This window comes from Streptomyces sp. NPDC037083, assembly GCF_055606485.1.
On record NZ_JBVJSQ010000013.1, the window covers coordinates 139,057 to 250,594 of the forward strand.

The 111,538-nt window shown below is 73.1% G+C and carries 99 protein-coding genes and 4 pseudogenes (1 of these 103 cut by a window edge); 54 read left to right on the forward strand and 49 right to left on the reverse strand.

Annotation, left to right across the window (positions count from 1 at the left end; all coding sequences use genetic code 11):
- Positions 1-577 precede the first annotated feature (577 nt).
- Together ACZ7DE_RS30510 and ACZ7DE_RS30515 are read left to right on the forward strand one after the other, a co-directional pair.
- Entirely contained in the window at positions 578-2,698 is a 2,121-nt protein-coding gene (locus ACZ7DE_RS30510; protein WP_470766781.1) for a DUF4139 domain-containing protein, read from the forward strand.
- An 8-nt stretch (positions 2,699-2,706) separates the two neighbouring features.
- Complete coding sequence (locus tag ACZ7DE_RS30515; RefSeq protein ID WP_470766783.1) at positions 2,707-4,266, forward strand: mucoidy inhibitor MuiA family protein; 1,560 nt, start codon at positions 2,707-2,709, stop codon at positions 4,264-4,266.
- 81 nt (positions 4,267-4,347) lie between these two features.
- On the opposite strand, the gene ACZ7DE_RS30520 is transcribed toward ACZ7DE_RS30515, so the two are convergent.
- Entirely contained in the window at positions 4,348-5,136 is a 789-nt protein-coding gene (locus ACZ7DE_RS30520; RefSeq protein ID WP_470766785.1) for a Tat pathway signal sequence domain protein, read from the reverse strand.
- Positions 5,137-5,411: 275 nt separating this feature from the next.
- Here ACZ7DE_RS30520 and ACZ7DE_RS30525 point away from each other — a divergent pair, with 275 nt between their 5' ends.
- Entirely contained in the window at positions 5,412-6,131 is a 720-nt protein-coding gene (locus tag ACZ7DE_RS30525) for a glycoside hydrolase family 75 protein (RefSeq protein ID WP_470767084.1), read from the forward strand.
- A gap of 53 nt (positions 6,132-6,184) precedes the next feature.
- Here ACZ7DE_RS30525 and ACZ7DE_RS30530 read toward each other — a convergent pair whose 3' ends face one another.
- Positions 6,185-6,604 (reverse strand): arsenate reductase ArsC, encoded by a 420-nt coding sequence (locus tag ACZ7DE_RS30530; RefSeq protein WP_470766786.1) that lies wholly within the window; start codon positions 6,602-6,604, stop codon positions 6,185-6,187.
- A 66-nt stretch (positions 6,605-6,670) separates the two neighbouring features.
- Here ACZ7DE_RS30530 and ACZ7DE_RS30535 point away from each other — a divergent pair, with 66 nt between their 5' ends.
- Entirely contained in the window at positions 6,671-6,979 is a 309-nt protein-coding gene (locus ACZ7DE_RS30535) for an ArsR/SmtB family transcription factor (protein WP_470766787.1), read from the forward strand.
- On the forward strand, positions 6,976-8,088 hold the full coding sequence (gene arsB, locus ACZ7DE_RS30540; protein WP_470766788.1) for an ACR3 family arsenite efflux transporter: 1,113 nt from the start codon (positions 6,976-6,978) through the stop codon (positions 8,086-8,088). Before ACZ7DE_RS30535 ends, arsB begins: the two co-directional genes overlap by 4 nt.
- Before the next feature lie 58 nt (positions 8,089-8,146).
- Here the strand turns inward: arsB and ACZ7DE_RS30545 are convergent, their stop codons facing one another.
- Together ACZ7DE_RS30545 and ACZ7DE_RS30550 are read right to left on the reverse strand one after the other, a co-directional pair.
- Positions 8,147-8,482 (reverse strand): YnfA family protein, encoded by a 336-nt coding sequence (locus ACZ7DE_RS30545; protein WP_470766790.1) that lies wholly within the window; start codon positions 8,480-8,482, stop codon positions 8,147-8,149.
- A gap of 132 nt (positions 8,483-8,614) precedes the next feature.
- Positions 8,615-8,992 carry an ArsR/SmtB family transcription factor gene (locus ACZ7DE_RS30550; protein WP_470766792.1) on the reverse strand — a complete coding sequence of 126 codons (378 nt, stop codon included), beginning with the start codon at positions 8,990-8,992 and terminating at the stop codon, positions 8,615-8,617.
- Between the two features lie 119 nt (positions 8,993-9,111).
- On the opposite strand from ACZ7DE_RS30550, the gene ACZ7DE_RS30555 reads away from it, so the two are divergent.
- From ACZ7DE_RS30555 to ACZ7DE_RS30565, 3 genes are all read left to right on the forward strand, one after another.
- On the forward strand, positions 9,112-10,542 hold the full coding sequence (locus tag ACZ7DE_RS30555; protein WP_470766793.1) for an NAD(P)-binding domain-containing protein: 1,431 nt from the start codon (positions 9,112-9,114) through the stop codon (positions 10,540-10,542).
- Positions 10,543-10,569: 27 nt separating this feature from the next.
- Positions 10,570-11,049 (forward strand): ArsI/CadI family heavy metal resistance metalloenzyme, encoded by a 480-nt coding sequence (locus tag ACZ7DE_RS30560; RefSeq protein WP_470766795.1) that lies wholly within the window; start codon positions 10,570-10,572, stop codon positions 11,047-11,049.
- Between the two features lie 141 nt (positions 11,050-11,190).
- Complete coding sequence (locus ACZ7DE_RS30565) at positions 11,191-12,156, forward strand: YihY/virulence factor BrkB family protein (protein WP_470766797.1); 966 nt, start codon at positions 11,191-11,193, stop codon at positions 12,154-12,156.
- Between the two features lie 73 nt (positions 12,157-12,229).
- On the opposite strand, the gene ACZ7DE_RS30570 is transcribed toward ACZ7DE_RS30565, so the two are convergent.
- The 3 genes from ACZ7DE_RS30570 to ACZ7DE_RS30580 all read right to left on the reverse strand — a co-directional run bounded on the left by ACZ7DE_RS30570 (position 12,230) and on the right by ACZ7DE_RS30580 (position 15,832).
- Positions 12,230-12,658 (reverse strand): DUF6003 family protein, encoded by a 429-nt coding sequence (locus ACZ7DE_RS30570; RefSeq protein ID WP_470766799.1) that lies wholly within the window; start codon positions 12,656-12,658, stop codon positions 12,230-12,232.
- Positions 12,659-12,714: 56 nt separating this feature from the next.
- Complete coding sequence (locus tag ACZ7DE_RS30575) at positions 12,715-14,550, reverse strand: alpha/beta hydrolase (protein ID WP_470766800.1); 1,836 nt, start codon at positions 14,548-14,550, stop codon at positions 12,715-12,717.
- Between the two features lie 76 nt (positions 14,551-14,626).
- Positions 14,627-15,832 (reverse strand): serine hydrolase domain-containing protein, encoded by a 1,206-nt coding sequence (locus tag ACZ7DE_RS30580; RefSeq protein ID WP_470766802.1) that lies wholly within the window; start codon positions 15,830-15,832, stop codon positions 14,627-14,629.
- Positions 15,833-16,092: 260 nt separating this feature from the next.
- Between ACZ7DE_RS30580 and ACZ7DE_RS30585 the strand changes: the two genes are divergently transcribed.
- Positions 16,093-16,596, forward strand: a complete 504-nt coding sequence (locus ACZ7DE_RS30585; protein ID WP_470766803.1) for an SRPBCC family protein — start codon at positions 16,093-16,095, stop codon at positions 16,594-16,596.
- Positions 16,597-16,755: 159 nt separating this feature from the next.
- Here the strand turns inward: ACZ7DE_RS30585 and ACZ7DE_RS30590 are convergent, their stop codons facing one another.
- Complete coding sequence (locus tag ACZ7DE_RS30590) at positions 16,756-17,388, reverse strand: RraA family protein (RefSeq protein WP_470766805.1); 633 nt, start codon at positions 17,386-17,388, stop codon at positions 16,756-16,758.
- A gap of 269 nt (positions 17,389-17,657) precedes the next feature.
- Here ACZ7DE_RS30590 and ACZ7DE_RS30595 point away from each other — a divergent pair, with 269 nt between their 5' ends.
- The 3 genes from ACZ7DE_RS30595 (at position 17,658) to ACZ7DE_RS30605 (ending at position 20,216) form a co-directional block, all read left to right on the forward strand.
- Positions 17,658-18,836: a spore photoproduct lyase family protein gene (locus ACZ7DE_RS30595; RefSeq protein WP_470766806.1), complete on the forward strand. Its 1,179-nt coding sequence runs from the start codon at positions 17,658-17,660 to the stop codon at positions 18,834-18,836.
- A gap of 214 nt (positions 18,837-19,050) precedes the next feature.
- The gene (locus ACZ7DE_RS30600) at positions 19,051-19,446 is read left to right on the forward strand and encodes a DUF6153 family protein (RefSeq protein WP_470766808.1); all 396 of its coding nucleotides are present in this window, start codon (positions 19,051-19,053) and stop codon (positions 19,444-19,446) included.
- Positions 19,447-19,541: 95 nt separating this feature from the next.
- Positions 19,542-20,216 (forward strand): DUF305 domain-containing protein, encoded by a 675-nt coding sequence (locus ACZ7DE_RS30605; RefSeq protein ID WP_470766809.1) that lies wholly within the window; start codon positions 19,542-19,544, stop codon positions 20,214-20,216.
- 122 nt (positions 20,217-20,338) lie between these two features.
- Here the strand turns inward: ACZ7DE_RS30605 and ACZ7DE_RS30610 are convergent, their stop codons facing one another.
- The 3 genes from ACZ7DE_RS30610 to ACZ7DE_RS30620 all read right to left on the reverse strand — a co-directional run bounded on the left by ACZ7DE_RS30610 (position 20,339) and on the right by ACZ7DE_RS30620 (position 21,910).
- On the reverse strand, positions 20,339-20,773 hold the full coding sequence (locus ACZ7DE_RS30610; RefSeq protein WP_470766810.1) for a DUF2267 domain-containing protein: 435 nt from the start codon (positions 20,771-20,773) through the stop codon (positions 20,339-20,341).
- A gap of 215 nt (positions 20,774-20,988) precedes the next feature.
- Entirely contained in the window at positions 20,989-21,384 is a 396-nt protein-coding gene (locus ACZ7DE_RS30615; protein ID WP_470766812.1) for a DUF2267 domain-containing protein, read from the reverse strand.
- Positions 21,385-21,475: 91 nt separating this feature from the next.
- Positions 21,476-21,910, reverse strand: a complete 435-nt coding sequence (locus ACZ7DE_RS30620) for an Hsp20/alpha crystallin family protein (protein WP_470766814.1) — start codon at positions 21,908-21,910, stop codon at positions 21,476-21,478.
- Between the two features lie 131 nt (positions 21,911-22,041).
- Here ACZ7DE_RS30620 and ACZ7DE_RS30625 point away from each other — a divergent pair, with 131 nt between their 5' ends.
- Together ACZ7DE_RS30625 and ACZ7DE_RS30630 are read left to right on the forward strand one after the other, a co-directional pair.
- The gene (locus tag ACZ7DE_RS30625; RefSeq protein ID WP_470766815.1) at positions 22,042-22,734 is read left to right on the forward strand and encodes a type III effector protein; all 693 of its coding nucleotides are present in this window, start codon (positions 22,042-22,044) and stop codon (positions 22,732-22,734) included.
- A 236-nt stretch (positions 22,735-22,970) separates the two neighbouring features.
- Positions 22,971-23,831: an oxygenase MpaB family protein gene (locus ACZ7DE_RS30630; protein ID WP_470766817.1), complete on the forward strand. Its 861-nt coding sequence runs from the start codon at positions 22,971-22,973 to the stop codon at positions 23,829-23,831.
- Between the two features lie 56 nt (positions 23,832-23,887).
- Here ACZ7DE_RS30630 and ACZ7DE_RS30635 read toward each other — a convergent pair whose 3' ends face one another.
- Positions 23,888-24,892, reverse strand: coding sequence for an Acg family FMN-binding oxidoreductase (locus ACZ7DE_RS30635; protein ID WP_470766819.1), 1,005 nt, complete (start codon positions 24,890-24,892; stop codon positions 23,888-23,890).
- A gap of 37 nt (positions 24,893-24,929) precedes the next feature.
- Positions 24,930-25,835 (reverse strand): universal stress protein, encoded by a 906-nt coding sequence (locus ACZ7DE_RS30640; RefSeq protein ID WP_470766821.1) that lies wholly within the window; start codon positions 25,833-25,835, stop codon positions 24,930-24,932.
- Between the two features lie 206 nt (positions 25,836-26,041).
- Here ACZ7DE_RS30640 and ACZ7DE_RS30645 point away from each other — a divergent pair, with 206 nt between their 5' ends.
- Complete coding sequence (locus ACZ7DE_RS30645; RefSeq protein WP_470766823.1) at positions 26,042-26,770, forward strand: CBS domain-containing protein; 729 nt, start codon at positions 26,042-26,044, stop codon at positions 26,768-26,770.
- A gap of 428 nt (positions 26,771-27,198) precedes the next feature.
- Here ACZ7DE_RS30645 and ACZ7DE_RS30650 read toward each other — a convergent pair whose 3' ends face one another.
- A complete protein-coding gene (locus tag ACZ7DE_RS30650; RefSeq protein ID WP_470766824.1) occupies positions 27,199-28,113 on the reverse strand; it encodes a universal stress protein in 915 nt (304 codons plus the stop codon).
- 735 nt (positions 28,114-28,848) lie between these two features.
- Complete coding sequence (locus tag ACZ7DE_RS30655) at positions 28,849-30,567, reverse strand: GAF domain-containing sensor histidine kinase (protein ID WP_470766825.1); 1,719 nt, start codon at positions 30,565-30,567, stop codon at positions 28,849-28,851.
- A 325-nt stretch (positions 30,568-30,892) separates the two neighbouring features.
- Between ACZ7DE_RS30655 and ppdK the strand changes: the two genes are divergently transcribed.
- The 6 genes and pseudogenes from ppdK to ACZ7DE_RS30685 form a co-directional block, all read left to right on the forward strand.
- Positions 30,893-33,577 carry a pyruvate, phosphate dikinase gene (gene ppdK / locus ACZ7DE_RS30660; protein ID WP_470766827.1) on the forward strand — a complete coding sequence of 895 codons (2,685 nt, stop codon included), beginning with the start codon at positions 30,893-30,895 and terminating at the stop codon, positions 33,575-33,577.
- A 16-nt stretch (positions 33,578-33,593) separates the two neighbouring features.
- Positions 33,594-34,244: a CBS domain-containing protein gene (locus ACZ7DE_RS30665; protein ID WP_470766828.1), complete on the forward strand. Its 651-nt coding sequence runs from the start codon at positions 33,594-33,596 to the stop codon at positions 34,242-34,244.
- A gap of 188 nt (positions 34,245-34,432) precedes the next feature.
- Complete coding sequence (gene adhE / locus ACZ7DE_RS30670) at positions 34,433-37,120, forward strand: bifunctional acetaldehyde-CoA/alcohol dehydrogenase (RefSeq protein ID WP_470766830.1); 2,688 nt, start codon at positions 34,433-34,435, stop codon at positions 37,118-37,120.
- An 87-nt stretch (positions 37,121-37,207) separates the two neighbouring features.
- Positions 37,208-38,422, forward strand: a complete 1,215-nt coding sequence (locus tag ACZ7DE_RS30675; protein WP_470766832.1) for a globin domain-containing protein — start codon at positions 37,208-37,210, stop codon at positions 38,420-38,422.
- Between the two features lie 41 nt (positions 38,423-38,463).
- Positions 38,464-38,871 (forward strand): hypothetical protein, encoded by a 408-nt coding sequence (locus ACZ7DE_RS30680; protein ID WP_470766833.1) that lies wholly within the window; start codon positions 38,464-38,466, stop codon positions 38,869-38,871.
- 22 nt (positions 38,872-38,893) lie between these two features.
- Positions 38,894-40,534: pseudogene (locus tag ACZ7DE_RS30685) on the forward strand (oleate hydratase); the annotation flags it as partial.
- Positions 40,535-40,711: 177 nt separating this feature from the next.
- Here the strand turns inward: ACZ7DE_RS30685 and ACZ7DE_RS30690 are convergent.
- The 3 genes from ACZ7DE_RS30690 to ACZ7DE_RS30700 all read right to left on the reverse strand — a co-directional run bounded on the left by ACZ7DE_RS30690 (position 40,712) and on the right by ACZ7DE_RS30700 (position 43,031).
- On the reverse strand, positions 40,712-41,152 hold the full coding sequence (locus ACZ7DE_RS30690) for a pyridoxamine 5'-phosphate oxidase family protein (protein ID WP_470766835.1): 441 nt from the start codon (positions 41,150-41,152) through the stop codon (positions 40,712-40,714).
- Positions 41,153-41,263: 111 nt separating this feature from the next.
- Complete coding sequence (locus ACZ7DE_RS30695) at positions 41,264-41,938, reverse strand: helix-turn-helix domain-containing protein (RefSeq protein ID WP_470766837.1); 675 nt, start codon at positions 41,936-41,938, stop codon at positions 41,264-41,266.
- A gap of 22 nt (positions 41,939-41,960) precedes the next feature.
- Positions 41,961-43,031, reverse strand: a complete 1,071-nt coding sequence (locus ACZ7DE_RS30700) for a zinc-dependent alcohol dehydrogenase family protein (RefSeq protein ID WP_470766839.1) — start codon at positions 43,029-43,031, stop codon at positions 41,961-41,963.
- 222 nt (positions 43,032-43,253) lie between these two features.
- Here ACZ7DE_RS30700 and ACZ7DE_RS30705 point away from each other — a divergent pair, with 222 nt between their 5' ends.
- Both ACZ7DE_RS30705 and ACZ7DE_RS30710 read left to right on the forward strand, forming a co-directional pair.
- Complete coding sequence (locus tag ACZ7DE_RS30705) at positions 43,254-43,658, forward strand: STAS domain-containing protein (protein ID WP_470766841.1); 405 nt, start codon at positions 43,254-43,256, stop codon at positions 43,656-43,658.
- Positions 43,659-43,787: 129 nt separating this feature from the next.
- Positions 43,788-44,369, forward strand: a complete 582-nt coding sequence (locus tag ACZ7DE_RS30710; protein ID WP_470766843.1) for an Rv1733c family protein — start codon at positions 43,788-43,790, stop codon at positions 44,367-44,369.
- Positions 44,370-44,594: 225 nt separating this feature from the next.
- Here ACZ7DE_RS30710 and ACZ7DE_RS30715 read toward each other — a convergent pair whose 3' ends face one another.
- From ACZ7DE_RS30715 to ACZ7DE_RS30730, 4 genes are all read right to left on the reverse strand, one after another.
- Complete coding sequence (locus ACZ7DE_RS30715) at positions 44,595-45,092, reverse strand: flavodoxin domain-containing protein (RefSeq protein ID WP_470766845.1); 498 nt, start codon at positions 45,090-45,092, stop codon at positions 44,595-44,597.
- Between the two features lie 16 nt (positions 45,093-45,108).
- Positions 45,109-45,846: a CBS domain-containing protein gene (locus ACZ7DE_RS30720; RefSeq protein ID WP_470766847.1), complete on the reverse strand. Its 738-nt coding sequence runs from the start codon at positions 45,844-45,846 to the stop codon at positions 45,109-45,111.
- 13 nt (positions 45,847-45,859) lie between these two features.
- Positions 45,860-48,634 (reverse strand): bifunctional acetate--CoA ligase family protein/GNAT family N-acetyltransferase, encoded by a 2,775-nt coding sequence (locus ACZ7DE_RS30725; RefSeq protein ID WP_470766849.1) that lies wholly within the window; start codon positions 48,632-48,634, stop codon positions 45,860-45,862.
- Positions 48,635-48,763: 129 nt separating this feature from the next.
- Positions 48,764-51,145 (reverse strand): phosphoketolase family protein, encoded by a 2,382-nt coding sequence (locus tag ACZ7DE_RS30730; RefSeq protein ID WP_470766851.1) that lies wholly within the window; start codon positions 51,143-51,145, stop codon positions 48,764-48,766.
- Positions 51,146-51,199: 54 nt separating this feature from the next.
- Between ACZ7DE_RS30730 and ppk2 the strand changes: the two genes are divergently transcribed.
- Positions 51,200-52,003 carry a polyphosphate kinase 2 gene (gene ppk2, locus ACZ7DE_RS30735; RefSeq protein ID WP_470766853.1) on the forward strand — a complete coding sequence of 268 codons (804 nt, stop codon included), beginning with the start codon at positions 51,200-51,202 and terminating at the stop codon, positions 52,001-52,003.
- A gap of 17 nt (positions 52,004-52,020) precedes the next feature.
- On the opposite strand, the gene ACZ7DE_RS30740 is transcribed toward ppk2, so the two are convergent.
- From ACZ7DE_RS30740 to ACZ7DE_RS30750, 3 genes are read right to left on the reverse strand one after another with little or no spacing between them, the layout of a single operon-like run.
- The gene (locus tag ACZ7DE_RS30740) at positions 52,021-52,893 is read right to left on the reverse strand and encodes a universal stress protein (protein WP_470766855.1); all 873 of its coding nucleotides are present in this window, start codon (positions 52,891-52,893) and stop codon (positions 52,021-52,023) included.
- Positions 52,894-52,898: 5 nt separating this feature from the next.
- Positions 52,899-53,921, reverse strand: a complete 1,023-nt coding sequence (locus ACZ7DE_RS30745) for a zinc-dependent alcohol dehydrogenase (protein WP_470766857.1) — start codon at positions 53,919-53,921, stop codon at positions 52,899-52,901.
- A 44-nt stretch (positions 53,922-53,965) separates the two neighbouring features.
- Positions 53,966-54,871: a universal stress protein gene (locus ACZ7DE_RS30750; protein WP_470766859.1), complete on the reverse strand. Its 906-nt coding sequence runs from the start codon at positions 54,869-54,871 to the stop codon at positions 53,966-53,968.
- A 319-nt stretch (positions 54,872-55,190) separates the two neighbouring features.
- Between ACZ7DE_RS30750 and ACZ7DE_RS30755 the strand changes: the two genes are divergently transcribed.
- Positions 55,191-56,903 (forward strand): SulP family inorganic anion transporter, encoded by a 1,713-nt coding sequence (locus tag ACZ7DE_RS30755; RefSeq protein ID WP_470766861.1) that lies wholly within the window; start codon positions 55,191-55,193, stop codon positions 56,901-56,903.
- Here ACZ7DE_RS30755 and pflA read toward each other — a convergent pair.
- From pflA to ACZ7DE_RS30770, 3 genes are all read right to left on the reverse strand, one after another.
- Complete coding sequence (gene pflA / locus ACZ7DE_RS30760) at positions 56,897-57,646, reverse strand: pyruvate formate-lyase-activating protein (protein WP_470766863.1); 750 nt, start codon at positions 57,644-57,646, stop codon at positions 56,897-56,899. The two genes, ACZ7DE_RS30755 and pflA, sit on opposite strands and share 7 nt — an antisense overlap.
- The gene (pflB, locus tag ACZ7DE_RS30765; protein ID WP_470766867.1) at positions 57,643-59,901 is read right to left on the reverse strand and encodes a formate C-acetyltransferase; all 2,259 of its coding nucleotides are present in this window, start codon (positions 59,899-59,901) and stop codon (positions 57,643-57,645) included. The genes pflA and pflB overlap by 4 nt, the downstream gene beginning before the upstream one ends.
- 143 nt (positions 59,902-60,044) lie before the next feature.
- Positions 60,045-60,965 carry a carbamate kinase gene (locus tag ACZ7DE_RS30770; protein ID WP_470766869.1) on the reverse strand — a complete coding sequence of 307 codons (921 nt, stop codon included), beginning with the start codon at positions 60,963-60,965 and terminating at the stop codon, positions 60,045-60,047.
- Positions 60,966-61,451: 486 nt separating this feature from the next.
- Here ACZ7DE_RS30770 and ACZ7DE_RS30775 point away from each other — a divergent pair, with 486 nt between their 5' ends.
- The 4 genes from ACZ7DE_RS30775 to ACZ7DE_RS30790 all read left to right on the forward strand — a co-directional run bounded on the left by ACZ7DE_RS30775 (position 61,452) and on the right by ACZ7DE_RS30790 (position 64,924).
- Positions 61,452-61,916, forward strand: coding sequence for a cyclic nucleotide-binding domain-containing protein (locus tag ACZ7DE_RS30775; RefSeq protein WP_470766871.1), 465 nt, complete (start codon positions 61,452-61,454; stop codon positions 61,914-61,916).
- Between the two features lie 35 nt (positions 61,917-61,951).
- The gene (locus ACZ7DE_RS30780) at positions 61,952-62,647 is read left to right on the forward strand and encodes a CBS domain-containing protein (RefSeq protein ID WP_470766873.1); all 696 of its coding nucleotides are present in this window, start codon (positions 61,952-61,954) and stop codon (positions 62,645-62,647) included.
- 99 nt (positions 62,648-62,746) lie between these two features.
- Positions 62,747-63,448 (forward strand): response regulator, encoded by a 702-nt coding sequence (locus ACZ7DE_RS30785; RefSeq protein ID WP_470766875.1) that lies wholly within the window; start codon positions 62,747-62,749, stop codon positions 63,446-63,448.
- Positions 63,449-63,739: 291 nt separating this feature from the next.
- On the forward strand, positions 63,740-64,924 hold the full coding sequence (locus ACZ7DE_RS30790) for a pyridoxal phosphate-dependent aminotransferase (RefSeq protein ID WP_470766877.1): 1,185 nt from the start codon (positions 63,740-63,742) through the stop codon (positions 64,922-64,924).
- A gap of 60 nt (positions 64,925-64,984) precedes the next feature.
- Here ACZ7DE_RS30790 and ACZ7DE_RS30795 read toward each other — a convergent pair whose 3' ends face one another.
- Both ACZ7DE_RS30795 and ACZ7DE_RS30800 read right to left on the reverse strand, forming a co-directional pair.
- A complete protein-coding gene (locus tag ACZ7DE_RS30795) occupies positions 64,985-65,671 on the reverse strand; it encodes a TetR/AcrR family transcriptional regulator (RefSeq protein ID WP_470766879.1) in 687 nt (228 codons plus the stop codon).
- A 1,684-nt stretch (positions 65,672-67,355) separates the two neighbouring features.
- Positions 67,356-67,565, reverse strand: a pseudogene (locus ACZ7DE_RS30800) (transposase); the annotation flags it as partial.
- Between the two features lie 209 nt (positions 67,566-67,774).
- Here ACZ7DE_RS30800 and ACZ7DE_RS30805 point away from each other — a divergent pair.
- The 3 genes and pseudogenes from ACZ7DE_RS30805 to ACZ7DE_RS30815 all read left to right on the forward strand — a co-directional run.
- A complete protein-coding gene (locus tag ACZ7DE_RS30805) occupies positions 67,775-68,416 on the forward strand; it encodes a hypothetical protein (RefSeq protein ID WP_470766881.1) in 642 nt (213 codons plus the stop codon).
- Positions 68,416-68,901 (forward strand): hypothetical protein, encoded by a 486-nt coding sequence (locus ACZ7DE_RS30810; protein ID WP_470766883.1) that lies wholly within the window; start codon positions 68,416-68,418, stop codon positions 68,899-68,901. The genes ACZ7DE_RS30805 and ACZ7DE_RS30810 overlap by 1 nt, the downstream gene beginning before the upstream one ends.
- A gap of 56 nt (positions 68,902-68,957) precedes the next feature.
- Positions 68,958-69,166: pseudogene (locus ACZ7DE_RS30815) on the forward strand (site-specific integrase); the annotation flags it as partial.
- A gap of 223 nt (positions 69,167-69,389) precedes the next feature.
- On the opposite strand, the gene ACZ7DE_RS30820 reads toward ACZ7DE_RS30815, so the two are convergent.
- Entirely contained in the window at positions 69,390-69,536 is a 147-nt protein-coding gene (locus ACZ7DE_RS30820; protein WP_470766885.1) for a hypothetical protein, read from the reverse strand.
- A gap of 230 nt (positions 69,537-69,766) precedes the next feature.
- Positions 69,767-70,027 (reverse strand): Imm32 family immunity protein, encoded by a 261-nt coding sequence (locus ACZ7DE_RS30825; protein ID WP_470766887.1) that lies wholly within the window; start codon positions 70,025-70,027, stop codon positions 69,767-69,769.
- Positions 70,028-70,460: 433 nt separating this feature from the next.
- Between ACZ7DE_RS30825 and ACZ7DE_RS30830 the strand changes: the two genes are divergently transcribed.
- From ACZ7DE_RS30830 to ACZ7DE_RS30855, 6 genes are all read left to right on the forward strand, one after another.
- A complete protein-coding gene (locus ACZ7DE_RS30830; protein WP_470766889.1) occupies positions 70,461-71,552 on the forward strand; it encodes a hypothetical protein in 1,092 nt (363 codons plus the stop codon).
- Between the two features lie 27 nt (positions 71,553-71,579).
- Complete coding sequence (locus ACZ7DE_RS30835; protein WP_470766891.1) at positions 71,580-71,831, forward strand: hypothetical protein; 252 nt, start codon at positions 71,580-71,582, stop codon at positions 71,829-71,831.
- 186 nt (positions 71,832-72,017) lie between these two features.
- A complete protein-coding gene (locus tag ACZ7DE_RS30840) occupies positions 72,018-72,923 on the forward strand; it encodes an NAD(P)-dependent oxidoreductase (RefSeq protein WP_470767087.1) in 906 nt (301 codons plus the stop codon).
- A 153-nt stretch (positions 72,924-73,076) separates the two neighbouring features.
- Positions 73,077-73,571 (forward strand): MarR family winged helix-turn-helix transcriptional regulator, encoded by a 495-nt coding sequence (locus ACZ7DE_RS30845; RefSeq protein ID WP_470766892.1) that lies wholly within the window; start codon positions 73,077-73,079, stop codon positions 73,569-73,571.
- A 134-nt stretch (positions 73,572-73,705) separates the two neighbouring features.
- A complete protein-coding gene (locus ACZ7DE_RS30850) occupies positions 73,706-74,515 on the forward strand; it encodes an MBL fold metallo-hydrolase (protein ID WP_470766894.1) in 810 nt (269 codons plus the stop codon).
- A 5-nt stretch (positions 74,516-74,520) separates the two neighbouring features.
- Positions 74,521-74,943 (forward strand): nuclear transport factor 2 family protein, encoded by a 423-nt coding sequence (locus ACZ7DE_RS30855; RefSeq protein WP_470766896.1) that lies wholly within the window; start codon positions 74,521-74,523, stop codon positions 74,941-74,943.
- Positions 74,944-75,146: 203 nt separating this feature from the next.
- Here ACZ7DE_RS30855 and ACZ7DE_RS30860 read toward each other — a convergent pair whose 3' ends face one another.
- A complete protein-coding gene (locus ACZ7DE_RS30860) occupies positions 75,147-75,986 on the reverse strand; it encodes a class I SAM-dependent methyltransferase (protein WP_470766898.1) in 840 nt (279 codons plus the stop codon).
- Between the two features lie 195 nt (positions 75,987-76,181).
- On the opposite strand from ACZ7DE_RS30860, the gene ACZ7DE_RS30865 reads away from it, so the two are divergent.
- Positions 76,182-77,093: an SGNH/GDSL hydrolase family protein gene (locus ACZ7DE_RS30865; RefSeq protein ID WP_470766900.1), complete on the forward strand. Its 912-nt coding sequence runs from the start codon at positions 76,182-76,184 to the stop codon at positions 77,091-77,093.
- Between the two features lie 25 nt (positions 77,094-77,118).
- On the opposite strand, the gene ACZ7DE_RS30870 is transcribed toward ACZ7DE_RS30865, so the two are convergent.
- Positions 77,119-77,436 carry a hypothetical protein gene (locus tag ACZ7DE_RS30870; protein ID WP_470766901.1) on the reverse strand — a complete coding sequence of 106 codons (318 nt, stop codon included), beginning with the start codon at positions 77,434-77,436 and terminating at the stop codon, positions 77,119-77,121.
- Between the two features lie 135 nt (positions 77,437-77,571).
- Between ACZ7DE_RS30870 and ACZ7DE_RS30875 the strand changes: the two genes are divergently transcribed.
- Positions 77,572-77,907: a hypothetical protein gene (locus ACZ7DE_RS30875; protein ID WP_470766903.1), complete on the forward strand. Its 336-nt coding sequence runs from the start codon at positions 77,572-77,574 to the stop codon at positions 77,905-77,907.
- Positions 77,908-78,011: 104 nt separating this feature from the next.
- Here ACZ7DE_RS30875 and ACZ7DE_RS30880 read toward each other — a convergent pair whose 3' ends face one another.
- A complete protein-coding gene (locus tag ACZ7DE_RS30880; RefSeq protein ID WP_470766904.1) occupies positions 78,012-78,806 on the reverse strand; it encodes a class I SAM-dependent methyltransferase in 795 nt (264 codons plus the stop codon).
- Between the two features lie 95 nt (positions 78,807-78,901).
- Complete coding sequence (locus ACZ7DE_RS30885) at positions 78,902-79,759, reverse strand: DMT family transporter (protein WP_470766906.1); 858 nt, start codon at positions 79,757-79,759, stop codon at positions 78,902-78,904.
- Positions 79,760-79,968: 209 nt separating this feature from the next.
- On the opposite strand from ACZ7DE_RS30885, the gene ACZ7DE_RS30890 reads away from it, so the two are divergent.
- Positions 79,969-80,334 (forward strand): ATP-binding protein, encoded by a 366-nt coding sequence (locus tag ACZ7DE_RS30890; RefSeq protein ID WP_470766907.1) that lies wholly within the window; start codon positions 79,969-79,971, stop codon positions 80,332-80,334.
- A 224-nt stretch (positions 80,335-80,558) separates the two neighbouring features.
- Here ACZ7DE_RS30890 and ACZ7DE_RS30895 read toward each other — a convergent pair whose 3' ends face one another.
- Entirely contained in the window at positions 80,559-80,702 is a 144-nt protein-coding gene (locus tag ACZ7DE_RS30895) for a hypothetical protein (protein ID WP_470766908.1), read from the reverse strand.
- A gap of 96 nt (positions 80,703-80,798) precedes the next feature.
- A complete protein-coding gene (locus ACZ7DE_RS30900) occupies positions 80,799-81,296 on the reverse strand; it encodes a hypothetical protein (protein ID WP_470766909.1) in 498 nt (165 codons plus the stop codon).
- Between the two features lie 284 nt (positions 81,297-81,580).
- Between ACZ7DE_RS30900 and ACZ7DE_RS30905 the strand changes: the two genes are divergently transcribed.
- The 4 genes from ACZ7DE_RS30905 (at position 81,581) to ACZ7DE_RS30920 (ending at position 85,077) form a co-directional block, all read left to right on the forward strand.
- Positions 81,581-81,832 (forward strand): hypothetical protein, encoded by a 252-nt coding sequence (locus ACZ7DE_RS30905; RefSeq protein WP_470766911.1) that lies wholly within the window; start codon positions 81,581-81,583, stop codon positions 81,830-81,832.
- Positions 81,825-83,456 carry a phytoene desaturase family protein gene (locus ACZ7DE_RS30910; RefSeq protein WP_470766913.1) on the forward strand — a complete coding sequence of 544 codons (1,632 nt, stop codon included), beginning with the start codon at positions 81,825-81,827 and terminating at the stop codon, positions 83,454-83,456. The genes ACZ7DE_RS30905 and ACZ7DE_RS30910 overlap by 8 nt, the downstream gene beginning before the upstream one ends.
- 35 nt (positions 83,457-83,491) lie before the next feature.
- A complete protein-coding gene (locus ACZ7DE_RS30915) occupies positions 83,492-84,388 on the forward strand; it encodes an SDR family oxidoreductase (protein ID WP_470766915.1) in 897 nt (298 codons plus the stop codon).
- A gap of 125 nt (positions 84,389-84,513) precedes the next feature.
- On the forward strand, positions 84,514-85,077 hold the full coding sequence (locus tag ACZ7DE_RS30920) for a LysE family transporter (RefSeq protein WP_470766917.1): 564 nt from the start codon (positions 84,514-84,516) through the stop codon (positions 85,075-85,077).
- 71 nt (positions 85,078-85,148) lie between these two features.
- On the opposite strand, the gene ACZ7DE_RS30925 is transcribed toward ACZ7DE_RS30920, so the two are convergent.
- From ACZ7DE_RS30925 to ACZ7DE_RS30935, 3 genes are all read right to left on the reverse strand, one after another.
- Positions 85,149-85,331 carry a hypothetical protein gene (locus ACZ7DE_RS30925; protein ID WP_470766919.1) on the reverse strand — a complete coding sequence of 61 codons (183 nt, stop codon included), beginning with the start codon at positions 85,329-85,331 and terminating at the stop codon, positions 85,149-85,151.
- A gap of 225 nt (positions 85,332-85,556) precedes the next feature.
- The gene (locus tag ACZ7DE_RS30930) at positions 85,557-86,261 is read right to left on the reverse strand and encodes an alpha/beta fold hydrolase (protein ID WP_470766922.1); all 705 of its coding nucleotides are present in this window, start codon (positions 86,259-86,261) and stop codon (positions 85,557-85,559) included.
- A gap of 190 nt (positions 86,262-86,451) precedes the next feature.
- Positions 86,452-86,850: an ANTAR domain-containing protein gene (locus ACZ7DE_RS30935; protein WP_470766924.1), complete on the reverse strand. Its 399-nt coding sequence runs from the start codon at positions 86,848-86,850 to the stop codon at positions 86,452-86,454.
- A 261-nt stretch (positions 86,851-87,111) separates the two neighbouring features.
- On the opposite strand from ACZ7DE_RS30935, the gene ACZ7DE_RS30940 reads away from it, so the two are divergent.
- The gene (locus ACZ7DE_RS30940) at positions 87,112-88,071 is read left to right on the forward strand and encodes a helix-turn-helix domain-containing protein (protein ID WP_470766926.1); all 960 of its coding nucleotides are present in this window, start codon (positions 87,112-87,114) and stop codon (positions 88,069-88,071) included.
- A 216-nt stretch (positions 88,072-88,287) separates the two neighbouring features.
- On the forward strand, positions 88,288-90,402 hold the full coding sequence (locus ACZ7DE_RS30945; protein WP_470766928.1) for an FUSC family protein: 2,115 nt from the start codon (positions 88,288-88,290) through the stop codon (positions 90,400-90,402).
- Between the two features lie 83 nt (positions 90,403-90,485).
- On the opposite strand, the gene gap is transcribed toward ACZ7DE_RS30945, so the two are convergent.
- Positions 90,486-91,484 carry a type I glyceraldehyde-3-phosphate dehydrogenase gene (gene gap / locus ACZ7DE_RS30950; RefSeq protein WP_470766932.1) on the reverse strand — a complete coding sequence of 333 codons (999 nt, stop codon included), beginning with the start codon at positions 91,482-91,484 and terminating at the stop codon, positions 90,486-90,488.
- A gap of 106 nt (positions 91,485-91,590) precedes the next feature.
- On the reverse strand, positions 91,591-92,547 hold the full coding sequence (locus ACZ7DE_RS30955) for a GlxA family transcriptional regulator (protein WP_470766934.1): 957 nt from the start codon (positions 92,545-92,547) through the stop codon (positions 91,591-91,593).
- A 159-nt stretch (positions 92,548-92,706) separates the two neighbouring features.
- On the opposite strand from ACZ7DE_RS30955, the gene ACZ7DE_RS30960 reads away from it, so the two are divergent.
- From ACZ7DE_RS30960 to ACZ7DE_RS30970, 3 genes are all read left to right on the forward strand, one after another.
- The gene (locus tag ACZ7DE_RS30960) at positions 92,707-93,882 is read left to right on the forward strand and encodes a S1 family peptidase (protein WP_470766936.1); all 1,176 of its coding nucleotides are present in this window, start codon (positions 92,707-92,709) and stop codon (positions 93,880-93,882) included.
- Positions 93,883-94,221: 339 nt separating this feature from the next.
- Positions 94,222-95,070, forward strand: coding sequence for a pectate lyase (locus ACZ7DE_RS30965; RefSeq protein WP_470766938.1), 849 nt, complete (start codon positions 94,222-94,224; stop codon positions 95,068-95,070).
- Positions 95,071-95,178: 108 nt separating this feature from the next.
- Complete coding sequence (locus ACZ7DE_RS30970; RefSeq protein ID WP_470766940.1) at positions 95,179-100,410, forward strand: hypothetical protein; 5,232 nt, start codon at positions 95,179-95,181, stop codon at positions 100,408-100,410.
- 238 nt (positions 100,411-100,648) lie between these two features.
- Here the strand turns inward: ACZ7DE_RS30970 and ACZ7DE_RS30975 are convergent, their stop codons facing one another.
- Positions 100,649-102,289: a sigma-70 family RNA polymerase sigma factor gene (locus ACZ7DE_RS30975; protein ID WP_470766942.1), complete on the reverse strand. Its 1,641-nt coding sequence runs from the start codon at positions 102,287-102,289 to the stop codon at positions 100,649-100,651.
- 244 nt (positions 102,290-102,533) lie between these two features.
- Between ACZ7DE_RS30975 and ACZ7DE_RS30980 the strand changes: the two genes are divergently transcribed.
- Positions 102,534-103,724, forward strand: a complete 1,191-nt coding sequence (locus tag ACZ7DE_RS30980) for an MFS transporter (RefSeq protein WP_470766944.1) — start codon at positions 102,534-102,536, stop codon at positions 103,722-103,724.
- A 453-nt stretch (positions 103,725-104,177) separates the two neighbouring features.
- Here the strand turns inward: ACZ7DE_RS30980 and ACZ7DE_RS30985 are convergent.
- Both ACZ7DE_RS30985 and ACZ7DE_RS30990 read right to left on the reverse strand, forming a co-directional pair.
- Positions 104,178-105,780, reverse strand: a pseudogene (locus ACZ7DE_RS30985) (MFS transporter).
- Positions 105,781-105,873: 93 nt separating this feature from the next.
- Positions 105,874-106,365 (reverse strand): flavin reductase family protein, encoded by a 492-nt coding sequence (locus ACZ7DE_RS30990; RefSeq protein WP_470766946.1) that lies wholly within the window; start codon positions 106,363-106,365, stop codon positions 105,874-105,876.
- 130 nt (positions 106,366-106,495) lie between these two features.
- On the opposite strand from ACZ7DE_RS30990, the gene ACZ7DE_RS30995 reads away from it, so the two are divergent.
- From ACZ7DE_RS30995 to ACZ7DE_RS31005, 3 genes are all read left to right on the forward strand, one after another.
- The gene (locus ACZ7DE_RS30995) at positions 106,496-107,449 is read left to right on the forward strand and encodes a hypothetical protein (RefSeq protein WP_470766948.1); all 954 of its coding nucleotides are present in this window, start codon (positions 106,496-106,498) and stop codon (positions 107,447-107,449) included.
- 108 nt (positions 107,450-107,557) lie between these two features.
- Complete coding sequence (locus tag ACZ7DE_RS31000) at positions 107,558-109,036, forward strand: glutamate-cysteine ligase family protein (RefSeq protein WP_470766950.1); 1,479 nt, start codon at positions 107,558-107,560, stop codon at positions 109,034-109,036.
- Between the two features lie 130 nt (positions 109,037-109,166).
- Positions 109,167-109,664 carry a peptidylprolyl isomerase gene (locus ACZ7DE_RS31005; protein WP_470766952.1) on the forward strand — a complete coding sequence of 166 codons (498 nt, stop codon included), beginning with the start codon at positions 109,167-109,169 and terminating at the stop codon, positions 109,662-109,664.
- Positions 109,665-109,769: 105 nt separating this feature from the next.
- Here the strand turns inward: ACZ7DE_RS31005 and ACZ7DE_RS31010 are convergent, their stop codons facing one another.
- The 3 genes in view from ACZ7DE_RS31010 to ACZ7DE_RS31020 are tightly spaced (each overlapping or abutting the next) and all read right to left on the reverse strand, a layout consistent with a single transcriptional unit that may run on beyond the window.
- Positions 109,770-110,555 (reverse strand): metallophosphoesterase family protein, encoded by a 786-nt coding sequence (locus tag ACZ7DE_RS31010; protein ID WP_470766954.1) that lies wholly within the window; start codon positions 110,553-110,555, stop codon positions 109,770-109,772.
- The gene (locus ACZ7DE_RS31015; protein ID WP_470766956.1) at positions 110,552-110,902 is read right to left on the reverse strand and encodes a hypothetical protein; all 351 of its coding nucleotides are present in this window, start codon (positions 110,900-110,902) and stop codon (positions 110,552-110,554) included. Before ACZ7DE_RS31015 ends, ACZ7DE_RS31010 begins: the two co-directional genes overlap by 4 nt.
- Positions 110,899-111,538, reverse strand: the 3' portion of a protein-coding gene (locus tag ACZ7DE_RS31020) for a nucleotidyltransferase family protein (protein ID WP_470766958.1). The gene runs 107 nt beyond the window's last position; the window shows 640 of its 747 coding nt (coding positions 108-747); the start codon falls outside the window, past its right edge; the stop codon is at positions 110,899-110,901. Before ACZ7DE_RS31020 ends, ACZ7DE_RS31015 begins: the two co-directional genes overlap by 4 nt.

Consider the following 111,538-nt stretch of genomic DNA (forward strand, 5'->3'; position numbering starts at 1 on the left):
AGACTGAGCTTTCCTGTGTGTTTTCTCTCGCGGGCCTCCTCCAGGAGAACGAGGACCCCCCCCTCCTTCAACACACCCCCCTCGGGGAAAGAGAGAAACACACTCCCCCCCCCGCCCCCCCCCCCCCCCCCCGGGCCCCGAGCCTTCAACACCATCTGCCGGCCGACTTCGCCGGTATTTTGTTCCGCGGGTTCCACCCGGTGGGGCGGGACTGCGGGGATCGCGGATGCGTGACCGGGGACCACCTTCCAATCCGGGGCCTGCGGTACCCGGGCGGACTTCTCCCTCGCCCGGGCGATCCTTGATGGCGTCTGCTCCTTACCTTGCGTTACTCGGTTGAACCACTGGATACCGCGGGTACTGCTCGCGGCCTTCGTCGGGCCGCGTCCTGCTGGACGTGCTCGTGCGGCGGTTCGTCCCGGCCGCACTCTCTTCGACTTCTGAGTACAGCAGAAACCATACCCCTGCAGTGAGGCCATGTCTACTCCCGCCACTACAGATTTTCTCCTCGGCTGCACGGGCCCACCTGCCGGGAAGTAGGCTGCACCCGGCACCGACGAGGCGGGGGACGGAGCACATGACGGCTGAGACGGCACAGCGGTGGGCATCGGCCCTCGATGCGGTGGTGGTCTACGCGCAGGGCGCGGTCTGCCGTCGCCTGGCCCGCGGCAGTGTGTCGCCGGGCGGCCGTGTCCGGGTGACGGGGCTGCCGCGCTCGCTGGATCCGGGGTCCCTGCGGGCCCGGGTCACGGGCGACGGCGCCGTGCGCGTCATCGAGGCCCGCGTGGAGGTGGAGGCCGAGCCCCTGGGCAGCGCCGCGCCCGACGCGTTGCGACACGAGGTCGAGCGGCTGCGTGACGAGTACGCGGCTGCGCAGGGACGCCGTGACCGGCAGCTGAGCCTCGTCGAGGAGGTCAGTGCGCTGCGCCCGGTTCCGCCGGCCCGCAGGCGGGACGACCCTCACCGCCGCACCCCGGTGGACGCGTGGCTGGAGCTCGCCGAGTTCGTCGACGAGCGCCTGACCGGACTGCACGCCCGCCTCGCCGAGCTGGAAGAGGAGCTGACCGGCGTCGAACACGCGCTCTCCGTCGCCGCCGACCGGCTCGCCCGCGCCTCCACCGACGCGCCCTCGGCGCACGTGGAGACCACGGTCTGCGCGGTGCTGGCCTTCGACGGCTCCGGTGACGTGGAAGTCGAGCTGGAGTACGGAGTGCCGGGCGCGGTCTGGGTGCCGGCCTACCGGCTCACCCACCGTCAGGGCGACAGCAGCGGCCGTCTCGTCCTGCGCGCCTCCGTCGCTCAGCGCACCGGCGAGGACTGGACCGGTGTGCGCATCGCCCTGGCCACCGCCGATCTGCGGCGCCGCACCGACCTGCCCAGGCTGCGCTCGATGCGCATCGGACGCCGTCAGCCCGCCCCCGTGCCTTCCGGCTGGCGTGAGCCGCCGACGGGTCTGGCCGACCTGTTCGCCGGGTACGACGGTGCGGGCCCCCACCCGGCGGGGACCGCCGCGGCCCTGTCCGTCGCGGGCGGCCCCGGGGCCGCGGCGGGCGGCTACGCGGCCGCTCCGGCGCCCGTTCCCCCGCCACCGCCGCCTCCGGCTCCCCAGGCCTACGGCGCTGCGCCCTCCACCCCGCCGGTCGGCAGCGCGTACCCGGAGGCCTTCGCCGGCGGGATGGACGACTTCGAAGGGGCGGCCCCCTCGCGACCGGGCAGCGGGCCGCGTCAGCGGGCCGCGGGCAGGGCGCCCGCCGCCCCCGCCGCCATGGCACCCGCCGCCTCGGGCTGGGCGGCGCCGCCGGCACCCTTCGCACCCGCGGCGCCCGGCTCGGCCGCGCCGCGGGCGGCGGCTCCGGCGGGTCCGCCGCAGCCGAGCGGCGCCGAGCTCGACTACACCGCTCTGGTCCTGTGCGGCCCCGACGAGCAGGGCGGTCGCCGAGGCCGGCTGTTCCCCGACGCGACCTTCGACCCGGTCGCGGCCGAATACCGTCGGCGCGCCGAGACGGTGGCCGCGCTGCCGCTGCCCGGCCACGCCGTGCGGCCCCGCGAGTCGGCCGGTTCCTTCGACCACCGCTTCGACGCCGTCGCCCGCGCGGACATCCCCTCGGACGGCGCCTGGCACTCCGTCACCGTCGGCGAGATCCCGGTGGGCCTGCGCACCGAGTACCTCTGCGTGCCGTCCGTGGAGCAGACCGCGTACGCGACGCTGGTGCTGTCCAACTCCACCGACCAGGCCCTGCTGGCCGGCCCGGTGGAGGTCACCGCGGACGAGGACTTCCTGCTGACCACCGCCCTGCCGACGCTCGCCCCCGGCGGGGTGTGCCGGGTGGGTCTCGGCCCGGCCGAAGGCATCCGGGTCACCCGCCGTACGAACGTGCACGAGTCGACCTCCGGGTTGCGCAACACCACCACCGTGCTCGACCACCGTGTCCATGTGGAGCTGTCCAACCGGCTGTCCGTCCCGGTCACCGTCGAGGTCCGCGAACGGGTTCCGGTCACGTCCGACACGGACGTCCGGATCGAGGAGCGGGCCGACTGGTCGGCGCCCCCGGAGGGCGCCGAAGCGGCGCCGCACGCCCCCGGCACCCGCATCTGGCGGGTGGACCTGCCCGCCGGCGGCACCACCGCCCTCGACGGCGGCTACGAGATCCGCATCCCGTCCGCCAAAGCCCTGGCCGGCGGCAACCGCAGGAGCTGACACACCCCATGTCCACGGCACCGCAGCCGATCCCCCTCCCCGTCACCGCCGTCACCTGCCTGGAGGACCGCGCCCATGTGGAGCGCACCGCCGTGCTCGACCTCGAGACCGGAGTCCAGCGGCTGCGCCTGGGGCCCGTCAGCGCGCTGGCCGTCGACCGCACCCTCCACGCCGAGCTGACCGCCGAGCACCAGGCGACCGTGCTCGACGTGCGGATCGTCCGCGATTGGACGCCGCGCGGGCCCCGGCCCGCCGACGACGACTCCGCCCTGCGCCACCGCGTGCACACGCTCGAACGGGAGCTGGTCGCCCTGGGCGGACGGCGCGACCGGCTGCGTGCCCGGCTCGACGTGCTCGGTCGTCTCGCCGCCGATCTCCTGCGGGAGATCGGCGAGGGCGCCGGCTCCGGGGAGACCGAGGGCCCGCGCTGGCATCGCGAACTGGACCGGGTGGACGACGAGCGCGACTCGCACGGCGAGCAACTGCGTGCCGTGGAAGCCCGGCTGGAGGACCTCACCACCGAACTCGGTGAGGCCGGGCGGGCTTTGGACCTCGCCGAGCAGGAACCCACCGAGCTGACCGGCCACATCGAACTGACCGTCGAGGCCGCGGCCGCCGGACCGGCCGGTCTGCGCCTGAGCCATCTCACTCCCTGCGCCCTGTGGCGGCCCGCCTACCGGGCCGTCCTCGACGGGGAATCCCTCACGCTGGAGACCGACGCGATGGTCTGGCAGCGCACCGGCGAGGACTGGTCCGACGTCCGGTTGACGCTGTCGACCGCGCGTTCGGCACTCGCCACCGAGCCGCCCCGGCTGGGCGAGGACCGGCTGACGCTTCAGGACCGCTCCTCCGCGGAGCGCCGCACCGTCGACGTCGAGCTGCGCGAGGAGGACGTCGCCGAACTCGGCCCGGCCCCGGTGCTCGGCCTGCCCGGAGTGGACGACGGCGGCGAGGTACGGGTGCTGAACTCCCCCGCACCGGTCTCCGTGCCCGCGGACGGCCGCGCCCACCGGGTGCCGCTCTCCGCCTTCACCGCCACCGCGCGCACCGAGTACGCCTGCGCGCCCGAGCTGTCCCCGCTGGTCACCCAGGTGGTGCGGTTCGACAACCTGTCCGGCCACGCACTGCTCGCCGGCCCCGTCGACCTCGTGCGTCACAGCGGGTTCAGCGGCCGCGGCACACTGGACTTCACCGCCCCGGGCGCCCCCGTCGAACTCGCCTACGGCAGCCGCGACGACCACCGGGTCACCCGGCACACCGAGGAGACCCGCGACACCTCCGCGATCACCCAGCGGACGGTCATCACCCGCACGGTACGGCTCCACCTGTCCCGGTTCTCCACCCCCGGCGAACACGGCGATCAGACGATCGTCCTGCGTGAACGGATCCCGGTTTCCGAGGTCTCGGCGGTACAGACGCGCCTGCGGGAGGAGGTCTGCTCCCCCGCCCCCGACACGGTCGACGCCGACGGCATCGCCCGTTGGAACCTCGCCCTCGCGCCGGGCGGCCGGCGCACGGTCACCCTCGTCTACGAGCTGTCGGCGAGCGCCAAGGTCACCGGGCTCTGAGGACCGCAGACGCGGACCGTTCCGCGGAGCCCTCGGAGGCCGTCGGTCCCGCCCTCGGTCGACGACGGCCCGCTGCGGGCGTCACACGAGCTGGTAGCCGCGCAGACCGGTGAGCAGGAGGTAGGTGTCCTGCAAGGAGCCTGAGGTGTCGCCGAGCGAGCGGTAGATGCCCCATTTCGGGCGCACCCGGTCGGCCAGGAAGGTGTCGACACCGGTCTTCGACGCGTCGACGACGGTGGCGCCGCCGCGCTTGAGGATCCAGCGGACCGAGCCCGCCGAGCCGTTGCCGACCTTGATCCGGAAGTCGACGTCGGCCCAGGTGTCGTGCAGCGGTTCCAGGTCGGTGCGGCCGACGAGGATGTCGTCCTCGAACAGCTTCAGCTCGATGGTCTGCCTGCCGTTCACGCGGCGCAGCGACTGCACGACGATCGGGGAGGTGCCCGTGCCGGGCTGCTTCATCTGCATGATGTGCGTGAAGGCGGTGGTCGCCTTCAGCGAGCTCGGGATGTACATCGAGTAGGTGACCCGCCAGGTCTGGCCCGAGGTCCATGTGAGGTGGTCGCCGCCGCTGCCGTTGCGCAGGCCGGTGACCTCCTGGCGCTGGCGGTCGGTGGAGGTGTCCCGGTCGGCCATGTGCATGTTGAAGCGCCAGTTGTTCCCGGCGGTGAGGATGTGCGGCTGACCCGAGGTGTGGGAGTCGGCGCGGTCGTCCTCGACGGTCTCGAAGGCGCCGAGGCCGTCGCGGCTCGCCGACGGCGCCCACTTCAGCTGCCAGGAGGCGGCGTCTGCGGTGCCGGGCAGGCCGGCGACCGTGGCCGCCGCTGCTCCGCCGAGTGCGGCTCCGAGCAGGGTCCTGCGGGAAGCGCTCATGGCTGACTCACCTCGTTCTGCGTGGGGGTGGAGGAGCCGCGCGACCGGATTCGTTCACGTAGGTGCATCGAGTTCATGCGGCGGATTGCGCGGCGTGGAACAGATTCCCTGCCGGACCGAGCCGGGTCAATGGTCCGGACCGATCGCGTCCGAGCCGTTTCCGGCCAATCCCCGGTTGACGCAGGGGGGTTGACGACCTCGGCGACGAGGGGCCACCTTGTTCGCACCCAGTAAGGAAACTTTCCTAACAGAAGGGTTCCACCGTGCCCCCCACACTGCGCTCTCGAACGCTGCCCCTCACCGCGGCCGCGGGTGCCGCCCTCCTCGCCACCGCCGTCCTCCCCGCGAACGCCTCCGGGCTCGCCCGGGGATCCGGGCCGGACACGGCGGGCCCCACGTCCACACGGGAGGGCTCGGTCAGCGCTGCCGACCTGCTCGCCAAGGTGACGTCGTGCTCGCAGATATCGAGCGGCAAGTACCGGACCGACGACGAGACGTCGGCCACCGTCCCGGTGTGCGGCAAGAACGGCGCCGTCTTCTGGAAGGCCGACATGGACATCGACTGCGACGGCCAGCGCACCTCGAAGTGCAGCGAGGCCACCGACCCCTGGTACCAGGACGACACCGCCTTCCACCAGTCGGACGGCAGGCCGCTGCGCGCCGACACGCTGCCCTACGTCGTCGTGCCCAGCGCCAGTTCCCTCTGGAACTACAGCTCCGCAGGCATCAAGGGCGGCGGGGTCGTCGCCGTGATCTACCAGAACAAGGTGGAGTACGCGGTCGTCGGCGACACCGGCCCCACGAAGATCATCGGCGAGGCCTCGTACGCGACGGCCAAGGCGCTCGGCATCGATCCGGACCCGGAGAGCGGCGGCACCGACTCCGGCGTCACCTACATCCTCTTCAAGAACTCCCAGGCGTCCCCCATCGAGAGCCACAGCGCCGCGGTGAGCCTCGGCGACCGGCTGGCCCAGGCGTTCGTCCGCGACAACTAGGCCCGCTCCGGCAGGGCCGGGCTCCCGGTCCTGCCCGGGACCGCGTCACCCGGTCACGGGCGCCGCTCGGCGTCGATCTCGGCGATCAGGGCCTCGATACGGGCCTTGATCTCGTCACGGATGGGACGGACGGACTCGACGCCCTTGCCCGCCGGGTCCTCCAGAGCCCAGTCGAGGTACTTCTTGCCGGGGAAGACCGGACAGGCGTCGCCGCAGCCCATGGTGATGACGTAGTCGGACGCCTGAACGGCCTCGGTGGTGAGGATCTTCGGCTCGGCGCCGGCGATGTCGACGCCGACTTCCCTCATCGCCTCGACGGCGGAGGGGTTGACCCGGTCGCCCGGGACGGAGCCGGCGGAGCGGACCTCGATCCGGTCGCCCGCGAGGTGACCGAGGAATCCGGCGGCCATCTGGGAGCGGCCCGCGTTGTGCACGCAGACGAACAACACGGAGGCGAGCGGGGTGGAGGGCATCGGTTCTTCCTTCGTCAACGGGCGGGTCCCATGCATAAGCCCGGAGTGATGTGACAGTATCAGCCCATGATGACGTCAGTCGACGCTGATCTGATCCGGGTTCTGGCCGACCCGCTCAGGCTGCGGATCGTGACCCTGCTCGCCGAAGAGACGCTGTGCACCACCCACCTGGTGGAGGAGACGGGGGCTCGTCAGACCAACCTCTCCAACCACCTCAGGGTGCTGCGCGAGGCCGGAGTCGTCGAGACGGAGCCGTGCGGCCGGTACACGTATTACAGGCTGCGCCCCGATGTCGTCGCCCGCCTCGCCGACGGGTTCGCCGGGCTGGCCGCGTCCGCTCGCGCCACCGCCGCCAACAAGAGGGCCTGCCCGTGACCCCCACCGAAGCACCCGCGACCACTGCCGAGGATCCTTCGGTCGTCGCGAAGCTGTCGACGCTCGACCGGTTCCTCGCCCTGTGGATCCTCACCGCGATGGCCGTCGGCCTCGGACTGGGCCGGCTCGTCCCCGGGCTCGACGACGCCCTGGCCGAGGTGGAGATCGCAGGCATGTCCCTGCCGATCGCCGCCGGCCTGCTGATCATGATGTACCCGGTCCTGGCCAAGGTCCGTTACGACAGGCTCGACGCCGTCACCGGCGACCGCAGGCTCATGGCCTTGTCGCTGGCCGTCAACTGGGTCGTCGGCCCGGCAGTGATGTTCGCGCTGGCCTGGATCTTCCTGCCGGACCTGCCCGAGTACCGCACCGGTCTGATCATCGTCGGCCTGGCCCGCTGCATCGCCATGGTCGTCATCTGGAACGACCTCGCCTGCGGCGACCGCGAGGCCGCCGCCGTGCTCGTGGCCCTCAACTCGGTCTTCCAGGTCCTGGCGTTCGGCCTGCTCGGCTGGTTCTATCTCGACCTGCTGCCGGCCCTCCTGGGCCTGGGGGACGGCGACCCCCTCGACGTCCCCCTGTGGAAAATCGCCCTGAACGTCGTCGTCTTCCTCGGCGTCCCGCTGCTGGCCGGCTTCGTCACCCGCCGCGTCGGCGAGCGGAGGCTGGGCCGGGAGCGGTACGAGTCCGGCCTCCTGCCGCGGATCGGCCCGTGGGCGCTGTACGGCCTGCTCTTCACGATCGTCGTCCTCTTCGCCCTCCAGGGGAGGACGATCACCTCGCAGCCGCTGGACGTGGCCCGCATCGCGCTGCCGCTGCTGGTGTACTTCGCAGTGATGTGGTTCGGCACGTTCGCCCTCGGCAAGGCCGTCGGCCTCCCCTACGACCGCACGGCGACCCTCGCGTTCACCGCCGCCGGCAACAACTTCGAGCTGGCCATCGCGGTCGCCGTCGCCACCTTCGGCGTCACCTCCGGCCAGGCCCTGTCCGGTGTCGTCGGCCCGCTCATCGAGGTCCCGGTTCTGGTGGCGCTGGTGTACGTCTCCCTGGCCTGGCGGCGGAGGTTCGCTCCCGCCCGTCAGTCCACGGCGGCATCGCAGGAAAGCTGACGCAAGGGGCCCGGTCCGTCCGGGCCGGCCACGCCGGTGCGTCAGGTCGGGCGGGACGTCAGTGGCTGCGGGGCGCGTACATGATGACCGCCATGCCCGCGAGACAGACCACCGCGCCGATCACGTCGTAGCGGTCCGGGCGGTAGCCGTCGGCGACCACGCCCCAGGCGATCGACCCGGCGACGAAGATCCCGCCGTACGCGGCGAGGATACGGCCGAAGTGATCGTCGGACTGGAAGGTGGCCACCACCCCGTACAGGCCCAGGGCGAGCACACCGGCGCCGATCCAGATCCAGCCCCTGTGCTCGCGGATGCCCTGCCACACCAGCCAGGCGCCGCCGATCTCGAACAGGGCGGCGACGACGAACAGGGACACGGAACGCGCGACGGTCATGCCGGTGAGGCTACCGGCGGCCCGTGACCGGTCAGGCATGGCCCGTCAGGCCGTCGCCGGTCAGGCGTGGCCGGTCAGGCCGTCGCCGGTCAGGCGTGGCCGGTCAGGCCGTCGCCGGTCAGGCGTGGCCGGTCAGGCCGTCGCCGAGGCCGTCGTCAGCAGCCGGCCCATCGCGGCCAGCACCGCCGGCTCGACCCGGTAGTACACCCACGTGCCGCGCCGCTCGGAGGTGAGCAGACCGGCCTCCTTGAGCTTCTTCAGGTGGTGGGAGACCGTCGGCTGGGAGACGCCGACGTCGGAGATGTCGCAGACGCACGCCTCCCCGCCCTCGTGGGAGGCGACCGCCGAGAACAGCCGCAGCCGCACCGGATCGCCGAGCGCCTTGAACATCCGCGCGGCCGTCTCGGCCTCGTCCGCGGTGAACGGGCGCTCGGTCAGCGGCGGGCAGCACGGCGCCACCGCCTCTTCAGGGGCACGGTCCAGCAGCGGCAGCGCCTTCGTATTCGACATGCATCTATGTTGACATACATCGAAGCAGACGCCCCGCCCCTCGCCAGAGCTCACCATTTCGATAAACGTCTATGTTGACGACTGTCGATACAGGTGCCATGCTGACAGGGCATAGATCGATGAACATCGAAACAAAGGGGAACCCAGTGGCTGCGTCCGCCAACAGCGTGTCCACCACCGACCGCCTGCCCGTCGTGGTCGTCGGCGCGGGGCCCGTCGGCCTGGCCGCCGCCGCCCGCCTCGTCGAGCGCGGCCTCGAGGCCCTCGTCCTCGAGGCGGGCCCGGTCGCCGGCAGCGCCGTACGCGAGTGGGCGCACGTCCGGCTGTTCTCGACGTGGGGCGAGGTCATCGACCCGGCCGCCGAGAAGCTCCTCGCCCCGACGGGCTGGGTCCGCCCCGACACCTCCGCCTACCCGACCGGCGGCGACTGGACCGAGCGCTACCTCCAGCCCCTCGCCGACGCCCTGGGAGACAGGATCCGCTTCGGCGCCACGGTGACCGGAGTCGCCCGCGCCGGCCGCGACCGCGTGGTCGACTCCGGCCGCGACGAGCAGCCGTTCACCGTGCACGTCCGGCGCGCCGACGGACGCGAGGAGCGGATCACCGCCCGAGCCGTCATCGACGCCTCCGGCACCTGGTCCGGTCCGGGCCCGATGGGCGCCGACGGTCTGCCCGCCCTCGGCGAGAAGGCGGCTGCCGACCGCGTCTCCTACCGCGTCCCCGACCTCGGCGACCCGGCCGTACGCGCCCGTTACGCGGGCAGGCGCACCGCCGTGGTCGGCTCCGGCGCCTCCGCCTTCACCGCGCTCGCGCTCCTCGCCGACCTGGCGAAGGAGGAGGACGGCACGCACGCGGTGTGGATCCTGCGACGCGGCATCGGCGCGAACACCTACGGCGGCGGGAACGCCGACCAGCTGCCCGCCCGGGGCGCGCTGGGTCTGCGGGCCAAGGCCGCCGTCGAGGCCGGCCACGCCGGGGCGGTCACGGGATTCCGCACGCGGGCCGTGGAACGCGACGGCGAGGACCGGCTCGTCCTGGTCGCGGAGGACGGCCGCCGCCTCGACCCCGTCGACGAGGCCATCGTCCTCACCGGGTTCCGCCCCGACCTGTCCTTCCTCTCCGAGCTCCGCCTCGCCCTCGACGAGCGCCTCCAGGCCCCGACGGCCCTCGCCCCGCTCATCGACCCCAACGTCCACTCCTGCGGCACCGTCTACCCGCACGGCGTGAACGAGCTCTCCCATCCCGAGCAGGGCGTCTACCTGGCTGGTATGAAGTCCTACGGCCGTGCCCCGACCTTCCTCGCCATGACCGGCTACGAGCAGGTCCGTTCCCTCACCGCCGCGATCGCGGGCGACCAGGAGGCCGCCGGGCGCGTCGAGCTCACACTCCCCGAGACGGGGGTGTGCGGCGGCGCGGGCCTGTTCGACGAGCCCGACGACACCGAGCAGTCCGGCGGCGGATGCTGCGCCGCGCCCACCGTCCGCACCGCCCTCCGGATCGGAGTCGGATCCCCCGCTGATTCCCCGGCCGTCGCCTCCGCCGGCTGCTGAACTCCTCACCCACCCCAGGAGGTTCACATGACGTCCCGCATACAGCTCGCCCTGCGCGTTCCCGACCTCGCCGCATCCGTCGCCTTCTACACGAAGCTCTTCGGCACCGCACCGGCCAAACTCCGCGACGGATACGCCAACTTCGCCGTCGCCGAGCCTCCGCTCAAGCTCGTCCTGATCGAAGGCGGCCCGGACGAGGCGACGCGCATGGACCACCTCGGGGTGGAGGTCGCGACCACCGAGGCGGTCCAGGCCGCCACCGCCCGCCTGGGCGAGGCCGGACTGACCACCGACGTGGAGAACGACGCCACCTGTTGCTACGCCCTCCAGGACAAGGTGTGGGTCCACGGCCCCGGCCGGGAACCCTGGGAGGTGTACGTCGTCAAGGCCGACGCGGACTCGCTTGCCAGGCAGCAGGGCAGCACCTGCTGCGCCGACCCGGCCGGGTCCGACACCGGCTCGAAGGACACCGCGGTCGCGGGCGGCTGCTGCGGGGTGCCCGCGTGACGACGCTCGCCTGAAGCCGGACGGCCGGCGCGCCCGGCCTCCCCCCGCCGTGGACCGGGACGGGCGGCCGGCGCGCGGTGCTCTGCTGTTTACGGGGCAATCGGACTGGGACCGACCGCACGACGAGGGAGTGTCCACGCCATGGGAACCGCCGTCCACGTCCCCCAGACCCGGGACATGATCGGAGAGGAACTCTCCGGAGACGAGGCGTTCACCGCCCTGCGCCGCTACGGCGGGCTGCGGTTGCTGACCGACTCCTTCTCCCGGTTCCGTTACGCGGACGGCTTCACCAACGCCCGCGCCCTCGCCTTCCAGGTGGTGCTCGGTCTGGTGCCCTGCACCGTGGCGCTCGTCGGCCTGGCCACCTCGGTGCACACGGAGGGGGTGGGCCGGATCATCGAGCTGACCCTCGGCCGCATCGTGCCGGGCGCCAGCGCCCACATCGTCGAGGACGCCTTCGAGGGGACCCGGCGCAACGCCCACGGCGATGTGTGGAGCACGCTCGCCCTCTGGCTCGGCCTGGCCTTCGCACTGCTGAACCTCGCCTCGGCCATGGGGCAGATCGAACGCGGCGCCAACCGCATCTACGGCATCGAGCGCGATCGGCCCTTCCCGCGCAAGTACGCCAGGGCACTGGTCCTGGCGCTCGCCGCCGGTCTGCCCCTGGTGCTGGGGTTCGTCGTGCTCGTCGCGGGCGAGGCCGTCGGCGACGCCATCGCGCAGTCCGCCGGAGGGGAGGGCGACGGACCGCGATGGTGGGGCGTCCTGGAGATCCCGGTGGGTCTCGTGCTGGCCTGGGTGGCCTCGGCCGTGATCTTCCGCTGGTCGCCCCGCCGCGTCCAGCCGGGCTACACCTGGCTGGCCTTCGGCTCCGCCGTGCACCTGCTGCTGTGGGTCGCGGCCACCTGGCTGCTCGCCCTGTACGTCGAGGAGAGCGGAGCGTTCGGCGCCCTGTACGGGCCGCTCACCGCGTTCATCGCCCTGCTGTTGTGGGCCAATCTCACGGCCGTCGCGCTCTTCCTCGGCATCGCGTTCGCCGCCCAGCTCGAAGCGGCCCGGGCCGGCATCGAGTCGGCCGTGCGCCCGGATCCGGGGCCGGGTGCGTGACGGGTCCTCGCACAGGCTCCGGTCGGTTCCCGTCACGCACCTCGCGCGCCATGCCCCGGACGTGGCAGGCGCGTCATCGGCCGGCTGCCGCCGCCGTCACCGTCGTGGGGTCCACACCGGTCAGTTCCACGATGCGGTGCGGCGGCACTCCGGCGGCCAGCGCCCGGCCGATCAGACCGTCCCGGTCGTCGGTGAAGTCGCGGTAGGCGAGGAGCTCCTCCTCCACCTGCGCGAGCGCCGCGGGCGCCATCAGGTGACGCACCCGGCTCAGCTCCTCGTCGCTCAGCGGCACCGGCAGCCGTTCCGCGCCCTCCGGGACGGCCCCCGTCTCCTCGGGCGGCAGGAGACGCAGTCGCGGGGACGTCGCCGAGCTTCCCTGAGCGTCCAGCCACGCCCGTACGGCGGGGGTCTCCATGCAGGCGAGGTCGCCGACGGCGGACGGGGCGACGCCGAGCATCGCGGTCGCGTCGTCGAGGAGGAACAAGTAGGCGTCGTCGGTCATGCGCAGCTCCTTCTCCTGGGAGTCGGCCGCGTGGGGGGCGGCCGGTCGACGTCCCCTTACCCCGCCGCAGCGGGATTACCGTCGGCCGGCCCACCCGGAGCGGCGTGAACCCCCGGGTGGTCCGGCGACGCAGGGGCTGCGGCCAGGGGCGAGGAGGACGACCCGTCGGCGGCGGTCGTGGGGCGGGAGCGGGCGGCACCCGTCCTTCCCACCGCGAGAGTAGCCCCTCCCCTGCACGCGCCCTGTCGTGTGGCGCGCGTGTCCCGGGCGTCGTCGGCGGGCCGGGGTCCCGCGCAGGTGACGTCCGCGGCGGGCAGTCGTCCCGTGCGCAGGTAGGCGTTGACCGTGCCGTCGGCGCAGTCGTTGCCGTACGCGCCGTAGAGGCCGTGCCGGTCGGAGCCGGTGACGGTGACCAGACGCGAACCGGGCCAGGCCCGGTGCATCGCGGAGGCCCCGGCATAGGTGGTGCGGGGGTCGCCCGTGGCGTTGACCATCAGCGCGGGGAAGTCGTCGCGCACGGCGGTGGGGCGTTCCCGGGGCCGGTCCCAGAAGGCGCACGGGCTGATGCCGTTCGTGAAGGGACCCATCAGCGGATGGCGCTCGCGGCTGCGCTGCACGTCCCGCCAGTAGACGTCCGGGTCGCGCGGGGCCGCCACGTCGCCGCAGAGGATCGCGGTCTGCACACTGCCGTAAGCCGATCCGCCGTCGCCGCCCTTCAGCAGGAAGCCCAGGCCTGCGGCGAAGTCGGCGTCCGGTTCGGCGTGCTCTTCCCGCGCGGCCTGCTCGAGGGTGCGGATCGAGGACGTGAACGACCGCCGTGCCTCGTCCGTGTCGTCCGAGAGGCCGTTGAAAACGACGAACGGCACGGTGTGCGCGTCCAGCCGATACGACTCCGATGTCCCGCCGCCGACCACCAGGGGTCGTTCGGCGGCGGTGCGCTGGATGCGGTCGACGGTGGCCAGGACGGCGTCACGCGTCGCGCCGAGGCCGTATTCGGCGTGGCGTTCGGCGGCCCAGGCGGCCCAGCGGCCGAACGCCTGCTCGTTGGCGGTCTCGGTGCCGACGAGCAGCCGGGGGCTGTAGCGGGCCGGGTCGATCACTCCGTCGAGGACCATGCGGTCGGTGCGCCCGGGGAACATCGTCGCGTAGACCTCGCCGAGGTAACTGCCGTACGAGTAGCCCAGATAGGAGATCCGGCGCTCACCGAGCACGGCGCGGACGACGTCCATGTCCCGGGCGGTGTTGCGGGTGGTGACGAACGGCAGCACATCGGCGTTCCTCGTGCGGCACCGGTCGGCCAGGCTCCGTACGAAGGCCGTGACGCGGTCGAAGCCGGCCCGGTCCTCGCCCGCCCAGCGGAACGGGCTGCCGGTGGGCCAGCCGCAGTCCAGCGGGGTGCTGCGGCCGACGAACCGGGGGTCCACGCCCACGATGTCGTAGCGGCCGGCCACGTCCTTCATCGCGGCGTGCACCCAGGGCGGGTCACCGATGGCCTGTCCGCCGGGGCCGCCCGTGTTGAGCAGGAGCGAGCCGATGCGGTGGGCGCTGTCGGCGGCCTTGATCCGCGAGATGGCGAGGGTGATCGTGCGGCCGCCGGGACGGGCGTAGTCGAGGGGAACGGTCACGTCGGCGCAGCGGGCTCCGGCCTTCTCCAGTTGCTTGCCGGTGCCGTCGTCGGAGCCGAGGACGCAGCTCTTCCAGACCACCTTCTGGCGGTGGTAGCGGCCGAGACCGTCGGCGGACGACGGGACGGACGCCGTGGTGGCCGGCGCCGTGGTCGTGGCGGGCGTCGTGGTCGTGGCGGGCGTCGTGGTCGTGGCCGAGGCGGCGGTGGGCAGTACGGTCAGACTCGCGGTGGCGGTCAGGGCCAGCGCGGCGGCACGCAGGCTCATGCGAACTCCTCTGCGGTGTCGGGGTTGTGGGCGCCCGGGCGGGGGTCGGGTGGGCGGTGCGCGGGTAGGGTCGCGGCTACCGGCCTTCGCACAGAGCCGTCCCGACCACTTCGCGGAAGTCCTCCTCGGCCTTCTCGGTGGACGGCACCTCGTTGAGCGCGACGGCCACGCGACGCCCGCCGGGACCCACCGCGCCCAGCGCGCGGTGACCGCCCGGCACGGTCCCCGCGTGGCCCCACCACACCCCGCCGCAGGGCAGCGGGCTGGAGATCAGGCCGAGCCCGTACCGGGCCCCCGGCCACAGGCGGTCCGGGTCGGCGGCCACCGTCCGTCGCATCTGGGCCAGTTGCGCCGGCGGCACCAGCCGACCGCCGAGGAGGGCGGCGAAGAAGCGTTGCAGGTCGGCGGGCGAGGAGACGAGGGCGCCGCCGACGCCGCCGAACGTCATGTTCCAGTCGGTGCCGTCCGAGCGGACCCCTTCCTGATCCGGTGCCTGGTAGCTGTGCGAGTGCGGGCCGTGCAGGTGGGGGTCGTCGCCGGGCCAGTACGTGTCGCGCAGCCCGAGCGGCCGGATGATCCGGCGGGTGATCTCGGACTCGGCCGGGCGACCGGTGACCTGCTGGACGATCAGGCCGGCGACGAGGTAACCGGTCGTCGCGTAGTGGAAGCGGGAGCCGGGCGGCGTGCCGGGATGCGGCAGGGTCAGAGCCCTGGCGATCAGCTCGCGCGGTGTGAAGTGGCGGTACCGCAGTCGCTCCGGCTCGCCCCACTCGGAGGAGTCGAGGTAGTCCGGCAGCCCCGCGGTGTGCTGGAGCAACTGCCGTACGGTGATCGTCCGGCCGTCGTAGCCGTTGCCGTCGATCAGCCCGGGCAGGTAGCGGTCGACGGACGCGTCGAGGTCGATCCGGTGTTCGGCGGCGAGCTGGAGGACGACCGTGGCGGTGAACGTCTTGGTGACGCTGCCGGCGCGGAGCCGGTCCCGGGCGTTCATCGGGCGGCCCGTGCCGAGATCGGCCGTTCCGGTCGCGTCACTCCAGCGGCCGCAGACCGGATCGGTGACCGCGACGGCCGCGCCCGTGAGGTCGTCGTCCTCGGTCAGGATGCGCAGCGCCCGGCTCAGGGCGCTGTGCGAGCCGCACCCCGGTAAGGCCGTGCGCGACGGTGACGGAGGCGCGGCCGGGGCGGCCCGGGCCGATGCCGGGGCCGCAGTCACGGCCGTCGCCAGCACGAACGCGGCGGCCAGGACCGTTGTCAGCGTGCGCGGATGGTTCAGAAGTCCCATGCGGTGTGACGCTATGCGGTGCGGGGCGCCGACTCACTCCGGCCGGCACCCCGCCGTCGGTGGTGCCGGCACCACCGCGGATCGTGGGGGTATCCCCCTCCCCCAGCCGGTCCGAGCGGCGGGGCGATCAGCACCGGCGCGGGTGCGCCGCCGGGAGGAGTGGTGGAGGGTGGCGTTCTGAAGCCCCATGTGTCCCGGTTGGTCTCCCCCAGGCCGGGCACTTGGCAGTGGACCGAGTCCCGGTGTCCTGGAGGTGTGGTGTGGCGGTACGACATCGTCTGATCAAAGTCAGCCCGCAGACCGTGTGGACCGTCCTCTCGGACGGCAGTCGCTATGCCGAGTGGGTGGTGGGCACCTCGAACTCCGAACCGGTGCGCGGCCAGTGGCCGCAGGTGGACTCGGCGATCGGCTACGAGGTACGCGTCGGCCCCGTTCGGCTCACCAACGAGACGGTCGTCCGGCATTGCGTGGAGGGCTCCGAGCTGGAGCTGGAAGCGCATGCGGGCGTGCTGGGAACCGCCCGGATCGCCATCGAGCTGCGCCCCTGGGGTGAGCACTGTCTGGTGATCGTCGACGAGCACCCGCTGCAGGGGGCGGGCGGGCGCCTGCACAACGTGGGCGCCGAGGCACTGATCCAGCTGCGCCATCGTGCGATGCTGGCCCGGCTTGCCCGGGTCTGCGAGGAGCAGGACCGTTCCGAGCGGACGGAAGGCCTGCGAGGCCCCAGGAGGGCGTCCCCCGGCGTCGCCGGCGGAACCGCCTGATCGCCCCGCACCCACCGTCGGACGCAGACCGCCCGGCCCCCTCCGGCATCGCCCACCGTGTTTCGCTTGAGCCGTCGCGTTCCGCCTGAGCCGTCGTGCTCCTCCGTCATACCACCCTTGAGCCGTCGCGCGCGGAAGCGATCGAGGCCTCATGGGCGCTCATCCCTCGAAGCCCTGGGCGCGCAGGATCTCGTCGATGCGGGTGCGGTGGACCTCCTCCCATGCGTCCAAAGTCTCGTCGGCCTCCCTGGCCAGCTTCGCCCGAGCGGCCGTCAGCGTGTCCTGCGTGCGGCCGGAGGGGACGATCACGATGCCTTCCTCGTCGGCGACGACCATGTCACCGGGGTTCACCGCGACGCCCGCGCACCGCACCCGGGCGTTCAGCGGCTCGACCGCCTTCTTGCTTCCGGGAATGGGAATGACCCCCCGAGCGAAAACGGGGAAGCCCATCTGCCGGACCTCACCGAGGTCGCGGATGAGTCCGTCCGCGACGATGGCGGCGACTCCTCGGCGCTGAGCGACGGCGCACACGTTGCCCCCGGCCAGGGCGTAGTCCAGGTCACCCGACTCGACGACGATGACGGCGCCCGGTTCCGCGCGGTGAATGGCCGCGTGCAGCATGAGGTTGTCGCCGGGAGGGCACCGCACCGTGAACGCCGCTCCCGCCACCCGCGGCACCGGTGACCACAACGGGCGGATGTCGATGTCCATGACCTGCACGCGACCCAGGACGTCGGCCAGAGTCGTGGTGGGGATCGCCGCGAACGCGGCACCTCCGGTGGCGTCTGTCATGTCCCTCTCCCCCTTCGTCGAACACGGTCGTGGCTGTCGCCGTGACCGTGAGGGCGCTCGTGGCACAGCATTCCAGGCTCGGGAACCGCGCGCGGTGGAGCCCGCCCCGGACCGCCCGGTCCGGGGCGGCCCGCGCGTCGGCATGGCGTGGAGCCGGAGACGGGACCGAAGGCGCGAAGGTTCGCGCAGGTGGGCTGCCCGTAGAGTGGAGTGTGCGGATTCATCCGCGTGTGAACCGGTCAGATCCACTCCGACCCACCGGAACGCCCATGCCCCGCCCGTCCGGCGCAGCGGACCAGGACGCCGACGCCCTCTTCGGGCTCGACGCCCTCGGGCCCGAGACCGGGGCCCAGAACGCGGGCCGCCCGTCCTTCCGGGACTCCGACACCGCGCGGCGTCTGCTGCCCGTGCGGGAGATCCACGCCGAGCCCGCGGCCGCCGCCTCCCCGCGCGGCCGGCAGATCATCGCCCGGTTCCCCGACGCACGGCTGATCGAGGTCGAGTCCCACTGGCGCGTCCCGGGGCTGCACGGCAACGAGGGCAACGTCGCGCGCTGGGTGCGCGTCAAGGGCGAGACGCTCGTGCTCGGCGAGCGGAAATCGCCGCGGACACGTCCCAACGGCCGGTCCGCCGACTGGATCGCACCGGGCGCCTCCAACGGCTGCGCGATGGCCTGCGCCTACTGCTACGTGCCGCGCCGCAAGGGGTACGCCAACCCCGTCACCGTGTTCACCAACATCGACCGGATCGTCGCCCACATCGGCCGGCACATCGCCCGGCAGGGCCCGAAGCCCGAGCCGAACCAGTGCGACCCCGGGGCCTGGGTGTATGACATCGGCGAGAACGGCGACTGCTCGGTGGACGCTCTGATCTGCGACAACACCGCGGACCTCGTGCACGCCTTCCGACGGTGGCCGACGGCCAAGGCGTCCTTCGCGACCAAGTTCGTCAATCCCGACCTGTTGACGCTGGACCCGCGGGGCCGGACCCGTGTCCGTTTCTCGGTCATGCCGCCGCAGGACTCCCGGCTTCTGGACCTGCGCACCTCACCGGTCCCCGAGCGGATCGCCGCCGCCGGGGACTTTCTGGACGCGGGCTACGAGGTGCACTTCAACCTCTCCCCCGTCGTGATCCGTCCCGGCTGGGAGGAGGCCTGGACGGAACTCCTCGTGCATCTGGACGACGTCCTGCCCGACCGCGTGAAGCGACAGGCCGCAGCCGAGGTGATCATGCTGACGCACAACCGGGAGCTGCACGAGGTCAACCTCGGTTGGCACCCCCTTGCCGAGGACGTCCTGTGGCGGCCGGAACTGCAGGAGGCCAAGCGCTCCGAGAACGGCGCGCTGAACGTCCGGTACGCGGCTGCCGTGAAGGCGCGGGCGGTGGAACGGCTTCGTGCGCTGGTCGCCGCCCGGGCTCCCTGGCTGCGCATCCGGTACGCGTTCTGACCTCGTCCCGGCGGCGTCGGGCCGCGCCCCACCCGAAACGAACACGGGCTCGAGTCAGCGCACCGATCACCATTCGATGCAGGGCACTCGTCATCTCGCCCTCGTGGACGCGGGTTGATCTCCCGTCGGGCTGAACACGGGCGCGGGCGCATCCGTACCCCGGGTGGACAGCCACCATGAGCCCTCCTCACGGGCTCCGCCTAGGATGATCCGGATGACGAGCACCGAGCAGCACCCCGCGTCACCGCCCGTGCGGCGGTGGCGGGCGATGCTCGTGCTCGGCCTGCTGGTCGGGCTGCTGGCCATGCACGGCCTGGCTCCCGGCGGCGGCCACGAACACTCCGGCGCGCACCGCATGACGGCCGTCGCGGTCAGCGCTCACGACGACTGTGCCGGGGACGGCGGAGACTGCGGCGGAGGCCACCTCCATCACGCCGACCCGACCTGTGCGGCGGCCTCGGTGAGCGGGGCGCCGGCGCTGCCCGCCCTCGTTCCCGACCCGGTCGCCGCCCCCGTACGGGCCGACTCCGTCCGCCCGTACGCGGCCGAAGCGCCGGACAGCGCACGGGCGCCGCCGTCCCTGGCGGAACTCCAACTCCTGCGGATCTAGACAGCACGCGGCCCACGGCGTCCGAACGAGGACGCGGTGCGCCTCGGCACGTCCACATCCCTTTGGCACCAACAGAGCACAGCAGGAGCTTCAGCATGCGCAACACCCGTACCCTGACCCGCCGCGCCGTCCTCACGGCCGTCTCCGTCACCGCCGCGCTCGTCCTCGCCGGCTGCGGCAACGACAGCGACGGCAGCGACAGCGCAAGCGCGGGAGGCGGCAACGCCTCCACGTCCCCGTCGTCGCAGTCGTCGGCGAGCGCCGACGCCGCGGCCGGCGCGCACAACGCCCAGGACGTGTCCTTCGCGCAGGGCATGATCCCGCACCACCGGCAGGCCCTGGAGATGGCGGAACTCGCCGCGGATCGCGCCGCCTCCGCCAAGGTCAAGGACCTCGCGGCGCGCGTCGAGAAGGCGCAGGACCCGGAGATCAAGACCATGAGCGGCTGGCTGACCTCGTGGGGCGAGGACGTCCCCGCATCGTCCGGCGGCATGGCCGAGTCGATGCCCGGCATGGACCACTCGGGCGGGTCCGCGATGCCCGGCATGATGGACGCCCCGGACATGGACGAACTGGAGAAGGCGTCCGGCACGGGCTTCGACACCATGTTCCTGACCATGATGATCGAGCACCACCAGGGCGCCGTCGCCATGGCCACCACGGAGAAGGCCAAGGGCGAGTACGGTCCCGCCACCTCCATGGCCGACGCCATCGTCACCGCGCAGACCGCCGAGATCGCGGAGATGAACAAGCTCCTCGGCAGGAACTGACGACGAAGGCCCCCGCGGCTCGGTGGCCGCCTCGACCGCCCGACGGCGAGGCGGCCACCTTTCGGGGGCGGGTACCCCGGCCACCCTTCGGTGCGGGTACCCCTGGCCCTGCCGCGTCCGCTTCAGGCCGCCTGGACGAGTTCGGCGCGGCCGAACAGCAGGGCGTAGCCCGAGGGGAGCCGGGCGAGGATCCGGCCGAGGAGTTCCTCGCCGGTGAGCTGGGCCACGATGCGCAGGACGGTACCGGCGTCCCAGCGGGTCGTGGCCGCCGTGCCGCCGGTGCGCGACGCCAGATCCTTGACGAACCCCCACCCGGTGAGGGGCTCGGTGGCGGGGATCTCGGAGGCGAAGGCGACGGCGGCCTCGTGCGGCAGCAGCGCCGCGAGCTCCACTCGCTCATCGCCCGTGAGCTGGCGCCCGAGGGCGGCCAGCACGGCGCGCAGGGTCTCCTCGGCCCGTGCGCGGGTGGGGTACGCGCCTTCGTACCGCACCTTTTCCAGCATCTGCTCGAACGTCATGCCGACGGCGGACGGGCACGGTTCCTGCAGCGAAATCATCGGTGACGCGGTTGCCTTTCTCGTCTGCGGTGTGGTTCACGACGTCGGCGGCCGGCAGTCGGCATCCGGCGGACAGGCGGCCGGCGGGCAAGCGGCCGGGGCCTCGTCCGGCGGCCGCCGACGTCGCTCGGTCAGGGGAAGGGGAGGGGGAAGAAGGACGGGGGGCGGGCAGCGAGGTCTGGGGGGCGCTGCCCACGGGCTGTGCGCGCCGGCGTCTAGACGCGCTGGGGATGACCGAACAGCAGGTCGTAGCCCGCCGGGAGCTGGAGCAGGATCCGGCGGGTGAGATCTTCGCCCGCCGCGTCCGCGGCGACGCTGAGCACGGCGCCCACGTCCCAGGCCGCGGTCAGTTCCGTGGCTCCCTCGATCCATGCCGCTGTCGCCCGCACGAACCGCTCGGGGGACAGCGGTTCGCGCGCCTGGAGCGGATTGAGCAGGAGGAGCGCCAGTTCCTCCGGCAGCCGCGCCGCCAGTTCGTTCCGCACGTCGCCGACGAGGTGCGCGCCCAGGAGCGCCAGCACCGTGCGGGCGGCCCGCTCGGCCTCCTCGGCCGTCTTGTACTCGCCGCGTTCCTCGACCCGGTCCAGGAACGCTTCCCATCGCATGGCCATCGCTGCTCCCTTGTGTCCAGGGCTGCGAGCGGAGGGCGGGGACGGCCGCCGGGGAGGCCGTCCCGTCTCCGGCGCGGCTGAGCAGGGTGACTCAGCCGCTGATCTCCTTGTGCGCAGAGCCGCCGCCGATGGCGACCTTGCGGGGCTTGGCGCGCTCGGCGATCGGGATGCGCAGGGTCAGCACGCCCGCGTCGTAGTCCGCCTTGATGCGCTCGGTGTCCAGGGTGTCGGCCAGCACGACCTGCCGGGAGAAGACGCCGAGCGGCCGCTCGGAGAGCTCCATCTGCACGTCGTCCGCCTTGGTGACGGGCCGTCGCTCGGCCCTGACGGTCAGCATGTTCCGCTCGACGTCGATGTCGATCGCGTCCGTGGACACACCGGGCAGGTCGAGAGCGATCACGTACTCCTCGCCCTCGCGGTAGGCGTCCATCGGCATCGCCGAGGGCCGCGACCAGGTGCCGGGCGTGTGCAGGAGCTGCTGGGTGAGTCGGTCGAGCTCACGGAACGGGTCGGTGCGCATCAACATCGTGAAACACCTCCAGTGTTCGGGTCAGGCACGTAGCTGCCAATGCGGTTCACCTGCCATCGTTGTAACATGTCATCGAAGTGATGACAAGTGGAACGTCATCGAAGCGATGACAGCGTGTTGGAGGCTCCATGACGACCGACGATCAGCCCGTCCCCCGCGCCCGCGATCTCACCCCTGCGTCCTTCCTGGCCGCGGCGGCGCTCAACACGATCCACGAGGCGCTGCGCACCGCCCGGACTTCGCCGGCCGGGGAATTCCCGGAGCCCGCCCAGGCCAGCTCGGAGCAGGCGCTCGCCGCGCTGCTGCTGCTGCGCGAAGTGCGCGATCAGCTCGCCGAGTGGGAACCGGGCCTGATCGAGGAGGCCCGGGAGGCGGGGGCCAGCTGGGCCGACCTCGCCCGCCCCCTCGGCGTCTCCAGCCGTCAGGCCGCCGAACGGCGCTACCTGCGTGTACGCCCGGGGAATCCCGGGTCGACGAGCGAACAGCGGGTGCAGGCCACCCGCGACCGCCGCGCGGCCGACCGCACCGTCACCGCCTGGGCCCGCGCCAACGCCGCGGACCTGCGCCAGCTCGCCGGCCAGATCACCGCGCTCCCCGACCTCCCCTCGGCGGCCCGCAGTCCCCTCGTCGAACTCACCGCCGCCCTCGCCGCCGACGACGCCGCCGCCCTGGTCGGCCCGCTGACCGGCACGCACACGTATCTGGCGTCGGACCACCCCGACCTCGCGGCGCGCGTCGACGACGTCGTCCGCCACGCCGACCGGCTCCGGCGCAGCAGCGGCGACCAGCGCCGAGGACCTCGCACCCCTCCCGGGCCCTGAGCACGGACGACGGCGGCGGTCGCGCCCGCCCCCGGCCGGACGACGGGGGTAACGGTTCGCTCCCGGGCGTGGCCCGGCGCGCGGGGTCGGCGGCCTCGCCTCGCGCCCGTGGCGCGCGCCCGCCGTTCGGTGGGCCCCGCCGGGCGATCGGGGAGAGGGCCCCGTACGCGGGCTCCCTGCCGTACCGGGTTCCGGGCGGGCATAACGGACACTGGACAGGAGGAGGGAGGCCGACCGTGCTGACCGTAGTCCGCGAACAACTGGGCCAGGCCCTGTTCCGCCGCGTGGCCGGACCCGACGGACCGGCGACGCGCGACCGCATCCACCGCACCCCCGGCCCGCGCTGGTTCGCACCCGACTGCCCGATCCGCACGGTCCACGGTGACGCCTCCATGTTCATCGGCGGCCTCAGCGCACTGCTGCTGCAGTCCCTCCACCCGCTGGCCATGGCCGCGGTGGCGGGACACTCCGGCTACCGCGGCGACCCGTGGGGCCGGCTCCAGCGCACCAGCACCTTCCTGGCCGTGACCACCTACGGCACCGCCGCGGACGCCCAGCGGGCGGTCGACCACGTCCGTGGCATTCACCAGCGCATCCGCGGGACGACGGCCGACGGCGTGCCGTACCACGCGGCCGATCCGCACCTGCTCGGCTGGGTGCACGTGGCCGAGACCGACAGCTTCCTGCGCGCCCACGCACGCTACGGAGCCCGCCCGCTGGAAGCCGACGGCTACGACGCCTACGTCGCCGACACCGCGCGGGTCGCCGAGGCGCTGGGGGTGATCGACCCGCCCCGGGACCGCCGTGAGCTGTCCGAGCGACTGGCCGCCTACCGGCCCGAACTCAGGGCCACGACCGAGGCCCGGGCCACCGCCCGCTTCCTCCTCTTCCGGCCCCCGCTGCCTCTTGTCGTACGGCCCTTCTACGGCGGGCTGGCCGCGAACGCCGTGGCGCTGCTCCCGCCGTGGGCCAGTCGCATGCTGTGGATGCCCCGCGTCCGGGTCGTCGAAGACCTGGCCGTACGCCCCACGGGACAGGCCCTGACCCGCACCATCCGCTGGGCCATGACCCCGGCACGGCCCTCCCCGCCGATGTGAGCACCCGTCGGCGCAGGCCACGGGGACGGTCCCCTCGAGGACAGCCGGGCTGCGGCTCAGGAGAGGCCGGGGTCGGCCGTCCTGAGGACCTCGCCGAGGGGACGCCGGGGCAGCGGCCTCACACACGACGGACGGCCGAGGCGGAAGATCGTCTGCGGGAAGGCGCCGCCGCTGAGGGTCTGCCGGATCGTCGCCCTCAGGGACGGGACCTCGAGCGGCTGGGTGTGGAAGGCCGCCATCACCCCGTGGTCCGCCGCTTCGAGCAGGATCCGCTGGAGTGCCTCGCCGGCCCGCAGCCAGGCCGTCGGGTCGTCGCGGTCCGTACTGAGGATCGCGATCGCTCCGGTGCGCGAGGTCCGCCGCCGCGGGGGTGCGGAGGCCGGCCGGGACAGGCCCGCGTAGTCCCGGCCCGCGAGGTTCGTGCCGTCCGGGTCCGTCATGTCGGCGTCGACGGGGATCCCGTCGCGCCGTGGCTCGCCGGGCCACCGGGTCCAGCGCCTCAACTCGTCCGCGTACTCCGGACTGGACCTCTGCGCCTCCTCGGCCGTCCGGACCAGCCCGGCCAGATGCCGTCGGCCCGCCCGGTCGACGACGAAGTCCAGCATGGCGCCCGCACCGCGTGCGTGTGCGTGCAGGGCGTCGACGAGCGACGACGGCAGCGGCTCGGCCAGGAAGGGCCCGCGGACCGTGTGGCGGCGCCGCAGGGCGCCGAACAGGCGCTCGCCCTCAGGTGTGGGGGGACGGTAGGCGCCCCACACCACCCTGGCCAGGAACGCCGGGTCCGCCGGGCGCGGGAAGTACTCCACTTCCGGGTTGAATCCCAGATGGCGCACGGCGAGCCGGATGTTGAAGAGAGCGGCCCCACAGCTGATGACCAGCTCCCGGCCGGACGGGTCGGCGAGCGGCAGTCTCCGGCCGCCGTCCGCGTGCACCTCGATGCCCCTGTCGTCGTCCTCGGCGACGAAGATCCAGGGCTGGGTGTTGTACGGAGACGAAGCGGTGACGGCGGCCCGGACCAGGTAGGCGGATGCGTGGCGGGGGTCTGCGCGGACGTCGGACATGATCAGGACCACCCTTGCTCGAGACCTGCGGGCGCTGTCAGTCGTGCGGGACCAGCGCCACCGGCCACTGCACGTGGTGCAGCAGCGCGTGGGCCACCGGACCGGTGTGCGGGCCCACCGCGGCACGCCGTCGGCGACGGCCCACCACCAGCAGTCCGGCCCCGCCCGCCGCGCGCCCGAGGACATGGGCGGCGCGGCCCTCGTGGAGGTTCTCCCGGACGAACACGCCGGGGTACTTCGCGCGCCACGGTTCGAGCAGCCGGATCAGCTCGCGCTCCGCCTCCTCCCGGAACCGGGTGCGCTCCTCGATCCCCGGCACGCCCCGGGTGAGCGGCACGTGCCAGGCGTGCACGACCCGCAGCGGCGCCCTGCGCATTTCGGCCGCGCGGAACGCGAAGTCCAGGACGTCGTCGCTGTGCCCGCCGGTGTCCACGGCCACGGCGACGTCACGGCGGGGGGAATCGGCCGGCGCCTTTCCCGAACCGTCCGGCAGGCGTTCGTCCGCCGCCGTGTCGCCCGCCCGGACGAGGACGACCGGCCGGTCAGCATGAGCGACGACGGCCATGGCGACCGACCCCGCCAGGAGCCCGCCGACACCGCCCATCCCCTGACTCCCGATGACCAGCAGTTCCGCGTTCTCCGCCTCGGCGAGGAGCGCGGGCCCCGGCTGCTCGCGCACCTGTTCGGCCGCGATGTGCAGCCTCGGATACCGCTCGTTCAGGGTTTCGAGGGCGCCGTGCAGCACCCTCCGCGAACGGTCCTGCGGCGCCCGGATCTCTGGCAGGTCCGCGTCGGTGTCGTCGTCGGGAAGGCCCTCCCAGGCATGCACCAGACGCAGCGGCAGTCCACGGCGCAGGGCCTCCCTGGCCGCCCAGTCGGATGCGGCGAGGCTCTCCTTCGAACCGTCCAGGCCGGCCACGACAGGCCTCGTCATGACCGTCATGACCGTCACCTCCCTCGTCCTTCCGCCGGAGTCCGGCGCGGGTTCCCCTCCACGGTCGCATCGGCCGTCGGGCCGTTGCAGGGGCGGATCGGCCCCCGGCGGGGACGTTCGGCCCATGCGGTGCGCCCGCACCCGCCGGAAGCTGAAAGCCGGGACCCCACGAGGGGGTTCGCGACCTCGGACCGTCACGAAAGCGAGGCTCAGCCATGAAGCCCACGAGGACAGGCGCTCTCATGGTCGGCGACGTCGTCACCGCGCGGTGCGACACGCCGTTCAAGGAAGTGGTGCGTCTCCTCGGGGAGCACCGCATCAGCGGGCTCCCGGTGATCGACGAGGACCACAGGGTCGTCGGTGTGATCTCCGAGACCGACCTCGTGCTGCGGCAGGCGGACGAGCCGGATTCCGCCGGCGTCCTGACCCGGTGCCGGCGTCTGCTCAGCCGTCCCGCCCGGCGCGCCGCGGCCAGGAACCGTGCCAGGACGGCCGGCGGTGTGATGTCGACGCCCGCCGTCACCGTGCGCGCGGAGGCCACGGTCACCGAGGCCGCCCGGATCATGACGGAGCACCGTGTCGAGCGGCTGCCCGTGGTGGACGAACAGGGCGCGCTCGTCGGCATCGTCACCCGCCGGGATCTGCTCCAGGTCTTCCTGCGCACCGACGACGAGATCCGGCGGGACGTGCAACAGGAGGTCATCCTCAACACGCTCTGGCTCCCTCCGCACACCGTCGAGGCGGCCGTGCAGGACGGCGTGGTCACGCTCACCGGTCAGCTGGAACGACGCAGCGAGATCTCCGTCGCCGTCGCTGCGACGCGGCGGCTGGACGGCGTCGTCGACGTCGTCGACCACCTCTCCTACCGCATCGACGACAAGCCCCCGCAGCCCCTCGGCACGGCCGTGCACGGCGTCTCCGACGACTGGCTGCGCAAGCTCTGAGACGGCGCTCCGCTACCTTCCGGACCGCATCACCCAGCGGCAGCGCCTGTCCGACCTGGCGAAGGCCGGTGCGCTGACCGCCGAGGACCTGAAGAGCATCCCGGCGGTCACCGTGCACGGCGCCACCGCCTTGTCCGAGGCCGCCCGCATCATGGCCAGGCACGACGGAAGACCGAAGGCAGACGGCAGACGGCACGACGTGTGCGCGGCCGGCGAGTTGTCCACCGGCCGCGCACACCTGATGCGGCCCGGCGCGCCCTGTCTCTGCCGCGCCGCACCCGGATGGTCCCGGCCCCCGTCAACTCCCCCCCCCCGGGGGCCCGGACCGTGTGGGTCGACCGGGCCGCTGACGGACCCGACCGGCCGTGGCCGCCACCGGCTCCTCGCCGCCGCTGTGCCTTCGGCGAGGGCCGGCCTGCTCGACCGCGTCAGTCGTGCGGCACCACGGCCACCGGCGCGGAGGCGTGGTGCAGCACCCCGTGCGTCACCGGTCCGATGCGGCCGCCGACCAAGGCGTGGTTCTTCTTCCGACCGACGACGACCAGCGCCGCGTCCCGCGAGGCATGCACGAGATGACGGCCCGCACCGCCGACGACGGCCTGCGCCCGCACCTCCACGCCGGGAAACTTGTCCTTCCACGGGCGCAGGACCTCGCTCAGGCCGTGCCGTGTCTCCTCCGCCAACTCCGCGTCGAGCCCCGCGTCCAGGGAGGCGCCGTAGCCGTACACCGTCGCCGGGTTCCAGCCGTGGACGACCCGCAGCACGGCCGCGCGCCGCCGGGCGGCCTCGAAGGCGAACTCCACGACGGCGTCGCCCGGTTCCTCCAGATCCAGGCCCAGCACCACGTCGCGGTATGGCGTCGTGGTCGACGCGGCGCCCGCGGGGTCGGGCAGATGCTCGTCCTCGGCGAGCGCACCGGCCCGCACCAGGACGACGGGCCGCTCGGCGCGCGCCACGACGGCGAGCGCCACGGAGCCGACCAGGAAGCCGGCCACCGTGCCGAGGCCCCGGGACCCGAGAACCAGCAGCTCGGTGTCCTCCACCGCCGCCAACAGGGCCGGTACCGCGTCCGTCCGGGCCTGCCGCGTGGTGACCCGCAGGCCGGGGTGACGTTCCTGAAGCCGTCCTTCGGTGTCGTGCAGGAGGTGAGCCGCCCACTCCTGCTGCGCTTCGATCGCGCCCGGCGCCGGAGCCCCCAGGAAGGGGGTGTACCGAGCGCCCAGCGGAGTCCCGGCGTGCAGGAGACGCAGGGGGACCTCTCGTTGGGCTGCTTCGCGTGCGGCCCAGTCGGCGGCGGCCAGGCTTTCGGGCGAGCCGTCGAGACCGACGGTGATGGCGGGCATGTGCGGACCTCCTTCAGGGATGCACCGTCAGTCTCCGAGCCGGCCGCCGGGCCGGAGGAGGGGCCGGAGGTCCCTGCCCGGCGCCGATCGGCCCTCGGAGCACGGCCGCGCGGGCGTGCTCGGCGGCATGGGCCGGGGTCGAGTCCCCGGCCCGTGAAGGCAAGGTGGGTCGAACACGTCAGCAGTGCACCGACGTGCGGCCTCCGTGCGGACCGGCCGGTGCGGCGCCGGCTGCTGCGCCCCGGGAGCCCGACGGCGCAGCAGCCGGACGGCCAGGCCGTCGAGGGCCGCAGTGAGGACACAGGTCAGACCTACGGCCAGAACGAGCAGCACCGCGAACCGTTCCCAGAACTCCGGTGTGAGACTGGTACCCACTGTCCTCGCCCTCCCTGGTCGGCGTCGTTCTCCTCAGCTCCCAGCCAACTCCACGACAGGGCGCGGCGCATGAGCCGAGCGGGCCGCTTCGGGGTCCGGGCCGCCCCTTGCGGCGCGGGGCTCCTCGATGGACCGGCGGTGCCGGGAACCGGGGCCGTTCGGCCCTGGCGGCCGTGGTGTTGCGGTGGTGTGCTGGACGCGGCGGGAAGGACCCGACACCGACGCGGGGAAGCGGTGACAGAGGCCGTGCACCGCGTGATCAGGATCCGCGAGTAGCGGGTGGCGTCCTTCCCGCCCCACGGCGCCCTTCCCAGTCCCTTCACGCGTCGCTTCCGCCGCGGACGTCCGTGCCCCGCGTCCCTACCGCTTCTGCGCCGGCACCCGCCACACCAGTACCGTGCCGCCGCCCTCGGGCGCCCCCAGTTCCAGTGCGCCGCCCAGCTGTTCGGCGCGCTCGGCCATGTTGCGCAGCCCGCTGCGGCGGCCTTCGGCGGGGATGCCCACGCCGTTGTCCGTGACCGACAGCCGTACCTCGCGCCCGTCCGTGGCCAGGAGTACGTCGACGCGGCCGGCGTGGGCGTGCCGGGCGACGTTGGTCAGGGCCTCGGAGAGCACGGCCATCATGTGGTCGGCGATCTCCTTCGGCACGTCGGTGTCCAGCAGGCCTTCCATCCGGACGCTGGGGGCGAAGCCGAGGACCGGCGCGGCCTCCCCGACCACCCGCACCGCCCGGGCCCGCAGGCCGGCCTCCCCCGCGCCCTCGCGGGTCCGCAGGCCGAAGATCGTCGACCGGATGATCTTGATGGTCTCGTCCAGGTCGTCCACCGCGCGCACCACGCGCTCGGCGGCCTCCTCGTGCTCGATGAACCGGCCGGCGCTCTGCAGCGTCATGCCGGTGGCGAACAGCCGCTGGATCGCCAGGTCGTGCAGGTCGCGTGCGATGCGGTCGCGGTCCTTGAGCACCGCGACCTCCTCCGCGTCCTGTCGTCGTTCCGCCAGCTCCATCGCGATGGCGGCCTGTGCGGCGAACGACTTCAGCGGCTCGATCTCCGTCACCGAGAACTCCTGCTGACCGGTCTTTCGCGCCACCAGGACCACGCCGCGCGGGCCCGCCTCGCCGGTGCCGATGGGGACGGCCACGGCGGGACCGAGTCCGTCGAACCGCGGAGGCTCGGCGGCGATGCGCCCGTCACGGCCGACGTCCGCGCTGGAGACCGGGGAGGCGCCGGAGAAGGCCAGCCCCATCAGGCTGCTGTCCATCGGCAGGACGAGGCCCTTGTGCGCCTGTGCGTCCATTCCGACGGCGATCTCCACGGCGAGTGTCCCGGTGTCCTCCATGGGGACCGCGACCGCCGCCAGAGCCGATCCGGTGATCTCGCCGGCGCGCTCGGCGATCAGGGCGAGGACCTCGGTGCGGTCACCGCCGGACATCAGGCTGTGGGTGATCTCCGCGGTCGCCCGCAGCCAGCGTTCCCGCAGCCGGGACTCCTCGTACAGCCGGGCGTTGTCGATGGCGACGCCGGCCGCCACGGCCAGGGTCAGCGTGACCGAGACGTCCTCCTCGTCGAACTGGCCGCCGCCCCGCTTCTCGGTCAGGTACAGGTTGCCGAAGACCTGGTCGCGCACCCGGATCGGGACCCCGAGGAAGCTGTTCATCGGCGGGTGGTGCTCCGGGAAGCCGTACGAGGCCGGGTGTTCGGAGATCTTGGCGAGCCGCAGTGGCTCGGGGTGGCGGATCAGCTCCCCCAGGATGCCGTGGCCCTCGGGATAGGGGCCGATGCGCGCGATCTGCTCGTCGCTGACGCCGACCGTGTGGAAGGCCGACAGCCGCCTGCCGTCCGGGCCGATCACGCCCAGCGCCGCGTACTCCGCGTCGACCAGCGCCGCGGCGGCCTCCACGATGCTGTGCAGGGCCTGCTCGAGATCCAGCTCCCTGCCGACCGACAGCACCGCCTCGAGCAGGCTGTGCACGCGGTCGCGGGTGCCGCGGGCAGCGTCCAGTCGCGCCTGCAGCTCCTCCAGCAGCTCGTCCAGCCTCAGCTGCGGCAGCCGCACGCGGGCCTCCTCGGGGGTCTCCACCGGTGCTCCTTCAGATCCCGTCGACGCACGGACGCCCAACGGTCCGGTCACCTGTCACGGTAGTGGTCGGCCGCGGGGTGCGGTAGCGAATCACCGGCACTCCGCCTCGCCTCTGCGACACCGTCGGCAGTGGGTCTGACCTGGACCGCTGCCGACGGTGTCGCATCCCCCGACGGACCGCCCGGGACGTCACCGTGCGCCCTGCTCGCACCCGCCTGGGCCGACCGGCCCATGGGAGGGGACCGACAGCACCTGCCCCGGCGGCCCGCGCGGTCGGAGCCTGGAGACGTAGCCGGCCCGATGCCCACCGGAGGAGACCGCAGTCATGGTCCGTTACGTGTACGACTTCACAGAAGGCGGCCGTGACCTTGCCGACCTGCTCGGCGGCAAGGGCGCCAACCTGGCCGAGATGACCCGGCTGGGCCTGCCGGTCCCGCCGGGGTTCACCGTGACCACCGAGGCCTGCCGGGCCTTCCTGACCGGCGGCGCCGAGCCGCGCACCCTGGCCGGCGAGATCTCCGACCACCTCACCGTTCTCGAGGAGCCCGCGGGACGGCGGCTGGGCCAGGCCGACGACCCACTGCTGCTGTCCGTGCGCTCCGGCGCGCGCTTCTCCATGCCCGGCATGATGGAGACGATCCTCGACATCGGCCTGAGCGACGCATCGGTGCTCGGCCTGGCGAAGGTCTCCGGGAACGAACGCTTCGCCTGGGACTCCTACCGCCGCCTGGTGCAGATGTTCGGCAGCACCGTCATGGGCGTCGACGCTTCGCTGTTCGAGAACGCCCTGGCCGCTCTCAAGCGCTCGCGCGGGGCCGTGAACGACCTCGGGCTGGACGCGGCGGACCTGGCCGAGCTCGTCTCGGCGTACAAGGAGCTGATCCGCCAGGAGACCGGCGAGGACTTCCCGCAGTCCCCCGCCGAGCAGCTGCGCCGGGCCGTCCTCGCCGTCTTCGAGTCCTGGAACGGCGAGCGCGCCCGGCTGTACCGGCGCCGTGAGCACATCCCGGACGACCTGGGCACCGCCGTGAACGTGCAGACCATGGTCTTCGGCAACCTCGGATCCGACTCCGGCAGCGGCGTCGCCTTCACCCGCGACCCGGCCACCGGCCGGCCCGGACTGTACGGCGACTACCTGGCGAACGCGCAGGGCGAGGACGTCGTCGCGGGCATCCGCAACACCGTCCCGCTGACCGCGCTGCGGGACCTGGACCCCGTCTCCTACGACCAACTGCGCGGGTACATGCGGGTGCTGGAGACCCACTACCGGGATCTGTGCGACATCGAGTTCACCATCGAGCGCGGCCGGCTGTGGATGCTGCAGACCCGGGTGGGCAAGCGCACCGCCGCGGCCGCGTTCACCATCGCGGCGGAGCTGGTCGACGAGGAGCTGATCACCCCTGACGAGGGCCTGGCCCGGGTCGGCGGCGACGGCCTGGCCCGGCTGATGTTCCCCCGCTTCGACACCTCGGCCGTCGGAGAGGCGCTCGCGCACGGACTGCCCGCCTCTCCGGGTGCGGCCGTGGGCGCGGCGGTGTTCGACTCGGCCGAGGCGGTGCGCCGGGCCGCCGCGGGCGAGAAGGTCGTCCTCGTGCGGCAGGAGACCACCCCCGACGACCTGCCGGGGATGATCGCCGCGCAGGCGGTGCTGACCAGCCGCGGCGGCAAGACAAGTCATGCGGCCGTGGTCGCCCGGGGCATGGGCACGGTGTGCGTGTGCGGTGCCGAGGAACTCGCCGTCGACACCGCGGCACGGCGCTTCACCGTCGGCGGCACCGTCGTCGAGGAGGGCACGGTCGTCTCCGTCGACGGCTCCGAGGGCGCCGTGTACCTGGGCGCCGCTCCGCTCGTCGACTCCGCGGTGATGCGGTACTTCGAGACCGGCGAGCAGCCCGACGCGCTGGTCGAGGCCGTGGCCCGCGCCATGCGACGGGCCGACGCCGTCCGGCGGCTGGAGGTGCGGGCGAACGCCGACACACCAAAGGACGCCGCCCGCGCCCGGCGGTTCGGCGCGCAGGGCGTCGGGCTGTGCCGTACCGAGCACATGTTCCTCGGCGAGCGCCGCAAGCTGGTCGAGGCGATGATCCTGGCCCGCGACGACGGCGAGCGCGAGAAGGCCCTGGGCGCGCTGCTGCCCCTGCAGCGGCAGGACTTCATCGGCATCCTGGAGGCGATGGACGACCTGCCGGTCACCATCCGGCTCATCGACCCGCCCCTGCACGAGTTCCTCCCCGACCGCACCGACCTGGCCGTGCGCATCGCCACCGCCGAGGCACGGGGCGATGTGCCGCACCCGCGCGACACCGAGCTGCTCGGCGCCGTCGACCGCATGCACGAGGAGAACCCGATGCTCGGCCTGCGCGGCGTCCGCCTGGGTCTGGTCGTCCCGGGGCTGGTCGCCATGCAGGTTCGGGCGATCGCCGAGGCGGTCGTGGAACGGACGCGGGCCGGGGGCTCCCCCCAGGCGGAGATCATGGTGCCGCTGGTCGGCGCCGTCGAGGAACTGCGCATCGAGCGGGCCGAGGTGGAACGCGTCCTGGCCGAGGTCTCCACGGAATCCGGCGTTCCGGTGCACTGCCCGGTCGGCACGATGATCGAGCTGCCCCGGGCCGCGCTCACCGCCGGCCGGATCGCCGAGGAGGCGGAGTTCTTCTCCTTCGGCACCAACGATCTCACCCAGACCACCTGGGGCTTCTCCCGCGACGACGTCGAGGCGGCCTTCTTCTCCGCCTACCTCGACAAAGGCATCTTCGCCGCCTCCCCCTTCGAGACCCTCGACCGCGACGGTGTCGGCCGGCTGGTGCGGATCGCGGTCGACGAGGGCCGCGCCGCGCGCCCCGACCTGAAGATCGGCGTCTGCGGCGAGCACGGCGGGGACCCGGACTCCGTCCACTTCTTCCACGCCGCGGGACTGGACTACGTCTCCTGCTCGCCGTTCCGCGTCCCGGTCGCGCGGCTGGAAGCCGGACGGGCCGCGCTCTCCGAGTCCCCGACGAGCGACAGCAGGTGACAAGGAGGTGGGTCGCATGGCCCGCATCGTCGGTGAGGTGATGACCTGTGAGGTCGTCGAGGCCCACCGGGAGACGCCCTTCAAGGACGTCGTACGGCTGCTGGACCGGCATCGCATCAGCGGGCTGCCCGTGGTGGACGAGGACGACAAGGTCGTCGGAGTGATCTCGGAGACCGATCTGATCCGCCGCCAGGCGGCCCGGTCCCCCGACTGCCGTGCGGCCACCGCCCAGGAGCTGATGTCCACGCCCGCCGTCACCGTGCACCCGGAGCAGCGGATCGCGGACGCCGCGCGCGTGATGGAGCGGCACGGCGTCGAACGCCTCCCGGTCGTGGACGAGGAGGACCGGCTGATCGGCATCGCCACCCGGCGCGACCTGCTGCGCGTCTTCCTGCGCACGGACGACGAGATCCGCCGGGAGGTCCACGACGAGGTGCTGCCCCGTGCGCTGGGCCGGCCGGACCACGGGGTGACCGTCTCGGTCCGCGACGGCATGGCCCAGCTGGAGGGCTCCCTGGAGCACGGCGAGGACCTTCCGCTCGTGATCCGGCTGACCTATCGGGTGGACGGTGTGGTCGGCGTGGTCAACAGGCTGACGGTCCGCATCGATTCAGGGCCGGTCGGCCCCGTGAAGGGACCGAAGGGACCTGGGGCGGAACACCGCTGACAGGACAAGCTGCTGGTGCAGGCGGCCGGGACCGGCAACTCCGGACACCGCCCCTCGCACCCGCCACCGTTCACCGCTCCCTCCACGCGTCACCGCTCCTTCCCGTACGGCCGCTCCTTCCGCACCGCCGCTCCTTCCGTGCCGCCGACCGTGCGGCGCCGCCCTCTCACCGACGGAGGCTCACCCCCATGACCCGCCACGAGGACCGCAGCGCGACCAGCGACCCCGCCGCCGCGCCGTCCGACATCGCCATCGCGGTGGACCGCCTGGTGACCAACGGGCTCAAGGCACTCGCCGACTACGAGGCGCTCGATCAGGAGCAGGTCGACCACATCGTGAAGAAGGCCTCGGTCGCCGCCCTGGACCAGCACACCGAGCTCGCACGGTTCGCGGTGGAGGAGACCGGTCGCGGCGTCCTCGAGGACAAGGCGGCCAAGAACATGTTCGCCTGCGAATACGTCACGCACAGCATGGGCCCGATGAAGACCGTCGGCGTCATCGCCCGCGACGACATCGACGACATGACCGAGGTGGCCGAGCCGGTCGGCGTGGTGTGCGCGGTCACCCCCGTCACCAACCCGACCTCCACCACCGTCTTCAAGGCGCTGATGGCGCTGAAGACCCGCAACCCGGTCGTGTTCGCGTTCCACCCCTCCGCCCAGCGCTGCAGCGCGCAGGCCGCCCGCATCGTGCGCGACGCCGCGGTCGCGGCGGGTGCGCCGGAGCACTGCGTGCAGTGGATCGAGACCCCGTCCGTCGAGGCCACCGGCGCGCTCATGCGCCACCCGGGCGTCTCGCTGATCCTCGCCACCGGCGGCAACGCCATGGTCAAGGCCGCCTACTCGGCCGGCAAGCCCGCCCTGGGCGTGGGCGCCGGCAACGTCCCCGCCTACGTCCACCGCAGCGCCGACGTACGCCGGGCCGTCAACGACCTGGTCCTGTCCAAGTCGTTCGACAACGGCATGATCTGCGCCTCCGAGCAGGCCGTGATCCTGGACGAGGAGATCTACGACGCGGTCCTCGCCGAATTCCGCACCCTGCACGCCCACCTGGCGACCGCGGAGGAGAAGGCGAAGCTGGAGACGTTCCTGTTCCCCGCCGGCGCCGCGGGCGCGGGCTGCGAGCCCAAGGTGAACGCCGCGGCCGTCGGGCAGAGCCCGGCGTGGATCGCGGAGCAGGCGGGCTTCACCGTACCCGCCGGCACGTCCCTCATCCTGGTCGAGGCCGACCTGGTCGGCCCGCAGGAGCCGTTGACCCGCGAGAAGCTCTGCCCGGTGCTCGCCGTCCTGCGGGCCGGCTCGCAGCAGCAGGGCTTCGACCTGGCCGCCGACATGGTCGCCTTCCACGGACAGGGCCACAGCGCCGTCATCCACACCGGGGACACGGAGCTCGCGGAGGCGTACGGCCGGCGCATCAAGGCCGTACGGATCCTCGTGAACGCCCCGTCCTCGCAGGGCGCCATCGGCGGCATCTACAACAGCCTGCTGCCGTCGCTGACGCTGGGCTGCGGCTCCTGGGGCAGCACGTCGGTGTCCAACAACGTGTCCGCGGCCCAGCTGCTGAACGTCAAGCGCGTCTCGGCGCGCCGCAACAACCTGCAGTGGTTCAAGGTGCCCCCGAAGATCTACTTCGAGCCGCAGTCCATCCGCTACCTCACCTCGATGCCGGACGTCCACCGCGTCACCGTCGTCACCGACGCGACGATGACCCGCCTCGGCCTGGTCGACCGGGTCGAGCGCGTGCTGCGGCGACGCCGGGAGCCGGTCACCATCCAGGTCATCGACAACGTCGAACCCGAGCCGAGCATCGACTCCGTGCGGCGCGGCGCCCGCCTCATGGGCGACTTCCGCCCCGACACCATCATCGCCCTCGGCGGCGGCTCCCCCATGGACGCGGCCAAGGTGATGTGGCTCCTGTACGAGCAGCAGGCCGAGGGCAAGGACGTCGACTTCGCCGACATGCGGCACAAGTTCTCCGACATCCGCAAGCGCGCCTTCCGCTTCCCCGTGCTCGGCAGGCTCGCCCGCCTGGTGTGCGTGCCCACGACCTCAGGCACCGGCGCCGAGGTGACCCCGTTCGCCGTCATCTCCGACCCGGCGACCGGCAAGAAGTACCCGCTGGCCGACTACGCGCTGACCCCGAGCGTGGCCATCGTCGATCCGCTGCTGGCCACCGGGCTGCCCCGAGCACTGGCCGCCGACAGCGGTTTCGACGCCCTCACCCACGCCATCGAGGCGTATGTGTCCGTCTACGCCAACGACTTCACCGACGGCCTCGCCCTGCACGCGATCCGGCTGGTCTTCGAGAACATCGAGCCGGCGGTCGGCGACCGTGCGGCCCGGCCCGAGGCGCGGGAGAAGATGCACAACGCCGGCACCATCGCCGGCATGGCGTTCGGCAACGCCTTCCTCGGCATCGTCCACGCCATGTCCCACACCCTCGGGGCCACGTTCCACATCGCGCACGGCCGCACCAACGCCGTCCTGCTGCCGCACGTCATCCGCTACAACGGCACCGTCCCCACGAAGCTCACCGGCTGGCCCAAGTACGAGAGCTACCGCGCCCCCGAACGCTTCCAGGACATCGCGCGCACCCTCGGTCTGCCCGCCGGCACCCCGGCGGAGGGCGTCGAGTCGCTCGCGGCGGCGGTGGAACGGCTGCGGGACGCGGTGGGCATAGAGCCGACCTTCCAGGCCCTCGGCGTCGACGAGCGCGCCTTCCTCGACGCCCTGCCCCAGCAGGCCCTCAACGCCTACGACGACCAGTGCGCGCCCGCCAACCCGCGGATGCCGATGCTCGACGACATGCGGGAGCTCATGCGCGCCGCCTACTACGGCCACGCCGGGAGCACCGGCAGCGCCGCTCCGTCGAACTGAGCACCAGGGCCTCCCCGCCCTGCTCTCCGCTTCCCGCCCCCTCCCTCTCCCCTTCTTCCCTTTGTCTGCCTTTCAGGAGGTTGTTCCATGCTGTCCGCGGAATCCGCCGCCCTCGTCCGGGCCACCCTGCCCGCCGTGGCCGGAGCGCTCGACGAGATCACCGCCCGCTTCTACGCCACGATGTTCCGCGACCGGCCGGAACTGCTCGACGGGATGTTCAACCGCGGCAACCAGGCCAGCGGCGCCCAGCGCCGAGCGCTGGCCGGCTCCATCGCCGGGTTCGCCGCGACGCTGCTGGAGAACCCCGAGGCCCGGCCGGACGCGCTGCTGTCCCGGATCGCCCACAAGCACGCGGCCGTCGGCGTCACCGACGATCAGTACACGATCGTCCACAAGTACCTGTTCGGCGCGATAGCGGAGGTTCTCGGCGACGCGGTCACCCCGGAGGTGGCGGCTGCCTGGGACGAGGTCTACTGGCTGATGGCCGGCGCGCTGATCAGCCGGGAGACCCTCCTTTACCAGGACGCGGGCGTCCAGCCGGGCGGGATCTGGCGGCCCTGGACGGTCGTCGAACGCCGCACCGAGACCCCAGACGTCGTGTCCTTCCTGCTCCGCCCCGCGGACGGCGGGCGCGCACCGCGTGCCCGCGCGGGCCAGTACGTGAGCGTCCGCGTGCGCCTGGCCGACGGCGTGCGTCAACTGCGCCAGTACAGCCTGTCCTCGGACCCGGGCGGCGACCTGCGACGGATCACCGTGAAGCGGGTCAGGGGCGACGGCGCCGGGCCCGACGGCGAGGTCTCCGCCCTGCTGCACGACCACGTCCGCGAGGGGGACGAGCTGCTGCTGTCCGCGCCGTTCGGGGACGTCTTCCTCGACGACCCGGTGGACGCCACCTCCCCCGTCGTGCTGGTCTCGGCCGGCATCGGATGCACCCCCATGACCGGCATCCTGGCCCACCTGGCGGCCCTCCGCTCGATCCGCCCGGTCCTGGTGCTGCACGCCGACCGCTCCCCCGCCGACCACGCCCTGCGCGCCGAGACGCACGAGCTGGTCGGACGGCTGCCGGGCGCGAGGGCCGTGTTCTGGTACGAGCGCCCCGGGCCGGAGGAGCCCGACGCCCGCACCGGCCTGATGGACCTCGGGGGAACGGAACTCCCCGACGACGCCACGGTGTTCCTGTGCGGCCCGCTGCCCTTCATGCGAGCGGCGCGCGCACAGCTGCTCGACGCCGGGGTGCCCGCCCGGCGCATCCGCTACGAGGTCTTCGGACCCGACCTGTGGCTGCCCGAGACCGCGGCCTGAACCCCCTCGCCTTTTCCGGCGCCCCCGAGGAAGGACCTTCGATGACCACCGACGACACCCAGGACACTCCCCCGGTCCGGCTGCGCTGCGACGGCGCCGTGGACGCGGAGACCCTGGCCTACGCCCGCACGAAGATCGACGCCGTCGTGCGCAGGCCGGGCCTGCCCACCGTCACCGGCGAGGTGCACATCGTGCGAGCGGCCGCCCACCACGCCGGCCACCCGTGGTCGGCCACGGCCGATCTGCGCGTCGGCGGCCGTGAGGTGGTCGCGCTGGCCGAGGAGGCGACGGCCACGGAGACGGTCGACCGGCTCCAGGACCGGCTGCGCCGCCAGACCGACAGGGCGGCCCGGGCCGGGCAGGACGGCCGGCGGACCACGGCCCCGCCGTGGCGCGGCGGAAGCGGGCAGGCGCAGGCGCACCCCGCCGCAGGACCCCGATCCCGGTAGAGCGACGAGCACGAGGAGTTGTGCGATGGCGAAGGCATATCTGGTGGGCAGCGGAATCGCGGCACTGGCCGCGGCGACGTTCCTGATCCGCGACGGCGGCTTCGAGGGGTCCGACATCCACCTCTTCGAGGAACAGCGCACCCTCGGCGGCAGCCTGGACGCGGGCGGCACGCCGGACGCCGGCTACACCATGCGGGGCGGACGCATGCTCGAGGCCGAGTTCCGCTGCACCTACGACCTGCTGTCCGGCATCCCCACCCTCGACGACCCGGCCGTCTCCGTGACCGAGGAGATCCTGGCCGGACACGAGGCCTTCGCCTGGGACGACATCGCCCGGCTCGTCGACGGGGACGGCAGGATCGTCGACACGGCCTCGATGGGCTTCTCCGAACGCGACCGGCTCGAACTGGTCCGCTGCCTGGCCACCCCCGAGGGGCACCTGGACGGCAGGCGCATCACCGACTGCTTCGGCGAGCACTTCTTCACCACGGCCTTCTGGTTCATGTGGTGCACCACGTTCGCCTTCCAGCCCTGGCACAGCGCGATCGAGTTCCGCCGCTACCTGCGGCGCTTCATCCACCTGTTCCCCGAGTTCGCCTCCATGTCGGGCATCCACCGGACCCGCTACAACCAGTACGACTCGATCGTCCGGCCCCTGGTCGCCTGGCTGCGCCGGCACGGCGTCACCGTGCACACCGGCTGCCGCGTGACCGACCTCGGCTTCGCCCCGGGCATCGGCAGCGGCACGGTCGAGACCCTCTACCTCAGCCGGCACGGCCGGGACGAGAAGGTCGCCGTCGCGCCCGAGGACCTGGTCCTCGTCACCAACGGTTCCATGACCGACGCCTCCAGCCTCGGCTCGCACACCTCCGCGCCTGCGCCGGCCCCGCAGCGCTCGGACGCCTGGCTGCTGTGGCACCGGCTGGCCCGCGGCCGCGAGGACTTCGGCGACCCGGGGGTCTTCGACAAGCACGTCAAGGAGTCCCGCTGGGAGTCGTTCACGGTCACCACGAAGGACCCCGTCTTTCTGAAGGCGCTGGAGGAGTTCAGCGGCCGCCCGGCCGGCAAGGGCGGCCTGATGACCTTCACCGCGTCCAACTGGCTGCTCACCATCGTCGCCAACCGCCAGCCCGTCTACCGCGACCAGCCCGAGGACGTCGGGGTCTGGTGGGGCTACGGGCTGTTCCCGGGCCGGGCGGGCAACCAGACGCCCAAGCCGATGACCCTGTGCACGGGCCGCGAGATCCTCGAAGAGGTCCTGCACCACCTCCCCTTCGACGAGGAGACGGTCGCCCGGACCCTGGAGAGCTCCACCGTGGTGCCGTGCGTGATGCCGTACATCACCAGCCAGTTCCTGGCCCGCCGCCGCGACGACCGGCCCCGTGTGGTCCCGGCGGGGTCGGTGAACCTCGCCTTCATCGGGCAGTTCGCCGAGGTGCCGGACGACGTCGTCTTCACCGTCGAGTACTCCGTGCGCACCGCCTGGACGGCGGTGGCGCAGCTCCTCGGGCTCGACAAGCGGCCGCCGGAGGTCTACAAGGGCCACCACGACCCCCACGTCCTGGCAGCCGCGCTGGAGACCATGCACCGTCGGCAGGGCACCGCGCCGGTGGGCCGTCCGGCCCATGACGAGGGACCATCGGCACCTGTGGGAACGGCGTGACCCGAGGGACAGTGAAGACAGGAGCGGCACCGATCCCCCCGCGGTGTCGCTCCGTCGCGGACGGGCCCGTGTCCGTCCGCAGACGCACCAAGTGGCATGCGGAACGGCCCTTCGTCGAAGGGCCGTTCCGCAGTGACAGGAGGAAAGTCCCGCCCTTGAGGACGTGGTGACGGGACGTCAGGACGGAAGGTGCACGCCGTACAGAGTGCGCCCACCGACGAGTTCGCGTCCGGTGACCAGCTCGGGGTCGATGCGCACGAAGACCTCCTGCGGCGCCGGCGCCCAGGAGCGCGGCCCGGTCCTCAGCAGCCGCGCGTGCTCGACGGGGTCGGTCACGAGGGCGGCCGCTCCCATGACCACGACGCTCCAGCCGGAGTGGGCGGCGGTGTCCACCTCGTCGGCCTCGAAGGCGACCACGGCCCCGTCGATCGCGCTCACCAGTTCCGAGGAGGCCGAGGTGCGCACGAGCACCGCGCTGTCGTGGTCGAGGAGGAAGTTGACCGGCAGGACGGCGGGCAACGCCTGTCGTGTGTACACGATGCGCCCCACGGGCGCCCGGACCAGCAGGCCCAGGCACTCCTGCCGGTCGAGTTCGCGGAATCCGTCGTTGGCGTACATGTGCTGTCTCGTCTCTCACCTGGCGAAGCGGGGGGCATGGGTCGGTCCTCGGGCGGCGAGGGCCGCCGAGCCAGGGACCACGAGTCCTGGCTGCCCGAGAAAAGATCCTGTTCAAGCCACGATGCGGCGTCCCGTGACGGAATACGGATCGATGCGCACCCACAGGTCGCGTCGGCCGCCGGCCCATGGCGCGCTGCGCACCTGCCGTGCGAGCCGGTGCTCCTCGCCGACGTCCGTCACCGTGCGCGCGTATCCGCGCGCCAGCACGCTCCAGCCCTGGCTGAAGGCGTCGTCGATGCGGTCGATCTCGAAGGCGACCAGGCAGCCGGACGCGAGCGAGGGCGTCGCGCCGCGGGCGGTCCTGAAGACGATCGTGTCGTCGACGACGCTGTAGTTGACGGGGACGATCAACGGCCCGAGCGCGGTGGGCACCGCGAGCCGTCCGACGCCGTGCGTCGACAGCAGCTCGGTGCACTCGGCCCTGCTCAGCTCGGTGAACTCGGGTGCCCGCCCGGCCCGTTCGCGACCGGGCGGCAGCTCGGTGTCGCCCCCGGTCAGCGCCGAGACGGTGGTCTGCAGTACGGCCGCCAGCGCGAGCAGTGCGCCGCGGCCGGGCGCGGCCTCGGGGTGCTGCTCCAGGTGTGACACATAGCTGGGGGCCATGCCCGCTCGGGCGGCCGTCTCCTCCCGGGTCAGCCCGAGTTGAACGCGGCGTGCGGCGAGCCGGCGCCCCAGGTCGCCCGAGGGCGGGCCTTCCGCCACGTTCGCCTGTCTCTGTTCGGCCATGGCCCCTCACGTCCTTCGTCGTTCATGTCGCCAGCAGGGCGACCTCGTCGTGCGACGGCCCGCCGAGCACCACCTTGAGGGCGCCGGTGTCGGCGGCGCGGGCGAAGACGTCGTACGCCTCCTCCATGCGCTCCAGCGGGAAGGTGTGGGTGACCAGCTGCCCGGTGGGCAGTCGGCCGGCGGCGGCCATGCGCAGCAGGGTGGGCGTGGAGTGGGTGTCCACCAGGCCGGTGGTGATGGTCACGTTCTTGATCCACAGGTCTTCGAGGTGCAGCGTCGCGGGCTTGCCGTGGACGCCGATGTTGGCCACGCGGCCGCCGGGGCGCACCATGCGCGTGCACAGCTCGAAGCTCTCCGGCACGCCGACCGCCTCGATGACCACGTCCGCGCCGAGACCGTCGGTGAGATCGGCGATCAGAGCCTCGGGGTCCTCGCGGGCGTCGGCCACGGCGTCGGCTCCGAGCCGCTTGGCGGCTTCCAGTCGGGACGCCGCCAGGTCGACGGCGATGATCCGCTCCGGCGAGAACAGGCGCGCCGTGGCGATGGCCGCGAGCCCGATGGGGCCGGCCCCGACGACGGCGACGGTGTCGCCCGGACGTACGTGCCCGTTGAGGACGCCCACCTCGTAGGAGGTCGGGAAGATGTCCGCCAGCAGGACGGCGTCCTTGCTCTCGATCGCGCCGGGCAGGGCGTGCACGGACAGGTCGGCGTAGGGAACGCGGACGTAGTCGGCCTGGGTGCCGTCGATCAGATGGCCGAGGATCCAGCCTCCGCCGCCGCGGCACTGGCCGTAGCTGCTCTCGCGGCAGTAGCGGCAGCGTCCGCAGGCGCTGATGCAGGAGACCAGCACCCGGTCGCCCGGGCGTACGGTCCGCACGTCGCTGCCGACCTCGACGATCTCGCCGACGGCCTCGTGCCCCAGGACCGTGCCCGGGCGCACCTCGGGGACGTCGCCCTTGAGAATGTGCAGGTCCGTGCCGCAGATCGTGACGGCGTCGACCCTCACGACGGCGTCGGTGGGCTCTTTGAGAGCCGGGTCCGGGACGTCCTCCCAGGCGGACTGCCCGGGGCCGTGGAAGACGAAGCCTTTCATGATGTTCCTCCCCATCCTTTCGGGTACCGGGAGTGCCCCACACATCCAGCTTGTCCGCTTGTCGTCCGCTCCGCTTGGGCCGTCCGGCCCCAACGCCGTCCGGACGGTCCCCGCCGCCGGTGCGGTGGTGCACGCGGGATGCGCACGGGTGCCGGGCGGCCCGCCCGAACAGGGACCGAACGGCCCTTTCGGGCACCCGGGCGACCCCGGTTTTCTTTCCTCATGGCCGCAGACCACGCGCAGTCCACGCCGTACCGCACCCACCGCACGGCGGGGGGCACGGTCGTCACGGCGCTGCAGGGGGAGATCGACCTCCTGGCGAGGCACGGTCTCGCGGCGCACCTGGACGCGCTGACCGCCGGTCCGCGTCCCGACCTGGTCATCGATCTGCGGGACGTGTCCTTCATCGACTGCGCCGGACTGGGCGTGCTCTGCCGGGCGCGCAGGCGCGCGCGGGCCGCGCACGGCCGGCTGCGGCTGGTCACGGACAGCGCGCTGTTCCTGCGGATGCTCCGTGGCACGGGCCTGGCCGGCGTCTTCGACCTGCACGCCCGATGGCCCGAGGACCTCGCCGGGGCGTCGGTACGTCGATCGCGGTCTGCCGCCGATCCCGGCCCGGGGTGCTGAACGGCCCTTTCCGGCCGCGGAGTCGGGGCCCGTGCGGCCCTGCGGCGGCGGCTGGACGGCCCATGCCGCGGCCGCGTCCCGGCTGCCACCGTCGGAAGGGTCACGGCGACGACGTGGAGGTGCGGACCGATGCCCGGTGGCGTGTACGCGAAGAAGTGGTGGTGGCGGTGGCGCGACAACCCGCTGCGGCGACGCGACGACGTCGTCGAGGCGTGGATCGTGCTCGCCGTGTGGGCGGTCGTCGTCGTGGGCGGCACCGCAGCCGGGCTGGTGACCGCGCATGCGGCCGACGAGGTGTTCGCGGGGCAGCGGGCCGAGCGGCAGTCCGTCCGGGCCGTGCTCCTGGACGACGTCCCGCACAGCGCCACCGCGATCGGTGGAACCTCGGACCGGCGGTCGTCCACTGTGCGCTGGACGGCGGCAGACGGCTCGACCCGCACCGGACGGACCCTGGTGGACGCCGGCCTGAGGGCCGGAGCCGCGGTCGTCGTCTGGCAGGACGGCCACGGCCGGCTCACCACCGCGCCGCCGACCTCCACCGAGGCCGCGATCGAGTCGGGCGTTCTGGGCGCCGCGGCCGCGGCCGGTCTCGCCGGCCTGGTGTTCGGCGCCGGAGCGGTCGCACGGTGGCGGCTCGACCGGCGCCGCGTCGACGAGTGGGGCAGGGAATGGGACCAGGTGGGGCCGCGGTGGGGCCACAAGACCGGCTGAAGGCCTCACGAACCCGATCCGGGCCCCAGACGCCAGGCTCCGGGCTCCGGGCTCCGGGCTCCGGGCCGCGGAAGGGCTCCGGGTTGAAGCAACGGCCTGGAGCCCTTCCGCGCACCCTGGGCGCCCTTGGCGCGGGTAGGGCCTCGTCCCCCGGTTCATCCCCGGGGGACGAGGCCCGACCCGAACAGGCCGGAAGCCTCCTCTGCTCCCTTCCTCGCCTTCTTCCTACACGTGCGCGAGGGCATCGGCGACGGAGCCCGCCCAGGTCTCGATCACTCCGAAGTCCCGGAAGTCGCCGCCCTTGCCGGAGCGGAGGATCATCCCCGCGATCCGCCCCTTGGCGCCTTCCTCCAGGCGTCCTCCGAACGTGACGTGGCCTTGGACGTCCAGCCGGTTCATGGCCCGCTGCACGCCCCGCACGGGCGGGATGTCCCGCTCGGAGGCGGAGGCGTCGAGCGGCCCGCTGCTGAAGAACCACACCGGGCGCTCCGCGAGCACGGCGCGGTGCCGGCGGACGAACCGCCGCGCGTCCTTGTGCCAGCGCCCCGCGTAGAGGCCGCCGCCGACCACGACGGCGTCGTACCGTGCCACGTCCGTCACGGACCGGGCCGGACGCGCCTCGACGGTCAGGCCGCTCTTGCGCAGCACGTCGGCCACGGCTTCGGCGATCTCCGCCGTGGATCCGTTGGTCGTTCCGTAGGTGACCAACACGGTGTCGGTCATGGGGGTTCGCCTCCTCTCACAGCCGGCGCAGCCAGTCGTCGGCCACGCCGTGCACCGCCCGCGCCTGTTCCTCGGCGCGCAGGTGGGCGTCGTCCAGCCGGTAAGTGAGCTTGCCGACCACGTCGACCACGCCGTCGATCCTGCGGGTCATGGCCACGGCGATCTCGGTGTCGCTCTTGCGTTCCATGTGTCCGGTGAGCGTGACCACGCCCTCGGTCACGGAGACCTCAACGCCGCGCGGCGGCAGCCACAGGGCGCGCACCAGGACTTCCTGGATCACCTCGTCGCGGATCTCCTGGTCCGGCCGCAGGAAGACCTGGAGGAGGTCGCGGCGGGTGACGATCCCGACGAGCCGGTCCTCCTCGTCGAGGACGGGCAGCCGTTCCACGTGGCGCCGGGCCATGATGCGGGCGGCCTGCGCGATGGTGTCGTCGGCGTGCACGGTGACGGGCGGCCGGGTCATCAGCTCACCGGCGGTGCGGGCCGTGCCCTTCGCGGTCTGCCGTTTGGCGCCGGGCGTCAGACCGGCGATCCTCGCGGGCTTCCTGGACCCGTACGGGTCGGGGGCGGTCGCCTGGTGCATCATCAGGTCCGTCTCGGACAGGACGCCGACGACCCTGTCGTCCTCGTCCACCACCGGCAGTCCGCTGATGCGGTGGGTCGCCAGCAGCCGGGCCACCTCCTTGAACGGTGTGCCCTGCCCGGCGCGGACGACGTCCGCGGTCATCACGGAGCCGACCTTGTCGTGCCTCATGGCCGTTCCCTCCTCAGCGCAGCCGGCGCAGATACGGGTCCTGGGGGCGGCGAGGCAGCAGGCGTATCCGCGCGTCGAGCACGGTGACGCCGCCCGGCGTCGCCAGGACGGGGTTGAAGTCGGCCTCGGCGAGCTGCGGCAGGTCCGCCGCCATCCGGGACAGCCGCAGCAGCAGCCGTTCCAGTTCCCCGAGGTCGACGGGGGTGGTTCCGTTCGCGCCCAGCAGCAGCGGAGCGCACCTCGGCGAGGTGATCAGCTCGTGGACGTCGCGGTCGGTGAGTGGGGCCAGGCGTGCTGCGTGATCGGCCAGCACTTCGGTGGCCGTGCCGCCGAGCCCGAACAGGACGAGCGGACCGAAGACCTCGTCCTGGACGACGCCCGCGAACAGCTCGGTGCCGCGGGCGGCCAGGGGTTGCAGGACCACGCCGGTCATGAGCCCCGCGAAGCGGGACTCCAGGTCGCGGAAGGCGGCCCGCACCTGGGCGTCGCCCCGCAGGTCGAGATGGACGGCGCGCTGCTGGGACTTGTGCAGCAGTCCCGGCCAGTGGGCCTTCATGACCACCCGGCCGTCGAAGCCGCGCATCCGGTCGGCGGCGAGCACGGCGTCGTCCTCGGTCTCCGCCCACGCCCAGGGGATCTGCGGGATGCCGTAGCAGGCCAGCAGGTCGGCGCAGGTCCGCGGGTCGAGCCAGCCGCCGTCGGGGAACACGGCCAGGTGGCCGGCCACGACGGTGCGCGCCCGCTCGGTCTCGACGTCGTCGAGACCCGGGACGACGCCGGCGGGCCGGGCGAGCCAGGCCGCGCGCTCGGCGGCGTGCGCCAACGCGCGGGCCGCCGCCTGCGGTTCGGCGTACGAGGGAACCGTGCCGCCGTCCGCGGCGGGCAGCAGCCGCACGGACCCGTCCTGCTCCGGACGTACGGCGATCACGGGCCGCGCCCGCCGGCCGGGGGCCGCGGTCACGGCCCGCACCAGGTCGTCGCCGGTGGCCGTGGCGACCGCCGTCGGCACGAGGGCCACGACGACGGCGTCGACGCCCGGGCACCGGGTCAGGCGGTCGACGCACTCCGTGAGCTGTTCCTCGGACACGGCCGCGGTGGCGTCGACCGGGTTGCCGACGGCGGCGCCCTCCGGCAGCACGCCGAGCAGTTCGTCGATCGTCGTGGGGGTGAACGGGGGAAGGGCCAGTCCCGCCTCCGCGCAGGCGTCGGCGGCCAGCACACCGGCTCCGCCCGCGTTGGTGACGATCGCGACGCGCCTGCCCTCCGGCAGTGGCTGGGAGTGCAACAGGGCCGCTGTTTCGAGAAGCTCGCCGACCGACCGGGTCGCGGTGATGCCGGCCTGGGTGAACAGCGCGCCGCGGGTCATGGTGGGGGTGGCGGCGGCCGCGGTGTGCGAGGCGGCCGCCCTGCGTCCCGCCTGCGTGCGTCCGGCGTCGACGGTGAGCACGGGGATGCGGCGGGTCACCCGCCGGGCGGTGCGGGAGAAGGCGCGCGGGTTGCCGAAGGACTCCAGGTGCAGCAGTGCGAGGTCGGTGCGGCCGTCGCTCTCCCACCACTGGAGCATGTCGTTGCCGCTGACGTCGTACTTGTCGCCGAGGGAGACGAACGAGGAGACCCCGACGCCCAGCCGGGACAACCCGTCGAGCAGGGCGATGCCGACCCCGCCGGACTGTACGGCGACTCCGGCCGTCCCGGGGCGGGGGTGATCCGCGGCGAAGGTCGCGTCGAGGTTCAGCTCCGGCTCGGTGTTGCTCACTCCGAGGCAGTTGGGGCCGACGAGGCGCATGCCGTAGGCGCGGCACGTGGTCAGCAGGGCCTGCGCCTGGGTGTGGTCGAGGCCGGCGGTGACGACGACGAGGGCGCGCACCCCCGCCCTGCCGCACTCGTCGGCGACGGCCGCGACGGCGGCGGCAGGCACGGCCACGATCGCCAGGTCGGGCCTCTTCGGCAGCGCCGCCACCGAGGGGAAGGACGGCACGCCGAGCACCGAGGCGGCACGGGGGTTCACGGCGAAGAGGCGGCGGGTGAAGCCGCCCGAGTGCAGATGGTGCAGTACGGCCCGGCCCACCGATCCCGGGGTGCGTCCGGCGCCCACCACGGCGACCACCGACGGCCGCAGCAGCGGCAGCAGGCTGGCCACGTCGGCGGCGCGGCCCCGGGCCTCGACGGCCGACAGGTAGGTGTCGTCCTGGTCGAGGTGGACGGTGCAGCGCACCTCGGGCCCCTCGAAGCGGCGTGAGGTGCGCAGGCCGAGGTCGGCGAAGAGGCGGAGCACCTCGTGGTTCTCGCTGGGCGCGTCGGCGGTGAAGGTGGTGATGCCCTCCGCGCGCGCGGCCGAGACCAGGTGCTCGACGAGCAAGGTGCCCACGCCCCGGTGGTGCAGGCCGTCGGCCACCGCGATGGAGATCTCCGCACGGTCCGTCCCCCCGGCGTTCTTCTCCCCGCCGTTCCCGTCCCCGTCGCGGCCGCCCCTGGCGCCGGCGGCCTCGTCGCGGCCGTTCGCCTTCCCGCCGGTGTCGTACTCGGCGAGGCCGATCACCCGGCCGTCCACCTCGGCCAGCAGGGCCCGGTAGCCGGGGCGCGGCGGGGCACAGGCCCGGTCGGCCGCCATGGCGGCCGAGCGCCGGCTCACCGCGAAGAAGCGCAGACGGAGGTTGTCCGGCGACATCTCCTCGTAGAAGCCCTCCAGCTGTTCACGGTCACCCGGCCGCACGGGGCGTATGCACACGGTGGTGCCGTCCGCGAGCAGCGCGTGGACCGTGGGCCGGTCGAGCAGGTCGTCCGTCATCGCAGGTCTCCTCCATCGCTTTCGCTCCTTCGATCGTCCGACGCGGCGGCGGAGCGGCCCATGGGCTGTCCGGGGCCGCCCAGGGGCCGGTCGGCCCACCCGCCGCCGCCGACCGGCCCCGCTGCACGCTCAGGCGTCCCAGGTCCAGTCGGCGACCTCGGGCAGGTCCGTTCCGTGCTCGCGGATCCACGCCTGATGGCGGGTGCGGGCGTCGGCCATCTGCCCGCGCACGGCTGCGGCCCGCACGGCGAGGCCGGGCACGCGGTCGATGACGTCCATGACGAGCCGGTAGCGGTCGAGGTCGTTGCGGACGACCATGTCGAACGGCGTGGTCGTGGTGCCGGACTCCTTGTAGCCGCGCACATGCAGGTTCCGGTGGCCGGTGCGCCGGTAGGCGAGCCGGTGGATCAGCCAGGGGTAGCCGTGGTAGGCGAAGACGACCGGCTTGTCGGTCGTGAACAGCCCGTCGTACTCGAAGTCGCTCATGCCGTGCGGGTGTTCCTCGCGTGGCATGAGGCGGGTCATGTCGACCACGTTGACCACGCGGACGGCGAGGTCGGGCAGGTGCCGGCGCAGCAGTTGCGCGGCGGCCAGCACCTCCTGGGTGGGCACGTCGCCGGCGCAGGCCAGGACGACGTCGGGCTCGCCGCCGTTCTCCGTGCCGGCCCACTCCCAGATGCCGGCGCCGCGTGCGCAGTGGGCCCGGGCCTGTTCCAGGGACAGCCAGTCGAAGCAGGGCTGCTTCCCGGCCACGACGACATTGACGCAGTGCCGGCTGCGCAGTGCGTGGTCCGCCACCGACAGCAGGGTGTTGGCGTCCGGCGGGAGATAGACGCGCACGACGTCCGGGCTCTTGTTCAGAACGTGGTCGACGAAGCCGGGGTCCTGGTGGGAGAAGCCGTTGTGGTCCTGACGCCACACGTGCGAGGTCAGCAGGTAGTTGAGGGAGGCGATGGGCGGCCGCCACGTCAACGCCCGTGACGTCTTGAGCCACTTGATGTGCTGGTTGACCATCGAGTCGACGATGTGGACGAACGCCTCGTAGCAGGAGAACAGTCCGTGACGTCCCGTCAGGAGATAGCCCTCCAGCCAGCCCTGGCAGGTGTGCTCCGACAGGATCTCCATCACCCGGCCGTGATGCTCCAGGTGTTCGTCGACCGGAAGGTACTCGGCCTGCCAGGCCTTGCCGCTGACGTCGTAGACCGCCTGGAGGCGGTTGGACGCGGTCTCGTCCGGGCCGACGACGCGGAAGTCGCGGCGGGCGCCGGTGTCCTTCATCACGCGGGCCAGGAGGTCGCCGAGGACGCGGGTGGGCTCGTGCAGCGTCGTGCCGGGTTTGTCGACCGGCACGGCGAACTCGTCCAGGGACGCGACGGGCAGGTCGCGCACGAGCAGTCCGCCGTTGGCGTGCGGGCCGGAGCCGAGCCGCCTGGCCCCGTCGGGGACGCAGGCGAGGACGTCGTCCGCGGGGCGGCCGTCGGGTCCGAAGAGTTCCCGCGGCCGGTACGAGCGCAGCCAGGCCTCCAGCCGGCGCAGGTGGGCGGGGTTCTCACGGACGCCGGCCAGCGGGACCTGGTGGGCTCGCCAGGTGCCCTCGACGGGCTCTCCGTCCACCTCGGCGGGACCGGTCCAGCCCTTCGGGGTGCGCAGCACGATCACCGGCCAGTGCACACGCTCGCTGACGCCGTCCTCGCGTGCGGACTGCTGCATCACGGCGATGCGGTCCAGCGCGTCGTCCATCGCCGCCGCCATGGCCCGGTGCACCTGGAGCGGGTCGTCGCCGCTCACGTGGATCGGCTCGTGGCCGTACCCCCGCAGCAGCTCGTCGAGCTCGGCCTGCGGGATCCGGGACAGCACGGTCGGGTTGGCGATCTTGTAGCCGTTGAGGTGCAGGATCGGCAGGACCGCGCCGTCGTGGACGGGGTCGAGGAACTTGTTGGAGTGCCAGGAGGCGGCCAGCGGTCCGGTCTCCGCCTCGCCGTCGCCGATCACACAGGCGACCAGCAGGTCCGGGTTGTCGAACGCGGCGCCGTAGGCGTGGGACAGCGAGTAGCCGAGTTCGCCGCCCTCATGGATCGAGCCGGGCGTCTCCGGAGCGACGTGGCTGGGCACTCCGCCCGGGAAGGAGAACTGCCGGAACAGCCGGGCCATGCCCTCCCCGTCCCGGGGCACGTCCGGGTAGGTGTCGCTGTAGCTGCCCTCCAGCCAGGAGTTCGCCAGGACCGCCGGACCCCCGTGGCCCGGCCCCCACACGCACAGCGCGTCGAGACCGCGTGCCTTGATCACCCGGTTGAGGTGGGTGTACACGAGGTTGAGCCCGGGCGAGGTGCCCCAGTGGCCGAGCAGCCTCGGCTTGATGTGCTCCGGCCGCAGGGGCTCGGTCAGCAGCGGGTTGGACATCAGGTAGATCTGTCCGGCGGCCAGATAGTTGGCGGCCCGCCAGTGCGCGTCCAGGGTGCGCAGCTCGTCGTCGGTCAGTACGGTGGCGTCCTGGTGTTCGACCTTGGACATGGGTGGGAACTCCGGAAGTCGTCGGCGTAGGGATCATCGGGCGGTGGAGGCGGCGTGTCCGACAAGAAGGCGGCGAGGCTGCCGCGCAAGGCGTACGAGAAGGAACTGCTCCGCCTGCAGACGGAACTGGTGAAGCTGCAGGAGTGGGTGCGGGCGTCGGGCGCCCGGCTGGTCGTCGTCTTCGAGGGACGGGACGCTGCCGGCAAGGGCGGCACGATCAAGCGGGTCGCCGAGCACCTCAACCCGCGTGTGGCGCGGATCGCGGCGCTTCCCAAGCCGACCGAGCGCGAGCGCACCCAGTGGTACTTCCAGCGCTACGTGGAGCATCTGCCGGCGGCCGGGGAGATCGTGCTGTTCGACCGGTCCTGGTACAACCGCGCCGGGGTCGAGCACGTCATGGGCTTCTGCACCAAGGAGGAGCACCAGCTCTTCCTCCGCCAGTGCCCGATCTTCGAACGCATGCTGGTCGAGGACGGGGTGCTGCTGCGCAAGTACTGGTTCTCGGTGAGCGACACCGAGCAGCAGGAGCGCTTCCGGCGCCGGATGGAGGACCCGGTGCGGCGGTGGAAGCTGTCGCCGATGGACCTGGAGTCGATCACCCACTGGGAGGCCTACTCCCGGGCCAAGGACGAGATGATGGTGCACACCGACGTCTCCGAGGCGCCCTGGTACGTCGTCGAGAGCGACGACAAGCGCCGGGCACGGCTGAACATGATCGCCCACCTGCTGTCGTCCGTGCCGTACCACGAGGTGCCGCCGGCCGTGCTGGAGCTCCCGGAGCGGCCGGCCTCGACCGGCTACCAGCGCACGCCGCGGGATCTGCAGACCTACGTCCCCGACCACGCGGCGCGCCTCTGAGCGGCCGGCCATGTCGGTCACACCCGCTCGGGCACGACCGCGACGGCGCAGGCGGCGTGGTGCAGCACCGCGTGGGCGACGCGCCCCAGCTGGAGGCCGAGGTGTCCGGGGTTGCGCCGGGCGCCGACGACCAGCAGGTCGGCCTCGTGGGAAGCGGCCGTCAGGACCCTGCGGGCGGGGCCCTCGACCGTGCGCCGGCGCAGGTCCACCTCCGGGGGTACGTCCGTCAGCGCCTTGGCCAGGACGTCGTCGGCGTGCTGCTCGTGCAGCCGGGCGGGCTCGCCGGTGAGCAGGGGGTGGTCGGCGCTCTCGTGCGCGGGGCACCGCCAGGCCCGTACGGCGTCCAGGGCCGCGTGGCGCAGCTTCGCCTCCTGGACGGCGAAGCGCAGGGCGGCGGAGTCCGTCCCCCGGTCGCCGACGCCCACCACGACGCGACCGCGCCCGCCCACCCCGACGTGGCTGTCGTTGCCGCCGCGGAGCACGATCACCGGGCAGTCGGCGTGCGCGGCGACGGTCAGGCTGACCGACCCGAGCAGCGTCTCGGCCAGGCCGCCGCGACCGCGGGTGCCGAGCACCAGCGCGGCGGCGTCGCCCCCCTCGCGGACGAGCGCGTACTCGGGCTCCTCCGGCACCACCTCCGTGGAGACGTCGACGCCGGCCTGGCGCCGACGGGCCCGCTGCGCGGCGGTGCGCACGACGTCCTCGGCCGTGACCTGCCCGGCCGGCCTGCCCAGCTCCTGCGCGAGCGCGGCGCCCTCGTAGCGCTCCCAGAGGGAGGCGTACACCAGCCGCAGCGGCGCCCCGTGCAGGGCGGCCTCGTCGGCCGCCCAGTCGACGGCCCGCAGGCTGGGTTCGGAGCCGTCCACGCCGACGACGATCGGGAGGGTCATCGTCCTCACCGTCCCGCGTCGAGGTCGAAGACGATCCGGGCCTTGACCTCGCCGCGCAGCACCTCGTCGATGCAGTCGTTGACGGAGGCGAGGGGGCGGGCCTCGTAGACGACCCTGGTGCGGCCGGCCGCGTGCAGCTGGAAGACCTCGGCGAGGTCCTGCCGGGTCCCGACGATCGAGCCGATCACGGAGGTGCCGTTCAGGACGGTGTCGAAGACGGGCACGCGGACCGTGCCGTGCGCCGGCAGGGCCACCATGACCAGCTTGCCGCCGCGCCGCAGACCGGAGTTGACGGCCTCGAAGGCCGCGTCGTTCACCGCGAGGGCGATGGCGGCGTGGGCGCCGCCGTGCCGCCTGAGCACCTCGCCGACGTCCTCCTTGCGGGCGTCGACAATGATGTCCGCGCCGAGGTCGGCGGCCAGCCGGAGCTTCTCGTCGGTGACGTCGATCGCGGCGACGGTGGCGCCGGCGATCTTCGCGTACTGCACGGCGAGGTGACCGAGGCCGCCGACGCCGGAGATCGCCACGAGCTGCGTGGGCCTGACGTCGGCGACCTTGAGCGCCTTGTACGTCGTGACGCCCGCGCAGGTCAGCGGGGCGGCCTCGAGGGCTGTGATGCCGTCGGGCACGGGCTGGGCGAAGTCGGCCCAGGCGAGCATCTTCTCGGCGTAGCCGCCGTCGCAGCCGTAGCCGGTGTTGATCTGCTGCTCGCACAGCGTCTCCCAGCCGGACAGGCAGTGCTCGCACCGCCCGCACGCCCTGCCGAGCCACGGCACGGCGACCCGCTGGCCGACGGTCAGGTGGGTGACGCCCTCGCCGAGGGCCTCGACCAGGCCCACGCCCTCGTGTCCGGGGACGAACGGCGGGTTCGGCTTGACCGGCCAGTCGCCGTGGGCGGCGTGGATGTCGGTGTGGCACAGCCCGGACGCCTCGACCCGGACGCGGACCTGGCCGGGGCCGGGCTCCGGGTCGGGGCGCTCCTCGATGACCAGGGGCTCGCCGAACGCTCGTACGACCGCTGCCTTCATGGTTCTCTTCTCCTCGCGGGTGATCAGGAGTGATCGGGGGCGGGTCAGCCGTGGGGGACGACGGCGACGGGGGCGCCGGCGTGGTGCAGGACGGCGTGCGTGACGTGGCCGATGTGGGCGCCGAACGGGCTGCGGCGGATGCGCCGGCCCACGACGACGAGGGAGGCCTCGCGGGAGGCGTCCACGACGTGGAGGGCCGCACTGCCGTAGCGGGACGTCTCGACGACCTCGACGTCGGGGAACTTCTGCCGCCAGGGACGCAGTGCCTCGGTCAGGGCCTCCGACTCCCCGAGGGCCAGCGCCTCGTGCAGCGCGGGGTTGGCGGGCGTGCCGTACGCATAGTAGGGCGGCGGGTTCCAGCCGTGGACGACCCGCAGGGACGTCGCGCGCCGCCGGGCGGCGTCGAACGCGAACTCGATCAGCGTCTCGTCCGGGTGTTCGACGTCCAGGCCGAGGACCACGGGCAGGAAGGGCGTCGCGGCGGAGGGGATGCCGACCGGGTCCGGCTCGTGCTCGTCGGCGGCCGTCTCCAGCGCCCGGACCAGCACCACCGGGCGATCCGTGCGGGCGATGACGGCCAGGCCGACCGATCCGACCATGAACCCGCCGATCCCGCCGAAGCCGCGTGAGCCCAGGACCAGCAGTTCGGCGCTGTTCGCCGCCGCCGCGAGCACGTCTGCCGGGTTGCCGGCGACCTGCTCGCGGATCACCTCGAGGCGGGGGTGGCGCAGGCTGATGCCCTCCGCGGCTTCCCGCGGGATCCGCTCGGTCCAGTGCTGCTGGGTCTCGGCCCCCAGGAGGGGCGCCTGAGCCATGGGCTCGGGCACCGGCTCCCAGACGTGGACGAGCTTCAGGGGCAGGTCGCGAAGGTCCGCTTCGCGAGCCGCCCATTCCGCGGCGGCCCGGCTCTCGCGCGAGCCGTCGAGACCTACGGTGATGGTGCGGAGCATGATCTCCACCTCCTGGGGCGAGGGATCCGATTTCAGGGTCGTCTTCGGGCTGTTCGGCGTACAGGGGCCACTGGGCCCGAACCGGGACCGACCGACCCCCTGTTCTCTTCTTCTTCGCAGGCGGTCGGGCCGGTTCCTTGACGCCACTCACTCTGGCCGCCCGCACGGCAGCGGGACGGATGCCGAAGGTCCGCGGCCCGGGGCCGAACGTCCCTGTTCTCAGGGGTCGTTGGGCCGGGCGCGGCGTGCCGTGGCGAGGGCCTGTGGCCGTGGCTCCCGCGATCGGTGGATCATGAGGGCAGACGACGGAAGGCGGCACATGTCCCAGGGCTCGGACAGACACGTCCCGCGGTGGTGCCGGCTGACACCCGGTCTCGCGGCGCTCCTCGGCTACCGGCGCGCGTGGCTCAGGGGCGACCTGCTCGCCGGGGTGACCGTGGCCGCCTACCTGGTGCCCCAGGTCATGGCCTACGCGCAGGTGGCCGGGCTGCCGCCGGTCACCGGTCTGTGGGCGATCCTCCCCGCCCTCGCGATGTACGCCCTGTTCGGCTCGTCGCGGCTGCTGTCGGTGGGCCCCGAGTCCACGACCGCGTTGATGACGGCCGCCGTGGTCGCACCGCTCGCCGCCGGTGACGCCGGGCGTTACGCCTCGCTGGCGGCGGCGCTCGCGGTGACGGTCGGACTGCTCTGCCTGGCCGCTCGCGCGGTGCGGCTGGGCTTCCTCGCGGGCCTGCTCTCGCGCCCCGTGCTGATCGGCTATCTCGCGGGCGTGGCCCTCATCATGATGGTCGACCAGCTGCCGAAGCTCACCGGTGTGGACACGACCGGCACGGAGTTCTTCGTCCAGCTGTGGTCGTTCTTCTCCCGCCTGCCCGAGGCGGACCCGGCGACCGTCGTGTTCTCGGCCGTCGTCCTCGCGTTCCTCTTCGTGACCGCCCGTTACGCCCGCGCGGTGCCCGGCCCGTTGATCGCCTTCGTCCTGGGCACCGCCGCCGTCGTGGTCCTCGACCTCGACGGGCGGTTCGGGCTGAAGGTGATCGGCGAGGTCCCGTCCGGTCTGCCGGGCCTCGGCGTCCCGGACCTGGGCGAACTGCCGCACCTCGTGCTGCCGGCGCTCGGCGTGCTGCTGGTCGGCTACACCGACTTCATTCTCACCGCGCGGGCGTTCGCCGACCGCGACGACGAAGGCCCCGGTCTCGACGCCGACCAGGAGTTCCTCGCCCTGGGCGCGGCCAACCTGGGCGCCGGGGCGCTGCACGGCTTCCCTGTGAGCAGCAGCGCCAGCCGCACCGCCCTGGCGTCCTCGACGGGCGCGCGCAGCCAGGCGTACTCACTGGTGGCCGGCGCGGTGGTGCTCGCCGTGCTGCTGTTCCTCAGCCCGCTGCTCACGCGCACGCCGTCCGCCGTGCTGGGCGCGCTCGTCGTCTACGCCGCGGTCCGCATGATCGACCTCGCGGGCTTTCGCCGGCTGGCCTCGTTCCGCCGCCGGGAACTGCTCCTGGCGCTCGGCTGCCTGGTCGGGGTGCTCGCCCTGGACATCCTGTACGGGGTGATCGTGGCCGTCGGCCTGTCGGTGGCCGAGCTGCTGACACGGGTGGCGCGTCCGCACGACGCGGTCGAGGGCGTGGTGCCCGGTGTGGCCGGCATGCACGACGTCGACGACTACCCGCAGGCCCGCACCATCCCAGGGCTGCTCGTCTACCGCTACGACTCGCCCCTGTTCTTCGCCAACGCCGAGGACTTCAGGCGTCGCGCGCTGGCCGCGGTGGACGAACAGCGCGACCCGGTCCGCTGGTTCGTCCTCAACGCCGAGGCCAACGTCGAGGTCGACATCACCGCCCTCGACGCGGTCGACGAACTGCGCCGCGAACTGGACCGGCGCGGCGTGGTGTTCGCCCTCGCCCGGGTGAAGCAGGACCTGCTGGACGACCTGAGGGCGTACGGCCTGACGGACACGGTCGGCGAGGACCGGATGTTCCCGACGCTCCCGACGGCCGTGGCCGCCTATCGCGCATGGCTCGCACGTCAGTAGGCGGCCACGCCCTGCTTCCTGAAGCGCTCGCGGACGCTCTCGGTGAGTTCCGGGCCGGGTACCGGGGTGTCGCGCAGCGGGAAGGGGATGCCCAGGGCGTCGTACTTGGGAGCGCCGAGCTTGTGGAAGGGCAGTACGTCGACGCGCTCGACCGCGTCGAGGCCCGCGACGAACCGGGCGAGGCCGTCCACCGACCGCGGATCGTCGGTCAGACCGGGGACCAGCACATAGCGGATCCACATCCGTACGCCGAGGCGGTCGAGACGGGTCGCGAAGCCGAGGGTGGGCGCGAGGCGGCCGCCGGTCAGCTTCCGGTAGGCGCCGATGTCGAAGGACTTGATGTCGAGCAGGACCAGGTCGGTGTCGGCGAGGAGTTCGTCGGTGGCGCGCGCGCCGAGGAAGCCGGACGTGTCCAGGGCGGTGTGCAGCCCGGCCTCCTTGCAGCGGCGCAGCACGGCGGCGGTGAAGGCGGGCTGGAGCAGCGCCTCGCCTCCGGTGAGCGTGACCCCTCCCCCGGCGGTGGTGACGAAGTCCCGGTACTTCTCGATCTCCGCCATCACCTCGTCGACCGTGACCTCCCGTCCGTCGCGCATGTGCCAGGTGTCGGGGTTGGCGCAGTACAGGCAGCGCAGCGGGCAGCCGCTGAGGAAGAGGACGAACCGGGTCCCGGGACCGTCCACGCCGGTGGACAGGTCCCAGGAGTGGATCCGGCCGGTCGGAGCCGTCAGCGTCGTCGCCTTCACAACGACCCGTGGAAGGTGCGGCTGATCACGTCGAGCTGCTGCTCACGCGTCAGGCGGACGAAGTTGACCGCGTAGCCGGAGACCCTGATCGTGAGCTCCGGGTACTTCTCGGGGTGCTCCATCGCGTCCTCCAGCACCTCCCGGTTCAGCACGTTGACGTTCATGTGGAAACCGCCGGCGGACATGTAGGCGTCGAGGATGCCCACCAGGTGTCCGGCGCGTTCGCCGGGGACGTGGCCCAGCCCTTCCGGGGCGATGGTCGTGGTCAGCGAGATGCCGTCGCGGGCCTGCTCGTAGGGCAGTTTCGCGACCGAGAGCGCGGAGGCGGCCACGCCGTGGCGGTCACGGCCGTTCATCGGGTTGGCGCCGGGCGCGAAGGGCTGTCCGGCGCGGCGCCCGTCGGGGGTGTTGCCGGTGTGCTTGCCGTAGACGACGTTCGAGGTGATGGTCAGCACCGACTGGGTGTGTTCGGCGTCGCGGTGGGCGGGGTGCCTGCGGACCTTCGCCATGAAGGACTCCACCAGGGCGACGGCGAGGGCGTCGGCGCGGTCGTCGTTGTTGCCGTACGCCGGGAACTCGCCCTCGGTCAGGAAGTCGACGGCAAGCCCGGTGGCGTCCCGGACGACCCTGACCCGGGCGTACTTCACCGCGGACAGGCTGTCGGCGGCGACCGAGAGCCCGGCGACGCCGCAGGCCATGAAGCGGTGCACGGGGTGGTCGTGCAGCGCCATCTCCAGGCGCTCGTAGGCGTACTTGTCGTGCATGTAGTGGATGACGTTGAGGGTGTTGACGTACGTCCGCGCCAGCCAGTCCAGGACGCGGTCGTAGGCCGCCGACAGCTCGTCGTAGTCGAGGTACTCGCCGGTCAGCGGGGGCGCCTCGGGAGTGACCTGCTCGCCGGTCATCTCGTCGCGCCCGCCGTTGACCGCGTAGAGCAGCGCCTTGGCGAGATTGACGCGCGCCCCGAAGAACTGCATCTCCTTGCCCACCGCCATGGCGGAGACGCAGCAGGCGATCGCGGTGTCGTCGCCGTTGCGGGGCCGGATCAGGTCGTCGGACTCGTACTGGAGAGCGCTGGTGTCGATGGACACCTGGGCGCAGAACTCCTTGAAGCCGGCGGGCAGTCGCGGCGACCAGAGCACGGTGAGGTTGGGTTCGGGGGCGGGGCCGAGGTTGTAGAGGGTCTGCAGGAACCGGAAGGAGGTGCGCGTGACCAGGGTGCGGCCGTCGTCGCCGAGGCCGCCGAGGGACTCGGTCACCCAGGTCGGGTCGCCGGAGAACAGGGCGTCGTACTCGGGGGTGCGCAGGAAGCGGACGATCCTCAGTTTGATCACGAAGTCGTCGATCAGCTCCTGGGCGCGGGACTCGTCGATGACGCCGTCGTCCAGGTCGCGCTGGAGGTAGACGTCGAGGAACGTCGAGGTGCGGCCCAGCGACATCGCGGCGCCGTTCTGCTCCTTCACGGCGGCGAGGTAGCCGAGGTACAGCCACTGCACGGCCTCCCGCGCGGTGACCGCGGGGCGCGAGACGTCGCAGCCGTAGGAGGCCGCCATGCGGGTCAGCTCCTCCAGGGCCTTGATCTGTTCGGCGAGTTCCTCGCGGTCGCGGATGACGTGCTCGGTCGACGGCTCGGCGTCCAGCAGGGCCCTCTCGGCCCGCTTGGCCCCGATCAGCCGGTCGGTGCCGTACAGGGCGACGCGCCGGTAGTCGCCGATGATCCGGCCGCGCCCGTAGGCGTCGGGGAGGCCGGTGATGATGCCGACCTTGCGTGCCGTGCGCATCTCGGGCGTGTAGGCGTCGAAGACACCGTCGTTGTGGGTCTTGCGGTAGGTCCCGAAGACCCTGGTGACGAACGGGTCCGGCTCGTATCCGTAGGCTTTCAGGCCGTTCTCCACCATGCGCAGACCGCCGTTGGGCATGATCGCGCGCTTGAGCGGGGCGTCGGTCTGCAGGCCGACGATCAGTTCGCGGTCCCGGTCGATGTAGCCGGGGGCGTGCGAGGTGATCGTCGAGGGGGTCGTGACGTCCACGTCGAGGACGCCCCGGGCGCGCTCCTGCGGGAACAGCGAGCTGACCTTCTCCCAGACGGTCCGGGTGCGGTCCGTGGAACCGGTCAGGAAGGACGCGTCGCCCTCGTACGGGGTGTAGTTGGCCTGGATGAAGTCGCGTACGTCGATCAGCTCGCGCCAGCGGGCGCCGGCGAAGCCCCGCCGGGCCGCGGTGACGCGGTCGCCTGCTGTCACGGTTGCGGTCATCGCCGTTCCTCTCCTCGGTTCTTCTTCTGCACTTCGATGCTCGTCGTCCGTGATCGTCACGGGGAGTGCCGGACAGCGTCCGCGGCCGGGCCGTCCGGCCCCCTGCCCCGTGGGGCCCAACGGCCCCGGTCGGCGCCCGCCGTTCAGCCGGCCACGAGGTCGGGGCGGATCAGGGTGCCCGACCGGCCGTGCACGATCGCGTACGCCGCGTCCAGGGCTCCGATGGCGGCGAGTCCGCCGGTGCGCTCGACGAAACGGGCGGCGGCCTCCGCCTTGGGACCCATGGAGCCCTCCGGGAAGCCCGCGCGGCGCAGCTCCGCCGGGGTGGCGTCGAGGACGGGCTGCTGGGCGGGGGTGCCGTAGCCCTCGTACACGCACGGCACGTCGGTGAGGATCAGCAGGAAGTCGGCCTTCAGGTCCTCCGCGAGCAGGGCGGCGGTGAGGTCCTTGTCGACGACGGCCTCCGTGCCGGTCAGCGCGCCGGTGTCGTCGTCCGCGGTGACGGGGACGCCTCCGCCGCCGCAGATCACGAGGGTGCCGCTGTTCAGCAGTTCGTGGACGGTGTCGGTCTCCACGACCCGTACGGGGGCCGGGGAGGGCACGACGCGCCGCCAGCCGGTGGCGTCCTGCGCGATGTGCCAGCCGCGCCTGCGGGCGAGGGCCCCAGCCACCTCCCGGGGGTAGACCTGGCCGACGAACTTCGCCGGCCGGGCGAACGCCGGGTCGTCGGCCCGCACGAGGGTGTGGGTGACCAGAGTGACGATGTGGTGCCCGGGGAGGGCGTTGCGCAGGGTGCACGCCAGCAGGGAGCCGATCATCCCCTGGGTCTGGGCGCCCAGCAGGTGGAGGGGGTAGGGGGCGGTGAGAGCGGGGTCGGCCGCGCTCTCCGCCGCGAGCAGGCCGATCTGCGGGCCGTTGCCATGGGTGATCACGAGCTCGTGCTCGTGGGCCAGGGCGGCGAGGGCGGTGGCGACCCGGTCGATGTTGGCCTGCTGGACGGCGGCGTCGGGGCGTTCGCCACGGTGGAGCAGGGCGTTGCCGCCGAGGGCGACGACGATACGCATGGCTTCAGTCCTCCGAAGTGCGACGGGTGCGACGAGGGCGACAGCGGCGGCGAGTACGGGTTCGGCGGTGCACGGCCGGCTCTCGGGCCCGGTCGAGGTGTCGGCGCCCTCGGCCGGTCGCCGCGAAGCCGCCGCCGGATGCCGCCGCCCGATGCCGCCGCGGATGGGCCGGTTCGTGAACGATGCTCGTGCGCCGGCCGGACCGGCGGGAGCGGCCACCCGGGGCCCACGGAGGTGCCGAAGGTCCCGGTCCGCACGGCCCGTCCGGCCCAGACTTCTCGTACGGGTCGTACGGGTCGTACGGGTCGTACGAGCGGGCGAAGTGGCGGTGCGCGGGCCGCTCCGCCGCCTTCGTGCGGTGCGCCGCGACCGGCCGCCCGGCCGGTGCCGAACGGGCCGGCACAGGACCGGATGGCCCATGGTCCTCGTCGCGGGCAGGGCACACGCTGACCTTGGAACTCCTCAACCCCGCCAGGGAGGCATGTCATGCACGCCACCTCCACGCCCAGCATGCTGCGCTCGCTCTCCCGAGAACACCGTGAGCGGCTGATGCGCTTCGCCCGGGAGGTCTCCGTCCCCCAGGGAACGCGTCTGTTCGAAGAGGGCGGACGCGCCGACCGCTTCTGGATCATCCGCACCGGCCGGGTCGAACTCGACATGCACGTGCCCGGCCGCAGGGCCGCCGTCGTGGAGAGCATCGGCCACAACGAGCTGGTCGGCTGGTCCTGGCTGTTCCCCCCGCACGTCTGGCAGATGGGCGCCGAGGCGACCACGCCGGTGCGGGCCTACGAGTTCGACGCCGCGGCCGTCCGGTCCATGTGCCAGGACGACCCGGTCCTGGGCCGTGACGTCGGCCAGTGGGTGGGCCAGGTCCTCGCCCACCGGCTGAGCTCGGCCCGAACCCGCCTCCTCGACCTGTACGCCCCCTACGGCGCCGGCAGCGTCCTCTGACCGGCCGGAACCGAACGGTTACCGAAGGAGTGGCCATGCACGGCACCCCGCACATCGTCAGCGATGTCATGACCCACACCGCCGTCGCCGTCGGACGCGAGGCGACGTTCAAGGAGATGGTGCGGCTGATGCAGGACTGGAAGATCAGCGCCCTGCCCGTCATCGAGGGCGAGGGGCGTGTCGTCGGCGTCGTCTCCGAGGCGGACCTGCTGCCCAAGGAGGAGTTCCGCGACAACGACCCGGACCGGTACACGCAACTGCGTCGGCTGTCCGACCTGGCGAAGGCCGGCGCCGTGACGGCACAGGAACTCATGACCTCCCCCGCGCTCACCGTCCGCCCGGACACCACGCTGGCCCAGGCCGCCCGGGCCATGGCCCGGGCTAAGGTCAAGCGGCTCCCCGTGGTGGACGCCGTGGGACTGCTGGAGGGCGTCGTCAGCCGGGCCGACCTGCTCAAGGTCTTCCTCCGCACCGACGAGGAGATCGCCGAGGAGGTACGGCGCGAGGTCGTGTCCTACCTGTTCCCCCCACCGGGTGCCAACGTGCGGGTGGACGTGCGCGACGGCGTCGTCGCACTCGCCGGCCGGGTCCGGGACACCTCGCTGGTGCCCGTGGCGGCGCGGCTGGTCCGCGCGGTCGAGGGGGTCGTGGACGTGGAGTTCGACCTGACCCGCCACGAAGCCCGGAAGGGGCCGCCCACCGCCGGCCCGGAGAGCGTCGACTCCGCCTGAGTGGGGCCGTACGGCCCTAGTGCACATCGTCTCCGCGCGTGAGGATCGGCATCATGGACAGCTCACGGTCTGTCCTCCGCCGGAGAACGAGGGGTCATCATGCCGGAGCCACGCACCTTCACCGAGCAGAACCCGATCCGGGTGTTTCTGCTGGACGACCACGAGGTCGTCCGCCGCGGGCTGGCCGACCTGCTCGACTCCGAACCCGACATCTCGGTGGTCGGCGACGCCGGCACCGTCGACCACGCGCTCGCCCGAGGCCCCGCGCTGCGCCCGGACGTCGCCGTCCTGGACGTGCGGCTGCCGGACGGCGACGGCATCTCCGTCTGCCGCGAACTGCGCAGCCAGATGCCCGGGCTGGCCTGTCTGATGCTGACCTCGTTCGACGACGAGGAGGCCCTGCTGGACGCGATCATGGCGGGCGCCTCGGGTTACGTCCTCAAGCAGATCAAGGGCTCCGACCTCGTCTCGGCGGTGCGCACGGTGGCCTCGGGCCAGTCGATGCTCGATCCCGCGACCACGGCCCGCCTGATGCGCTCCCTGCGGGCGGACCCCGCGGAGAGCCCTGCGGTGCCGTCCGAGCTGGCGAGCCTGTCGCCGCGGGAGAGGGAGATCCTGGCGCTGATCGGCGACGGCCTGACCAACCGCGAGATCGGCAAGAAGCTCTACCTGTCGGAGAAGACCGTCAAGAACCACATCTCCCGTCTGCTGGCCAAGCTGGGTGTGCAGCGCCGGGTCCAGGCCGCCGTCCTGGCCTCCCATCTGGAGCAGCCTGAGACGGGCGACCGCCGGGCCCGGTGAGGGCGGGCGGGCCTCGTCCCGCCGCCGTCGGGCCCGGCGGCCCGGCCCGGCGGCGGAGCCTCCGGGCGGACGGTCGATAATCGGCTGAGCCACACGCTCGAGCCCAAGGAGAACCGTGCACGACCGGACGCAGCAGCAACAGGCGAGTCCCGAGGGGTGGGCCGGGCACGGCGTCGGCGCTCCGGCGGCCCGGTTCGGGCCGACATCCGCACCCGGTTCGGCTTCCGCACCCGGTTCGGCTTCCGCAGCCGGTCCGGCGTCCGCCGACGCCGTCCGGCCGGAGGTGGCGTCATGAGCACCCCGCGGATCTCGCAACGCGCCCAGGCCGTCGCACCGTTCTACGCCATGGAGTTCGGCAAGCACGCCGCCGCGCTGGAGGCCCAGGGGCATCACGTCGTCAAGCTCAGTCTGGGCGAGCCCGACTTCGGCGCGCCGCCGGCCGTCCTGAGCGCGATGCGCGAGGCCATGGACGGACGGCCCATGGCCTACACCGCCGCTCTCGGCCTGCCCGCGCTGCGGCAGGCGATCGCGCGGTTCTACGGGGAACAGCACGACGTCGAGGTCGATCCGGCCCGGGTCGTCGTGACCGCAGGCGCCTCGGCGGCGCTGGTGCTGGCCGCGGCCGCGCTCGTCGATCCCGGCGACGAGGTGCTCATCGGCGATCCGTCGTACCCCTGCAACCGGCAGATCGCCGAGAGCTTCGGCGCCCGGGTCGCCCTGGTTCCCACCACCGCCGAGACCCGGTTCCAGCTGGACGCCTCGAGCGTGCGGTCGAGCTGGACGGACCGGACCCGCGGTGTCATGGTCGCCACCCCGTCGAACCCCACGGGCACGTCTGTTCCGGCCGGTGAACTGGCGGCGATCTGCGACTTCGCCCGCGAGCGCGGGGCGTGGCGCCTCGTCGACGAGATCTATCTGGACCTCAGCGACCACGACGCCCGGGGCCGGCCCCCGCGCAGCGCGCTGTCGTTCGATCCCGGCGCCGTCGTCATCAACAGCTTCTCGAAGTACTTCGGCATGACGGGGTGGCGGCTGGGCTGGTGTGTCGTGCCCGAGGGGCTCGTGCCCGCCATGGAGCGCCTGGCGCAGAACTACTTCCTGTGCGCGTCCGCTCCGGCCCAGCATGCCGCCCTGTCCTGCTTCACCGCCGAGTCCCTCGCGGTCTGCGAGGCGCGGCGCGTCGAGTTCTCCGAGCGTCGTGCGCTGGTCCTCGACGGCCTGGCGCGGATCGGTCTGCCGGTGCCCGTGCCACCCGACGGCGCCTTCTACGTCTATTTCGACGTCGGTCACACCGGGCTCACGTCGTGGCAGTTCTGCGAACGAGCGCTGCAGGAGGCGCATGTCGCCCTGACGCCGGGCAGGGATTTCGGCGTCCACTCGGCGCAGACGCACGTCCGCCTCTCGTACGCGGCGTCGGCCGACGAGCTGCGCGAGGGGCTCTCCCGGCTGGGAAAGTTCGTGGCCACGCTTCGGTAGTCGGTAGTCGGTCGTCGGGCGTCGGGCGTCGGCAGGGGACGGCCGGCAGGGAGCGGGCGGTCAGGCGCGCCCGCCGATCGCGGCGTCCCCGCCCCTCACGGCCTCCCTGCCCACCCCGGCGTCCGCGCCCTTCCCTGGGCCCCCTCCCCCCACGGCGTCGCCGCCCACCGCGGCGTCGAGCAGCGGGCCGAGTTCCCGGGCCACCGTCGCCAGGGCGCGGACGTCGCGTTCGGCACGGGCGATCAGGATCGCCCCCTCCAAGGCGCTGATCATGAGCGTGGCGAGCGCACCGGCCCGCTCCTCGGACACACCCATGTCGGCCAGGGCTCGGGCCACCGGCCCGCTCCAGGCGGCGAACGCGGCGGCCGCCGCCTCGCGGGTGGAGTCGGCGGACTGAGCCCGGTCGACCGTGGCGGCTGCCACCGGGCAGCCCCCGGCGAAGCCGTCCGCCTCGTATTCGTCGGTCCACTGCCGCACCATCTCGGCGAACAGGCCGCCGGGCGTCGGCTCGGGCAGCGCGGCCAGGAAGCGGGCCACGCGATTGCCGGCGTACCGGCCGGCCCAGCCCACCGCCTCGTTGACCAGCTGTTCCTTGCCGCCGGGGAAGTAGTGCTGCAGCGATCCACGCGGCGCGCCGGCGTGGGCGGCGACCTCGCGCATGCCGGTGGAGGCGACCCCGTCGCGCCGGATCAGCTGCGCGGCGCTGAAGACCATCCGCTCGCGCGGCCCTCGCTCGGGCACCGCCATCTTCGACCTCCGCCGCCCATGCCGTGACTGCTCCGGAACCCGTCCACCCTATGACCTCGGATATTGGAGGTCATACAGGCTGCGGGGAAAGTCGTGAAGGCCGGTGTTGGGCTGGCGGTTGCCGGGTTGCTGTACCTCGTAGTCACACCCGACGCCTGTCCTTGGTCGAAGAGGCCCGGCATAACGCTTGTGGTCACCACGAGCCAGCCTCATCCGAGCAGCTGGCTCGGTCGCGCGGCTGAGCCTTTACTGCCGTCCGGTGTTGCCGCGGCTGTTCGGCTTGCCCTGATTGAGGGTTGAACCCCGACGGCTTCGGGCCCGCGTTCCGCCTCGACCAGTCAGCTGGCTTCACGCCCTCGTCCTGAGCGCTGTAGAGGGTGAGCACCGCGTTAGGAGTTCGGTCGCGAGTTGGGCTTGGTGGTGTTTCCTGCCGACGTTGTGGCCAGGCACGGATGCTCACGGCCGTCTTCGTCCGCCGTTGTGTTGATGTCAGCTGTGGATGTCAGAGACCTTCTTGCGCCTCGGAGTCCATGCAAGGCGGCAGGGGGTGGGGATTTTACATCCGTACGACAGGGCGAGCACGACACATCTGGCGTCCCGGCGGTCGTAGCCTGTCGCTTCCCTGATCTCGGTGATCGCTTCCTGCCACTTCCCCTGCTGGGTCAGCTGTCGTGCCCGTTCCTGCGTGAGCCCTGGGACGGGGATCCTGAGGGCGCGGATGATGTCTGCATCCCAGCGCTGTTGGCGAGCACGCCGGACCCGAATCCGAGTACCGATCAACCACTTCATTGCTTCCCCCAGTAGCCCACACGGTGGCCTCAAAGCTGACTGAGGATACGGGGCGGCAGGCTCACAGCCGCGCACGTGTGCCGCCGTTGAAGCCCAGTGGCGGTGGTGGGTTGGATGGATGGCCTGATGGAACGTATCGGGGTCCTCAGCTTGTGAAGCTGGGCTCTTCCAGGGGTGATCGGTGGACTGAGCTGCGGCGGAGCAATCACGGTGCCCGGACTGGCCGGCGACCTGGTCTCGCCATTCCCCGTGGTTCCCCGCACGACCTGGCACGCATCCTGCGCCTCGGAACGTCCGGGAGATCTCCAGGCCCCCGGGTGCCTGGACCTCAGCCGACGAAAGTCCGCTACGACGGCAGGTGCGTCGGCTGATCGGGCGCGTATGCCACGGTACCCACCACCAGGCCCCAGCAACGCTGCTCAGTGACCTTCGTAAGAGCAAGCTGCGGCGGCGGGAGCGTAGAGGTGGGCCTTGGCGCCGTGACTGCTTCGTCCCGAACTCTCGCTGCGGGGTCATTGCGGTCTGGTGGGCTGGTCAGTCGGCCGTCGAAGGTTGTTGGCGGTCGCCCGCGGTCGTGGTGGACCTAGCGGGCTAAGTCCACGGATAGTCCACAACCTATGCCAGCTGTGCGGGGGGAGGTCGCCACAGGATCCGCCACGATCCTGGATCGCCAACGGTGGAGGCGAGAGCGCCTGGGACGCGAGACAAAAGCGCGTCGCATCCTTGACGGGGAGCACCTGACCAGCTCGTCCCTGGCTCGTCGCGCCTGCACCCGGGGCCCTGCACGCCCTGCCAGCAATCGGAGCACCGCTTTAGGAGTTCGATCCGGGCCTGCTTCGGCTGAGGTCGGTGGCTGTACGACGACCGGCCGGCTACCACAGCCGCCCTCCGGCTGTGCAGTCGACTTCGATATCCCGCAGCAAGGCGGCAGTTGGCACCAGGCACAGCCGCTGACCAGCACATAGACAATAGACGCGAACAGTGTCTCATCAGGCGTGTCCTGTGTTCCGCCGCCCTGCGACCGCACCCTCGACGGAGGGATCAGCGGCTTGGCGATCTCCCACAGCCCGTCCGGAACGATCCGACTCCACGTACCTCGCCCCATACCGAGGTCAACCACGCCTCACCACGTAGGACACGGTAACCATCAGGCCACAGGTTCAAATCCTGTTAGCCCGACCAGTTCGCTCAGATACTCCTCAAGTCTTCGTTGATGCCCTTGTGACGCTTGCTTCACGTGTGGTGAGGTGATGATCACAGCCGGGACGCGACCAACCTGGCTGGATGCAACACACAAAACAGGGGGGCGCACTCGTGCGCAGCAAGATACGAATTCTCGTCGCCGCCACCGTAGTTGCGGTGCTAGGTATGTCGACTATCGCGCACGCCGATAGCGGGGAGGATGAGATAACTCCCGCTGACGGCGACGGGGTTGTCCTGAACGACGGGCGTGTCATCGGTTTCGGTGGCGAGGTCACGTTCACCTTCGAAGGGGAGACCGAGAAGGCGAGTGATGGCAGAAGCGCGAGCGCGTGCCCTGAGGTGAACGACAAGCCGAAGTACACCGTCAAGGGATCGCCGTACTTTATAGCCAGCAGGCCGCCGAAGTCGACCTGGCTGCTGCCCGGTCAGAGCGTGGCCTGGGCCTTGACCGACAGCTATGAATTCACCTGGGAAATCGGCGTCGGTGCGGAAGCTGAGGCCGGGATCATCCTGTCGAAGGCCAAGACCTCTATCGATACAAAGATCAGCAATAAGTGGACATGGTCCGGTACGCAGACCGTCACCGACAAGAACACCACAACGAAGGCGTACCGGGCAGTGCTCGGCCAGCAGGGATGGAAGCTCACTGCCACCAAGACGTGGATTGCTCCGCCTTGCACCGTTAAGAAGAAGACCATCGTCATCAAGGCGCCCAGGAAGGGCGACGTTTCGATCGGGCGAAAGAACTCGTGATGATCAACGGCAGGCGCGTGCGATATCTCTCCATTTGGCTGGGCATCTCCATGCCGCTCGCTGTGGGGGCTTGCAGCTCCAGCGAGCCGTCTCCTCCGAAGGCCTCGACTTCCAAGACCTCCGCTTCGGACGGGGCGGAAGCGGCGAAGTCAGTGCTGGAGAAGGGCATCATCGAAATGGAGTCGCTGAGTGACGGGTCTGGCGTGCTGGAGCGGAACTTCGGGAACACGCTGACATCCGTGCCCGACAACGTACTGAGCGTGACATTCGCGTTCACTTGTACGGGTGGGGACAAGGTGAAACTGACGCTCACCACTGCGGGCAAAGACGCTACATCGGGCACCCCTGTATGCGACGGGTCCATATTCCAACGGAGCATCAACACAGCCGAGTCGGGTCCCGTCATATTTTCGGCTGTTACCTCTGACGACACGAGCGGTGGCTATGCCTACGCCTACTACGTCGAGAAGAAGAATCATTCGTAGGATTCCCTGAAGGCTCGCGCCCGCGTTTGAACTCCCGACACTTCCCAAGTGGTGGTCGGAACGTCTACCGCTCCTTCACCCGTGTCGCCGAATCCGCCGGCCTCCGCGTCATCCGACTGCACGACGCCCGACACGGGACGGCACCCTCGGTCACTCGCAGATCAGCATCACCATGGATGTCTACACGCACGTTGTGCAGGACACGCAGCGCGAGGCCATGAGCCACATGGACCGACTCCTGCGGAGGCGTCCCGGTCGTCAGTGACCGCCCTCGTTGATGTCAGACGTGCATGCCAAAGGCCCACCACCTCCGGAAAATCCGGAGGCGGTGGGTCTTTGACCTGGTCCCCCCGCAGGATTCGAACTGCGACACCCGCTTTAGGAGTTCGATCCGAGACCGTTTCGACTGCGGCGACGACTGGTGCTGCGACCGGACAGAGTCGCTGGCGTACGCCCCCGTTCGGCGTGGTTGATGTCAGCCTTGGATGTCAGCCGTCCATCAGATCCGGATAGGGACAGAGTTCCAGCTCGGCGGTCGGACGGTCGGCCCACTTCCACCAGACGTGTTCGTTGGAGCAGCCCCAGACCACACGGCAGGTGCGGCGGTCGTCCTCCTCGCGGTGACAAAGCGCCATCGCGCCGGCCTTCAACGGGCCACCGCACTGGGGACAGGTTGGTACGGACTCGGTCGGCATCCCTGCAACGTATCCGTTCGCTCCGGTGGCCTGAGCCCTGAGCTTGGGAAGCTAAGGGCATCTAGGACTCGCTTGGGACCTGACCTGCGACACGGGGACGCAGACGCATGCTGGGCGGTCAATGGGCTCCCCGCTGTTCCCCACACGATCTGGCACGCGTCCGGCACGTCTCATTCGTCGTCGCACCTCTCCAAGACCAAGCCTACGGAGCCTTCTTCGAGTCCGTTGTTCTCCTCCAGGTGGAGATGAGCGCCATGAGGTGTGCCGTCCCGGGCCAGTGTGAGGAGGTGGCCGGCCAGGGTCTTCAGCCCGGCAGCGTTGGCCTCGATGACGGTCTCTGCGCCCAGGTTGCGGACCTCGATGCGTGCACCTTCCTCCCACGTGAAGACTCTGGTGGTTCCGTCGGTCGCTGCACTTACGTGTGTGGCCATCGACGGGGCAGCGCTGGGGTCAGGGGCCATACCCGAGCATTGCGTATCGGGGACCATCAGGCGCCGACGCGCACTCTTTTCCAGTCGAGGGAGGCTTCGCCGGACACTGGTTGGCGAGGACTTTCGTGCCGACGCTCAACGTGCCGATGTGGTGCCCCTGCGCTGCCGGGACTCCGCGTCCTGTCCGGTCAGCTGTCCGGCGACATCATCACGTCTCGTTCGGGGCGCCCGTTTGCCGCTCCGCGTGCCTGCCGGGCCAGTCCTCCAACCGATCTGACCTGCGCGTCAGCCCAACTCTGCGGAGTCCGACGATCCCACACAAGCACGCCTGGCGGACATCGTCCTCGTCTGGGCGGACGGCACCTACCGCGCATCAATGACCGCAATGGATGAAAATGGTCGAAACGTATGCCAAAACCGCGGAGGCGTGGCGATGCGCGGCAACGCCGAGAACGACGAGGGCTCCGTCGAGGACTACGCCGACGAACACGGTGACGAACTCGACGCCGAGGACAGTGACGAGTACGCCGATCCCGAGGCTTACGACGAGGAGGCGGCATCGTTCGAAGAGGAGCCGGCGTCCTACGACGAGGAGGACGCAGCCGGTGCGAGCCCTGACGTCTTCCTCGACGTTCCGATCCTGAAGGTCGACGAGATCGACCTCGACGTCGAGGATCTGAGGGCGCATGTCTCGCTGCAGGCCGAGGTGCTGGATCTGCTCAAACTGAATGTGGGCGCCGACGTCTCGCTCGGCCGCGTGCACCTGGGCATCTCGGGCGTCGAGGCACAGGCCCAGCTCAAGGTGCGCCTCCACCACGTCGCACAGATCATCGACCGAGTGCTCACCACGCTCGACCGCAACCCGGAGATCCTTCACGAGCTGGCGCGTGGTGTCGGGTCCGCCGTGCAGGATGTCGGCGTCGGAGCACGTCACGCCGTGGGGGAGCTGGGTACGGGCGCCGGAAGGGCCGTCCAGGAGGTCGGCCAGGGTGCGGGGACCGCAGTCCAGGACGTGGGCCGGGGCGCCGGGGCCGCCGTGCAGGATGTGGGGCAGGGCGCCGGGGCCGCCGTGCAGGATGTGGGGCAGGGCGCCGGCTCCGTGGCGCGGGATCTCGGTCAGGGCGCCGGGAGAGCCGTTCAGGACGTGGGCGGTGGTGCCGGGCACGCGGTGGAGGATGTCGGCCGTGAGGCGAGCCGGACCGTCGGCAGTGCCGGCGAGGCGGTGGGCGGCACCGCCGCGAGCGCGGCCGAACCGGTTGCGGGTGTGACGGAAGCGGCGGGTGACGCGGTACGGGCCGACGGCGGCGGCTCCGTCGCGCACGCCGCGGAGACCGCCGACGCCACTGCGGATCGGACCGAACCGGACGAGCCACGCGCGGCGCGCAAGGGCGCGGAGGGAGAGCGGGCCCGTGCCCACCGGAGTCAAGGCGGCGCCCGCACGCGCCGGGTGCGCGGAGAGGACGGGAAGCTGCCGCCAAGATCCAGTCGCCTACGCACCGCCAGGGAGCCGGAGGAGCCGCCCTGAACGCGAGGAGCGGGAGCCGGGAGCCCGGTGGGGGACATCGTGTTCCGGTCGACGGTCCACGCCGAACGGCTCCGCTTCACCCAGGAACCCCAGACGGTCGTTCGCTTCCCCGGAACCGGGCAGCAAGAGTCGACGAGCCACAGCGACCGGACCCACCTACCGGACCCGGTCATCCCCGGTCGGGAATACCAGGACGTCACCGTCGCGTACCACCTTGCGACCCGGCTGACCGGGGAACCGGAGGCCGGGCGGAGCGGCGACGACGACACCGACGGGTGATTCGCAGTGGCCAACGGTCGCGGAGTCGGCTGCGCGCCCGTCGGGGCGGCCCGCTCGGCAGGATTCGAACCTGCAGTCTTCTCAACCGTAGCCGCACAGTGGACTACTATGACCGCTGTCATAGCCGGTGAGGCGTCGGCGGCGGCGCCGGCTCGCTGCGCCGCGAGCCGGAAGGGACGGTGTGTCGTGCACGTCGGTTTCGTCGGGCTCGGGGTCATGGGGCAGCCCATGGCCCTCCGCCTCGCCCGCGCAGGGACGCCTCTCGTCGTGTGGAACCGCACCCCCGGCCGGTGCGAGCCGCTGCGCGCCGCGGGCGCCCAGGTCGCGACGGACCCCGCCGAGGTCTTCCACCGGGCCCGGACCGTGATCCTGATGCTGGCCGACGAGGCCGCCGTCGACGGCGTGTCGGGGCGGGGCACGCCCGCTTTCGCCGCCCGCGTCCGCGGACGCACCGTCGTCCACATGGGCACCACGTCCGCCGAGTACTCGGCCGGCCTGCAGCACGACGTCCGGGCGGCGGGCGGCCGATACGTCGAGGCCCCGGTCTCGGGGTCCCGCATCCCGGCCGAGCAGGGCGAACTGGTCGGGATGCTGGCGGGCGACGAGGACGCCGTGGCGGCCGTTCGGCCGCTGATCGCCCCCATGTGCCGGGAGTCCTTCGACTGCGGCCAGGTCCCGGGCGCCCTGCTGATGAAGTTCTCGGTCAACCTGTTCCTGATCACCCTGGTCACGGGGCTGGCCGAGGCGTTCCACTTCGCCGACCGGCACGGGCTCGACCGGGGCCTGCTCCGGGAGGTCCTGGACGCGGGCCCGATGGCCAGCGCCGTATCCCGGGGCAAGGGGCCCAAGCTGCTGTCCCGGGACTTCAGCGTCCAGGCGGCCGCCGCGGACGTCCTGAAGAACAACCGGCTCATCGCGGAGGCCGCCCGCAAGGCCGATCTGGCCTCCCCGCTCCTCGACGTGTGCCACGCCCTCTACGGCGAAACGGTCGAACAGGGGTACGGCGGCGAGGACATGGCGGCCGTGGTGCGGGCTCTGGAGGCCCGGACCGACGCCGGACGACCGACCGGGGCGGCCGCCCCGTCGCCATGACGGCCGCGGGCACTGCGCGCCCCTCCGATCCGGGCGCGATCCCGCCCGGATCGGCCGTCGGTCGCACGCGCGGACCCTGCCCGCCGTCGCCCTGCCCCGCACGGGCATGATCGGTACGGTGATGTCCGGGACGGCGAGAGGGGCGGCGAGACCGTGAGCGAGCAGGCGGGGATCGGGACGGCGAAAGAGGCCGCGGACCACGGGCTGATCCTGGCGTTCGGACGTCTGCAGGGGGCGGCCAACCGGCTGGAGTACATCCTGGGCCGAGCCCTGGAGGAGGAGTGCGGGATCAGCCATCTGATGTTCGAGGTGCTGCTGATCCTCGGACGTGCGGGCTCGCCGGGGCTGTCGATGCGGGCCATCGCCCAGGAACAGGTGCTCACCACGGGCGGCGCCACCCGGCTGGTGGACCGCATGGAGGCGGCCGGGCTCGTGGCGCGCGCCGAGTCCCCCGACGACCGGCGCGCGAAGCTGGTGCGGCTCACACCCGTGGGCGAGGAGACGACCGTGCGCGCCGCCCAGGTGCACCTGGAGAACATCGAGCGGTACTTCGTCGCGCCGCTGCCCGCCGAGGACCTGGAGCAGTTCACCCGCGACCTCCGCATCCTCAGCCACTCCGCCCGGGATGTCCTCCCCCGCCTCCCCTGACCTGCGCCGGGGGATTCCCCCTGCTCTGCCGAGGTGAGCCGCACGTGTGTGGCGCAGCGCACGAGTCCGTGGAAATATCTGACTAGTCAGCTACTGTTCTGTCAGATGAAACGGCCCGCAGCGAAGGAACACTCATGAGCACGCTCACCTTCAAGGTCCTCGACCTCGACTTCCCCGCCGGCGTCAAGAACAAGACCGCCACGCTCGTCACCGGCGAGACCGACGCCCTGCTCGTGGACGCCGGCTTCACCCGCGCCGACGGCCATCGACTGGCCGCCGAGATCCTCGACGCCGGCAAGAAGCTGACCACCGTCTTCATCAGCCACGGCGACCCCGACTTCTACTTCGGCGCCGAAGTCCTCGCCGACGCCTTCCCCGACGCCCGGTTCGTCGCCACCGACCACGTCATCGAGCACATCCGGCACTCGTACGAGGGCAAGCTCAAGGCGTGGGAGGCGCTCGGGGCCAACCTGCCGACCCGCCTGGTCGCCGTCGAGCCGCTGACCGGCGACGCCCTTGACCTGGAAGGCCACCGCTTCGAACTCAGGGGCGGCGGCGCGCTGTTGCCCGACCGCCACTACCTGTGGCAGGCCGAGCAGCGCGCCCTCCTCGGCGGCGTCCTGCTGTTCCAGCAGGAACACGTCTGGGTCGCCGACACGCCCACGTCCGAGCAGCGGGCCGCGTGGATCGACCTGCTGGACGGGATGACCGCCCTCCAGCCGCTGCTGGTCGTTCCCGGCCACCGCCTCCCCGGCGCCCCGGCGGACGCGTCCGCCATCACAGCCACGCGCGACTACCTGACCGCCTTCGAGGAAGAGCTCGGCAAGGCCGCCGACGGAGCCGCGCTCACCGACGCCCTCGTCCGGCGCTACCCCGACCACGGCATGCAGATCGCCGCACAGATCGGTGCGAAGGTCGCCAAGGGCGAAATGACCTGGGGCTGACGACCATGAACACACCGAGCACCGGCTTCACCGCCTCCGACGCCCCCGCCGACGTCGTCCGCCGGCAGTACCTCGCCTCCGCCGCCGGCGATCTGGAGGCCCTGCGCGGCACGCTCGCCCCCGACGTCGAGTGGACCGAGATGGCGGGCTTCCCCCTGGCGGGCACCTACCGCACACCGGACGGCGTCACCGCCAACGTGATGGAGAAGCTCGCCGAGGACTGGGACGACTGGACCGCCCACGACGACCGTTACGTCGTCGACGGCGAGAACGTCGTCGTCCTCGCCCGCTACACCGCCGCCAACAAGGCGACCGGAAAACCGCTGGCGGTCCGCGTGGCGCACCACTTCCTCGTCCGCGGCGGCCGGATCGTCCGCTTCGAGCAGTTCGTCGACACCGCACTCGTACGCGATGCCATGACGGCCTGACCCCGCGCGCCCGTGGGCCGGGGGAGCCGCGGGCGCCGGTCGTCCGGTGCTCGGTGACAGCGGCCCGGTGCGGCGCGGCGTGCGGCCCGCCCTCGGTGCGTACGTCGAGACGTCGAGCCCGGCCCGCTCGCGCGGCTGCCGAAGTGTTACGCGGCCCCTGGGCCGCGCCGGTCGGCCGGGCGCGGTGCGACTCCGAGCAGGCGTCAGCTCGCCGGCGGCTTCCGCCAGGTCATGATCTCGGTGGCCGGAAGACGCTCCGCGAAGCGGCCGTCGGGCGCCGCTCGCCGCAGCAGCGCCCTCAGGTCACGCTCGAAGTCCCCCAGCCTGTCGCCGAACAGGTGGGGTGCGGAGTCGGACCGGGAGAACGCCCAGGCGACGAGGTCGTCCGCGGTGCGCTCGACCACCTCCCCGGCCGGGACGACGAGCCGGCGGAATCGCTCGAAGCCGGCCCGGGCGATGACGACGCCCTCCCCGTTCGGCGTGCCGTGGACGAGCCTTCCCTTCCCCGCCCGGCGCACCGGCCCCAGATACCGCCGCACCAGTTCACCGACCTCGTCGTAGGGAGGCGCGGGCGACGGCGGCGCCGGTTCGGCCGGCGGATTCCCGAGTTCGCCCATGTGGACGAGAGCGCCGCCCGGCTCCAGCATCTCCAGCACGGTCGCCGCGACCCGTTCGCGGTCCATCCAGTGGAAGGACTGGGCGAACACCGCCACCCGGAACTCCCCCAGCCCCGCGGGCAGTTCCTCGGCGCGCGCGGCGACCAGACGGGTGTTGCCCACCCCGCGGCGCTCCGCCAGCCGCCGGGCCTCGGCGAGCATGTCCTCGTCGGGGTCGACGCCGACCGCCTCGTGGAAGAAGCGCGCCATCGAGAGCAGCACGGTGCCCGGGCCGCAGCCGACGTCGAGGAGGCGGCCCCGGCCGTCCAGGCCCAGGGCCGTGGCCAGCGTGCCGGCGAAGCCCGGAGCGTACGGAAGCCGGCCGCGCTCGTAGTGGGCCGCGCTTCCGCGGAACAGGGTGCCGTCCCACTGCCATCCCTCTGGCATGTCGTTTCGCTCCACGAGTCGCAGGTGTCCCGGTCACCGGAGCCGGGCGCGTGCTCCCCTCGGCGGCGAAACACGTTCCCTCCCGAGTCTGGCACCGCCCGGCTACCCGGCGGTATACAAGCCCAGTCGAACGCCACGACGGCCGCACGGGACGGCGTCGCCGGCGGCACACCGGCCACGAGGGGGAGGAACTCGATGCAACGCGAAGCAGGCACGGGGAGAGCGGGCGGTCACCGCCGAAAAGGCGTCACTTTCCTTGCGGCACTGGGGGGTTGTGCTCTCGTCGCCGCCTCCGCCGCACCCGTGGCGGCGCACGGGACCGGCGGCGGGGGCCGGTACGTGGCGCTCGGCGACTCCTACACCTCCGGGCCGTACATTCCCCGGCAGGTCGACGCCAACTGCGCCCGGTCCGACCGCAACTACCCCTCGATCGTGGCCGGGCGCCTGCGGTCCACCGCGTTCAAGGACGTCAGTTGCGGCGGGGCGACGACCGAGCACATGTGGAAGCCGCAGGGGACCAACGGGCCCCAGCTCGACGCGGTGAGCCGCCACAGCGACGTCGTGACCGTCCAGATCGGCGGCAACGACATCGGCTTCGGCTCCATCATCGCCACCTGCGCCCAGGTGGCCTCTCAGGACCCGGCCGGTGATCCGTGCCGGCGCCACTACGGCGCTTCGGGCGTCGACCAGCTCACCGTGACGATCGCCAGGACCGCGCCCAAGATCGCTCAGGTGCTGCGGGCCGTGCACGACCGGGCCCCGCACGCCCGGGTCCTCGTCGTCGGATATCCCGACCTCCTGCCCGACGACGGCAGCGGCTGCGCGCCCTCGGTGCCTTTCGCGGCCGGGGACTTCCCCTACCTGCGGGACACCGGCAAGCGCCTCAATCTGATGCTGCGTCTGGTGGCCCGCTGGAACCGTGCGGAGTACGTCGACACCTACGGTCCCACCATCGGCCACGACATGTGCAAGCCCCCGGCGGACCGGTGGATCGAACCCCTGCAGCCCGCCTCCCCCGCCGCTCCCGCACATCCCAACGCCAAGGGGGAGGAAGCCATGGCGGGTGCGGTGTGGCAGCGTCTGGCACACGGGCGGGGCGGCCGCTGACCCAAGGGCGGCCGCCGCCGGCGGCTCACATCTCGGAGTCGATGCCCGTGATCACCGCCGGCCCCAGCGGCGCGCTGTTCTCGTCGAGACCCGCGGCGTGCAGGGCGGAGTCCGCGAGCCTGCGGGCGTCCTCCTCCGCGTGCGGGACGCTGTCCGCCTCGACGGCGAGCCGGATGGTGAACGTGTCGTCCTCGTTCACGGTGAGGGGATCGAGGTCCTGCGCGCTGCCCATCCGCGTGTGGTGCGGATCGGCGGGGCGCAGGGCCTGGCTAAGCCGCGTGCGCGCCTCGTCCTCGATCCCGGTGGTGAAGGTGCCGGGCACGGTGATCACGTAGGTCGTCATGACATTCCCTTCGTCGGTCCAGTTCCTCCCGCCTACCCCGCAGTGCGCCCCAGGTCGCCCCCCGATGCGCACGAAGCCTCTGAGGCTCCTCAAGTCGCTTGGCAGCCAAGGAATATGGGAGACACGATGATCCACATGACAGGGATCGCGGGACTCAACAAGAAACACAACTTCGTGCTGCTCGTCCGGGACGCGGACGTGCTCACGGCGGCGTTGCGCGAGGCGCTGGCCGAGGCTTCCGTGGAGGAGCGGCCGGGACTGGAGCGCGCCATGGCGCTCGTCGGGGCCACCGCCGCCGCCACCGAGACCCAGCTGCGGGCCCGCTGGGTCCGGGCACGGCTGGCCGACGTCGGCTTCACGGGCGACGTCTCCTCGATCTCGGCGGTGAAGGCGCTGCGCCGGGCCGAGCCGAAGCTGAGTCTGCTGGCGGCGGTCCAGTTGCAGAAGGAGGCGCTGGCCCACCCGGAATGACCGGGCGAGGCGGTGGCCCACAACGACTGACCGGGCGCCTTGCCCGCCGTCGTCCCCTCGCACGTCGGTTCGGAAGGCGTCCCGGCGGACGGCTGCGAGTCGGCTCACGGCCGCCGTCCCCGCACCGCCCAGGCCCGGGCGGTGAACTCGATCGTCCCGCCCGGCCGCACCGGCACGGCCTCGGCCAGTGCCGCGCGCAACCGGTCGCGCGCGGCGGGGGCGAGGGCGGCGACATAGCCGGGGGCGGGTCCCTGACCGCCCAGGAACGGCTCCCACAGATCCGCGAATCCGGCGAAGACGGTGGTCGTCTCGACGGGGGCGACCCTCACCTCGACCAGTCCGGCCAGCGTCCACAGCTCCCGCAGCGGTTCCGGCCGGCACACCGGGAAGCGACGCCCCTCGTCCAGGGCGGCCGCGGCGGGATCCGAGGCGACCGCCGCGTCCCAGAAGCGCCGTAGGAACGTCATGCCCTCGGCGTAGTCCCACACGTACGCCGCGACCAGCCCTCCCGGCCGTACGACCCGAACCGCCTCGGCCACCGCGGCACCCGGCGCGGGAAGGAAGTTGAGCGCCAGACCGCTGACGGCCGCGTCGCACACCCCGTCCCGTACCGGCAGCGCCAGCGCGTCCGCCACCGCGAAGCGCACCGGAGCGGGGGCGGCCGCGCGGGCAACGGCCACGAACGGCGCGGAACGGTCCAGCCCGAGGACGGCCGCCGGCCGGCATCGGGCCGCCACCGCGGCGGCCAGCGCTCCCGTCCCGCACCCCACGTCCAGCCAGCGCAGACCGTCCCCGGCGCCGAGCCACGCCACGAACCCGTCCGCGACCTGACGGCTCCACCGGCCCATGTACCGGTCGTAGGCCTCCCCGGCCGCCCACAGACCGCGCTGCTCCTCCATCCCTCCACCATCCCCGACCCGGGCTCCCGCGAGCACCGGACACGCACGGCGCGGGGCCGGCGTCCCACCGCCGTCGGGCGGCCGGGTCCCGGGCCTCAGTGCACGACGTCGGCCAGGTGGGGCACCACGCGGGTCAGCCGCAGCACGCCCCACACGATGATCAGGGCGCCGATCGCCTCGGGCAGCAGCCACCAGCCGGCCCGGATCTCCTCCTCGAACAGCGCGACGCCCAGCAGCAGGCTCACCGTCGCGTTGCCGATGGTCAGTGCGGGCTGCGAGGCGGTGAGGGGCCCGGCCTGCAGCGCGTTCTCCAGCAGCAGCAGCGCGGCGACGCCGGTGAGGGCGAAGCCGTAGGCCTGCCAGGCGCCGAAGAAGGCCGGCAGACCGTCGTCGGAGAGGCGTCCGGTGGCCGATTTCATCAGGGCGGCGGTCAGGGCGTTGCCGACCGCCGCGGCCGAGGCCAGCGCGGCGGACCGGAACAGCGGGGACGAGGAGGAGCGCGTGAGCACGACCGCCGTGGCCATCGCCCCCAGGGCGAGCGCCAGTGCCGGGATCCAGCGGTCCATGGCCGCCTGGTGCCGGGTTCCGTGCGGGGCCGCCGAGGCCAGCAGCAGGGCGAGGCCGCCCACCACCGCCCCGACCGCCTGCCAGGCCTCGGCCGACAGCCGCCGGTGCAGCAGGGGTACCGCCACCAGCAGGGCGAAGGGAAGTTCGAGGATGAACACGGGCTGCACCAGCGCGATGGGTCCGTTGACCAGGGCCAGGGCCTGGAACAACGCGGCGCCCACGACGCCGGCGATGCCGACGGCCCAGGCGGGCCGCCGCGCGAGGGCGCGCAGCAGCCGTACGCCGCCACCCCGGGGCACCGTGGAGGCGGCCTTGCGCTGGAACGCCGTGCCCACCGCGTTGCTGGCCGCGCCCAGGACGGCGAAGAGCAGGGCGAGCGCGATCATGGCTCCACCATGCCCGCGGAAGTCCGGAACGCACACCTGGACGGGTCCGGGGCGGGGTGCGATCTTCACGCCATCGGGTGGGTCGTCGTACGCACCGCGTCACCTCGGCGTTCCGGGGTACACGACGGGCCGGTGGCGACGGTTTCCCGGGAGGGATCAGGATGGATCGATCAGCGTTGCGGGCAGTCGGATGGGCCCGCTCTCTGCCCATGGAGTGCACGGTGAAGGCGGCCCGGGACTGGGCCCGCGAGCACCTCGACACCCTCGGCTGGGCCGACACGGCTCCGGAGACGGTGGACGCCGTACTGCTGACCGTCTCCGAACTGGTCACCAACGCCCACCGGCACGCCCGCAGCGACGCGCAGCTCGTGATGACGTGGGACAGCCGCTGTCTGCACATCGCGGTTCACGACGCCTCGGCCGAACTGCCCGCTCCCCGGCAGCCCAGCACCGACCGGGACGGAGGACGGGGCATGTTCCTCGTCGACGCGCTGGCCGACAGCTGGGAGGCGCACCCGTGCCCGCACGGCAAGACCATCACGGCCTGCTTCAGCCCGCCCGCCACCGTCTCCTGACACGACCGGCGCCCTGGCGCGCCGCCTCGGGAGGAGTCCGGTGCCATGAGATCGACGGCGGCGACCGACGCCCGCGTTCCCCTGCCGTGGGGGTGCGACGGCCGCCGCCGTCGGCATTCCTCCTGCCCCCTACGGACACCCGATCGACGTCCGGTTGTCCATGCGCGACGGCCGCCCGCCCCCGTGGGGCGACGGGCGGCGGGCGGTCGGTCCGTGAGGTTCGGTCAGCGCCGGGTGCGCAGCCGGGCCAGCAGGCCGCGCGCCTGGGCACGACGGCGCGGGTCGGCCGCGGTGCGACGCACCTGCTCCACCGTGCGCCGCCCCTGAGGGCTCCTGGCGAAGTCCTTGATGCGCTGGATGACGCTCATCGTCGTGCTCCCGTTGTCCGTCCGAGTCCTGACCTCTTCTGCGCATCCGGCTACCCCGGTACGGGCCGATCAGGCCGCTCCCGGCGATCAGGCCCGTCACGCCGCCCGTCGCCGTACCCCGGCCGGCCGCACGGGCGCCGGCACGGACGCGGCGCGGGCGGCTGCGGCCGGGGTGCGGGCCGGACGGACCCGGTAGGTCGTCTTCGTCGGATCCGCGACCGGCTCGCCGAGCATGATCCGGCCGGCCGCGTACAACTCGTCGCACTCGGCGGCGGACAGAGCGACGTAGCAGCCTCCGCGCCCGCTCTCGGCGTCCAGCGGCCGCCAGTAGCCGTACACGCGGCGTCCGTTGGCGTGCTCGGTCACGAACACGGGCGTGCGCGGATCGGAGACGATGCGCAGCACGTCGGTCCCGGGGCGGCGGGGCGACGCGGCGGGCAGGGGCGAACGCCGTGCCTCGCGGGGGCGCGGCACCCCGGCCACGACCGCGACGATGGGGCCCGGCGCACCGGGCGCCGTCCTCTCCTCACGCAGGTGGCGGCGCGCGGCGGGACGTACGTCGAGGACCTGCGGCTGGTCGGCGGTGAGGGGCATCGTCGGTGACCTTTCCTGGACGGGGACATGAGACCGACTACCCGGACGAGCCGAAGTTGATCTCACCTGGGGCATCCTTCATCACGGCACTGACATCGGGCCCGCCGCGAACCCCGCCGCCCGTCCGGTGCGCCCTGCGTGCGCCCTGCGTCCGCCACGCCTTCCGTCCGCCACGTCCCGCGCCCGCCACGCCCGCCCTCGCACGCCCGGCCGGCTCGGCAGGGTTGACCGTCGGCGATATGGGCACTTGGCGAACCCGTCCGCGGCGATCGCAGGAGGCACAGGTGGCGGTTCGGCACCGACTGGTCAGGGCGCGCCCGAGAACCGTGTGGTCGCTCCTCGGCGGGCTGCCGCACAACGCCTGCGCGGACGTGGATGCGCTGATCCGGATCCGTCACCGGCCGATGCCCGCCCGGCCGGCGAGGCTGCGCGAGTCCGGGGCCCGTGCCACGGCCGGCGCGGGCCGGCCGGCCCCCGCGGCGGTGACGGCCGCCGCCGTGACGTCCGTGCGCGCCGAGGGAGGGGCCGATGCCTGACGCGGTGGTGATCGGAGCCGGGCCGAACGGACTGGTCGCGGCCAATCTGCTGGCGGACGCCGGCTGGAGCGTGGAAGTCCTCGAAGAGCAGCCCGAGCCCGGGGGCGCGGTGCGTCACGACCGGTCCGTCGACCCCGAGTTCGTCAACGACCTCTTCAGCTCCTTCTACCCGCTGGCCGTCTCCTCGCCGGTGCTGTCCGGACTGCGTCTGCACGAGCACGGGCTGCGCTGGAGCCATGCGCCCAGCGTCCTGGCCCATCCCCTCACCGACGGCAGCTGCGCGCTCCTCGACCGCCGGATCGACGTCACCGCAGACTCCCTCGACGCCTTCGAGCCCGGCGACGGAGCGGCCTGGCGCCGGCTGCACGAGGTGTGGGAGCAGCTGCGCCCGGACATCGTCGACGCCCTGTTCACCCCCTTCCCGCCGCTGCGGGCGACGGCACGGCTCGCGGCCCGGCTGCGCGGGGCCGGCGGACTGCGCATGGCCCGCACGCTGATCCTGCCGGTGCGCCGGATGGGCGAGGAGGAGTTCGGCGGTCAGGGCGGCCGGCTGCTCCTGGCCGGCAACGCCCTGCACGCCGATCTCGCTCCGGAGGCCGCCGGCAGCGGGGGTTTCGGCTGGCTGATGTCCATGCTCGGGCAGAGCTACGGCTTTCCCGCGCCGACCGGCGGCTCCGGAGCCCTGACGGCCGCCCTGGTCCGGCGGCTGCGCTCACGCGGCGGCACCCTGCGCTGCGGGCAGCGGGTCGGCCGGATCGTCGTCCGCGACGGCCGGGCCGTCGGGGTGCGCACCGCGGACGGCGAGCCGGTCGTCGCACGCCGCGCCGTGCTGGCCGACGTGTCGGTCCCCGCGCTGTACGGCACGCTTGTGGACCCGGAGGACCTGCCGGCGCAGCTGTCGGCCGACCTGAGGCGTTTCCACTGGGACTTCGCGACGTTCAAGGTCGACTGGGCGCTGGACGGACCCGTGCCCTGGCAGGCCGAGGCGGCCCGGCGCGCCGGCACCGTGCACCTGGCCGACGGCCTCGACGAACTCACCCGCTTCGCGGCCCAGATCGCCATGCACCAGGTTCCCGACCGTCCCTTCGCGCTGTTCGGCCAGATGACCACGACCGATCCCGTGCGCTCCCCCGCGGGCACCGAGTCGGCCTGGGCCTACACCCACGTGCCCCAGGACGTGGCGGGGGACGCCGGCGACGAGGGACTGACCGGCGCCTGGGACGCGACGGAGCAGGAGGTCATGGCCGACCGGGTCGAACGCCAGGTCGAACGATTCGCGCCCGGCTTCCGGTCCCTGATCCGGGCCCGGCGCGTTCTCGCACCGCCCACGCTGCAGTCCCTCGACGCCAATCTGCACGGCGGCGCGATCAACGGCGGTACCACGGCACTCCACCAGCAGCTCTTCTTCCGCCCCCTGGCCGGCAGCGGGCGCCCCGAGACGGCCGTGCGCGGACTGTTCCTGGCCTCCGCCGGCGCCCACCCCGGCGGCGGCGTCCACGGCGCGCCGGGGGCCAACGCGGCCCGCGCGGCGCTGCGCCGTCACCTCCCGCCGGGCAGGACGTACGTGCAGCGGGTGCTGGCCCGTCGCGACCGCACCGGGGCGAGGAAGCCGTCCGCCGGCTGATCCGGTGTCACCGCCGTCGAGGAACGGAGCAGCTCGTGCATGACAGTCCCCTCAAAGACCGCACCGTCGTGGTCACCGGAGCGGCGCGCGGGCTGGGCGCGGCGCAGGCGCGGGAGTTCGCGCGGCGCGGTGCGCGGCTGGCTCTGATCGGCCACGAGGAACCGGCGCTGCGGGCCCTGGCCGCGTCGCTGCCCGGCCCCGCGCTCGCCCTGGAGGCCGACGTCACCGACGGCGAGGCTCTCGAGCGGGCCGCCGCGGTCGTGCGCTCGCGGCTCGGACCGCCCTCCGTCGTCGTCGCCAACGCGGGCGTCGCCGAAGGCGGACCGTTCGCCCTGGCGGACATGGACCGCTGGCGGCGGGTGATCGACGTCAACGTCGTGGGCAGCGCGCTGACGGCGCGCGCCTTCCTGCCGGACCTGGTGACCACGGCCGGCTATTACCTTCAGATCGCCTCCCTGGCCTCCATGGGCGCCGCTCCCCTGATGAGCGCCTACTGCGTGTCGAAGGCCGGGGTGGAGGCCTTCGCGCACACGCTGCGCGCCGAAGTGGTCCAGCACGGTGTGGCCGTCGGAGTCGCCTACCTGAACTGGGCCGACACCGACATGATCCGCGACGCCGACCGTCATGCGGTCCTGCGTGAGCTGCGCGCCCACATGCCGGCCCCGGCCCGGCGCGTGTATCCGCCCGAGTTCATGGCGAGGCGGCTCGCCACGGCCGTCGAACGCCGCCGTACCGCCGTCTACGTCCCCGCCTGGCTGCGGCTGGTGCAGGGGGTGCGGGCCGCGCTGCCGCCCCTCGTGCTGCGGGTGTCCCGCCGTGAGCTGCCCCGGCTGGAGTCGGCCGAGCCGTTCCGCCCCACCGGGCTGCTGGGCGCGGGCGGACGGGCCGACGGCAGTGCGGCGCACCTGCGCGAGGGGGCGAGCGGGGACTGAGGCGCCCCCTCGCGCCGCCGGGACCGGTCGCCAGGGCCGGTCCGTACGACCGGGCGCGAGGATGGAAGACGGTAGGCCGGGAGTGGGCCCGCCCGGGCCGCACGGGAGGGAGTGGACCGGCGTCGGTGGATCTGGCGGGTTTCCTGGGCGTGGTGCTGCCGGCGTACGTCGTTCCCGGGCCGGACTTCCTGGTGATCGTCAGGGCCGCCGCCCGGCGGGCCGCGCTCGGCAGGGCGGCAGCGCTGGGCGCCCGGGCGGGGTTGTACGTCCACATGTGCGCCGCGGCCCTGGGTCTGCCGGTGATCGCCGCGGGATCGGCGCCCGCCTTCACCGCCGTCGAACTCGCGGGGGCCGCCCACCTCGTCTGTCCGGGTGTGCGGGTTCTGCTCGACGGTCGCCGCGCCGCCGACCGCGACGCCCCGGCCACCGCCGCAACGGGACCGGACGCACGGCCCGACGCGCCTACGGACGTCGGCAGCGGCCGTCGCCACGGGGGCTCGCCCACGGAGGAGGTCCTCCTCCTCGGCGCACTCGACCTCGCCGTCGGAGTCGTCTACTGGCTGGTGTTCGTGCGCGTCGCCGCGCGGCTGCGTTCACTGCTGGACCGCCCTGTCCGGCGGCGCCGTGGGGAGCGCACGACGCGATGGCTGTTCATCGCCGTCGGCGTCGGCGTCGCCACCGCCGAGTGAGCCGCCGGCCGCACGAGGGGATCGCCCTCCTTCGCGGCTGTGCCCGGCTCGTTCCCGCCGCGTCCTCAGGATCAGGAGAAGAACGACCGCTGCGGGGCGGGCAGGCCGCCCTGGGAGAAGGAGGACGGGGCGCTCATGACCCGGTCCAGGTCGCGCTTGATGCGTTCCGCCTCGCCGCGCACATCGGCGGGCACGTCACCGCGTTCGGTGACGAGACGGTGGTAGATCGGAGTGTCGTCGAAGACGGAAATCACCGGGAGCTCTGCTTTCGTGGACGGTCGGGCGGGCCGACGCGGCAGGACTGGCTTGGGACACGGCCGACGATCCGACGGGGCGAACCGGCGCTTGCATGACGCCGCCTGACGGCTCGGCAACACAGCCACGGGCGGCGACATCATCGTATTGTCCCCGATGCGGCGCTGTGGGGCGACACCGAGGGGCCCCGAACGGTCCGCGGCAGAGCGCGCCTTCGTGCCGGGTCACCACGCCAAAGGGCCCTCCGCAGCGCACGCCTTGCCCGCGAGCCCATCGAAATCCGGCTCCGGGCGCAGCAGTTGGGCGACGATCGAGGCGGTGGCGCGATGCCAGTCGCCGCCCCGCCGCAGCATCGCGTGGTCGCCGCCGCGCACGAGCACGAGGCCGGCCCTCGCCCTGGCCTGCCGGGCCCGGCGGACGTACTGCGCGGACTCCCCGGGATCGGTCACCCGGTCGTGGTCGCCGTGCAGGACGACGACGCTCGTCCCGTCGAGGTGGGCGACGGGTTCGCCGGGCGGACACCACGGCGCCAGGGCGAGCACCGCGCGCACCGACGGGTCGGCGGCCGCCCGCAGCGCCGCCCGGCCGCCCATCGAGTGGCCCACCAGGGTCACGGGCACCTCACCCGCCAGCGCCCGCAGCTCGTCGAGGGCGCGAACGGCGTCGGCCACCGGGTCGGCGCTCGCGTTCCAGCCGCGGTAGCGGTACCGCACCTCGCCGAGCAGCACGTCCCGGCGGTCCGTGGCGGCGAGGGCGGCCCGGAGCACCGGGCGCATCCGCAGGGCGGCCAGATGCCAGGTCCGCGACGGCTCCCGGCCGTGCTCCCGGCCGCCGTGCAGGACCAGGACCGCCGCCCCGGGCGGGCCCTCGGGCCGGCGTCGCACCACCAGCGCGGTCCGGGCCGCCGCGACGGCCTCTCGTTCGCCCACTGCTCCCCCGCCTCCCCGTACGGCATCCGCTCGGCCGTCGCCGGACGGCGGACGCCGGTCGTCGGTCGCCGGTCGTCGGTCGCCGGTCGTCGGTCGCCGGACGGACACGGCCGAGGACGTCGAGGATGTCAGAGACCGGGCACGCCCGCACGACCGCGCCCGGTCGGCAGACCGGTCACCGCGCCGCCGCTCACGCCTCCTGGGCGGCCGACCGCCGAGCCGCGGATTCCGCGTCCCGGTCGAGTGCGGCGTCGCGCTCGAGCGCAGTGGGGCCGGTCGGGGCGCCGGGCCGGCCCCGGTGCCGGGTCCTGAGCACCGCGGCGCGCATCGCGGGCCGGACGTCTTCGGGCAGACGACCGTTCACCACCCACCGCATGACGTGCTGGGCGACCTCGCGCAGCTTGATGTTGGTGTGCTGGGAGACCTGCTTGAGCACGTCCCAGCTGTCCTCGGGCCGCAGCCGGCACACCGCCGACATCACCCCGATCGCCTGATCGATGTCGGCGCGCGAGGCAAGGGCCTGGCGGAGCTGGTCCACCTCCTGCTCGAGGGCGGCGACCCTCTGGACGAGTTCGTCGTTGTCTGACATACGAGGTCGCCTTCGTTCCTTCCGCCCCCGAGAGCCGCCGGTGCACAGCCTGCGCGGCCCAGAACGCCGCGCAATCGCCATCCACCCTGCACGGCCAGGCCCCCGGCCGCGATCCCGTAAACGAAAAAGAAGCAGGGGCGACCGGCCGCACAACGAAAGAAGACCCGGTCCCAGGGATACCAAAAGGCTTCGTGGAGGAAATGTGGGGCAGACGTACGCTTGTCGGAGAACAACGATCCAGGGCGAGGAGATGCCGAAGGCATGCACACGCTCACATTCGACAGCGACGACCTGGACCGGACCGAGGACTTCCTCAGTCGCGCCTACGCGAAGATGCGCATCGGCAGCAGCACCCCCGAGACGAGCCGGACCCGGATCAGCCGCACCGGCCTCGGCCCGATCACCGTCGACGAGCTCGATCTCGACTTCGACATGAGCTACGCCGTCACCCCGCTGGGCCGGATATGCCTGTGCGTGGTCCACGAGGGCACGATCCAGGATCACGTGTACCAGGGGGTCGAGGACTCCTTCGGCCCCGGGGACGTGGTGTCCTTCGTGCCGCCGACGCAGTCCTACGCGGGCCGGGTCTGCCACGCCCGCTACACCATCACCCTGCTGGACCCGGCTCTGCTCACGCAGGTGGCCGCCACCGCGGCGACCCCCTCGGCCGAGCCGGTGCGGCTGACGGGGCACCGCCCGCACTCGCCCGCCGCGGCCGGCCAGCTGCGCGAGGCCATCGGCTACGTCCGCGACCACGTGCTGGCCGTGCCCGCGGTGGCGGACCAGCCGCTCGTGGTGTCCACCGCCGCCCAGCATCTGGCCGCGAGCGTGCTGACCACGTTCCCCAACACGGCGCTGACGGACCCCACGGCCGCCGATCGCCGCGACTCGCATCCGGACACCCTGCGTCGGGCGCTGGCCTACATCGACGACCACGCCGACGAGCCGATCACCGTCGCCGACATCGCGGCGGCCGCGCACGTCACCGTCCGCGCGCTCCAGTACGCCTTCCGACGGCACCTGGAGTGCACTCCGCTCGCCCGGTTGCGCCAGGTCCGCCTCGCGCACGCCCACCGGGAACTGCTGGCCGCCGACCCCCGGACCGGCACGACGGTCACCGATGTCGCGGCCCGCTGGGGGTTCTTCCACCCGGGCCGCTTCGCCTCGCTCTACCGGGAGACCTACCTCCGCGCACCGCGCCAGACCCTGCTGAACGACTGACACCGGCGGCGACCGCAGGGGACGCGGCCCTCGCGCCGCTCCGCGACGCCACCCGGCAGGGGCCCCGGGCTCCGGCCGCGACCGGGCCCCGCGCTCCAGCTGTGTTCCGCGCGTGGGCCCGGGCCATCGACGAGCGGCCCCGTCTGCGGGGACGTCACGGCCGCGCGACACTGAAGCTGCCGACGATCCCCGGGGGGCGCGCGGAGAGGAGCGCTCATGTCCGAGCGGCCCTCGCTCGCCGAATCCGTCGGGGCCGGCCGTCGCGCGGCACGTGTGACGATCGCCGCGGCGGCCGGGTTCTATCCGGCCGCGTACCTTCTCGATCAGCCCGTGACCGCCGTCTACGCCCTGTTCACGCCGATCGCGTTCGGCGTTCTGTCGCCGGTGCCGGGATCCGGGCGCCGCCGCGCCGGGACCGTGGTCCGCGCCCTGCCGGCCGCAGCGGCGCTCGCCTCCCTGGGCACCGCCCTCGCCGTGGGCACCTGGCCGGCCGTGGCGGGCATGCTGCTCGTCGGGTTCGCGCTGACGTTCGGCGCGGTGTGCGGCCCCCGGGCGGCCGGGACCGCGCCCGGGCTGCTGCTGTTCTACATCCTCGCCTGCTTTCCCCCGTTCGCCCCGCACACCCTGCCTCAGCGGCTGACCGGGATCGCCGCGGGCGGCGTGCTGCTCGTCCTGTGCGAGGCGACGGTGTTCCCGGATCCGCCGGACCCGTCCTACCGCGGCCGGATCGCCGACGTTCTGGATCTCGCGGCCCGCTCCGCCGACTCGCCGGCACGCGGCGGAGGTCCCGGGCCCGGAGCGGCCGTGCGGCTGCGGTCGGCGGGCCGGGAGCTGCGCTTCTCCCGGCTGCCACCGGGGGCGCGCCCGACGGGAGCGGGCAGACGGGACCGTGCGCTGGCCCAGGCGGGTTCCGCGACCCGACGCCTCGTGGACCAAATGGCCGCCCTTGCCCGGATGCCCGCCGCCCGGGTGGACACGGCCTCGCAGGAACTGCTGCGGGGCATCGCGGCAGCCTGCCGCGAGACGGCCGGCTCGCTGCGCCGCAAAGGCCCGGGGGCGGGGCCCGAGCTGATCGAGGAGATGATCGCCCAGTTCCTGGTCTCGCGCGACGCGGACCCGGAGGGGCGCGCCCGTCGCCCGCACGAGGTGCTGCGCCGGCAGTCGACGGTGCTGACGATCGCGGTGTCGGCCGTGACCGTGAGCGCCGCCGTCGGCCTGGCGTTCGGCGGCCGCCGACCTCTGCACGGACTGCCACGCGAGCAGTTCTGGTACGCCGGTACCTCGACGCCCCGCCTGTTCCTCGCCCGGCTCACCGGCAATCTCACGCCGCGCTCGGTCGTCTTCCAGAACGCCTTGCGCACCGCGCTCGGACTCGCCCTCGCCCGGCTGGTGGCGGGCTCGCTCGACCTGGCGCACGGCTTCTGGGTGCTGCTGGCCGTGCTGACCCTGGGGCGCACCACGGCGGGCGCCACCTGGTCCGCCGTCCGCGCGGCCGTCGCGGGCACGCTGGCCGGTGCGCTCGCCGCCGGACTGCTCCTGGTCGAGGCGGGCGGCGCCACCGAGGTGTACGCCGCCCTGCTCGTGCCGGTGATGCTGGTCGCCTTCACCGTGGGCCCGCTGGAGGGACCGGCGTGGGCGCAGGGGCTGTTCACCCTGGTGGTGTCGGTGGCGTTCGCGCAGATCGCGCCGGTGACGTGGCGGCTCGCGGAGCTGCGCGTCGTCGACGTGCTGACCGGCAGCGCGGTGGGACTGCTGTGCGGTGTCCTCGCCTGGCCTTTCGGGGCCCGCGCCGAGACACGGCGCAGTATGGCCGCTCTGCTGCGCGCCGCCGCGCCCCTGGTGCGGGCCACCGCCGACGCCGCTACCGGGTGCGGCGGCCCCGGCCGACCCGGCGACGGGGCCGATCAGGCCGTTGTGCTGACCCGGCACCGGCTGCGCATCGCGGAGGGCGCGTACGCGCAGTACCGCACGGAGCCCGCCGCGCCCCCGGCCGAGCACGAGCCCGACTACCTCGCGGCGCTCAACTTCGGCTCACGTGTGCTGGTCGGCGCCCACTGGCTGCCCCGGACGGACCAGGTGCGCGAGCTGCCCGGCGCCGCCCGGAACTGGCTGCGGGACGTCACCTCGGAGGTGGAGGCGGCCGCCGTCAGGGCGGCCGGCTTCCCTCCGGGCGGCGTCAGCGTCCGGCCGTCACCGCCGCCGTCCCTCGCCGCGGGGGCGCCGCCCGGGGTCCTGTCGCTGCTGAGCGACATGGAGGTGTGGCTCGACGCGCTCGCCGCCGACCTGCGGGCCGGCAGCGGTCACCGGCCGGCCCGGGCGGTCCCATCCTGAGCGGTCGCCCGTCCGGCCGTTTCACGTGACGCGGCGACTGGCTCGTCGAGCGGTGGGGACGAGCGGTCGAGCCCGGCGCCCGGTCAGCGGGCGGCGAGGAGTTCGAGCGTGTCGATCACCCGGTTGGAGAAGCCCCACTCGTTGTCGTACCAGGCGACCACCTTGACGTGGCGGCCCTCGACGCGGGTGAGAGCCGAGTCGAAGATCGACGAGGCCGGGTTGCCGGTGATGTCGGAGGAGACGAGCGGGTCCTCCGAGTACTCGAGGACACCGGCCAGCGGGCCCTCGGCCGCGGTGCGGTACGCCGTCAGCACGTCCTCGCGGGTCACGTCGCGGGCGACGGTGGTGTTGAGCTCGACGATCGAGCCCACCGGGACCGGCACGCGGATCGAGTCGCCGGACAGCTTGCCGTCGAGGCCGGGCAGCACGAGGCCGATCGCCTTGGCCGCGCCGGTCGTGGTCGGCACGATGTTGACGCCGGCGGCGCGGGCGCGGCGCGGGTCGCGATGCGGACCGTCCTGCAGGTTCTGCTCCTGCGTGTAGGCGTGCACGGTCGTCATGAAGCCGTGCTCGATGCCGGCGAGGTCGTCGAGCACCGCGGCCAGCGGCGCGAGCGCGTTGGTCGTGCACGACGCGTTGGAGACGATCGTGTGCAGGTCCGGGTCGTAGGCGTCGGTGTTGACGCCGTACGCGAGCGTGACGTCGGCGCCGTCCGAGGGCGCGCTGACGAGCACCTTGCGCGCGCCCGCGTCCAGGTGGGCGCGCGCGGCCTTGGCGGAGGTGAAGCGGCCGGTCGCCTCCAGCACGATGTCGACGTCGAGCGCCGCCCAGGGCAGCTGCGCCGGCTCGCGCTCGGCGAGGACCTTGATGCGACGGCCGTCGACGACGAGGGCGCCGTCCTCGACGGTGACCGGGCGGCCCAGCCGGCCGGACGTCGAGTCGAAGGCGAGCAGCCGGGCCAGGCCGGCCGGCTCCGTGAGGTCGTTGACGGCGACGACCTCGAGGTCGCTGTCGCGTTCGAGGAGCGCGCGCAGCACATTGCGTCCGATGCGGCCGAAGCCGTTGATGGCGATGCGAGTCATGAGTGATGTCCCTTCGGTTCGCCACCAGCCTGGCGTGTGCCGTCCGCCCATGACCCGGGCGTGAGCGCCATGGTTCGCAAGGATCTCGCCAGGCCGTCGTCTCCGGCTACTCGCCCCGGGTGAAGGTGCGCCGGTACTCGCTCGGCGTGGTGCCCAGGATCTGCTGGAAGTGCAGCCGCAGGTTGGCGCCGGTGCCCAGCCCGACGTCGCCCGCGATCTGCTCGACGCCGCGCTCGGACCGCTCCAGCAGCTCACGTGCCCGGTCGATGCGGGCGCGCATCACCCACTGCATGGGCGTGTATCCCGTGTCCTCGACGAAGCGCCGCGACAGGGTGCGCTCGGACACCGCCGCGTGCCGGGCCAGCGTCTCCAGGGTGAGGGGTTCGTCGAGGTGGTGCAGCGCCCACTCGCGGGTGGCCGCGAAGCGCTCGCCGAGCGGCTCCGGCACGCTGCGCGGCACGTACTGCGCCTGGCCGCCGCTGCGGTAGGGGGCCGCGACCAGGCGGCGGGCCGCGTGGTTGGAGGCGGCCACCCCGAGGTCACGGCGCAGGATGTGCAGGCACAGGTCGATGCCGGAGGCCGCGCCGGCCGAGGTCAGCACGCTGCCCTCGTCGACGAACAGGACGTTCTCGTCGACCCGGACGCGCGGATGCCTGGCCGCCAGCGCCCGGGTGTAGTGCCAGTGCGTCGTGGCGCGTCGGTCGTCGAGCAGGCCCGTGGCGGCGAGGGCGAAGGCCCCCGTCGAGATGGCGGCCAGGCGTGCGCCCCGGTCGTGGGCGGCGAGCAGCGCCCCGACGACCTCCCGCGGCGGATCCTCGCGGTCGGGGTGGCGGTAGCCGGGGATGAAGACGACGTCGGCCCATCCGAGCGCCTCCAGGCCGTGGGCCACGTGGTACGACAGCCCGTCGCCGCCGGTCACCAGACCGGGGGCCGCACCGCACACCCTCACCTCGTACGGCATGCTCGCGCGGGTCGAGAACACCTGCGCGGGGATGCCGACGTCGAGCGGTTTGGCTCCCTCGAGCACAAGGACGGCGACACGTTGCAGGCGGGAGGACGACACCCGCAAAAGGGTACGGGGCGGCCGCGGGGACGCGAAGACCTGCCCGCATTGGCATAGACCTGACACTCCGTAGGCGCTAGGCTCTGCCGCGCCTCACCTGAGAGCGCTCTCACGGATCTGTTCCACCCCCACTCCACGGAACGAGGAAGGGCACCTCCCATGAGACGCACACGGCTCAAGCACGTCTGCCTCGCCGCACTCCTGACGCTCGCCGGTCTCGGCGGCGCGGGCATCTCCCCCGCCGCGGCGAGCGGCGGCGCCACGGCCTCGGCCACCCCGGCAGACGGCGCCCCTCGGGCATCGGCCGGGCTGCTGCGCGCCATGCGGCAGGAATTCGAGCTCACCGAGGACCAGGTGACGGAGCGGCTGCGGGCCGAGCGGAACGCCGCCGCGCTCGAACCGAAGGCACGGCGCACCGCCGGCGCCGCCTACGCGGGATCCTGGTTCGACGCCGCCGACGGCCGCCTGACGGTGGCCGTCACGGCGCAGGCGTCCCCGGCCACCCGTGCGGCGATCGGCTCCGAAGGAGCCGCCGTCCGCGTCGTCGAGCACAGCGCACGGACGCTGGACGCGGCGAAGGCGCGCATCGACGCTCTCACCGCCCCCTCCGCGGTGGGGAGCTGGCACGTCGACCCGGCGGCGAACACCGTCGTGGTCACCGTGGCCCGCGGCCGGGGATCCGACAACGATGTCCGGCGCTTCCTCGCGCAGGCCCGCACCGCGGGCCCCGTCACCGTCGAGACGGTCGCCGCGACCCCGCGCACCCTCGCGGCGGGCACGGTCGGCGGAGACCCCTACTACACCGGCAACGTCCGCTGCTCCATCGGCTTCTCGGTCCACGGCGGGTTCGTCACCGCCGGCCACTGCGGCGGCGCCGGCGCGGCCGTCCGGGACTGGGACGGCACCTACGTCGGCGACTTCCGGGGCTCCTCGTTCCCCGACAACGACTACGCCTGGGTCAACGTCGGCAGCGGGTGGTGGACGGTGCCGGTCGTGCTCGGCTGGGGCACGGTCCCCGACCAGCTGGTGCGCGGCTCGTCCGAGGCGCCCGTGGGCTCCTCCGTCTGCCGGTCGGGGTCGACGACCCACTGGCACTGCGGCACGGTGCTCGCGAAGAACGAGACCGTCAACTACAGCCAGGGCGCGGTGCACCAGATGACGAAGACGAGCGTGTGCGCCGAAGGGGGCGACTCCGGCGGCTCGTTCATCAGCGGCGACCAGGCACAGGGCGTCACCTCGGGCGGCTGGGGCAACTGTTCCTCCGGCGGACAGACCTGGTTCCAGCCGGTGAACGAAATCCTCAACCGCTACGGACTCACCCTGCACACCTACTGACGCCGACCGCGCGCCGTCGCCCGGCTCCGCGCACCGGCGCCACCCGGCCGGGGAGCCCGCACGGTTCGGCGGCGCGCACGCCCGGGACACCCCGGCCCTCCTCACCGGGGAAACCACTCGGAGGAGGCCGGGGACGCCCGGCCCCGAGCGGGCGGGGGTGGCCGCTTGTCAGGCGCGGCCACCCCCGCTCCACCGGCCGCCGGCCAGGAGGCGGATCTCCCCCGCAGGGGAGAACGGCCCCCGGCCGGCGGCAGGACCCCGGCGCCCCCGCCCGTGAACACGCCTGGTTCCGTGCCCGTATGCCCTCCTGAACGGATTCTGGAAAGGCGCGGTGATCACGTGACTGCTCGTTCCCCCCACTCCGGCCACCGCAGGCGTCAGAACAGAACTCCGCTGATCGCGGCGGTCGCGGCCGGCGTGCTCAGCCTCGCGATCGCGGCGCAGGCGGCCATGGCGACCGGCGAGACGGAGACCGCGAACACGTCGGCCGGCGCCCGCGTCCTCGCCGCGCCGCAGCCGGCCGGGGAGGAACAGCTCACCGGGACACGGCGGATCACCGGCGTCTTCGACGGGGCGCGGACCCGCTTCACCGGAGCGGGCGCACTGGCCGGAGACGGTCAGGAGGAAGGCCAGGAACCGCTGTTCGAACTCGCCGACGGCGCCGTCCTGAAGAACGTGATCCTCGGCGCTCCCGCCGCCGACAGCGTCCACTGCCTGGGCAGCTGCACCCTGGAGAACGTGTTCTGGGAGGACGTCGGCGAGGACGCCGCCGCCTTCCTCGGCAAGTCGGCGGACGCCGAGTACCTCGTCAGCGGTGGCGGCGCCGCCCGGGCCGCCGACAAGGTGTTCCAGTTCAACGGGGCCGGCACGCTGACGGTCCGGGACTTCGAGGTGGCCGACTTCGGCAAGCTGGTCCGCTCCTGCGGCAACTGCTCGCAGCAGTTCCGGCGGAACGTGGTGCTCGAGAACGTCACGGCCACCGCTCCCGGCGGTGAACTGGTCGGCGTCAACAGCAACTTCGGCGACACCGCCCGGCTGAGCGGCGTCACCGTGGTGAACGACCCGGGCCGCAGGATCGTGCCCTGTCAGAAGTTCCAGGGCGTGACCGACGGCGAGCCCGAGAAGCTCGACGCCACGGCGGACGGCGTGAACTGCGTGTTCGAGGAGGCCGACATCAGCTACCGCTGACGGGCCCGCAGCCTCGTCGGAGGGAGACGGACGACGCCTGGAAGTACGGGAGTTGAACACTTCGCGCCCCGCCCGCCCGGCCGTCGGCCCCTCCCTACGCTTGCGCGCGTGCGAGATCAACAGCAGGCGGACGACGACCGCCACGGCAGCGCCGGACGGCGGTCCCCCGTGGCGACCCGTGCGCCCCGGGCGACCGGTCCCGGCGGCGGGCCGAACCCCCTGCTGGGGCTGCAGCAGACCGCGGGCAACGCGGCCACCGTCGCGGCGCTGAGGGGAGCGGCCGCGGCCGGGCGGCCCGGCCCCGCCACCGCCGGCCGGGCCCGGCCGGCGCTGGACGCCGTCCAGGAGGTGGACGACGACTCCCTCGAACTCCCGCCGTATCTGCGGTACATGGAGGCGGGCGGGCTGTCGACGGCGTACGGGCTCACCGGCCACGAGTTCGTCACGGACACTCTGGCCGGCCGGATCGGCCGTCGCGACGGCGTCGTCGCGGAGATCGGCGCGGAACTCGCCGGGCGGCCCGAGTCGTTCTACGGACACGGCCGGGCTTTCGCCGTCACCGGAGCTCAGGGCGGCGACCGCTACGACGTCACGGTGACCCTCTCCCCCGCCGACGACGACCGGCCCGGCGTCTTCTCCCCCGCCGGCCCCGACCCGGAGGGCGCGGCCACCAAGGTGGACGTACAGCACCACAGCGCCGCCGGCGTCGCCCACGGCACGGGATCCTCCGCGTCCAAGGGCCTGTCGTTCACCGCGTTCGGGCTGGCCCCGGTGGCGCCCGCGGTATGGCTGGGTGCGGCGGCCACCGTCAACGCCCAGCCCTTCCAGTCGTCGCGGGACTCGCGCACCCAGCGCACCGTCGCGGAGCCGCGGGTGCTGCGCAGCGACAAGGGGTCCGTCGAGGTGCCGCGCAGAGTGCGCTACGGCGTGCGCATCGCCAAGGACGGCGCGCGCTCGGCGCAGCGCTTCAGCGGGACGGGCACGCTCACCATGCGCGTGCCGGTGGAGCATCTGGTGCCGGTCGCCGCGGGTGCGGCGCCGCCGCCGCGCCCGGTGGAGGCCGCGACCGCGCGGGCGGTGTCGCTGGCCGACTCCATGGCGCCGCTGGCCGTCGCGGACACCGCCGCCCCGCACCAGGGCGGCGGCGGGCTCTTCGACGCGGTCGCCTCGGCGCTGCACCCTGCCCTGACCTGGCCCGGCGCGCCCGGCCGGGCCAGGCTGTACGAGGCCACCGCCACCGCGACGGTGCTGGAGGACCTGCCCCGGCTGCTGCGCGACGGAGTGGTCGGCGAGGACCTGACGAGCCGGGACGGCACCACCACGGGCACCTACCGGATGCGGGCCGCGATCACCGAACTGGCTCCCGGCTGGAGCACCGGCAAGACGCAGTTGCGCACCCACCAGCAGGCCCAGCACGCGGTGACGGACACCGCGGGCAAGGGCCGCGGCGGCGCCTTCGGCGTGGGCCCGGCGGCGGGGTTCGGCGTCCTCGGCAGTGCTGCCGCCGTGCGCGGCACCGTCATGCCGGTCCTCGGCGCGCGCCAGACGCGGTTCAGCGTGGCCGAGCAGACGGTGTCCAGCCGGCAGGGCGCGGAGGTGCGCGGCGACAAGGTGCTGTATCTCGGCACGGTCCTGTTCACCGTCGAGGGCAGCGGTCCCGACTCGCCCCTGACCCGGGCGCGGGGCGGCGGCCGCACCGCGCACCACTCGATGCGGGTCTGGATCGGTCTGCGCGCCGACGAGGCCGCGGAACTGGGTCTGCCGCTGCCGGACGGGGTGAGCGCCGGAGAGTTCGTGAAGCGGCCGCTGCGGCCCTCGACGAACGCCGGGACCACCGAGAACCCCGGGACCGCCGAGTACGCGCAGGGCACGGGCAAGGGGAAGGCCGAGCAGCCGCCGGACCTCAAGGGCACGGGCCGCGGCACCGGCAGGAGCGGCGAGGAGCAGGGTGACGACCGGGCGCCCGAGTACCTCGAACGGCATCTGCCCTTCGGCGCGATGGGCTCCAGTGTGGCCATCAGCCGGCTGGACGCCGCGCCCATGATGCGGGCCGTGCTGCGTCTCTTCGCCACCGACCCCCGGCTGACCGGCTATCTGCCCGCCTTCGGCGAGGAGGAGCGGGCGGCCGAGCCCGGCCCGGAGGAGGCCGAGGTCCAGCGGCGCAACTACCGCGAGCTGGTCACCGTCCTGTCGGAGACCAACCTGCGGGTCAACAAGGACCAGTTGCTGTCGTCGGGCATCCGGGTGCGGATGCGCCGCAAGTCCCGCTTCCACACGCACGACGTGCAGGTGAAGGTCACCGGTTCGCTGCGGGAGACCGGCTATCTCGGCGACACCGGGGACTGGCTCGTGCGCTCCCACGCGAGCATCGCCGGCACCGTGCAGAGCGGGCGCGCCAGTTCGCGGACCGTCGCCGGGACGGCACTGGGGCAGTTCCGGCTGATCCCCGGCGCGCTGACCCTGTCGGCACGCGCCGAGAAGGGCCGTACGACGACCCGGCGCGGACAGGCCGGACCGACCCTGCGCACGGACGTCCTCACCAACGGCTCCGAGAACGCGAGCGTGTTCGGCGGGGCGCTGAGCCTGAGCGTCGGCGTCACCATGACGAGCCGGCAGCGCAAGCTGGCCCGGACCCTGACGCCGGGCGCGCCCGGCCAGGACGCGCCGATGCCCGAGCACATCGAGACGCTGCCGCTGGACGCACAGGACGTGCGGCTGCTCACCCCGACCGCCTTCACCCTGGACGACGCCGGAAAGCAGCGGCTGGACACCGGAACCGCCTCGCGCAGGGCACGGCACCACCCTCAGCGCGTCGAGTTTCCGGCGGCGGGCATCGGCGACCTGGCCGGGCTCGCCCCCGCGCAGCTGGGCGGCGGGGGCGTGCGCGACTGGGCGCTGGTGGAGACCGTCGGCGACGGGCAGCCCGTCCGGGACCTGGCGTTCGACCTGCTGGCGCGGGCCGCGGCGCGGGGACGGCGGGATCCCGGCCGACGGCCGCGCGAGGACAGGGCGCTGGAGACGGAGGGGCTCGCGCCCCGGCTGGCGATCGAGGAGCGGTTCAGTCCGCAGGCCGTGACGGCGGCGCTGCGGCAGGCGGTGTCCGCCGGCTGGGTGGTGCACAACCTGCGGTACGCCCGCCGGCTGGCCGAGCTGAACGGCGCGGTCGGCGCCCGGTTCGCGCTGACCGCCCCGCGGATCGTGCACCAGGGCGCCGGGGCGGGCACCGAGACCTTCGTCCTGGGCGGGCACCAGGTCACCGGCCAGGAGGGCGCGAGCCGCGGCAGCACGGTGCAGGGCGGGCTGACGGGCGCGGAGAACGGCTCCGAGTGGCGGGTCGCCGAGGGGGTCGCGGCCGGCCGCGCCCTGGGCTCCGGCGACACCGCGGCGCACACGCTCGTGGGCACCGTCGAACGCAACGCGCACACCTCCCGCAAGAGCCCGCTCCATCTGGTCCAGTGCGACCTGGTGGTGCGGATGGTCGCCGAGGTCATGGTGACGGGCGGCGGTCCGTACGTGGCGCGCGGTGGCCGTACGGTGCCTGCGGCCGTGGCCGTGTGGCTCACCGCGGACCAGCTGCGGGCGGCGGGACTGACCGTGCCCGGCGAGGAGCGGCACGAGGAGGCGGCCTCCGGCTCGGGTGGGACGGCGGCCGGATCGGGTGCGACGGCGGCCGGCAAGGGGACGGGTGAGTCCTCGCGGACCGCGCGGACCCGGGAAGCCGCAGGGCAGGCCGTGGAGCATGCGAGCGGTGTTCCGGACGGCGCGTCGGCGGCCCCGGCCCCGCCCGTCCCCGGCCTGGCCCGGAGCCTGCCGCTCGGCTTCGGCATGATCGAGGACCTGCCGGACTTCGTCCCCCTGTTGGACGGCATCCGCGACCGGCTCGGCGCCCCGCTCGCCGACGACCTGCTGCCGCGCACCCGTCTGACGGACCGTAACGACAACGTGCAGCGGCTGCTGCGGGTGCTCGACCGGGACGGTTCCGCGGGCCTGCTGTCGAGCGCGATGGACGGGGGCGTGGGCGTCGAGTTGTTCGACGGCCGCAAGCGCCCCTACCGGGCGGTGTTCAGCGTCCGCCGGACCGGTCGGGGCCGCTTTCTGGAGACGGCCTCGGACGGCCGGGACATGGAGTACATCACTTCCGCCGCGGCGCAGCGGGCCGCCGCCCATGACGAGAGCGACACGCGGGGCGTGGAGGGCGTGCTGGCGGGTTCCGGGAAACCCGACGGTGGCGCCGGGCAGTTGAAGAGCGCCGGTGCGGCCGCCGGCCTCGGCGTGTCGGCGGGCGACTCGCGGCGCTCGGTGAGCGTCGGACGCGCCCAGTCGGGTGTGAAGACGGTCGCCGAGGCGTCGTCCGCGCCGTCGGCCCGGATGCGCGTTCCCGTGGAGGCGGGGCTGGAGGTCTTCTCCGGCAATCGCCGGGTGGCTCTCGCCAGGCTGGAGAACGTGAGCCTGACCCATCGCGTCCTCACCGCGGACCTGCACGCTCTCGCGCGGATCGCTCCCGTCCGGCCCCGGCGGTCGCTCGGGCGGCCGGTGCCCGCCGAGGAGGGCGGCGCCGACCGGCTGGGCCCCTGGCGGGAGGGCGGGGTGCGGCTGCCGATGGAGGCCCAGGTCAACGGGTTCCGGGGGACGCCCAGGGTGCAGCAGGCCGTGGACGACGCGGTGCGGCGGGCGGGCGGGAGCGAGCGCTTCCGCACGGGCGGCGAGGCCGCCTTCCATCTGCTGCGCGAGGCCGTCTCCACGGAGTGGCTGATCGCGGCGCTGCCTCTGCTGACCGCCGCGGGCGTGGATCTCCCGCCGGTGCACGCGACCGGTGCGTCCGGCCAGGACCTGCGCACCTCGCTGCACGCCCGGCTGCGGACGGGCCGGGTGCTGGGCGTGGGCGACAGGATGACGTTCGAGACCGTCGCGCAGAGCGGGCCGGACGCGCCGCGCCCCTCGGGCGCAGAGGGGCAGCAGGCGAGCGAGCACGGCAAGGCGGTGCGCGGACTGTTCGGCGCGGGCGTGCTGAACGCCGACGAGTTCCGGATGAACCAGTTCCTCGGCGCCGTGGACGGCTCCGGCAGCGCGACGGACACAGTCGCCGGCGCCGCCGGTTCGATCCCTCTCCACAAGCCCAAGTCCGAGTCGGTGCTGGTGCAGTTCACGCTGGACGTGCGGGTGGTGGCGCAGGTGGCCGACCGGATGTCGGGGCGGGCGTCGACGGCCGTGCAGGAGGTGACCCTCCCGGATCCGGTGGTCGTCCGTATGCCCGCGCCCGCGGTGCGGCGCCTGCTGGCCGACCGGGCGAACGCCGGACGCCTGGTGGACCCGGAGCGCAGCCTGACGGCGGACGGCTGACCCGGCGTCCGGGGCGGCCCCGGCCGTGGCCGCCACCGCGCCGGGGAACACGGGACACCGGGTCACCGGGGCACCGAGAAGCGAGTCGCCGAGACACCGGGACGAAAGGACAGGGGCGTCGACGACGGCCGCCGTCGGGCCGGCATCGCGTCGCCGCCGCGCCCCCGTCGTTCACGACGGGCGCGCTCCCCTCACCGGCGCGCTCTGTCGCCCAGCCCCACCCGGTCCGCGGACGCGGTCACAGCTTGGCCCCGAAGTTCTGCGTCCACCACGGGCCGCCCGCTCCGTCGTGGATGCCCACGCCGATGTTCTTGAAGTCGCAGTTGAGGATGTTGGCGCGATGGCCGGGGCTGTTCATCCAGGACGTCATGACCGACTGGGCCGTCTGCTGTCCCTTGGCGATGTTCTCGCCGTACGTGGACCACCGGTAGCCCGCCGCCGTGATGCGCCGGCCGGGGTCGGCGCCGTCGGGATTGACGTGGTCGAAGAAGTCGCGGGCGGCCATGTCGTCGGAGTGCCCCTGAGCGGACTTGCGCAGCAGGGCGTCCTCCGTGAGGGGACCGCAGCCCGCCGCCGCCCGCTCCTTGTTGACCAGGGCGATCACCTGGGCCGAGCGGTCGGACGAGTCGGACTGCACGGTCGTCGTCTTCGACACGGACTGCCGGGACGCGACCGGCTTCGCGGCCTTCGACGCGGGCGCGGTGGCGGTCCTGCGGGGGCTCGGCGACGCGCTCGCGCTCGGCGACGCGGACGCGGACGCCGTCGGGGAAGCGGACGGGGACGGCGAGTTCTCGCGGCCGAGGTCCGGTGTGGGCCGGTCCTGGACGAGGGCGTCGTCGGCGGGCTCGACGGCGGTGCTCCGGGTCCCTCCCTCGTCGGGCCGCAGGCCGAAGTAGAAGAAACCGCCGCCCGCCACGCAGGCCGCCACGACCGCGCCGCCGACGGCCCGCCGCCGGGTGCGGCGCCTGCGGCGGGCCGCGGTGCGGGAGTCGGTGCGTCCGGCCGTGGCCCGGTGGGATCCCGACCGGACGGCGAGGCCGTCCTGGTCGCCCTCGGTGAGCGAGGACGCCGAACCGACCAGGGCGACGTCGGCGGCCCCCGTCCTCGCGAGGAGCGCGGACGACGCCGCGACCAGAGCGAGGCCGGCCAGGAGGCCCTCGGCGGGAACCAGTCCGCTCCACAGGCCGGAGCACTGCACGCACCCGCGCGCGTGCCGGGCTATTCGCTTGCGCCACAGCGCGGAGGGCCGCCCGTCCCAGCCCGCGAGCTCGCCCCGCAGTTCCGGGCACGGCGGCTGCGCGTCCACGGCCCGCACGACCACGCGTGCCGCCTCCAGCTGCGCCTTCATCCGCTGGACGCGGACCGCCGTGTGCTGCGGCGTCAGTGCCAGGGCCTCGGCGATCTCGGCCCTGGTCAGTTCGCCGGCGCACTCCAGCCACCACAGGGACAGCAGCCCCCGATCGTCCGGCTCGAGCCAGCGGGTGGCGCGTGCGGTCTCCTGCCGCTGGCCGGACAACTGCAGTTGGACGATGGTCAGGTCCACGAAGTCGGCGCCCGGGTCGGCGACCTCCTCGGCCTCCTCCACGGCGCCCCGGGCCGGCTGCTGCCGGTTCCAGTGCGCCCGGACCTGGTTCATCGCGATGGCCACCAGCCAGGAGCGGAAACTCTCCGGATCGCGCAGCGAGCTCAGGGAGTCGAGCGCACGCAGCATGGTGTCCTGCACGACGTCGTCCACGTCGACCGAGCCGTTCAACGCCCGGCCCACGATGTTGTAGACCAGCGGGAGGTACTCGCCGACGAGCGCGTCCTGAGCCGCCTGGTCGCCCGCTCGGGCGGCGGTCACCAGCGCCGTCGCCTCCACCGTGTGCCGTTCACTCATTGCAGCTTCCCTGTCGTCGAATCCGAACGATGCTGTCCGTCGCATCGGGGATCTCTGCGGGAGCAGCGGATAACAGTTCTTCGGAAAAACGTGCGAAGGCAGAGACTGTCGGCTCCGGCGCCGCCGGTGCAATGAAGGCGGTCACATCGGCCCGCTCCCCGTCGCGGCCGCCCGCCGCCCGGCTCGACGACGCGGCGGGCGCCCGCGGCTTCGGCGGACCGTCCGCGGCGTTACTGTCGCCGCCATGGACCGTGAAGGCCGAGGATGGCTGCCCTGTCTGCTCGGCGGAGCCGTGTTCGCCGTGTGCATGGCCGGCACCACGCTGCCGACCCCGCTGTACGGCCTCTACCAGGAGAAGTTCGGCTTCTCCGAGCTGACGGTCACCGTCGTGTACGCCGTGTACGCCTTCGGAGTCATCGGTGTGCTGCTGCTGGCGGGCAACGCCTCGGACACGGTGGGCAGACGTCCCGTGCTGCTGTGGGGCCTGGGCTGCGCCGCGGCGAGCGCGGTCTGCTTCCTGTGCGCCACCGGACTGGGCTGGCTGTACGCGGGGCGGCTGCTGTCGGGGCTGTCGGCCGGACTGTTCACCGGGGCCGCCACGGCGTACGTCATGGACCTGGCCCCGCCCGGTGGGGCGTCCCGGGCCACGTTCGTGGCGACGGCCGCCAACATGGGCGGGCTGGGCTGCGGTCCGCTGCTCGCCGGACTGCTCGCCCAGTACGCCCCGTGGCCCCTGTACCTGCCGTTCGCCGTTCATCTCGCCCTGGTGGCCTGCTCGGCCGCCGTCGTGGCCCGGCTTCCGGAGACGGTGCGCGACCTCAGGCCGCCGAGCTCCGTACGACCGCAGCGGCCTGCCCTGCCCCCGCAGGTGCGGGCCGTGTTCGGGGCGGCGGCGACCGCCTCCTTCGCGGGTTTCGCGCTGTTCGGCGTGTTCACCTCGGTCAGCCCCGCGTTCCTCGCGGAGTCCCTCGACGTGCGCGACCACGCCGTGAGCGGTCTGATCGTCGCGCTGGCCTTCTTCGCCTCCACGGCCGGGCAGTCGGCCGTCGGCCGGGTGGGGGTGGGGCGTTCCCTGCCGCTGGGCTGCGCCGCGCTGCTGACCGGTCTCGCGCTGCTCGCGGGCGCGCTGCGCTGGGAGTTGCTGACGCTGGTGGTGCTGAGCGCGATCGTCGGCGGGGCCGGCCAGGGGCTGGCGTTCCGCGGGGCGCTGTCGGCGGTGGCTCAGGCGTCCCCCGCGGACCGGCGGGCGGCGGTGATCTCGACGCTCTTCGTGGTGGCCTACGCGGGCATCTCGGTGCCGGTGATCGGTGTGGGCGTGCTGACGGGCCCGCTCGGTCTGGAGGGCGCCGGTCTGGTGTTCATCGCCTGCATGGCCGTCCTGGTCTCGACCGCGGCCGCCTACCTCCTCCGGCGGCCGGTGCAGACACGCGTGTGAACGGCGGGCGGACCGACGTCCGGTCCGCGCGGCCGGTCGGACCGCGGTATGAGCGGCGAGCGCATGGCACCCCCCTCCCGGCCGTGCTCTTCCGGCCGCGGGAGCGATCGTCTGCGCGCGGCGGTGTCCGGCCGCCGGTGCGCACACGCATGGCCGCGTCCGTACGAGTGGCTTCGGCGCGTCGGCGAAGCGACACAGGGCCGACCGGCGTTGGGCAGAACCCATTCGCCATCACTGGAAGGCCCCTCGATGCGACGTACCGCTCTTCTCGCCGTCTGCGCTCTGGTCAGCGCCGCAGCAACGGGATTCTTCACCACCAGCGCCCTGCGGAGCCGTTGACCACCGGGCCGGGGCGGCGGCGCTCCCGCTTCCCCGGCCCCTGTGCGGGACATGGCCCCGGATGCCCCGACTCCGGGTCCTCCTGCGCGGCCGTCCTGGTGTCGCGTCCTTCGCTCAGCGGCGGGCGGGCTGCTCCTTCGACGCCTCGTCGGTGGTCCCCGTGCCGCCGGGATGCCGGAGCGCGCACAGGAACCCGATTCCCAGGGCCAAGGCCATTGCGTAGAAGACCCACTGGTTGGCTTCGGCGAAGTCCGTTCGGATCGAGGACATCGACTCCCGTACGGTCTGCGCGACCGCGCCGTCGCCGCTCGGCTGCCGGTTGTCGGCGCTGCCGGTCACCGCCTCCGCGACGCCCCTGGCCGCGTCGTCCGCCGTCCCGGACGGCACTCCGCGCGACTCGAGGGTGTCCCTGACGTTGTCGGTCATGGAATGCGTCAGCAGCGTGCCGAACAGGGCCAGGCCGACGCTCGCGGCGTAGTTGCGGATCGTCTGGGTGATGCCGGTGACCTCCCCGTAGGAGGCGTCGATCGCCCGGTTGACGGCATCCGTCGAGGCGGGAGCCAGGATGAAGCCGATCCCGGCCCCCGCACAGCGCCGCGTAGGGCCACTGATCATGCATGTACAGGTCGGTCAGTTTCCCGGCCCACAGGGCGAAGCCGACGGCCCCGACCGCGCACCCCAGCTTCATGGTCGGCCGGGCGCCCCGCTTGTCCAGGATCCGCCCGCCCCACTGCGAGGCGAGCGCGAAGCCCGCGAAGAAGTACAGCAGGTACAGGGCCGCCTGGTTGGGCGAGGCGCTCAGGGAGACCTGCGCGTAGACCGAGGCGAAGAAGAACAGCGGGACGAACGCGAGCATGGCGAAGAACAGCACCAGCCCGTCCACGACGAAGGCACGGTCGCGGAAGACCGCGAGTTTCACCAGCGGGTGGGCCGTGCGCAGCTCGTAGCGGCAGAACAGCCACAGCACGCCGAGCCCGCCCAGGATGCAGATCCAGGTGAGCGCGCTGTCCCAGCCCCACGCCGACGCCTGCTGGAAGCCCAGCACGCTCGCGCCCATGCCGAGCGCGATCAGCGCGGTGCCCGGCACGTCCAGGGGTTCGTCGCGGCGGCGGTCGGACACATGGGCGAGCGCGGTCAGGATCAGCGCGACGACGGCCACGGGCACGTTGACCCAGAAGATCGCCCGCCACGTCCAGTCGGTGAGCCAGCCGCCGAGCAGGGGCCCGATCGCCGTCAGAGCGCCGGTGACGCCGAAGAAGAGAGCCAGCGCGCGCCCGCGCCGCTCGACCGGGAAGACCGCCACCACGACCGCCAGCGCGGCGGGGAAGAGCAGGGCGGCGCCCAGCCCCTGAGTGGCCCGGAAGGCGATGAGCCAGGCCAGGGCGAAGTCGCCCCGGGGGACGCAGCCGCACAGCACCGACGAGACGACGAACACCACCGTGCCCGTCACCACGACGCGCCGGGGACCGAGCAGGTCCGCCAGGCGTCCGCCCAGCGCGAAGAACGCGGCCAGGGACAGCAGATAGGCGTTGACGACCCCTTGCATGCCGGAGGAGGACAGGCCGAGTTCGTCGACGATGTCCGGCGTCGCGATCGACACGATGGTCTGGTCGATGAACGTCATCGCCACCGCGAACATCATGGCCGCGAGCGCCAGTGACTGCGAAGGAGCACCCGTGCCCGCGGGCGCTTTCCCCGCCTGCTGCTTGGTGTACATGCCAGTCATGCCCTCAGTCTGCTGGCGCCCGGGCGGCGGCGCATGCGCTGCGGCGGCGCGCCGGGCTCCCCGGTGGGCGTCGTCGCAGGTCAGTCAGTCCACCGGATGTCCCGGTTCTACGGTCAGCACGTCTGCGAGCCGCAGCAGGGCTCCGTCGTCGTCCGGCTCACGGCCGCCGGCGTCCACGGGGCTCAGCACGAAGCCCATGTGGTCGCCCCCGTCGATGCGCTGCTCGATCCTGCCGACCAGCCACGCGCAGGCGTCCCGCAGGACGACGGCCCCACCGTGCCCCTCCGTCCAGGGCGTGTGCGCGAACTTGTCGACCCGGTCGCCGGTCTCACCGCCGAACAGGGCGGCCAGCTCGTACTGTCGCGGCGTCAGCAGGTGCACGGTGAGGAAGTCGGCGGCCCGGGCTACCTCGTAGGTCCGGTTCAGCTTGGACAGCCACACCGCGAAGCGCACCGGGCGCATGGAGCACTGCGAGGCGAACCCCACGAGGCAACCCGCCCGCTCGCCGCCCGCGGCGGCCGTCACGACGCACATGTCGGGGTTCAGCCGGTCGATGAACGCGTCCGTGTCCGCCATGCTCCCGCTCCTCCGGTCTCGAGCATCCGTCCTGCACCCGCGGGAACAGAGTGCCCGCGAGCCGTCCGTTCTCACGGTCGGCGCACGGGCCGGGGTGCGCGGCGGCCCCGCCCGGGGCAAGCTGACGATCATGGCGCGCAAGGGAGTGCGGCCCGGCGAGGCGCACGACGTGGAGAGACTTCTCGACGAGCTCTACGCCACGCCGCCCGCCGACTTCGTCTCCCGACGTGAGCGGCTGACCGCCGCGGCCCGGGCGGACGGGCGTCAGGAGGACGCCCGTCGGATCCATGCCGCCCGTCGCCCCACGCTCGCCGCCTGGGCGGCGAACCTGCTGCTGCGCGCGCGGGCGCAGGAGAGCCGCCGCTTCCTGGAACTGGGCCGGGCGCTGCGCGAGGCCTACGCGAGCCTGGACGCCGAGGGCGTCAGGGAGCTGTCCCAGCAGCGCCGGAGCATCGTCTCGGCGCTGTCCCGGCAGGCTGCCGAGCTGGCCGACGAGGCCGGGCACCGGCTCTCCGACGCGGCACGGCAGGACGTCGAGGCGACGCTGCGCGCCGTGCTCGCCGACCAGGACGCGGCCGACCGGTGGGCCGCCGGCCGCCTGGAGAGCGCCCTCACCCCGCCCGCGGACTTTCCCACCGGCGGGGGCGCGGCAGCCGTGGAGGCGACGGCCGGCGCACGGCGGGGGCCTGCCCGGGCGGCGGCCGCGCCCCGGTCTTCGCGGTCGCGGGCGCAGGACGAGCTCGCCGAGCGGCGCCGCCGTCGGAAGGAGCAACTGACCGAGGCCCGTCGGGCGGCCGAGGTCGCCGACCGACGACTCCGCGAGCTGCGCGGCGAGCTCGCGGACGCCGACGGGGCCCTGCGGCAGGCGGGGGAACGGCACGAGCAGGCCCTGCGGCAGCGGACCGCGGCCGAGCAGCAACTGGAGCGGGCGCAGCAGGATCTGCGGCAGGCGGACCAGGAGCGACGGACGGCCGACGAACGGTGCCGGGCGGCCGCGGACGCCGTGCGCCGCGCCGAACGGGAGGCAGGGGACGCCGAGCGGAGAGTGCGGCAGCTGACCGGGCCGCCGTCCGACGCGCGATGACGCGGCCTTCACGACGAGCGGTCGCCTCATCCCGCCTGGTGAGGGGTGTCCGGTAGTGCGACGCTGGAGGCAGGAGGCGCCTGACGAAGGGACGAGCCGGGAGGGCCGATGGGACGCGACGTCCCGGCGCTGGTCTTCACCCGCGAGGACCGCCGCCGGTACCGGATCAAGATGCAGGAGTGCCTCGAGGTGTTCGCGCAGATGCTGCGCGAGTCGCGGTTCGAGTCCGAGCGGCCCCAGGTGGGCCTCGAGATCGAGCTCAATCTGGTCGACGACCGGGCCGAGCCCGCGATGCGCAACAGCGACGTCCTGGAGGCCATCGCGGACCCCGCCTGGTCCACCGAGCTGGGCCGCTTCAACCTCGAGATCAACGTTCCGCCCCGGCGTCTGACCCAGGGCGGTCCCGACGCCTGGGAGTCGGAGATCCGTGCCGCGCTCAACCACGCCGAGGAGCGCGCCGGCTCGGTCGGCACGCACCTGATCATGATCGGCATCCTGCCCACCCTGCGGCAGGAGGACGTCGGCGAGGGGGCGTTGTCGGAGAACGCCCGCTACCGGCTGCTCAACGACCAGGTGTTCGCCGCACGGGGCGAGGACCTGCGCATCGAACTGGACGGCGTCGACCGGCTGCGGATCTACGCGGACACGATCACTCCCGAGGCGGCGTGCACCAGCACCCAGTTCCACCTCCAGGTCTCCCCCGACGAGTTCGCCGCCTACTGGAACGCGGCACAGGCGATCACCGGCGTGCAGGTGGCGCTGGCGGCCAACTCGCCGTTCCTGTTCGGCCGTGAGCTGTGGCACGAGACGCGTGTCCCGCTGTTCGAGCAGGCCACCGACACCCGCCCGCAGGAGATCAAGGTGCAGGGCGTACGCCCCCGGGTGTGGTTCGGGGAGCGCTGGATCACCAGCGTCTTCGACCTGTTCGAGGAGAATCTGCGCTACTTTCCCGCGCTGCTGCCCCTGTGCGACGAGCAGGATCCGCGCGAGACGCTGGCCGCGGGAGACGTTCCCGAGCTCGCCGAACTGACTCTGCACAACGGGACGATCTACCGCTGGAACCGCCCGGTGTACGCCGTCGCGAACGACCAGCCGCACGTGAGAGTGGAGAACCGCTGTCTGCCGGCCGGCCCGACGGTCGCCGACACCCTCGCCAACGGCGCCTTCTACTACGGCCTCACCCGCGCCCTGGTGGAGGAGGAGCGTCCGGTGTGGTCGCGCATGTCCTTCCAGGCCGCCGAGGACAACCTGCACACAGCGGCACGGCACGGCATCGACGCGCGGCTGTACTGGCCCGGGATGGGCGAGGTGCCGGTGCCCGAGCTCGTCCTGCGGCGCCTGCTGCCGCTGGCGCACCGGGGTCTGGAGCGCTCCGGCATGGACGCGGCCTGGCGGGAGCCGCTGCTCGGCATCATCGAGCAGCGGTGCGTCACCGGCCGCAACGGGGCCGTCTGGCAGAAGGAGACGTTCCACCGCATCACCTCCGCCGACCATGCCGGCCGTCATGAGGCCCTGCGGCGCATGACGCGTCAGTACATCGACTACATGCACCTCAACGCGCCCGCGCACACCTGGCCGGTCGACTGACCGTCCCCGCAGATCAGCACGGTTTTTCCGGCCCGCCGCGCCCGCCCGGACCGGGCGCGACGGCGTCCGCCGGCCGGCGACACGGGACCCGCGGTGCGACAGCACCGCTCGGACCGTGCAGGATAGAGGTATGACGATCAAGGTTTACTTCGACATCACGATCAACGACGAGCCCGCGGGCCGCATCAACTTCAACCTGTTCGACGACGTCGTGCCCAAGACCGCGGAGAACTTCCGCGCGCTGGCCACCGGCGAGAAGGGCTTCGGCTACGCCGGCTCCTCCTTCCACCGGGTCATCCCGGCCTTCATGCTCCAGGGCGGCGACTTCACCCGGGGCAACGGCACCGGCGGCAAGAGCATCTACGGCGAGAAGTTCGCCGACGAGAACTTCACCCTCAAGCACGACCGGCCGGGCCTGCTGTCCATGGCCAACGCGGGCCCGAACTCCAACGGCTCGCAGTTCTTCATCACCACGATCGTGACCGACTGGCTCGACGGCAAGCACGTGGTGTTCGGCGAGGTCGCCGACGACGACAGCATGGCCCTCGTCAAGAAGATCGAGGCGCTCGGCTCCCGTGGCGGCGCGACCTCCGCGAAGATCACCATCGCGGCGTCCGGCCAGCTCTGACCCGGGCTTCGGACCGCGGGACCGGCCGGGGGCCCGTGCCCCCGGCTGAGCCCGGATCCCGAAGGGGCCGCCCGGCCGCAGGAGCCCCCCGGCCGCCCCTGCGTCTCAGCCGGCCGGACGCCCGCCCGCGGTGTGCGCGGCGGTCGCTCCGGCGGCGCCCCGGACGTCGGGGGCGTGCAGGTGGTAGACGTTGAAGGCCCGGCGGATGACCGGCTGTGCGACGTTGCGCACGCGGACGCCTCCGCTGGTCATGCCGTGTTCCGTGCCGGCGTGAGCGTGCCCGTGGACGGCGAGGTCGGCGCCGCCGACGTCCACCGCCTCGGCCAGCAGGTAGCTTCCGAGGAACGGATAGATCTCCGGCGGCTCGCCCGCCAGCGTGTCGGGGACCGGGGAGAAGTGCGTGAGCGCGATCCGCACCGCGCAGCCCGCCCGGGCCAGGTCCTCGAGACTGCCGCGCAGACCGTCGGCACAGCGTCGGGTGTACCGGATGAACTCCTTCATCAGCGGTTCGCCGAACTCGCTCCCGCTGCGCCCGGCGAAGCCGCCTCCGAACCCCTTCGTGCCGGCGACGCCGACGAGGACGCCGTCGACCTCGACGACCGTCCCCTCCCCCTCCAGGACCCGGATGCCGGCGTCCCGGAGAATGGCGGTGACCTCCTCCGGTTTCTCGTCGTGGTGGTCGTGGTTGCCCAGGACGGCGACGACCGGGACGGACAGTCCGGCGAGTTCCCGGGCGACCACCCGGGCCTCCTCGGGGGTGCCGTGCCGTGTGAGGTCTCCCGCGAGGAGCAGGAGGTCGGCGCACTCGGGCAGGGTGTCGAAAGCGGGCCTGAGCAGCCCCTGGCTGTCGGGTCCCATGTGGATGTCACCGACGGCCGCGACGCGGATCATGTCAGCTCCTCCGGACGGCCGGGAGGGGTCATCTCGGCGATCAGGACGTCCGGGTGGACGGCGAGCCCCTCGAGTTCCTCGTACACGGCCCGCAGCAGTTCCTCGCGGCACTGGGCGGTGGGCACGGTGCCCTGGACCATGACGGTCGTTCCGTGCGCCTCGATGCGCATCCCCAGCTCCCCCAGCCCCTCGGCGGCGAGGCGTTCCTCCAGATGCGCGATCCGGTATTCGACGTTGTCGACCCCGGGCGCGTCCGCGGTGTGCGGCGCGGATCCGGGATTCGCGGGACTCGTGCGGCCCTCGGAAGCGGTGCCCGCCCGCCCTGTTTCCGCGCCGTGGTCGCTCATGCCTGCTCCCTCTCCGGTGCGATCACCCGTAGGCGTTCCAGCAGGTACAGGAACGCCGCCGGCATCGGTGCGTCCCGGCAGTCCGCCCGGACCCGGTCCCAGTCGACCTTCTCCCGCAGCGCCCGGGCGATGGGCAGGACCGCGCCGAAGTCGCAGTGGTGCTCCGAGAACGACGCGAGCAGACTGCGCAGCAGGTCGGTGGGGGCCACCACCGGCATGACCACGGAGTCCACGGGCAGCTCCTGCGCTCGGTCCAGGACCTCGGACGTCACCGGCTCGTGGGCCAGCTCGAAGAGGAGATCGATGTCCTGGCCCAGGCACTTCGCCTTCCACAGCCAGTCCTCCGGCGGCTCGAAGACGACCAGACCCGCTTCGGTGAGGGTGGCGGCGACCGCGTCGGCGTCCTCGCGCCTGATGCAGAAGTCGGCGTCGTGCTGGAGGCGGGCCGCGCCGCCGTGGGCGTAGACGGCCACGCTGCCGGCGAGGGCGAAACGGTGGCCCTGCCGCTTGAGCAGGGATCCGACCTGCTTCGCGGCCTCGAGAATGGCCTGGTGACGGTCCTGCGGGAGCAGCACCTCGGGGCCCTCGTCCCGGGGCGGCGCCTCCGCGGCCCGGGCCGCCTCCCCCTGGATTGCG

Excerpts from the sequence above, each read along its gene's own strand:
- ACZ7DE_RS30725 (WP_470766849.1), bottom strand. The coding sequence starts at position 48,634 with ATGACGGACGACCTGCTCGACCGGCCCACGGTCCACGCGCTGCTCGCG.
- ACZ7DE_RS30755 (WP_470766861.1), top strand. The coding sequence starts at position 55,191 with ATGTCCCAGGGCTCGGACAGACACGTCCCGCGGTGGTGCCGGCTGACA.
- ACZ7DE_RS30520 (WP_470766785.1), bottom strand. The coding sequence starts at position 5,136 with ATGAGCGCTTCCCGCAGGACCCTGCTCGGAGCCGCACTCGGCGGAGCA.
- ACZ7DE_RS30625 (WP_470766815.1), top strand. The coding sequence starts at position 22,042 with ATGACGACCGACGATCAGCCCGTCCCCCGCGCCCGCGATCTCACCCCT.
- ACZ7DE_RS30580 (WP_470766802.1), bottom strand. The coding sequence starts at position 15,832 with ATGGGACTTCTGAACCATCCGCGCACGCTGACAACGGTCCTGGCCGCC.
- ACZ7DE_RS30515 (WP_470766783.1), top strand. The coding sequence starts at position 2,707 with ATGTCCACGGCACCGCAGCCGATCCCCCTCCCCGTCACCGCCGTCACC.
- ACZ7DE_RS30790 (WP_470766877.1), top strand. The coding sequence starts at position 63,740 with ATGAGCACCCCGCGGATCTCGCAACGCGCCCAGGCCGTCGCACCGTTC.
- ACZ7DE_RS30620 (WP_470766814.1), bottom strand. The coding sequence starts at position 21,910 with ATGTTGATGCGCACCGACCCGTTCCGTGAGCTCGACCGACTCACCCAG.
- ACZ7DE_RS30695 (WP_470766837.1), bottom strand. The coding sequence starts at position 41,938 with ATGGCCGAACAGAGACAGGCGAACGTGGCGGAAGGCCCGCCCTCGGGC.
- ACZ7DE_RS30615 (WP_470766812.1), bottom strand. The coding sequence starts at position 21,384 with ATGGCCATGCGATGGGAAGCGTTCCTGGACCGGGTCGAGGAACGCGGC.
- ACZ7DE_RS30530 (WP_470766786.1), bottom strand. The coding sequence starts at position 6,604 with ATGCCCTCCACCCCGCTCGCCTCCGTGTTGTTCGTCTGCGTGCACAAC.
- ACZ7DE_RS30910 (WP_470766913.1), top strand. The coding sequence starts at position 81,825 with ATGCCTGACGCGGTGGTGATCGGAGCCGGGCCGAACGGACTGGTCGCG.
- ACZ7DE_RS30640 (WP_470766821.1), bottom strand. The coding sequence starts at position 25,835 with ATGACGGTCATGACGAGGCCTGTCGTGGCCGGCCTGGACGGTTCGAAG.
- ACZ7DE_RS30635 (WP_470766819.1), bottom strand. The coding sequence starts at position 24,892 with ATGTCCGACGTCCGCGCAGACCCCCGCCACGCATCCGCCTACCTGGTC.
- pflB (WP_470766867.1), bottom strand. The coding sequence starts at position 59,901 with ATGACCGCAACCGTGACAGCAGGCGACCGCGTCACCGCGGCCCGGCGG.
- ACZ7DE_RS30945 (WP_470766928.1), top strand. The coding sequence starts at position 88,288 with ATGTCCGAGCGGCCCTCGCTCGCCGAATCCGTCGGGGCCGGCCGTCGC.
- ACZ7DE_RS30860 (WP_470766898.1), bottom strand. The coding sequence starts at position 75,986 with ATGCCAGAGGGATGGCAGTGGGACGGCACCCTGTTCCGCGGAAGCGCG.
- ACZ7DE_RS30745 (WP_470766857.1), bottom strand. The coding sequence starts at position 53,921 with ATGAAGGCAGCGGTCGTACGAGCGTTCGGCGAGCCCCTGGTCATCGAG.
- ACZ7DE_RS30795 (WP_470766879.1), bottom strand. The coding sequence starts at position 65,671 with ATGGCGGTGCCCGAGCGAGGGCCGCGCGAGCGGATGGTCTTCAGCGCC.
- ACZ7DE_RS30740 (WP_470766855.1), bottom strand. The coding sequence starts at position 52,893 with ATGACCCTCCCGATCGTCGTCGGCGTGGACGGCTCCGAACCCAGCCTG.
- ACZ7DE_RS30850 (WP_470766894.1), top strand. The coding sequence starts at position 73,706 with ATGAGCACGCTCACCTTCAAGGTCCTCGACCTCGACTTCCCCGCCGGC.
- ACZ7DE_RS30980 (WP_470766944.1), top strand. The coding sequence starts at position 102,534 with ATGGACCGTGAAGGCCGAGGATGGCTGCCCTGTCTGCTCGGCGGAGCC.
- ACZ7DE_RS30550 (WP_470766792.1), bottom strand. The coding sequence starts at position 8,992 with ATGTCGAATACGAAGGCGCTGCCGCTGCTGGACCGTGCCCCTGAAGAG.
- ACZ7DE_RS30810 (WP_470766883.1), top strand. The coding sequence starts at position 68,416 with ATGATCAACGGCAGGCGCGTGCGATATCTCTCCATTTGGCTGGGCATC.
- ACZ7DE_RS30715 (WP_470766845.1), bottom strand. The coding sequence starts at position 45,092 with ATGACCGACACCGTGTTGGTCACCTACGGAACGACCAACGGATCCACG.
- ACZ7DE_RS30555 (WP_470766793.1), top strand. The coding sequence starts at position 9,112 with ATGAACATCGAAACAAAGGGGAACCCAGTGGCTGCGTCCGCCAACAGC.
- ACZ7DE_RS30595 (WP_470766806.1), top strand. The coding sequence starts at position 17,658 with ATGCCCCGCCCGTCCGGCGCAGCGGACCAGGACGCCGACGCCCTCTTC.
- ACZ7DE_RS30545 (WP_470766790.1), bottom strand. The coding sequence starts at position 8,482 with ATGACCGTCGCGCGTTCCGTGTCCCTGTTCGTCGTCGCCGCCCTGTTC.
- ACZ7DE_RS30710 (WP_470766843.1), top strand. The coding sequence starts at position 43,788 with ATGCCCGGTGGCGTGTACGCGAAGAAGTGGTGGTGGCGGTGGCGCGAC.
- ACZ7DE_RS30940 (WP_470766926.1), top strand. The coding sequence starts at position 87,112 with ATGCACACGCTCACATTCGACAGCGACGACCTGGACCGGACCGAGGAC.
- ACZ7DE_RS30690 (WP_470766835.1), bottom strand. The coding sequence starts at position 41,152 with ATGTACGCCAACGACGGATTCCGCGAACTCGACCGGCAGGAGTGCCTG.
- ACZ7DE_RS31005 (WP_470766952.1), top strand. The coding sequence starts at position 109,167 with ATGACGATCAAGGTTTACTTCGACATCACGATCAACGACGAGCCCGCG.
- ACZ7DE_RS30855 (WP_470766896.1), top strand. The coding sequence starts at position 74,521 with ATGAACACACCGAGCACCGGCTTCACCGCCTCCGACGCCCCCGCCGAC.
- ACZ7DE_RS30720 (WP_470766847.1), bottom strand. The coding sequence starts at position 45,846 with ATGAGGCACGACAAGGTCGGCTCCGTGATGACCGCGGACGTCGTCCGC.
- ACZ7DE_RS30935 (WP_470766924.1), bottom strand. The coding sequence starts at position 86,850 with ATGTCAGACAACGACGAACTCGTCCAGAGGGTCGCCGCCCTCGAGCAG.
- ACZ7DE_RS30960 (WP_470766936.1), top strand. The coding sequence starts at position 92,707 with ATGAGACGCACACGGCTCAAGCACGTCTGCCTCGCCGCACTCCTGACG.
- ACZ7DE_RS30560 (WP_470766795.1), top strand. The coding sequence starts at position 10,570 with ATGACGTCCCGCATACAGCTCGCCCTGCGCGTTCCCGACCTCGCCGCA.
- ACZ7DE_RS30780 (WP_470766873.1), top strand. The coding sequence starts at position 61,952 with ATGCACGGCACCCCGCACATCGTCAGCGATGTCATGACCCACACCGCC.
- gap (WP_470766932.1), bottom strand. The coding sequence starts at position 91,484 with ATGACTCGCATCGCCATCAACGGCTTCGGCCGCATCGGACGCAATGTG.
- ppdK (WP_470766827.1), top strand. The coding sequence starts at position 30,893 with ATGGTCCGTTACGTGTACGACTTCACAGAAGGCGGCCGTGACCTTGCC.
- ACZ7DE_RS30770 (WP_470766869.1), bottom strand. The coding sequence starts at position 60,965 with ATGCGTATCGTCGTCGCCCTCGGCGGCAACGCCCTGCTCCACCGTGGC.
- ACZ7DE_RS30775 (WP_470766871.1), top strand. The coding sequence starts at position 61,452 with ATGCACGCCACCTCCACGCCCAGCATGCTGCGCTCGCTCTCCCGAGAA.
- ACZ7DE_RS30650 (WP_470766824.1), bottom strand. The coding sequence starts at position 28,113 with ATGCCCGCCATCACCGTCGGTCTCGACGGCTCGCCCGAAAGCCTGGCC.
- ACZ7DE_RS30895 (WP_470766908.1), bottom strand. The coding sequence starts at position 80,702 with ATGAGCGTCATCCAGCGCATCAAGGACTTCGCCAGGAGCCCTCAGGGG.
- ACZ7DE_RS31015 (WP_470766956.1), bottom strand. The coding sequence starts at position 110,902 with ATGAGCGACCACGGCGCGGAAACAGGGCGGGCGGGCACCGCTTCCGAG.
- ACZ7DE_RS30705 (WP_470766841.1), top strand. The coding sequence starts at position 43,254 with ATGGCCGCAGACCACGCGCAGTCCACGCCGTACCGCACCCACCGCACG.
- ACZ7DE_RS30665 (WP_470766828.1), top strand. The coding sequence starts at position 33,594 with ATGGCCCGCATCGTCGGTGAGGTGATGACCTGTGAGGTCGTCGAGGCC.
- ACZ7DE_RS30750 (WP_470766859.1), bottom strand. The coding sequence starts at position 54,871 with ATGCTCCGCACCATCACCGTAGGTCTCGACGGCTCGCGCGAGAGCCGG.
- ACZ7DE_RS30820 (WP_470766885.1), bottom strand. The coding sequence starts at position 69,536 with ATGGCGCTTTGTCACCGCGAGGAGGACGACCGCCGCACCTGCCGTGTG.
- ACZ7DE_RS30610 (WP_470766810.1), bottom strand. The coding sequence starts at position 20,773 with ATGATTTCGCTGCAGGAACCGTGCCCGTCCGCCGTCGGCATGACGTTC.
- ACZ7DE_RS30645 (WP_470766823.1), top strand. The coding sequence starts at position 26,042 with ATGAAGCCCACGAGGACAGGCGCTCTCATGGTCGGCGACGTCGTCACC.
- ACZ7DE_RS30870 (WP_470766901.1), bottom strand. The coding sequence starts at position 77,436 with ATGACGACCTACGTGATCACCGTGCCCGGCACCTTCACCACCGGGATC.
- ACZ7DE_RS30675 (WP_470766832.1), top strand. The coding sequence starts at position 37,208 with ATGCTGTCCGCGGAATCCGCCGCCCTCGTCCGGGCCACCCTGCCCGCC.
- ACZ7DE_RS30785 (WP_470766875.1), top strand. The coding sequence starts at position 62,747 with ATGCCGGAGCCACGCACCTTCACCGAGCAGAACCCGATCCGGGTGTTT.
- ACZ7DE_RS30990 (WP_470766946.1), bottom strand. The coding sequence starts at position 106,365 with ATGGCGGACACGGACGCGTTCATCGACCGGCTGAACCCCGACATGTGC.
- ACZ7DE_RS31000 (WP_470766950.1), top strand. The coding sequence starts at position 107,558 with ATGGGACGCGACGTCCCGGCGCTGGTCTTCACCCGCGAGGACCGCCGC.
- ACZ7DE_RS30730 (WP_470766851.1), bottom strand. The coding sequence starts at position 51,145 with ATGTCCAAGGTCGAACACCAGGACGCCACCGTACTGACCGACGACGAG.
- ACZ7DE_RS30975 (WP_470766942.1), bottom strand. The coding sequence starts at position 102,289 with ATGAGTGAACGGCACACGGTGGAGGCGACGGCGCTGGTGACCGCCGCC.
- ACZ7DE_RS30875 (WP_470766903.1), top strand. The coding sequence starts at position 77,572 with ATGACAGGGATCGCGGGACTCAACAAGAAACACAACTTCGTGCTGCTC.
- adhE (WP_470766830.1), top strand. The coding sequence starts at position 34,433 with ATGACCCGCCACGAGGACCGCAGCGCGACCAGCGACCCCGCCGCCGCG.
- ACZ7DE_RS30605 (WP_470766809.1), top strand. The coding sequence starts at position 19,542 with ATGCGCAACACCCGTACCCTGACCCGCCGCGCCGTCCTCACGGCCGTC.
- ACZ7DE_RS31010 (WP_470766954.1), bottom strand. The coding sequence starts at position 110,555 with ATGATCCGCGTCGCGGCCGTCGGTGACATCCACATGGGACCCGACAGC.
- ACZ7DE_RS30535 (WP_470766787.1), top strand. The coding sequence starts at position 6,671 with ATGATGACGTCAGTCGACGCTGATCTGATCCGGGTTCTGGCCGACCCG.
- ACZ7DE_RS30590 (WP_470766805.1), bottom strand. The coding sequence starts at position 17,388 with ATGACAGACGCCACCGGAGGTGCCGCGTTCGCGGCGATCCCCACCACG.
- ACZ7DE_RS30900 (WP_470766909.1), bottom strand. The coding sequence starts at position 81,296 with ATGCCCCTCACCGCCGACCAGCCGCAGGTCCTCGACGTACGTCCCGCC.
- ACZ7DE_RS30600 (WP_470766808.1), top strand. The coding sequence starts at position 19,051 with ATGACGAGCACCGAGCAGCACCCCGCGTCACCGCCCGTGCGGCGGTGG.
- ACZ7DE_RS30510 (WP_470766781.1), top strand. The coding sequence starts at position 578 with ATGACGGCTGAGACGGCACAGCGGTGGGCATCGGCCCTCGATGCGGTG.
- ACZ7DE_RS30865 (WP_470766900.1), top strand. The coding sequence starts at position 76,182 with ATGCAACGCGAAGCAGGCACGGGGAGAGCGGGCGGTCACCGCCGAAAA.
- ACZ7DE_RS30825 (WP_470766887.1), bottom strand. The coding sequence starts at position 70,027 with ATGGCCACACACGTAAGTGCAGCGACCGACGGAACCACCAGAGTCTTC.
- ACZ7DE_RS30885 (WP_470766906.1), bottom strand. The coding sequence starts at position 79,759 with ATGATCGCGCTCGCCCTGCTCTTCGCCGTCCTGGGCGCGGCCAGCAAC.
- ACZ7DE_RS30700 (WP_470766839.1), bottom strand. The coding sequence starts at position 43,031 with ATGAAAGGCTTCGTCTTCCACGGCCCCGGGCAGTCCGCCTGGGAGGAC.
- ACZ7DE_RS30575 (WP_470766800.1), bottom strand. The coding sequence starts at position 14,550 with ATGAGCCTGCGTGCCGCCGCGCTGGCCCTGACCGCCACCGCGAGTCTG.
- ACZ7DE_RS30565 (WP_470766797.1), top strand. The coding sequence starts at position 11,191 with ATGGGAACCGCCGTCCACGTCCCCCAGACCCGGGACATGATCGGAGAG.
- ACZ7DE_RS30995 (WP_470766948.1), top strand. The coding sequence starts at position 106,496 with ATGGCGCGCAAGGGAGTGCGGCCCGGCGAGGCGCACGACGTGGAGAGA.
- ACZ7DE_RS30890 (WP_470766907.1), top strand. The coding sequence starts at position 79,969 with ATGGAGTGCACGGTGAAGGCGGCCCGGGACTGGGCCCGCGAGCACCTC.
- ACZ7DE_RS30570 (WP_470766799.1), bottom strand. The coding sequence starts at position 12,658 with ATGACCGACGACGCCTACTTGTTCCTCCTCGACGACGCGACCGCGATG.
- ACZ7DE_RS30880 (WP_470766904.1), bottom strand. The coding sequence starts at position 78,806 with ATGGAGGAGCAGCGCGGTCTGTGGGCGGCCGGGGAGGCCTACGACCGG.
- ACZ7DE_RS30830 (WP_470766889.1), top strand. The coding sequence starts at position 70,461 with ATGCGCGGCAACGCCGAGAACGACGAGGGCTCCGTCGAGGACTACGCC.
- ACZ7DE_RS30680 (WP_470766833.1), top strand. The coding sequence starts at position 38,464 with ATGACCACCGACGACACCCAGGACACTCCCCCGGTCCGGCTGCGCTGC.